Source organism: Paracoccus sp. R12_2 (genome assembly GCF_017744015.1).
Lineage (GTDB): Bacteria > Pseudomonadota > Alphaproteobacteria > Rhodobacterales > Rhodobacteraceae > Paracoccus.
On sequence record NZ_JAGHRA010000006.1, the window covers coordinates 1 to 111,325 of the forward strand.

At 63.2% G+C, this 111,325-nt stretch carries 116 protein-coding genes, 1 tRNA gene and 2 pseudogenes (1 of these 119 cut by a window edge); 43 read left to right on the forward strand and 76 right to left on the reverse strand.

The features are described 5' to 3' along the window. Positions 1–172 precede the first annotated feature (172 nt). The 6 genes and pseudogenes from J7359_RS08815 (at position 173) to J7359_RS08840 (ending at position 5,334) form a co-directional block, all read left to right on the forward strand. Positions 173–1,552, forward strand: a complete 1,380-nt coding sequence (locus J7359_RS08815; RefSeq protein WP_209056279.1) for an alpha/beta fold hydrolase — start codon at positions 173–175, stop codon at positions 1,550–1,552. 134 nt (positions 1,553–1,686) lie between these two features. Next, positions 1,687–2,763 (forward strand): helix-turn-helix domain-containing protein, encoded by a 1,077-nt coding sequence (locus J7359_RS08820; RefSeq protein WP_209056280.1) that lies wholly within the window; start codon positions 1,687–1,689, stop codon positions 2,761–2,763. A 425-nt stretch (positions 2,764–3,188) separates the two neighbouring features. After that, entirely contained in the window at positions 3,189–4,109 is a 921-nt protein-coding gene (locus tag J7359_RS08825; RefSeq protein WP_209056281.1) for an SH3 domain-containing protein, read from the forward strand. Positions 4,110–4,210: 101 nt separating this feature from the next. Then, positions 4,211–4,474 (forward strand): annotated as a pseudogene (locus tag J7359_RS08830) (toprim domain-containing protein); the annotation flags it as partial. 62 nt (positions 4,475–4,536) lie between these two features. Then, positions 4,537–4,888: pseudogene (tnpB, locus tag J7359_RS08835) on the forward strand (IS66 family insertion sequence element accessory protein TnpB). Between the two features lie 59 nt (positions 4,889–4,947). After that, the gene (locus J7359_RS08840; RefSeq protein ID WP_209056282.1) at positions 4,948–5,334 is read left to right on the forward strand and encodes a transposase; all 387 of its coding nucleotides are present in this window, start codon (positions 4,948–4,950) and stop codon (positions 5,332–5,334) included. Positions 5,335–5,720: 386 nt separating this feature from the next. On the opposite strand, the gene J7359_RS08845 is transcribed toward J7359_RS08840, so the two are convergent. From J7359_RS08845 to J7359_RS08855, 3 genes are all read right to left on the reverse strand, one after another. After that, complete coding sequence (locus J7359_RS08845) at positions 5,721–6,368, reverse strand: transmembrane anchor protein (RefSeq protein ID WP_247740288.1); 648 nt, start codon at positions 6,366–6,368, stop codon at positions 5,721–5,723. 12 nt (positions 6,369–6,380) lie between these two features. Then, a complete protein-coding gene (locus J7359_RS08850) occupies positions 6,381–7,109 on the reverse strand; it encodes a HupE/UreJ family protein (protein ID WP_209056283.1) in 729 nt (242 codons plus the stop codon). Positions 7,110–7,171: 62 nt separating this feature from the next. Further along, the gene (locus J7359_RS08855; RefSeq protein WP_209056284.1) at positions 7,172–7,525 is read right to left on the reverse strand and encodes a hypothetical protein; all 354 of its coding nucleotides are present in this window, start codon (positions 7,523–7,525) and stop codon (positions 7,172–7,174) included. 84 nt (positions 7,526–7,609) lie between these two features. Here J7359_RS08855 and J7359_RS08860 point away from each other — a divergent pair, with 84 nt between their 5' ends. Together J7359_RS08860 and J7359_RS08865 are read left to right on the forward strand one after the other, a co-directional pair. Continuing rightward, positions 7,610–7,870, forward strand: a complete 261-nt coding sequence (locus J7359_RS08860; protein ID WP_209056285.1) for a metal-sensing transcriptional repressor — start codon at positions 7,610–7,612, stop codon at positions 7,868–7,870. A gap of 10 nt (positions 7,871–7,880) precedes the next feature. Further along, a complete protein-coding gene (locus J7359_RS08865) occupies positions 7,881–9,200 on the forward strand; it encodes an MFS transporter (protein WP_209056286.1) in 1,320 nt (439 codons plus the stop codon). Positions 9,201–9,237: 37 nt separating this feature from the next. Here J7359_RS08865 and J7359_RS08870 read toward each other — a convergent pair whose 3' ends face one another. The 8 genes from J7359_RS08870 to J7359_RS08900 form a co-directional block, all read right to left on the reverse strand. Then, complete coding sequence (locus J7359_RS08870; protein ID WP_209056287.1) at positions 9,238–9,717, reverse strand: DUF411 domain-containing protein; 480 nt, start codon at positions 9,715–9,717, stop codon at positions 9,238–9,240. A gap of 39 nt (positions 9,718–9,756) precedes the next feature. Beyond that, positions 9,757–12,090, reverse strand: a complete 2,334-nt coding sequence (locus J7359_RS08875) for a heavy metal translocating P-type ATPase (RefSeq protein ID WP_209056288.1) — start codon at positions 12,088–12,090, stop codon at positions 9,757–9,759. Positions 12,091–12,157: 67 nt separating this feature from the next. Then, on the reverse strand, positions 12,158–13,468 hold the full coding sequence (locus J7359_RS08880; protein ID WP_209056289.1) for an APC family permease: 1,311 nt from the start codon (positions 13,466–13,468) through the stop codon (positions 12,158–12,160). After that, on the reverse strand, positions 13,465–14,139 hold the full coding sequence (locus tag J7359_RS08885) for a VTT domain-containing protein (protein WP_209056290.1): 675 nt from the start codon (positions 14,137–14,139) through the stop codon (positions 13,465–13,467). Before J7359_RS08885 ends, J7359_RS08880 begins: the two co-directional genes overlap by 4 nt. Position 14,140: 1 nt before the next feature. Continuing rightward, entirely contained in the window at positions 14,141–14,527 is a 387-nt protein-coding gene (locus J7359_RS08890; RefSeq protein ID WP_045681285.1) for a DUF302 domain-containing protein, read from the reverse strand. A 16-nt stretch (positions 14,528–14,543) separates the two neighbouring features. Beyond that, the gene (locus J7359_RS20150; RefSeq protein ID WP_280113654.1) at positions 14,544–14,672 is read right to left on the reverse strand and encodes a hypothetical protein; all 129 of its coding nucleotides are present in this window, start codon (positions 14,670–14,672) and stop codon (positions 14,544–14,546) included. A gap of 120 nt (positions 14,673–14,792) precedes the next feature. Further along, complete coding sequence (locus J7359_RS08895) at positions 14,793–16,346, reverse strand: multicopper oxidase domain-containing protein (protein WP_209056291.1); 1,554 nt, start codon at positions 16,344–16,346, stop codon at positions 14,793–14,795. 72 nt (positions 16,347–16,418) lie between these two features. Beyond that, positions 16,419–16,817, reverse strand: coding sequence for a hypothetical protein (locus J7359_RS08900; protein ID WP_209056292.1), 399 nt, complete (start codon positions 16,815–16,817; stop codon positions 16,419–16,421). Positions 16,818–17,003: 186 nt separating this feature from the next. On the opposite strand from J7359_RS08900, the gene J7359_RS08905 reads away from it, so the two are divergent. Next, positions 17,004–17,360 (forward strand): cytochrome c, encoded by a 357-nt coding sequence (locus tag J7359_RS08905; protein WP_348524366.1) that lies wholly within the window; start codon positions 17,004–17,006, stop codon positions 17,358–17,360. A gap of 22 nt (positions 17,361–17,382) precedes the next feature. On the opposite strand, the gene J7359_RS08910 is transcribed toward J7359_RS08905, so the two are convergent. Both J7359_RS08910 and J7359_RS08915 read right to left on the reverse strand, forming a co-directional pair. Next, on the reverse strand, positions 17,383–17,679 hold the full coding sequence (locus J7359_RS08910; RefSeq protein WP_209056294.1) for an ion channel: 297 nt from the start codon (positions 17,677–17,679) through the stop codon (positions 17,383–17,385). Positions 17,680–17,908: 229 nt separating this feature from the next. Next, the gene (locus J7359_RS08915; RefSeq protein WP_247740289.1) at positions 17,909–20,140 is read right to left on the reverse strand and encodes a heavy metal translocating P-type ATPase; all 2,232 of its coding nucleotides are present in this window, start codon (positions 20,138–20,140) and stop codon (positions 17,909–17,911) included. 92 nt (positions 20,141–20,232) lie between these two features. On the opposite strand from J7359_RS08915, the gene J7359_RS08920 reads away from it, so the two are divergent. Then, positions 20,233–20,673, forward strand: coding sequence for a helix-turn-helix domain-containing protein (locus J7359_RS08920; protein WP_045681275.1), 441 nt, complete (start codon positions 20,233–20,235; stop codon positions 20,671–20,673). Then, positions 20,670–21,011 carry a YnfA family protein gene (locus tag J7359_RS08925; protein WP_140197623.1) on the forward strand — a complete coding sequence of 114 codons (342 nt, stop codon included), beginning with the start codon at positions 20,670–20,672 and terminating at the stop codon, positions 21,009–21,011. Before J7359_RS08920 ends, J7359_RS08925 begins: the two co-directional genes overlap by 4 nt. 324 nt (positions 21,012–21,335) lie before the next feature. Here J7359_RS08925 and J7359_RS08930 read toward each other — a convergent pair whose 3' ends face one another. The 31 genes from J7359_RS08930 to J7359_RS09080 form a co-directional block, all read right to left on the reverse strand. Continuing rightward, complete coding sequence (locus tag J7359_RS08930; RefSeq protein WP_209056295.1) at positions 21,336–21,608, reverse strand: DUF2274 domain-containing protein; 273 nt, start codon at positions 21,606–21,608, stop codon at positions 21,336–21,338. Then, positions 21,605–22,714: a TrbI/VirB10 family protein gene (locus J7359_RS08935; RefSeq protein WP_209056296.1), complete on the reverse strand. Its 1,110-nt coding sequence runs from the start codon at positions 22,712–22,714 to the stop codon at positions 21,605–21,607. Before J7359_RS08935 ends, J7359_RS08930 begins: the two co-directional genes overlap by 4 nt. Before the next feature lie 86 nt (positions 22,715–22,800). After that, positions 22,801–23,781, reverse strand: coding sequence for a P-type conjugative transfer protein TrbG (trbG, locus tag J7359_RS08940; protein ID WP_209056297.1), 981 nt, complete (start codon positions 23,779–23,781; stop codon positions 22,801–22,803). After that, positions 23,778–24,461, reverse strand: a complete 684-nt coding sequence (gene trbF / locus J7359_RS08945; RefSeq protein WP_209056298.1) for a conjugal transfer protein TrbF — start codon at positions 24,459–24,461, stop codon at positions 23,778–23,780. Before trbF ends, trbG begins: the two co-directional genes overlap by 4 nt. Next, positions 24,461–25,747, reverse strand: coding sequence for a P-type conjugative transfer protein TrbL (gene trbL, locus J7359_RS08950; protein ID WP_209056299.1), 1,287 nt, complete (start codon positions 25,745–25,747; stop codon positions 24,461–24,463). Before trbL ends, trbF begins: the two co-directional genes overlap by 1 nt. 4 nt (positions 25,748–25,751) lie before the next feature. Continuing rightward, on the reverse strand, positions 25,752–26,021 hold the full coding sequence (trbK-alt, locus tag J7359_RS08955; RefSeq protein WP_209056300.1) for a putative entry exclusion protein TrbK-alt: 270 nt from the start codon (positions 26,019–26,021) through the stop codon (positions 25,752–25,754). A gap of 4 nt (positions 26,022–26,025) precedes the next feature. Further along, positions 26,026–26,808: a P-type conjugative transfer protein TrbJ gene (trbJ, locus tag J7359_RS08960; protein ID WP_209056301.1), complete on the reverse strand. Its 783-nt coding sequence runs from the start codon at positions 26,806–26,808 to the stop codon at positions 26,026–26,028. Next, a complete protein-coding gene (trbE, locus tag J7359_RS08965) occupies positions 26,792–29,272 on the reverse strand; it encodes a conjugal transfer protein TrbE (protein WP_209056302.1) in 2,481 nt (826 codons plus the stop codon). Before trbE ends, trbJ begins: the two co-directional genes overlap by 17 nt. A 4-nt stretch (positions 29,273–29,276) precedes the next feature. Then, a complete protein-coding gene (locus J7359_RS08970) occupies positions 29,277–29,546 on the reverse strand; it encodes a VirB3 family type IV secretion system protein (protein WP_209056303.1) in 270 nt (89 codons plus the stop codon). After that, the gene (locus tag J7359_RS08975) at positions 29,546–29,872 is read right to left on the reverse strand and encodes a TrbC/VirB2 family protein (RefSeq protein WP_209056304.1); all 327 of its coding nucleotides are present in this window, start codon (positions 29,870–29,872) and stop codon (positions 29,546–29,548) included. Before J7359_RS08975 ends, J7359_RS08970 begins: the two co-directional genes overlap by 1 nt. Beyond that, positions 29,869–30,852, reverse strand: coding sequence for a P-type conjugative transfer ATPase TrbB (gene trbB, locus J7359_RS08980; RefSeq protein ID WP_209056305.1), 984 nt, complete (start codon positions 30,850–30,852; stop codon positions 29,869–29,871). The genes J7359_RS08975 and trbB overlap by 4 nt, the downstream gene beginning before the upstream one ends. A gap of 215 nt (positions 30,853–31,067) precedes the next feature. Continuing rightward, positions 31,068–31,994, reverse strand: coding sequence for a hypothetical protein (locus tag J7359_RS08985; protein ID WP_209056306.1), 927 nt, complete (start codon positions 31,992–31,994; stop codon positions 31,068–31,070). After that, a complete protein-coding gene (locus J7359_RS08990) occupies positions 31,994–33,685 on the reverse strand; it encodes a DUF3696 domain-containing protein (RefSeq protein WP_209056307.1) in 1,692 nt (563 codons plus the stop codon). The genes J7359_RS08985 and J7359_RS08990 overlap by 1 nt, the downstream gene beginning before the upstream one ends. Positions 33,686–33,699: 14 nt before the next feature. Next, complete coding sequence (locus J7359_RS08995) at positions 33,700–34,683, reverse strand: GIY-YIG nuclease family protein (RefSeq protein ID WP_209056308.1); 984 nt, start codon at positions 34,681–34,683, stop codon at positions 33,700–33,702. Continuing rightward, the gene (locus J7359_RS09000; protein WP_209056309.1) at positions 34,680–35,708 is read right to left on the reverse strand and encodes a DUF4917 family protein; all 1,029 of its coding nucleotides are present in this window, start codon (positions 35,706–35,708) and stop codon (positions 34,680–34,682) included. Before J7359_RS09000 ends, J7359_RS08995 begins: the two co-directional genes overlap by 4 nt. Then, on the reverse strand, positions 35,701–36,216 hold the full coding sequence (locus tag J7359_RS09005; RefSeq protein WP_209056310.1) for a hypothetical protein: 516 nt from the start codon (positions 36,214–36,216) through the stop codon (positions 35,701–35,703). Before J7359_RS09005 ends, J7359_RS09000 begins: the two co-directional genes overlap by 8 nt. Before the next feature lie 9 nt (positions 36,217–36,225). Beyond that, positions 36,226–37,155, reverse strand: coding sequence for a DUF5655 domain-containing protein (locus tag J7359_RS09010; RefSeq protein ID WP_209056311.1), 930 nt, complete (start codon positions 37,153–37,155; stop codon positions 36,226–36,228). Further along, positions 37,152–38,342 carry a restriction endonuclease subunit S gene (locus J7359_RS09015; RefSeq protein ID WP_209056312.1) on the reverse strand — a complete coding sequence of 397 codons (1,191 nt, stop codon included), beginning with the start codon at positions 38,340–38,342 and terminating at the stop codon, positions 37,152–37,154. The genes J7359_RS09010 and J7359_RS09015 overlap by 4 nt, the downstream gene beginning before the upstream one ends. After that, positions 38,339–39,859: a class I SAM-dependent DNA methyltransferase gene (locus J7359_RS09020; RefSeq protein ID WP_209056313.1), complete on the reverse strand. Its 1,521-nt coding sequence runs from the start codon at positions 39,857–39,859 to the stop codon at positions 38,339–38,341. The genes J7359_RS09015 and J7359_RS09020 overlap by 4 nt, the downstream gene beginning before the upstream one ends. Continuing rightward, the gene (locus tag J7359_RS09025; protein WP_209056314.1) at positions 39,859–43,275 is read right to left on the reverse strand and encodes a DEAD/DEAH box helicase family protein; all 3,417 of its coding nucleotides are present in this window, start codon (positions 43,273–43,275) and stop codon (positions 39,859–39,861) included. Before J7359_RS09025 ends, J7359_RS09020 begins: the two co-directional genes overlap by 1 nt. After that, positions 43,272–44,126, reverse strand: coding sequence for a WYL domain-containing protein (locus J7359_RS09030; RefSeq protein ID WP_209056315.1), 855 nt, complete (start codon positions 44,124–44,126; stop codon positions 43,272–43,274). The genes J7359_RS09025 and J7359_RS09030 overlap by 4 nt, the downstream gene beginning before the upstream one ends. A gap of 163 nt (positions 44,127–44,289) precedes the next feature. Next, complete coding sequence (locus tag J7359_RS09035) at positions 44,290–44,712, reverse strand: ribbon-helix-helix protein, CopG family (protein WP_209056469.1); 423 nt, start codon at positions 44,710–44,712, stop codon at positions 44,290–44,292. 9 nt (positions 44,713–44,721) lie between these two features. Then, positions 44,722–46,716, reverse strand: coding sequence for a conjugal transfer protein TraG (locus J7359_RS09040; RefSeq protein WP_209056316.1), 1,995 nt, complete (start codon positions 46,714–46,716; stop codon positions 44,722–44,724). A gap of 17 nt (positions 46,717–46,733) precedes the next feature. Beyond that, a complete protein-coding gene (locus tag J7359_RS09045) occupies positions 46,734–48,206 on the reverse strand; it encodes a DUF3363 domain-containing protein (protein ID WP_348524361.1) in 1,473 nt (490 codons plus the stop codon). A 532-nt stretch (positions 48,207–48,738) separates the two neighbouring features. Then, positions 48,739–49,371 carry a lytic transglycosylase domain-containing protein gene (locus J7359_RS09050; RefSeq protein WP_247740290.1) on the reverse strand — a complete coding sequence of 211 codons (633 nt, stop codon included), beginning with the start codon at positions 49,369–49,371 and terminating at the stop codon, positions 48,739–48,741. Positions 49,372–49,435: 64 nt separating this feature from the next. After that, a complete protein-coding gene (locus tag J7359_RS09055; RefSeq protein ID WP_209056319.1) occupies positions 49,436–49,957 on the reverse strand; it encodes a S26 family signal peptidase in 522 nt (173 codons plus the stop codon). After that, complete coding sequence (locus J7359_RS09060; protein WP_247740291.1) at positions 49,954–50,412, reverse strand: DUF2840 domain-containing protein; 459 nt, start codon at positions 50,410–50,412, stop codon at positions 49,954–49,956. The genes J7359_RS09055 and J7359_RS09060 overlap by 4 nt, the downstream gene beginning before the upstream one ends. A gap of 4 nt (positions 50,413–50,416) precedes the next feature. Beyond that, positions 50,417–50,698, reverse strand: coding sequence for a helix-turn-helix domain-containing protein (locus tag J7359_RS09065; RefSeq protein WP_209056321.1), 282 nt, complete (start codon positions 50,696–50,698; stop codon positions 50,417–50,419). Positions 50,699–50,873: 175 nt separating this feature from the next. After that, positions 50,874–51,419 carry a DUF2285 domain-containing protein gene (locus J7359_RS09070; RefSeq protein WP_209056322.1) on the reverse strand — a complete coding sequence of 182 codons (546 nt, stop codon included), beginning with the start codon at positions 51,417–51,419 and terminating at the stop codon, positions 50,874–50,876. A gap of 28 nt (positions 51,420–51,447) precedes the next feature. Next, a complete protein-coding gene (locus J7359_RS09075; RefSeq protein WP_209056323.1) occupies positions 51,448–51,618 on the reverse strand; it encodes a DUF6499 domain-containing protein in 171 nt (56 codons plus the stop codon). Positions 51,619–51,749: 131 nt separating this feature from the next. Beyond that, positions 51,750–52,022: a DUF2285 domain-containing protein gene (locus tag J7359_RS09080; protein WP_209056324.1), complete on the reverse strand. Its 273-nt coding sequence runs from the start codon at positions 52,020–52,022 to the stop codon at positions 51,750–51,752. 140 nt (positions 52,023–52,162) lie between these two features. Between J7359_RS09080 and J7359_RS09085 the strand changes: the two genes are divergently transcribed. Further along, on the forward strand, positions 52,163–52,393 hold the full coding sequence (locus J7359_RS09085) for a helix-turn-helix transcriptional regulator (RefSeq protein ID WP_209056325.1): 231 nt from the start codon (positions 52,163–52,165) through the stop codon (positions 52,391–52,393). 117 nt (positions 52,394–52,510) lie between these two features. On the opposite strand, the gene J7359_RS09090 is transcribed toward J7359_RS09085, so the two are convergent. From J7359_RS09090 to J7359_RS09130, 9 genes are all read right to left on the reverse strand, one after another. Further along, a complete protein-coding gene (locus J7359_RS09090; RefSeq protein WP_209056326.1) occupies positions 52,511–53,746 on the reverse strand; it encodes a hypothetical protein in 1,236 nt (411 codons plus the stop codon). A gap of 4 nt (positions 53,747–53,750) precedes the next feature. Beyond that, positions 53,751–54,068 carry a type II toxin-antitoxin system RelE/ParE family toxin gene (locus J7359_RS09095; protein WP_209056327.1) on the reverse strand — a complete coding sequence of 106 codons (318 nt, stop codon included), beginning with the start codon at positions 54,066–54,068 and terminating at the stop codon, positions 53,751–53,753. Then, positions 54,065–54,334: a hypothetical protein gene (locus J7359_RS09100; protein WP_209056328.1), complete on the reverse strand. Its 270-nt coding sequence runs from the start codon at positions 54,332–54,334 to the stop codon at positions 54,065–54,067. Before J7359_RS09100 ends, J7359_RS09095 begins: the two co-directional genes overlap by 4 nt. Positions 54,335–54,531: 197 nt before the next feature. Next, on the reverse strand, positions 54,532–55,896 hold the full coding sequence (gene drt2 / locus J7359_RS09105) for an antiviral reverse transcriptase Drt2 (RefSeq protein ID WP_209056329.1): 1,365 nt from the start codon (positions 55,894–55,896) through the stop codon (positions 54,532–54,534). A gap of 342 nt (positions 55,897–56,238) precedes the next feature. Beyond that, positions 56,239–56,577, reverse strand: a complete 339-nt coding sequence (locus tag J7359_RS09110; protein ID WP_093741780.1) for a DUF736 domain-containing protein — start codon at positions 56,575–56,577, stop codon at positions 56,239–56,241. 657 nt (positions 56,578–57,234) lie between these two features. Next, complete coding sequence (locus J7359_RS09115; protein ID WP_209056330.1) at positions 57,235–57,687, reverse strand: hypothetical protein; 453 nt, start codon at positions 57,685–57,687, stop codon at positions 57,235–57,237. A gap of 118 nt (positions 57,688–57,805) precedes the next feature. Continuing rightward, positions 57,806–58,732: a DUF2493 domain-containing protein gene (locus J7359_RS09120; RefSeq protein WP_209056331.1), complete on the reverse strand. Its 927-nt coding sequence runs from the start codon at positions 58,730–58,732 to the stop codon at positions 57,806–57,808. A gap of 251 nt (positions 58,733–58,983) precedes the next feature. After that, positions 58,984–60,027 (reverse strand): toprim domain-containing protein, encoded by a 1,044-nt coding sequence (locus J7359_RS09125; RefSeq protein WP_209056332.1) that lies wholly within the window; start codon positions 60,025–60,027, stop codon positions 58,984–58,986. 100 nt (positions 60,028–60,127) lie between these two features. Then, complete coding sequence (locus tag J7359_RS09130; RefSeq protein WP_209056333.1) at positions 60,128–62,251, reverse strand: ParB/RepB/Spo0J family partition protein; 2,124 nt, start codon at positions 62,249–62,251, stop codon at positions 60,128–60,130. A gap of 170 nt (positions 62,252–62,421) precedes the next feature. On the opposite strand from J7359_RS09130, the gene J7359_RS09135 reads away from it, so the two are divergent. Together J7359_RS09135 and J7359_RS09140 are read left to right on the forward strand one after the other, a co-directional pair. Beyond that, entirely contained in the window at positions 62,422–62,811 is a 390-nt protein-coding gene (locus J7359_RS09135) for an antitoxin Xre-like helix-turn-helix domain-containing protein (RefSeq protein WP_100053035.1), read from the forward strand. After that, positions 62,808–63,509 carry an RES family NAD+ phosphorylase gene (locus J7359_RS09140; protein WP_209056334.1) on the forward strand — a complete coding sequence of 234 codons (702 nt, stop codon included), beginning with the start codon at positions 62,808–62,810 and terminating at the stop codon, positions 63,507–63,509. Before J7359_RS09135 ends, J7359_RS09140 begins: the two co-directional genes overlap by 4 nt. Before the next feature lie 74 nt (positions 63,510–63,583). On the opposite strand, the gene J7359_RS09145 is transcribed toward J7359_RS09140, so the two are convergent. Further along, complete coding sequence (locus J7359_RS09145; protein WP_209056335.1) at positions 63,584–64,774, reverse strand: DUF932 domain-containing protein; 1,191 nt, start codon at positions 64,772–64,774, stop codon at positions 63,584–63,586. A gap of 89 nt (positions 64,775–64,863) precedes the next feature. After that, positions 64,864–65,952, reverse strand: coding sequence for a site-specific integrase (locus tag J7359_RS09150; RefSeq protein ID WP_209056336.1), 1,089 nt, complete (start codon positions 65,950–65,952; stop codon positions 64,864–64,866). Positions 65,953–66,065: 113 nt separating this feature from the next. Here J7359_RS09150 and dusA point away from each other — a divergent pair, with 113 nt between their 5' ends. Both dusA and J7359_RS09160 read left to right on the forward strand, forming a co-directional pair. Then, positions 66,066–67,043 (forward strand): tRNA dihydrouridine(20/20a) synthase DusA, encoded by a 978-nt coding sequence (gene dusA, locus J7359_RS09155; RefSeq protein ID WP_209056337.1) that lies wholly within the window; start codon positions 66,066–66,068, stop codon positions 67,041–67,043. Between the two features lie 48 nt (positions 67,044–67,091). Further along, complete coding sequence (locus J7359_RS09160; RefSeq protein WP_209056338.1) at positions 67,092–67,901, forward strand: sulfite exporter TauE/SafE family protein; 810 nt, start codon at positions 67,092–67,094, stop codon at positions 67,899–67,901. Positions 67,902–67,917: 16 nt separating this feature from the next. Here the strand turns inward: J7359_RS09160 and mazG are convergent, their stop codons facing one another. Then, complete coding sequence (mazG, locus tag J7359_RS09165; protein ID WP_209056339.1) at positions 67,918–68,733, reverse strand: nucleoside triphosphate pyrophosphohydrolase; 816 nt, start codon at positions 68,731–68,733, stop codon at positions 67,918–67,920. A 64-nt stretch (positions 68,734–68,797) separates the two neighbouring features. Here mazG and J7359_RS09170 point away from each other — a divergent pair, with 64 nt between their 5' ends. The 11 genes from J7359_RS09170 (at position 68,798) to ggt (ending at position 78,398) form a co-directional block, all read left to right on the forward strand. Next, entirely contained in the window at positions 68,798–69,964 is a 1,167-nt protein-coding gene (locus tag J7359_RS09170) for a M20 aminoacylase family protein (RefSeq protein ID WP_209056470.1), read from the forward strand. A gap of 136 nt (positions 69,965–70,100) precedes the next feature. Beyond that, positions 70,101–70,433: a preprotein translocase subunit YajC gene (yajC, locus tag J7359_RS09175; RefSeq protein ID WP_209056340.1), complete on the forward strand. Its 333-nt coding sequence runs from the start codon at positions 70,101–70,103 to the stop codon at positions 70,431–70,433. 30 nt (positions 70,434–70,463) lie between these two features. Beyond that, positions 70,464–72,128: a protein translocase subunit SecD gene (secD, locus tag J7359_RS09180; protein WP_209056341.1), complete on the forward strand. Its 1,665-nt coding sequence runs from the start codon at positions 70,464–70,466 to the stop codon at positions 72,126–72,128. 1 nt (position 72,129) lies between these two features. Next, positions 72,130–73,110 (forward strand): protein translocase subunit SecF, encoded by a 981-nt coding sequence (gene secF / locus J7359_RS09185; RefSeq protein ID WP_209056342.1) that lies wholly within the window; start codon positions 72,130–72,132, stop codon positions 73,108–73,110. After that, the gene (locus J7359_RS09190) at positions 73,110–73,463 is read left to right on the forward strand and encodes an Mth938-like domain-containing protein (RefSeq protein ID WP_209056343.1); all 354 of its coding nucleotides are present in this window, start codon (positions 73,110–73,112) and stop codon (positions 73,461–73,463) included. Before secF ends, J7359_RS09190 begins: the two co-directional genes overlap by 1 nt. Then, positions 73,460–74,089, forward strand: coding sequence for a heme ABC exporter ATP-binding protein CcmA (ccmA, locus tag J7359_RS09195; RefSeq protein ID WP_209056344.1), 630 nt, complete (start codon positions 73,460–73,462; stop codon positions 74,087–74,089). Before J7359_RS09190 ends, ccmA begins: the two co-directional genes overlap by 4 nt. Positions 74,090–74,252: 163 nt before the next feature. Beyond that, positions 74,253–74,909 (forward strand): heme exporter protein CcmB, encoded by a 657-nt coding sequence (gene ccmB / locus J7359_RS09200; RefSeq protein ID WP_209056345.1) that lies wholly within the window; start codon positions 74,253–74,255, stop codon positions 74,907–74,909. Between the two features lie 41 nt (positions 74,910–74,950). Further along, positions 74,951–75,676, forward strand: coding sequence for a heme ABC transporter permease CcmC (gene ccmC, locus J7359_RS09205; RefSeq protein ID WP_209056346.1), 726 nt, complete (start codon positions 74,951–74,953; stop codon positions 75,674–75,676). Continuing rightward, positions 75,673–75,822: a heme exporter protein CcmD gene (gene ccmD / locus J7359_RS09210; RefSeq protein WP_209056347.1), complete on the forward strand. Its 150-nt coding sequence runs from the start codon at positions 75,673–75,675 to the stop codon at positions 75,820–75,822. The genes ccmC and ccmD overlap by 4 nt, the downstream gene beginning before the upstream one ends. Beyond that, positions 75,815–76,357 (forward strand): DsbE family thiol:disulfide interchange protein, encoded by a 543-nt coding sequence (locus tag J7359_RS09215; protein WP_209056348.1) that lies wholly within the window; start codon positions 75,815–75,817, stop codon positions 76,355–76,357. The genes ccmD and J7359_RS09215 overlap by 8 nt, the downstream gene beginning before the upstream one ends. Before the next feature lie 229 nt (positions 76,358–76,586). After that, positions 76,587–78,398, forward strand: a complete 1,812-nt coding sequence (gene ggt, locus J7359_RS09220; protein ID WP_209056349.1) for a gamma-glutamyltransferase — start codon at positions 76,587–76,589, stop codon at positions 78,396–78,398. A 199-nt stretch (positions 78,399–78,597) separates the two neighbouring features. Here ggt and J7359_RS09225 read toward each other — a convergent pair. Next, positions 78,598–78,687 (reverse strand) — tRNA-Ser (locus J7359_RS09225). A 99-nt stretch (positions 78,688–78,786) separates the two neighbouring features. On the opposite strand from J7359_RS09225, the gene J7359_RS09230 reads away from it, so the two are divergent. From J7359_RS09230 to J7359_RS09245, 4 genes are all read left to right on the forward strand, one after another. After that, positions 78,787–79,659: a DUF2059 domain-containing protein gene (locus tag J7359_RS09230; RefSeq protein ID WP_209056350.1), complete on the forward strand. Its 873-nt coding sequence runs from the start codon at positions 78,787–78,789 to the stop codon at positions 79,657–79,659. Further along, on the forward strand, positions 79,656–80,747 hold the full coding sequence (locus J7359_RS09235; RefSeq protein WP_209056351.1) for an NUDIX domain-containing protein: 1,092 nt from the start codon (positions 79,656–79,658) through the stop codon (positions 80,745–80,747). Before J7359_RS09230 ends, J7359_RS09235 begins: the two co-directional genes overlap by 4 nt. A 94-nt stretch (positions 80,748–80,841) precedes the next feature. After that, positions 80,842–81,873: a cysteine synthase A gene (locus J7359_RS09240; protein ID WP_209056352.1), complete on the forward strand. Its 1,032-nt coding sequence runs from the start codon at positions 80,842–80,844 to the stop codon at positions 81,871–81,873. Between the two features lie 13 nt (positions 81,874–81,886). After that, on the forward strand, positions 81,887–84,403 hold the full coding sequence (locus J7359_RS09245) for a DUF3772 domain-containing protein (protein ID WP_209056353.1): 2,517 nt from the start codon (positions 81,887–81,889) through the stop codon (positions 84,401–84,403). Positions 84,404–84,436: 33 nt separating this feature from the next. Here the strand turns inward: J7359_RS09245 and J7359_RS09250 are convergent, their stop codons facing one another. The 5 genes from J7359_RS09250 to J7359_RS09270 all read right to left on the reverse strand — a co-directional run bounded on the left by J7359_RS09250 (position 84,437) and on the right by J7359_RS09270 (position 90,133). After that, the gene (locus J7359_RS09250) at positions 84,437–84,949 is read right to left on the reverse strand and encodes a cell wall hydrolase (protein WP_209056354.1); all 513 of its coding nucleotides are present in this window, start codon (positions 84,947–84,949) and stop codon (positions 84,437–84,439) included. Between the two features lie 100 nt (positions 84,950–85,049). Beyond that, positions 85,050–86,153: an AI-2E family transporter gene (locus J7359_RS09255; RefSeq protein ID WP_247740292.1), complete on the reverse strand. Its 1,104-nt coding sequence runs from the start codon at positions 86,151–86,153 to the stop codon at positions 85,050–85,052. Between the two features lie 70 nt (positions 86,154–86,223). After that, positions 86,224–88,920 (reverse strand): DNA gyrase subunit A, encoded by a 2,697-nt coding sequence (gene gyrA, locus J7359_RS09260; RefSeq protein ID WP_209056472.1) that lies wholly within the window; start codon positions 88,918–88,920, stop codon positions 86,224–86,226. Between the two features lie 170 nt (positions 88,921–89,090). Continuing rightward, on the reverse strand, positions 89,091–89,558 hold the full coding sequence (locus tag J7359_RS09265; RefSeq protein ID WP_209056355.1) for a disulfide bond formation protein B: 468 nt from the start codon (positions 89,556–89,558) through the stop codon (positions 89,091–89,093). Next, the gene (locus J7359_RS09270; RefSeq protein ID WP_209056473.1) at positions 89,555–90,133 is read right to left on the reverse strand and encodes a YqaA family protein; all 579 of its coding nucleotides are present in this window, start codon (positions 90,131–90,133) and stop codon (positions 89,555–89,557) included. The genes J7359_RS09265 and J7359_RS09270 overlap by 4 nt, the downstream gene beginning before the upstream one ends. A 195-nt stretch (positions 90,134–90,328) precedes the next feature. Between J7359_RS09270 and J7359_RS09275 the strand changes: the two genes are divergently transcribed. Further along, complete coding sequence (locus J7359_RS09275) at positions 90,329–91,174, forward strand: neutral zinc metallopeptidase (RefSeq protein ID WP_209056356.1); 846 nt, start codon at positions 90,329–90,331, stop codon at positions 91,172–91,174. A gap of 148 nt (positions 91,175–91,322) precedes the next feature. Here J7359_RS09275 and J7359_RS09280 read toward each other — a convergent pair whose 3' ends face one another. Continuing rightward, positions 91,323–91,508, reverse strand: coding sequence for a hypothetical protein (locus J7359_RS09280; RefSeq protein ID WP_209056357.1), 186 nt, complete (start codon positions 91,506–91,508; stop codon positions 91,323–91,325). A 69-nt stretch (positions 91,509–91,577) separates the two neighbouring features. Between J7359_RS09280 and J7359_RS09285 the strand changes: the two genes are divergently transcribed. Both J7359_RS09285 and J7359_RS09290 read left to right on the forward strand, forming a co-directional pair. Continuing rightward, positions 91,578–92,048 carry a type II toxin-antitoxin system RatA family toxin gene (locus J7359_RS09285; RefSeq protein WP_209056358.1) on the forward strand — a complete coding sequence of 157 codons (471 nt, stop codon included), beginning with the start codon at positions 91,578–91,580 and terminating at the stop codon, positions 92,046–92,048. Between the two features lie 18 nt (positions 92,049–92,066). Further along, entirely contained in the window at positions 92,067–92,423 is a 357-nt protein-coding gene (locus J7359_RS09290) for a hypothetical protein (RefSeq protein ID WP_209056359.1), read from the forward strand. 14 nt (positions 92,424–92,437) lie between these two features. Here J7359_RS09290 and J7359_RS09295 read toward each other — a convergent pair whose 3' ends face one another. Further along, on the reverse strand, positions 92,438–93,028 hold the full coding sequence (locus tag J7359_RS09295) for a TetR family transcriptional regulator (RefSeq protein ID WP_209056360.1): 591 nt from the start codon (positions 93,026–93,028) through the stop codon (positions 92,438–92,440). Between the two features lie 119 nt (positions 93,029–93,147). Between J7359_RS09295 and J7359_RS09300 the strand changes: the two genes are divergently transcribed. Continuing rightward, positions 93,148–94,338, forward strand: coding sequence for an efflux RND transporter periplasmic adaptor subunit (locus J7359_RS09300; RefSeq protein ID WP_209056361.1), 1,191 nt, complete (start codon positions 93,148–93,150; stop codon positions 94,336–94,338). Positions 94,339–94,344: 6 nt separating this feature from the next. Continuing rightward, complete coding sequence (locus J7359_RS09305; protein ID WP_209056362.1) at positions 94,345–97,452, forward strand: efflux RND transporter permease subunit; 3,108 nt, start codon at positions 94,345–94,347, stop codon at positions 97,450–97,452. 77 nt (positions 97,453–97,529) lie between these two features. On the opposite strand, the gene J7359_RS09310 is transcribed toward J7359_RS09305, so the two are convergent. Beyond that, the gene (locus J7359_RS09310) at positions 97,530–97,958 is read right to left on the reverse strand and encodes an OsmC family protein (protein WP_209056363.1); all 429 of its coding nucleotides are present in this window, start codon (positions 97,956–97,958) and stop codon (positions 97,530–97,532) included. A 97-nt stretch (positions 97,959–98,055) separates the two neighbouring features. Then, positions 98,056–99,219, reverse strand: coding sequence for a deoxyguanosinetriphosphate triphosphohydrolase (locus J7359_RS09315; RefSeq protein ID WP_348524367.1), 1,164 nt, complete (start codon positions 99,217–99,219; stop codon positions 98,056–98,058). A gap of 81 nt (positions 99,220–99,300) precedes the next feature. On the opposite strand from J7359_RS09315, the gene J7359_RS09320 reads away from it, so the two are divergent. Next, complete coding sequence (locus J7359_RS09320) at positions 99,301–99,624, forward strand: iron-sulfur cluster assembly accessory protein (protein WP_209056365.1); 324 nt, start codon at positions 99,301–99,303, stop codon at positions 99,622–99,624. Between the two features lies 1 nt (position 99,625). Here the strand turns inward: J7359_RS09320 and J7359_RS09325 are convergent, their stop codons facing one another. Then, positions 99,626–100,222: a hypothetical protein gene (locus tag J7359_RS09325; protein ID WP_209056366.1), complete on the reverse strand. Its 597-nt coding sequence runs from the start codon at positions 100,220–100,222 to the stop codon at positions 99,626–99,628. Between the two features lie 67 nt (positions 100,223–100,289). On the opposite strand from J7359_RS09325, the gene xth reads away from it, so the two are divergent. The 3 genes from xth (at position 100,290) to J7359_RS09340 (ending at position 102,237) form a co-directional block, all read left to right on the forward strand. Next, positions 100,290–101,075 (forward strand): exodeoxyribonuclease III, encoded by a 786-nt coding sequence (gene xth, locus J7359_RS09330; RefSeq protein WP_209056367.1) that lies wholly within the window; start codon positions 100,290–100,292, stop codon positions 101,073–101,075. A 77-nt stretch (positions 101,076–101,152) separates the two neighbouring features. After that, a complete protein-coding gene (locus tag J7359_RS09335) occupies positions 101,153–101,488 on the forward strand; it encodes a hypothetical protein (RefSeq protein WP_209056368.1) in 336 nt (111 codons plus the stop codon). A gap of 59 nt (positions 101,489–101,547) precedes the next feature. Then, entirely contained in the window at positions 101,548–102,237 is a 690-nt protein-coding gene (locus J7359_RS09340; protein WP_209056369.1) for a L,D-transpeptidase, read from the forward strand. 16 nt (positions 102,238–102,253) lie between these two features. On the opposite strand, the gene J7359_RS09345 is transcribed toward J7359_RS09340, so the two are convergent. The 4 genes from J7359_RS09345 to J7359_RS09360 form a co-directional block, all read right to left on the reverse strand. After that, a complete protein-coding gene (locus tag J7359_RS09345; protein WP_209056370.1) occupies positions 102,254–103,141 on the reverse strand; it encodes a cation diffusion facilitator family transporter in 888 nt (295 codons plus the stop codon). A 101-nt stretch (positions 103,142–103,242) separates the two neighbouring features. Next, positions 103,243–103,581: a hypothetical protein gene (locus J7359_RS09350; protein WP_209056371.1), complete on the reverse strand. Its 339-nt coding sequence runs from the start codon at positions 103,579–103,581 to the stop codon at positions 103,243–103,245. After that, a complete protein-coding gene (locus J7359_RS09355; protein ID WP_209056372.1) occupies positions 103,582–103,710 on the reverse strand; it encodes an entericidin in 129 nt (42 codons plus the stop codon). It lies immediately after the preceding gene. Further along, on the reverse strand, positions 103,707–105,482 hold the full coding sequence (locus J7359_RS09360) for an extracellular solute-binding protein (RefSeq protein ID WP_247740293.1): 1,776 nt from the start codon (positions 105,480–105,482) through the stop codon (positions 103,707–103,709). Before J7359_RS09360 ends, J7359_RS09355 begins: the two co-directional genes overlap by 4 nt. Positions 105,483–105,914: 432 nt before the next feature. Here J7359_RS09360 and J7359_RS09365 point away from each other — a divergent pair, with 432 nt between their 5' ends. Continuing rightward, entirely contained in the window at positions 105,915–106,697 is a 783-nt protein-coding gene (locus J7359_RS09365) for a 3-hydroxybutyrate dehydrogenase (protein ID WP_209056374.1), read from the forward strand. Between the two features lie 184 nt (positions 106,698–106,881). Here J7359_RS09365 and J7359_RS09370 read toward each other — a convergent pair whose 3' ends face one another. Together J7359_RS09370 and J7359_RS09375 are read right to left on the reverse strand one after the other, a co-directional pair. Further along, entirely contained in the window at positions 106,882–107,253 is a 372-nt protein-coding gene (locus J7359_RS09370; protein ID WP_209056375.1) for a host attachment protein, read from the reverse strand. 49 nt (positions 107,254–107,302) lie between these two features. Then, positions 107,303–108,505, reverse strand: coding sequence for a pyridoxal phosphate-dependent aminotransferase (locus tag J7359_RS09375; RefSeq protein WP_209056376.1), 1,203 nt, complete (start codon positions 108,503–108,505; stop codon positions 107,303–107,305). Positions 108,506–108,682: 177 nt separating this feature from the next. On the opposite strand from J7359_RS09375, the gene J7359_RS09380 reads away from it, so the two are divergent. Continuing rightward, complete coding sequence (locus J7359_RS09380; RefSeq protein ID WP_247740294.1) at positions 108,683–108,988, forward strand: succinate dehydrogenase assembly factor 2; 306 nt, start codon at positions 108,683–108,685, stop codon at positions 108,986–108,988. A 214-nt stretch (positions 108,989–109,202) separates the two neighbouring features. Continuing rightward, complete coding sequence (locus tag J7359_RS09385; RefSeq protein ID WP_247740313.1) at positions 109,203–109,616, forward strand: winged helix DNA-binding protein; 414 nt, start codon at positions 109,203–109,205, stop codon at positions 109,614–109,616. A 91-nt stretch (positions 109,617–109,707) separates the two neighbouring features. Here J7359_RS09385 and J7359_RS09390 read toward each other — a convergent pair whose 3' ends face one another. The 3 genes from J7359_RS09390 to J7359_RS09400 form a co-directional block, all read right to left on the reverse strand. Beyond that, positions 109,708–110,136, reverse strand: coding sequence for a VOC family protein (locus J7359_RS09390; RefSeq protein ID WP_209056475.1), 429 nt, complete (start codon positions 110,134–110,136; stop codon positions 109,708–109,710). Between the two features lie 122 nt (positions 110,137–110,258). Further along, on the reverse strand, positions 110,259–111,287 hold the full coding sequence (locus J7359_RS09395; protein WP_247740295.1) for a DUF2927 domain-containing protein: 1,029 nt from the start codon (positions 111,285–111,287) through the stop codon (positions 110,259–110,261). Continuing rightward, on the reverse strand, positions 111,284–111,325 hold the final stretch of the coding sequence (locus J7359_RS09400) for a toxic anion resistance protein (RefSeq protein WP_209056378.1). The gene runs 1,143 nt beyond the window's last position; the window shows 42 of its 1,185 coding nt (coding positions 1,144–1,185); its start codon lies beyond the right edge, outside the window; the stop codon is at positions 111,284–111,286. The genes J7359_RS09395 and J7359_RS09400 overlap by 4 nt, the downstream gene beginning before the upstream one ends.

The following is a 111,325-nucleotide window of genomic DNA, read 5'->3' on the forward strand; positions in this document are numbered from 1 at the left end:
TGAATGGCTCTGGTCCTACAACAATGAGCGCCCAAACATGGGCAACGGCGGGATGACACCCGCACAGAAACTGAGAATGGCCGCGTAAATTCTACGACCAAGCCCCCACAAAAATGGGGGGATTACCAAGGCAGCATCATATCGACAGCTTGCAGATCGGATCGATCGCTCCGTGAAGGCAATCGAGTACAAGCACCAGAACATCAGCGCCGTGCTGAAGGCGTTGCCCACGGACGCCGCGCCGCTCTTCATGCTGGCAGGAGGTCCGGGGCAGGCGCTGACCGGTGATCCGGGGATTCTCGCCCTGTTCCAGCCGAGCCTTCTCGGCCCCATCCTCGAGACCCGCGATATCGTGCTGATGGAGCAGCGCGGCACGCTTCGATCGCGGCCCTACCTCGATTGTACCGAACTCTGGACTGCGCAGCGCGAGGCGGTTGAAAGCGGTCTGGACGACGATGCGGGACGCCTCATCCTGCGAGAGCGCGTCAGCGCCTGTTTCGAGAGGCATGGCGCGGCAGGTGTCGACCTCGCCGCCTACAACACGATCGAGAACTCCGCCGACGTGAACGACGCGCGGCTTGCGCTGAGATACGAGCGGATCGTCTACTACGGCGAATCCTACGGCACCGAGCTCGGCCAGACGGTCATGCGCGACTTCCCCGAGATACTGGAGGCGATCGTACTTGACGGTACCGGCTCGCTTACCTCGACGGACTGGAGCGCACAGCGCTCGAGTTTCGCGCAGTGGGGCATCGACAACCTGACCGCACTGTGCGCCGAGGATGCCGAATGCGCGGCAAGCTATGACATCCCCGCGCTTCTGGATGCGGCCCTCGCCCTGTTCGACGACGGGCCGATCAAGACGACCTACACAGTGCCGGATCAACCAGACGTCACCTTCGATCTGACTCTGACGCAGGGTGAATTCGCATCCTACCTGCATGAGCTGCAGACCCAGAAGTTCGGCGCGATGGCCTTTCCGGCGCTCCTGAACGCTTACGTCACCGAGGGGCGCGACCGGATCGCGGCCGACATGGCAGCGCAGCGCGGGGCGGAACTTCTGGCCGATCCTGCCGCGATGGATGCTGAGATGGCGATCCTGATGCATGCGGCGATGGTCTGCACGGATGACCCGCCGCGGGCGGCCGACGATGTGCTGACCGACGGCGTCGGCCTGTACGAGCAGCTCTTCGCCCGCGAAAGCGCCGCCCTCTATGTCGAAGTGTGCGACATTCTGAACCTGCCGCAGCTACCCGCCCGCGCCGACGACCTGGCGACGACCGATGTGCCGACCCTCGTCCTGAGCGGCGGGCTGGACGTGCAGACACCGTGGTATGTCAGCCAGCAGGTCGTGGATGCGCTGCCCAACGCCAGGCATGTGATTTTTCCCGCCGGGTTCCACGTTCAGGTCATGAACATCAATCAATGCGCCATCGCGATCATGCGGGACTTCGTCCTGGACCCCGCGGCGCCGCCTGACCTGACCTGCGTGACCGAAACAGAACCTCTGCCGTTCATGCGGCCCGATCTCAGCATGCCCGAAGGAGACTGAGCCCCACTTGACCGACATGCTGACGACGCTGCCGTCGTGCTGTCAGTTCAGCCGCCACAAAGTCCTCGTCATTTCACGCGCAACCATCTAGATATCAAGGCAATCGTTTGCATCCACTGCAGTTCCTGAGGGCCATGCGCACCGAAGTAATCATGCACGGTCGTACGGAGACCCTGGCTACACACATGCTGGACACCTTTGGCATGGCGCCCGAACGGTCGCGCGAACTCTGGCGCCACGTCGTAGACGGCACCTTCGCGCTCGAGGGGCCCTTCACGCCCGAGCGCGGCCATCGCGTGAAGGCGCAGGCCTGGTTTCTCGACGAACTGCTGCTTGCCGCGCTGAAGGCCGAGGCCAACGTCGTCGACCGCACGCAGGACTTGATCGACAGAAACCCCACGCCAGTGGTCAAGGTGCGCATGTACCGGTCGGGTTACAGCCTGCTCATCCATGGCGACGACCAGAGGACGCTGGGTACCGGCGCCATCCACTTCATCGACCACGACCGGGCCGCAAGACAGATCTCGACCAACCATGAACAGTTCACGCTGGCAGTGCCCTATCACCTTCTTGGCTATGATCCGTCCGCACATCCGGCCGTGTTTAGCATCGGCATCGACACCCCGCGCGGGCGGATACTGCAGGCGGGCCTGGGCCTTATGCTGCAGGAGGCGCAATACCTCGAGCAGGGCGACGCCGCCGGCCTTGCCGCAGCGGTGAGCGGGCTCTTGCAGGGCATCGTCGCGGGGGGCATGGACAGCGAAAGGGACGGCCCAACTCGTCGGGCGCGGATCGCGGCGATGAAGGTGTTCATCGACAAGAACCTTCCCGACCCCGATCTGGGGATAGACATGCTGCTGAAGGCCTTCGGGGCCTCGCGGGCGACCATCTACCGCGACTTCGCCGAGGACGGCGGCCTGCAACATTACATCCTGACGCGGCGCCTTCAAAGGGCATATCGCATCCTGTCCGAGGCGCCCCAATCGCGTGGTGCAGTGCAGGACGCAGCCGACCGGACCGGCTTCGCAACGCTGGCCCATTTCAGCCGGAGCTTCCGTGATCAGTTCGGCGAACGTCCAAGCGACGTCCTCGGGCAGTGGCACCAAAGGGACGATCGGGCGCAGATCGGGGTCGGCCACGCGGCGGGCGGGTCCAATCCGTTGCCCGGCCCGGTGGCGGCGCTGCAATGGGCCTACAAGCGTTTCAGCTAGGCCGCCTCCGGTCGTGCCGGGTCGCTGAGACACGCGGACAATCGAAATTGCGAGTCCCGTCTAACGACGCGAGAGACACGTTTTCGTATGTTCGTCCCGTGGCCTCTGGAGACTGCCCCATACTCTCGCATGTATTCGACCTCACGACATCCGTTGTTACCGGGGTGGTCGTCCATCTAGGGCCAGACACATGAAACAACTGCGGCGATCGCTGCTCGGTCAAAGCAACTGAAGAGACTGATCCTCCCTTCGGTTCTGAAGAACCAGTATGTGGAAAGCAGAACTGCAGGGGGATTTTCTCTTCTGATCGCCGCCGACCAACCTCTGAAACCAAGGTGATCCGAAAAGAGCGGCGTGATCCCGGGTGATCTCACGCGGACTGCGGCCCGCCGTCATCAATACCCAAAGACTCCACGGAGACTCTCATGACACTTGTACGTTCAGTCACCGCGGCGATGTTCGCACTCTGCCTGCCGGCGGCCGCGATCGCGCAGGCCGGTCCTTTCACCGCCGAATGCCCGCTTGGCAATACCGTCGTCTCCGACGGCGCCGGCTACATCACCGTCAACGGCAATCCCGCCAGCGTCGAGGGTTTCAACGCGGATTACTACGAGGCCCGGGCGAACGGCATCACCTTCAGCATCGCGCGCAGCGGCGCCGACTGGCTCGTCTCCTACACTGGGCCAAACCGCGCCAACGGCATCTGCACCGTCCGCGCCTCGGGCGAGGGGGCGGGCGCCAACGACGGCGGCGGCGCCATGGCGGGCTCTGGCACCGACTACTGGCGCGTCAACGTGCAGTCGACGCTCAACATGCATTCCGAACCCGCGACCTCGTCGCCGACCTTCGCGCAACTCCAGCGCGGCATGGTCGTGCGGAACCTCGGCTGCGAGCAGCACGAGGGCCGGACGTGGTGCATGGTTCCGATGGCGCCGAACGATGGCGCCTCGATCGGATGGGTCGCTACGGAGTATCTCGTTCCTGCCTCTGGTCCCGCCGCGGCGGTCGATCATACGGCACCGTCCGCGCCGCACACGCAGTCGGTGCGTGTCCGCTTCGCGCCGGGCAACAGCGGAACCGAAGAGAGCGGCACGCTATCGCCAGGCACGACGGTCCGCTACGTGCTCGGCGCGCAGAACGGCCAGATTCTGGAGGTGAGCTTCTCGGGCACCGATCCCAACATCGACTACCGCATCCTCATGCCGAATGGACATGTGCTGCTCGACGAGGTGCAGGCCAGTCTGCCCTACCAAGGCTCGCTCTACATGAGCGGGGATCACGTCGTGGAGGTCGTCAATCGCGGCTCCGGTTCTGCCGTCTACCGGGTATATCTGGGCATTTACTAGGGCAGTAGCTGCGGCCTTCGTGGATGCGCCTGCGCTGGCTGTCGCTTCTGGTGTGTTGCCCCCATTGATGCATGGACGGGGATGGGGTGGTTTGCGAGGCGCAGGATGTCATGGCGGCAGGCGAGGGGATCGAAACCATCCTCTCGCTGCGGCAGGCATTGCCGAAGATGCCGATGATCTCGGGACTTTCGGCTGGCCATCTCTCCGCCATCCAGTTCTCCCCGCATCTGCGCAGGCTCTATATCGTCCGCGACAACGATCCGGCAGGTGACGCCGCGCGGGACAGCCTGGTGGACCGGACCATCGAGACCGGGATCGAGGCGATCACGCTTTCGCCCGTGCTGGGGGATTTCAACGACGATCTCGTCAGCCTCAGCGGAGCCTACGATCCCGAGGCGCTGGCCCGGCTGATCCGGGGTCTGTCCGGATGATCCCAGTCCCGGCAAACACCCGCGTGTGGCTGGCGGCAGGCGTGACCGACATGCGGCGCGGGTTCACCACGCTGGCGGCCCAGGCGGAGACCGTGCTGAAGCAGGACCCGTTCGCCGGGCACATGTCCATCTTCCGGGGCCGTCGTGGTGATCTGATCAAGATCATCTGGTGGGACGGTCAGGGCGCGTGCCTGTTCGAGCCAAGCGCCTGGAGAAGGGCCGGTTCGTGTGGCCGTCGGCGAAGGAGGGCAAGATCGCCCTGACTCCGGCGCGAGCCGGGCGATGCTGCTGGAAGGGATCGACTGGCGTCTGCCGCGGCGTAGCTGGACGCCGCTCAAGGCGGGATAGACCGCGCACGACAGCATGTTCGCGATTCCTGTCTCACCCTTGTTTTGGTATGATTGGCCATGCTGGAGGTGACCAAATTCCTGCCCGAAGATCCCGAGGAACTGCGGGTGTTCACGGCGCTTTTGCTGGCCGAAGTGAAGTCGCAGGCGACGCTGATCGAGAAGTTGCGCCACCAACTCGCCAGTCACCGCAGCCATCGCTTTGGCGCGTCGTCGGAGACCATCGAGCAGCTTCAACTGGCGCTCGAGGCAACCGAGATCTCTATCGCCAGGATGACTGCAAAGCTGCGCCTGCCGGACGAGGAGGAGAAGGACAAGCCGAAGCGGCAGGGCGTCTGTCAAAGGTCTTCGTCTCATGATAGGAGGTTCCTTCTCGCATCACTCGCACGCGCGCAAGGTAGCTGCTGCTGCCATTCTTTCGCTTGCGTATACAGATCGAACCCATGATGACCTCCTGACTTGGTACATGGGAATCCTATTTGGTACATTGTACCAAGTGCAGCGTCGAAATCGGCGTTTTTGGTACAGAACAGGCCGGAACGAGACGAAGCGAGGTGCAGGCAAGTGGCTGATAAAATTAAAAAACAAGATTTATCAACGGCTGCCCGTCTTTCCGTTGCACCTATGATGGATGGTATCGATTGTTTCCTAATTTCAATTAGTTGCGTCGCGTCGTGTGCAGCTGGTGTTCATGTTCTGATCGTGTGATTGCGTGGGATTTCGCACGTTAGGCGAAGGCCCAAAGACCGGCCATGCGTTACACAGCATCAAGCGGATCCCCGATCGCCTCGGGAGTAGCGGAAGCGCCTGCGGTTTCCCGCAGGCGCCATTGATCACTCGCTGCGAACCACCTCGCTGTAGGCGCCGCGCAGTTGCAGCGTGATGGTCACGTCCGCATCGTCGCGGTTGCGCCAGAACCAGCCGTGCTCGCCCGGGAAGGGCGCCTCGATGCTGCCCTCGCCGGATGTGGCGCCGCGGCCCCGGTCGTAGTCAATGGACTGCCCCTCGCCATGTGCGTGCAGGTCGAAGTTGATCCGGCCGCCCTCTGCGACCCACGCGTATTCGGCGACATCACCCGCGGCCATGACGAGCTTGACCTCGGTCGCCGCGTCCGGCGCCAGAGTGAAGGTGAGCGTGTCGGTCCAGGCTTCCTGCGCATGGGCCGCGCCGACGAAGAGGCCGAAGATGCCGTCGATGACGCTCGAGGATTGGTCACCGCCGTGGATCGCTTCGTCTTCGGCCGCTTCACGGGCGAGCTGCTGCTTGATCTCGCCCATTTCGGTGAGGCCGAGGACATTGCCCATCCCGGTCGGGTCGATCCCGTATTCGGCGGGCAGGTAGACGCCGACCCCGATGACGGCCGCGCCGATCACGGCGGCGATGGTGGAGCGCCGCAATTGCCGGGGCGTCGGCAGGAGGGCTGGATCGGGCTTCTCCGCGTTCAGTTGCATGGTGGCGCGCATTTTTTCGATGATTTGCATTTCGTTTTCTCTTTATGCGGCCGCAAGAAAGCCGTTGATCTGGTAGACGGTGAGCCAGAGGCCAAGGCCCACCATGATGACGTTCGCGACCACGGCCTGGCTCATGAACCGCTCGGACCGGCGCCAGTAGCCCATCACGACGAGGATCACGAACAGGGCGAGGATCTGGCCCACCTCGACGCCGACGTTGAACGCCAGCAGGTTCCAAAGAAGGCCATCGTCCGAGATGTCGTATTCGATGATCTTCGAGGCGAGGCCGGTGCCGTGGAACAGGCCGAAGATCAGGGTTGCGGCCTTGGTGTTCGGCTGGACTCCGAACCATCTCTGGTAGGCGCCGAGGTTGTCGAGCGCCTTGTAGACGACGCTGAGGCCGATGATCGCATCGATGATGTAGGCGTTGATGCCCCATCCCCACCAGACACCGGCGAGCATCGTCACCGAGTGTCCGACCGCGAAGATGCTGACATAGATGGCGACGTCCTTCATCCGATAGAGGAAGAACACGACCCCCAGAAGGAAAAGGATGTGGTCGTAGCCCGTCACCATGTGCTTGGCGCCGAGGTAGATGAAGGAGATGACGTGCACCCCCCAAATTTCCTGGATGTAGCCCGCGTCACCGGGGGTGACGTCATGGGCGAGCACCTGCGCCACGCTGGAGGCGTAGAGCGCAAGGGCTGTCAGAAGGATGGCCGTTACGCGTCGCGACGCGAGCGTGCACAGGCCCGTCGAGTTGGAACTCATGAAATGGTCTCCGTTCGTGCGATTGAATGATCGGTGAAGCAGCGCGCAGCGCGCGGCGCCGATCAGGCACGCGGAGGTCGTTCGATCCTGAATGTGTGGTGCCCGCCGCCCGGCGAGGCCTTGAGCCGCCACGCATCCCGGTAGGCGGAGGTCGGATGGCTCCGGTCCCCGAGCGCCAGGAAAGCCTGACCGTGGTCGTGGTCGGCCACGTCATGGCTGTGACCGTGCATCGCCCAGTAGAGGTCTTCCTCGAACCCGTGCGAATGCCCGTGATCCGCGATCATCTCGAGGTGATCCTGGATGGTCTCGAAGACGGTCGGCGCATGGGTCGCTGCGGGCGCAACGGACCAGACGACCAGCGCCGCGCACATAAGCGCCGCGAACGCATGTCGTCCGAGTGTCGCCAAAAATCTCATCGGTCCTTGCCTGCTTCGCCCGTGACTGCTCGCGGCCCTTCGGGCCATCTTGTTCTATCCCCCCAGGGGGGATAACGTCTTTCTATGACAAAGCCCCATGTCCACGCAACCCATCCCGCCCTGATCGCCCGGCTGAAACGCGCCGAAGGTCATCTGCGGGCCGTGATCGGCATGATCGAGGAGGGCAAGCCCTGCCTCGAGATCGCGCAACAGCTTCAGGCGGTCGAGAAGGCCGTGATGAACGCCAAGCGGGCGCTGATCCACGACCACGTGGATCATTGCCTCGATGCCGAGCATTCGGCCGCCGATCGTGACGAACTGAAGGCCATCTCCCGATACCTCTGAGGTTACCCCCGTGCTGGAAGTCCTTGCCGACCGTACCTATCGCCATCTCTTCGCAGCGCAGGTCGTGGCACTGCTCGGCACGGGGCTGGCCACGGTGGCGCTGGGGCTTCTGGCCTATGATCTCGCCGGGGATGGGGCTGCGATGGTCCTTGGCACGGTCTTCACCATCAAGATGGTGGCCTATGTCGGCATCGCTCCCATCGCCGGGGCTTTTGCGAACCGGGTGAACCGTCGGGCGCTTCTGGTTGCGCTGGATCTGGTGCGGGCGGGTGTCGCGCTGTGCCTGCCCTTCGTCACCGAGGTCTGGCAAGTCTATGTCCTGATCTTCCTGCTGCAATCGGCCTCGGCGGCGTTCACGCCGACCTTCCAGGCGACCATCCCGGACGTGCTACCCGACGAGGCGCGCTACACGCGGGCGCTGTCTCTGTCGCGGCTGGCCTATGACCTTGAGAATATTGTCAGCCCGATGCTGGCCGGGCTTCTTCTTGCTATGGTGAGCTACTATTCCCTCTTCCTCGGAACGGTGGTGGGGTTTGCGGCTTCCGCGGTGCTGGTCGTCTCGGTCCTGCTGCCTTCGCCGAAACCGTCCGAGCCGCGCGGCGTCTACGACCGCACCACGCGCGGCATGCGCATCTACCTCGCGACGCCGCGCCTGCGCGGACTGCTGGCGCTGAACCTCGCCGCCGCCGCTGCGGGTGCGATGGTGCTGGTGAACTCGGTGGTGCTGGTCCGCAGCACGCTGGGTCTGGACGCATCCGCGCTGGCCTGGACCCTGTTCGCCTTCGGCGCGGGCTCGATGCTGGCCGCATTTGCGCTGCCGAAACTGCTCGACCGCGTGTCGGACCGGCCGGTGATGGTCGCAGGCGCCGCGCTCATGGTGCTGACGCTCCTTGGTCTCGCCGGAGAGGTCGCCGCCCTTGGGCTAACCTGGCCCGTCCTCCTTGGCGCGTGGCTACTTGTGGGCCTGGGGTATTCGGCGGTCCTCACACCCTCCGGCCGTCTGCTGCGGCGTTCCGCCCAAGCAGAAGACCGCCCCGCGCTCTTCGCCGCCCAATTCGCGCTCAGCCATGCCTGCTGGCTTGTGACCTATCCGCTTTCCGGCTGGCTGATGACGCAATTCGGACCGGTCGCGGCCCTCGGGACGCTTGCGGCGCTGGCAGGCGTCGGCGCGCTATCGGCTCTGCGCCTCTGGCCAAAGGAGGATCCAGAGATCCTCGAGCACAGCCATGACAACCTTCCGCTCGACCACCCCCATCTCAAGGGTGCGCGGCGTCACGCGCATCCCTTCGTCGTGGACGACCAGCATCCCCGCTGGGCGTCACAGCTCTGAGGGACCCTCAACGCGTGCCCCTGAATGTCATGCAAATTCAGGCTGCCTGATAGCTTGAGAATGTCTCTGTCGTGCCGTCACGACGGATCAGGTAGACGACATAAGCCTCTCGCTGCGACTCCGGGCCCATGCCGGGGGACCCATAGGGCATGCCGGGCACTGCGAGGCCAACCGCGTCTGGGCGCTCGTCCAGCAGACGGCGTATGTCGGCAACGGGCACGTGGCCCTCGATCATGTAGCCATCTACGCGACCCGTATGGCAGGAGACCATCTCCTGCGGGATGCCGTTGTCCAGCTTGTAGCGCATCAGAAGCGTTCCCCCGCTCGCCTCGGTCGTGACTGCGAAACCGTCGTTTTCGAGGATCTCGATCCAGGCCGAGCAGCAGCCGCAGTTTGGGTCCTTCATCACGTGGATCGCCGGTCCGGCGCCTTGCGCCAGAGCCCTCAGGGGCGACGCAGCCGCCAGCGCAGCTGTGCCGATCAGGAGCTTGCGGCGGGAAAACATGTCTTGGGTCATCTGATGTTCCTTTCGAGGTTGGATGTGTGGGCTGGCAGATCAGAGGTCGACCCGCCTGAGCCGCAGGGCGTTGGTGATCACCGAGACCGACGACAGGCTCATCGCCGCCGCCGCGATCATCGGCGAGAGGAGAAGGCCGGTCACGGGGTAGAGCAGTCCTGCTGCGATGGGGACGCCGAGAGCGTTATAGGCGAAGGCGAAGAACAGGTTCTGCTTGATGTTGCGCAGGGTGGCGCGGGCCAGCTTGCGCGCCCGCACGATGCCCATCAGGTCGCCGCCCAGCAGGGTGATGCCTGCGCTTTCCACCGCAACATCGGCCCCGGTGCCCATGGCGATGCCGACATCCGCGGCGGCCAGCGCGGGCGCGTCGTTCACCCCGTCACCCGCCATGGCGATCTTGTGGCCGTCGCGGCGCAACTGGTCGATCAGGTCCTTCTTGGCCTCGGGCAGGATGCCTGCGCGCACCTCGTCGATGCCGAGCTTGCCCGCCACCGCCTGCGCCGTGCGTTCGTTGTCGCCCGTCGCCATGATCACCCTTAGCCCTTGGGCATGAAGTTCCCGAATGGCCTGCGCGGTACTCTCCTTGATCGGGTCGGCGACCGCCACGATGCCGACGAGCACGCCGTCAAGAGCGACGAACATCGCCGTCTTGCCCTCGGCGCGCAGGGTGTCGGCCTTTGACTCGGCCTGCGCAGTGTCGAGCCCCATCTCCCGCATCATCGCCGCGTTGCCGAGCGCCACCGCGCGCCCTCCGACGCGGCCCTGCACGCCCTTGCCGATGACGGCGTCGAAGTCCGTGGCCTCCTGACGCGGCGCACCCTGCGCCTCGGCTCCCTCGACGATCGCCTCAGCCAGCGGGTGTTCCGAGCCACGCTCCAGCGCTGCGGCCAGCGACAACAGGTCGGTCTCGGTGACGTCCCCGAGCGTAACCGTATCGGTCAGCTTCGGCTTGCCCATGGTCAGCGTGCCGGTCTTGTCGACGATGAGCGTATCGACTCCTGCCATGCGTTCCAGCGCCTCGGCGTCCTTGATCAGCACGCCCGACTGGGCCCCGCGCCCCGCGGCCGTGGTGATGGAGATCGGTGTCGCAAGCCCCAGGGCGCATGGGCAGGCGATGATCAGCACCGACACAGCCGAAGCGATGGCGAAGACGAGCGCGGGCTCTGGGCCGAAGATCGTCCAGACGACGAAGGCGACGATTGCGATGACGACCACGGTCGGCACGAATACCGCCGAGACCCGGTCAGCCAGACCCTGGATCGGCGCGCGCGAGCGCCGCGCGTTCGACACCATCGCGACGATCTGCGCCAGCACGGTATCGGACCCGACCTTGCCCGCCTCGATCACCAGAGAGCCGTTCTTGTTGATCGTGGCCCCGGTCACAGTATCGCCCGGCCCCTGCTCCACTGGCATCGACTCGCCGGTCAGCATGCTCTCGTCCAGGGATGATCGGCCCTCGATCACGACACCATCGACCGGAACCGCGTCGCCGGGACGGACGCGCAGCCGGTCGCCCTCCATGATGTTTTCGAGCGGCGCGTCATATTCCGTGCCATCGGGCAGGATGCGCCGCGCGGTCTTCGGCGCCAGATCCAGAAGCGCGCGGATCGCATCCCCGGTGCGTTCTCGCGCTCGGAGTTCCAGCACCTGGCCCACGAAGACCAACGCGACGATCACCACCGCCGCCTCGAAATAGGTGCCGACGCCGTGGCCCATCCGGTACTGTTCCGGAAACACCCCCGGCAGGAACGTCGCGACGAGCGAGTAAAGGTAGGCCGCCGCCACGCCGATGCTGATCAGCGTCCACATGTTTGGGCTGCGGTTCACAATGGAGTCCCAGCCGCGCCGGAAGAAAGGCAAGGCGGCCCAGAGGATGATCGGCGTTGCCAGCACGAACTCGAGATAACTTGCGGTCTGATGCCCGATCCAGTCGCGCACTGGCAGCGCGACCAGTTCCCCCATCGTCAGGATGACGAGCGGCACCGCCGCCGCCGCCGAAATCCACATCCGACGCGTGAAGTCGGTCAACTCCTCGCTGGGTTCGTCCGATGGGACCATCGGCTCCAGCGCCATGCCGCAGATCGGGCAGGACCCTGGCGCATCGCGAACGATCTCCGGATGCATCGGGCAGGTGTACTGGACGTTGGCCGGAGCAGCCTTCTTCTGCCGGGCGGCCCGGCCCGAAGCGTAGAACCACGGATCCGCCTTGAACTTCGTCTGGCACTTCTCCGAGCAGAAATGAAAAGTCTCGTCCTGGAACTCGGCGTGACGCCCGTCCGGCTTGACCGCGACCGTCATCCCGCAGATCGGGTCCTTTGCGGTATTCGCCCCCGCCGGAATGTCGGGCGCCGCGTGATGATGCTCGTGCTCCATGGTCTGCCAGCCTTTCGATCTCTTGTTTCAGCTTGCCGCTTCCAGCCGTTGGAAGCTCAAGCTCTTTTCAATGGTGGTCGTGAGCGCCTTCCAGGGCGGGATTCCGTGCGAGGAAGATTCCGACGAACAGGAACACCAGCGCCATGCCGATCGCACCCAGGACGACGATCAAGGGGTCGGACTGCCATTTCATCGCGGCGAAGGCGGCCAGCACCACGGCATCAAGTGCGATTGCCGTCAGCAACACCCAGCCCCGAGCGCCGATTTCTTCGCGCAGATGCCGGAACACGCCGAAATGGATGATCATGTCCATCACCAGATAGAAGAAGGCCCCGAGCGAGGCGATGCGGCTGAGGTCGAAGAAGACCGTCAGGAAGCCTGCGATCACGACGGTGTAGACGAGTGTGTGGTCCTTGATCGTGCCTGGCATCCCGAAATGGCTGTGCGGGATCATCTTCATGTCCGTCAGCATCGCCAGCATCCGCGAGACGGCAAACACGCTGGCGATCAGGCCCGAGGCAGTTGCCACCAGCGCAAGCGCCACCGTCAGGTAGAAGCCGGTTTGCCCGAGGGCTGGTTGGGCCGCTTCAGCCAGCGCGTAGTCCTTCGCCGCCACGATGCGATCGAGCGGCAGGCTGGAGCCGACCGCGAATGCGACCAGCAGGTAGACGACGACGCAGATGGCGATGGACAGGACTATGGCCCGGCCCACGTTCCGATGCGGATTGGTCACCTCGGCGCCGCTGTTGGTGATGGTCGTGAACCCCTTGAAGGCGAGAATGGACAGCGCGACCGACGCCACGAACCCACCCGCACGAAAATCTCCGCCCGACGCTTCGAACGAGATGCCGCTGGCCCACAGACCGGCCGCCCCGAACAGCGCAATGCCGCCCACCTTGAGAATGGCCATGATAATAGACAGCAGCCCGACTGACCGGTTGCCAGAGACGTTCACGAGATAGGCGAAGACGATCAGCCCCACGCCGAGGACCGGCACGAGAATGCTGTCCGGATCGCCGCCGAAGGCTCGCAGGGTGTAGGTTCCGAAGGTGCGAGCGACGAGGCTTTCGTTGATGACCATCGACAGCGCCATCAGGAGAGCTGCGCCCGCCGCGACCGTCGTCGGTCCGTAGGCTTTCTTCAGGATCATCCCGATGCCGCCCGCAGACGGGTATGCGTTCGACATCTTGATATAGGTGTAGGCGCTGAAGGCGGTCACGATGGCGCCGACGACGAACGAGAGCGGGAAGAGAGGCCCGGCGAGTTCGGCGATCTGGCCGGTCAGCGCGAAGATGCCCGCGCCGATCATCACGCCGGTGCCCATGGCTACCGCACCAGGAAGGGTGATGCTGTTCTTCTGGTACTCGCTTCCGGTCATGGATTTCCCTTTTCAGGCTTTTGCCGCATGGCTACCCAAAGCAGTGGCAGGCCCGTCAAGAGGCCGAGGCCAAGTACTGCCCATGTCGCCCGGCCCAGATCTCCGCTCACCGCCTCGCCGCCGAAATGGGCCAGCAGGAAGCTTGCCGGGATGATCCCCGCCAATGTTGCGAAGGCGAAACGCCAGGCGTGCAATCGGCTCAGTCCGGCCGCGTAGCTGATCATGTCGAAGGACACGAAGGGCATCAGGCGGCTGGCAAAAACCGTCGCTGTCAACGCGGTCTGCGAGCCGAGAAGCCCGGCATCGACGCGATCACCGAACACCCGCCGCAAGACATCATGCCCCAGAACCCGTGCGAGACCGAAGGCGATCAGCGCCCCGAGCTCGGCGCCGATGACAACCTGCACGGTTCCCCAGAGATGTCCGTAGGCCGCTCCGGCCGCCAGTGCGATCGGCGCGCTCGGGATTGGGCTGGCCACGACCGCGATGGTCATAAGCGTGACGATCAGGACCGGCCCCCAGAGACCCGCACGCGCCACCAGCGTTTCCAGACGCTCGGGCTCCAGGAGGCTGCGCGCCTCGGCGAACACCGAAGGCGCGAACTGCCAGACAGCGAGCAGTCCGATGCCGAGGATCGCAAGGCCCGCGAGAATGGTGACGCGCAGGCTCATCTCAGACCGCCGCGACGGCCTTCGCCAAGAGGTCGCGCACCTCGCCCGCCACGGCCGTCAGTTCGGCGTTCTCAATCGCCTGCATCGACGCCACAGGATCGATGGCGCTGACTTCCACGCCACCGTCGACCTCGCGCAGGATGACGTTGCATGGCAGCATCGCACCGACGCGCGGTTCGATCCCGATGGCCTGATGCGCCATCTTGGGGTTGCAGGCGCCGAGGATGCGGTAGGCGGGCATCTCGACATCTAGCTTCTTCTTCATCGTCGCCTTGACGTCGATCTCGGTCAGGATGCCGAAGCCGTGGTCGGTGAGGGCCTTCCGCGCGCGAGCGTCGACGTCGTCGATACCGGCGTCGGGGAACATTCGATTGATCGTGTAGGTCATTGCCAACTCCTTTTTTCTATTTCCGAAGATACTTGATCAGCGCTGCTATGGCCAAAACCAGCAGCACGAGGATCAGCAGGCCGAAGAGCCAGCCAAACCCCATTCCGAAACCCATTCCGGGGCCCATTTCGTTCCAGTTCATCATCTCTTCCTCCTGATTTTTACCCGCAGGGTGCGTCTTTTGGCCGGCCCTCACGACAACATGGGGCAGGACAGACCAGGATCGGTGCCGGGCGGGGCGCCCTGTCCGGACGCCCCGCCGGGATCAGACGGACGCCGTGACCGCGAACTCGGTCATCATCCCCGTCGCAAGGTGCGGCATGTGGTGGCAATGCAGCATCCATCGGGCGGCCTCACCGACATCGAGGGCGACATCGACCATCGACATCGGTGGCACGTGAACCGTGTCGCGCAGTGCACCGGCGACCCGACGCCCGTTCAGCCCGACGACCTGAAACACATGGCCGTGCAGATGCATCGGGTGGGCCATCATCGACATGTTGTGGAACGACAGCACGACCCGCTCACCGCTGCGTGCGGTGATCGGCTGGTGCTGGCCCCAGACGGTCCCGTTGATCGTCCAGACATAAGGTTGCATCGAACCGCCCAGCATCAGCATCTGGCTGCGGTCCACGGGTCGATCCGGCAGAGCCTCCAGCGCGATGAGGCGCGCCTCCTGCGCCAGATCGGTGTCGAACGCAGGTGCTGCGGTCTCCGCCATGGCATCGAGGCGCCGGACCTCGGCACCCTGCGTGGCGAGGATCAGGCCGGTGCGTTCCCGCGCGCCTTCCCGCAGTGCGAGGATCGGCCAGGCGCCGCCTTCGTTCGGCAGGTCGATCTCGATGTCGAGCCGCTGGCCCATCGCCAGCCCGAACCGCGAGCCCCCGAAAGGCTGGACAGCGTGCCCGTCCACCGCGACCAGCCGCGCCTCGGCACCGCCGGTGTCGATCCAGAATACCGTCGCCGCGGCGGCGTTGATGACCCGAAGCCGGATGCGGCCACCGCGCTCGACCTGGACCACCTCCGGGTCCGACAGGGTCCGGTCATTGGCGAGATAGGCGTCCCAGTCATAGTCGTTCAGGTCCATGGCCATGCCGCCCCTCTGGCCGCCCATACCCATCATCCCGCCCATTCCGGGCATGTTGCCCATCGGCATGCCGCCCATGGCGCCGTGGCCCATGGCTCCGTGATCCATGCCCTGCATCGCCCCCATACCTCCCATGGGTGCGCCTTGATCGGGCACTGCACCGGCAGCATGGCCTGCGCCGTGTCCGCCGCCATGGCCAGCGCCGATTTCGGCGAGAACCTCCTCGGGAGACTTGAACGAGAAGTCATGCAGGAACATCACGACCTCCTGCCGGTCGGCGGTCAGGTCCTCCGGCGAGCGCACGATCAGCGGTGCTGCCAGAAGCTGCATCTCCTGCGTCGGCACATGGCTGTGCATCCAGTGGGTGCCCGGCCGGGTCTCGAAGTCGTAGGATCGGGTCTCACCCGGGGCGAGAAGGGGCATCGGCATGTCGGGCACGCCGTCCTGCGCATTCGGCGGGATCTGGCCGTGCCAGTGGATGATGGTGCCGACATCGAGATTGTTGGTCAGATCGACCCGGAACCTCTGGCCGGGGTCGAGGATCAGTCCCTGACCGCCGGGGCCGGCAAGCCCGAAGACCGTGGCAGCGCGACCGTCGATGTCGAGCGTGCGCGTCGCAGCGGAGAGGCTGATCGGTGCCACCGCCTGCGCAAAGGCGATGCGGGGCATCTGTGCAGCGCCAATGGCGGCCGCACTTGCGGCAAGAAAGCCGCGTCTTGAAAGCGTGTTCATTGTCGTCTCCTCGGGACTTATGTCCCGTTCATCAATACCGATGGGACGCCGCGGGCGTCGGCCCGGGCGCGCTCAGAGGAGACGGAGTTTCGGAGGACGTTCGTTCAGTCCCGGCGCGCGGCTGACGTGGATCGCCTCGGACGGAACGTCGTGACTGGTGGTGCCGTGGGCGTCCTCGGCTTCCCCTCCTGCCGACGTCAGGAAGGCCGAAAGGCCTGCGCAGACGAACTCGCACATCTCGGCGTCGGCCGACCCACAGTGCTCTCCAGCGTCACAGCCGAGGCCCGAAATGACCGGAGAGTGTATCATGTCGGCGACATGCATCGCGTGATCCACACCGGAATTCATGCTCATGCGTGTCGCATGCGCGGAGGTCACCGTCGTCACCACGGTGATCGCGAGTATGGCAAGCATGGTGACGACACGTTCGAGCATGCTGCAAAGATAGGCATTGCTCACGAGAATGTCCATTGTCGCAGGCGCCTCGCCGCTGGCACAACGTGATCTCGACCAAACGCGAATGTTATTCCGCAGTGATCGGGGACAGACGTCTTGAAAAAAGCTCTCCGAAATACTGTCGGGATCGGTCTGGTCGTCGGAGGTGTGATCCTCGCGGTCTTTGCTGGCTGGCGTTATGCCGGTACCGCATCCACCGCCGTGGCGTCGGCGGACATCATCGCGCAAGGACGCCAGATCTATGCGGATCAGTGCGCCGCCTGCCACGGCGCGGAACTGGAGGGCCAGCCGGACTGGCGCTCGCCGCTTCCGTCCGGCCGGTTGCCGGCGCCACCCCACGACGCCAGCGGCCATACCTGGCACCATCCTGACGACGTCCTGTTCCGGATCGTCAAGGAAGGCACCGCCGCCGTGGTCGGCGGCGGATACGAGAGCGACATGCCCGGCTTCGCAGACGTGCTGAGCGACGCGGACATCCGCGCCGTTCTCGACTACATCAAGAGCACATGGCCAGAGCGCGAGCGCCGATACCAGGAGAGGGTGTCGGAGGCAAACTGACATTCCCCATGGTCGTCGGCTGCTACTCGCGCGAGGCCCGTTCGCAGACCGAGTAGAGGAACGTCGCCGACCAGGTCAGCACCATGAAGCCGCCGAGCGACTGCATCATGTTGACCATCCGTATCGGCCCGCTTGCCTCGATCTGCGTGTACCCGAGCGTGGCGAAGTTGACGCCGGAGAAGTAGATCAGGCCGCTCCAGCATGGGTCGTAGCTGCCGTCGAGGCCTCCCACGCCCCAGCCCTGCAGCGCCCTGTAGACTGCGGCGAAAGCCAGGATTTCAATCGTGTGGAGCGCGAGCAGCCCGACGAACGCCACCATGATCGCGCCTGCGGTCTCTCGTTCGAGTTCGGCTTCATGCCCCGGACGGCCAATAGCCCCGTAGTGGTGCGCGACCAGAGGGCGGCCACCAGCGCGAAACCGAGCAGAAGCCCGATTCCAGTTGCAGCATGTTGAGCACTCGCGGCGGAACAGTACCCCGAGGTTTATGTTCTCAGCGCTCGGCCCTGCCGCATGGCAGCGGAACCATCGCCCTGCCGATGATCTGATCTCAGGCCTCACGTTCCGGATCAAACGCAAGAAGCCGCAGCGCATTCAGTGTGACGAGCACCGTCGCGCCGGTATCTGCAAGGATCGCGATCCACAGCCCGGTAATGCCGAGGATCGTCGTCACCAGAAACACCGCCTTAAGGCCGAGCGCGATCGCCACATTTTGCCTGATGTTCGCCATGGCTGCGCGAGCAAGGCGAACCTTGCCGGCCACATCGGTCACGCGATTGCGCAGGATCGCGGCGTCGGCGGTTTCAAGCGCGACGTCCGTTCCGGAGCCCATGGCAACTCCGATGTGGGCGGTGGCGAGCGCAGGGGCATCGTTGATGCCGTCGCCCACCATCATCACGCGGTCCCTGGCGGTCATCTCACGGATCGCCGCGACCTTGCCTTCGGGCATCAATTCGGCGCGATGGTCAATGCCCAGCCCAGCGGAAATGGCTGCTGCCGTGCGCCGGTTGTCGCCGGTCAGCATCACAGACGCGATGCCAAGCGCCTTGAGTTGCTGCACCGCGCGGGCGGCATCCTCTCGGGGTTCGTCCCGGAGCGCTACGAGTCCGACCAACTGGCTCCGGCGGAAGACCGCGACGACTGTCTTGCCTTCATCTTCCATGCCGACCACCGCCCCGAGCGCGTGGTCGTCCAACACACCGCGCTCCCCGGCGAACCGTGGAGAGCCCACCCAGGCGGTTTCACCCTCAACGACTGCTTCGGCCCCTTTGCCCGGAAGCGCTTTGGCGGCGGTCGCGGCCAGGAACGGCGCTCCCGCAGCTTCCGCGCGGGACAGGATCGCCTCCGCCAGAGGATGGCTCGACCCCGCTTCGACGGCGGCAGCCAGCGCCAGCACCTCTGTCTCCGATCCCGAGATCGGCACCACGTCCGTGACGCGCGGCCGTCCGTTGGTCAGGGTTCCGGTCTTGTCGAATGCGACATGCGTGGTGGCCGCCGCGGCCTCGATCACGGCGCCTCCTTTCATCAGCAGCCCGCGACGCGCGCCTGAAGAAAGCGCAGAGGCGATGGAAGCCGGTACCGAGATCACCAGCGCGCAGGGGCATCCGATCAGGAGAAGCGCGAGCGCCCGGTAGATCCACGTATCCCAGCCTTGCCCGAACGCGAGGGGCGGGACGATGGCCACCAGCACCGCAACTCCGACGACGGCCGGCATGTAGATGCGGCTGAAACGGTCGATGAAGCGCTCGGTCGGGGCCCGGGCGCTTTCCGCTTCCTCGACCAGCCGGATGATACGGGCAATGGTGTTGTCCTCGGCCGACTTGGTGACCCGAACACGCAGCGCCGCCTCGGAATTGATGGAGCCGGCAAAGACGGAGGCACCGGGTTCCTTCAGCTTCGGCACACTCTCGCCCGTGACGGCGCTCTCATCGACGCCCGAGGTGCCCTCGATGACTTCGCCATCTGCCGGGACCCGGTCGCCCGGGCGCACCAGAACGATCTGGTCCACCTGCAGCTGGTCGGCCGGTATCACCCGAGTCCGGCCGCCGATCTCCAGGATCGCGGTCTTCGGCACCAGACGAGCGAGCGCCCGGATCCCGTCGCGGGCCTTGTTCGCCGCAACACCTTCGAGAACCTCCCCGACGGCGAAGAGGAAGACGACGAGCGCCGCTTCCTCGGCGGCGTCGATGACGAGCGCGCCGCTGGCGGCGATTGTCATCAGCATCTCGATCGTGAACGGCATCCCCACTCTGGCGGACGCGACAGCGCGGCGTGCGATAGGGGCGACACCAATGAGCGTCGCGAGGATGAATGCCCACGTTGCCACATCCTGGGAGGCGAGCAGTTTCACGGCCCATGCCGCCGCGAGGAGGAGACCGGTGCCGATCACCAGTCTGCCCTTCGCGGTCTGATACCAACGCGAACCGGGCCCGGGACCGCTCTCGGGCCCTGTCGATCCAGCGTTGGGCTCGAGTCCTGCGGCATCTCGCGAGCCGTCCGCACGGGACGCTTGCTCATCGTCCGGCAGCACGAAGCCTTTCCGATCGGGGCTCGATCCTTTCGCCGCGATCCCGTAGCCGAGCCGCTTGACGATTGCTTCGATCTGGTTGCGAGGGGTCTGCCCTTCATCCAGAGTCAGCCGAAGCCGCTCGGTCATCAGCGCCACATCGACGTCGCTCACGCCAGGCAGGCGTTCGACCGCACCCCGGACCTTGCCGGCGCACGACGCACAGTCCATCCCGGAAACCGTCCATTCGTAGGTTGCACTGTCGTTCGCCGTCATCACGCCCTTCCAACCCGCCCAGCGGGCAACATTGTATTTGCTGAGTCGGGAACCTAAGGTCTCTAGTAGCTATAGCTTCAAGAGGAAATCTGATGCTCACCATCGGAAAATTGGGCGAAGCGGCCGGCGTGAAGGTTCCGACGATCCGCTACTACGAGCAGATCGGGCTCCTGCCGGAGCCAGATCGCAGTGCCGGGAACCAGCGGCTCTATGGGCAGTCGGCACTGGATCGGCTAGCCTTCATCCGCCATGCGCGGGAGCTCGGTTTTCCGCTGGACGCTATCCGAGACCTTCTGAGTCTCTCTGACAGACCCGATCAATCCTGCGCAGCCGCCGATGTCATCGCCAGGGCGCAGCTGGCCGAGGTTGAAAGCCGCCTTGCGCGCCTGACTGCGCTGAAAGGCGAACTTGAGCGCATGGTCGTGCAATGTGCAGGCGGTCGGATTGCCGATTGCCGGGTCATTGAAGTTCTGGGCGACCATTCGCTTTGCGCAACCGATCACCAGCATCCGGAGAGCGAGGCGGCATCGTGAACGCACCCGGCACCCTCGCCATCTACATCGGTGCCGCTCTGGCCGAGATTGCGGGCTGCTTTGCGGTCTGGGCATGGATGCGGCAAGGCGCGAGCGCGCTCTGGTTGGTCCCCGGCCTCCTGAGCCTGGCCGTCTTCGCTTGGCTCCTGACCCTTGCCCCCTCCGATTTTGCGGGGCGGGCCTACGCAGCTTATGGCGGGGTCTATATCGCAGCCTCGCTCCTCTGGCTGTGGCTCATCGAGAAGCAGCGCCCGGACACTTGGGACCTGACAGGTGCCGCAATCTGCCTCGCCGGTGCGGCCGTCATCCTGTTGGCGCCGAGGGCGGCTGGTGGATGATCGGGGGTGCTCTCCAAGATCAAGGCAGCCGACTGCCGCTCATCGTTGCCGACATCACGATAGAGCCAACCTTTGCGGACGGACTCCCGCTCTTCCAGCGTAGCAGCTGTGCATATCAAATAAAATCAATGACTTATACTGGAGAAGGTTGGACGTCAGACCCATCCCCTCCGGCAGTCTGCCAGCCGAAAATCGACAAAGAGCAGTTAGGCTCGCCTCTGGAGGATCGGACCGACTCCCTAGCAACCTGAGGCGGGTAGGGCGGACCGATGTGCGATCCGTGTGCAATGCGATTCGCCAAGAGACTTACGATTTCTCAGATACTTAGCCCTGATCGGAATCCAGTGGCTTCGGTGGGTCTGGCTTCTTGCGGTTCGCCCGCGATCCCGTCTTGCGCGCTGCAGCGAACCCGCGGTCCGTGGCCATGAAGCGTTCGAGCATCGGTGCGACGAGGCGGGCGGGCTCAAGATCCTGTCCGGTCTGGTGGCCCAGGACAGCCGCGTAGTCGCAAAGGTTACGGTGCACATCGGCGGGAAGTTCGACGGTCAGCTTGACCGGCTTGTCGTCATGGATCGGGCCAAGCTTCAGCTTCGTCATCTTATTTCTCCCAAAGGCTCGAGGATCAGGTCGCGCGTGACCATGACGCGGACGGGGAAGCCCGGGCGGATGGTCAGCGTCGGCGGGACGGCGAGCTGCTGCCGAACGATCTCGTCCCCGGTCCGTCCGATCGTGTCCTGCGCGGCCTCGCGGATGGCGCGGGCGACGTCATCCTCGCTGTCGGCCCCGCTTTCCAGGCCGAGGTTCAGGATCGTGGCGAGGCCAGCGGCAAGGAAGACGCGACCCCAATGATAGTTGACCCGGTCCTGCAGGCCGGACGCGCCTGTTCCGTCCGTGCCGGGCGCGCGTTCCAGCACAATGGAGCGACCATCCGGAAGGATGAGGCGGGTCCAGACCAGAAGCAGGCGGCTTTGCCCGGATGCGATGCGGCTGTCGTATTCTCCCAGAAGTCGAGCGCCTTGCGGGATCAGCAGGTACCTCCCCGACGGGCTGTCATAGACGTCTCCAGTCACCTGAGCCGAGATTTGTCCGGGAAGGTCCGAGCGGAGACCGGTGATCAGGGCAGCCGGGATAACCGTTCCGGCCTGCAGGATGTAGGGGCTGAGTGGCGGCACCATGCGCTGCGCACTGACGGTGTCTGTGTTTCCGGGACGGGTCAGGAACGCCTCCCGGCCGGAAATAGGATCATTTGCCGTCGGGCTGCCCAATGTGGAGGGGAAGAGCGCGCCGGTTGCGGGGGGCGTCGGTGTGGCCTGTGCTCCGCCGCGGGGCACGGTTTGCGCCTCCGAGAAAAGGGCGCTCAGCCGGGCGGCGTCGAGTTCCTGAAGGCGGCGTTGTTCCTCCGGATCGACTGTGGGGGCCAACGGACCGGAAAGGGGCGGTGCCGGGACCGGCTGGCCGCGATCTTGCGCTCCAAGGATGGCGCGGCCCAGCTCACCGGGCAAGGGCGGACCGAGACGCGGGACATCGGCGTAATCCCGAGGTAGTGTCGACAGCCCTTCGGCTGCCTGAATGCGTTCGGTGGAAAAGAGCTCGGTCTGGGTGCCCTCCTGCCGGTTGTTCTGCAGGGCCACGATCAGGATCGCGCCAAGGCCAAGGCCGCCGATTGCGGTGGCAAGGGCAATGGCTCGGCGGGACAGGCGCATGACACGGGGCGGATCGGGCCTGAGGCGAAGCTCCTGGGCGATGTCTTCCTCGGTCCGTGGCGGCTCTTGCATATCAGGGACTTGTGTCATCGCTCCACCTCTGGCTGGGGCGCAGGCAGCGGGCGCTGATCGCCATCCGTCCGCACGATCCGCACGACCTGCTGTTGTCTTTCGCCGAGACGCAGTTCTGCAGCCCCGAACAGCCGGTCCACGATCAGGAGGTTGCCGAGCACGCGGGTGTTCACGATCTGGCCGCGCCCATCCGCGCCGATCACGACGAGCGGAGGCATTTCGCCCTGGGCGATGCCGGGCGGGAAGACGACATAGACACGGCGCCCGTCGTCGAAGACCGAGACCGGCCGCCAGGGTGGGGCGTCGCCCTGCAGGCCATAGCGGTAGTGCCGCTCGGCCTCGGGCGGGATAGCCGGACGGCGGACGGTCGGGGCGCGGGGCGTGGTTCGCACCTCTGGATAGGCCCATGCGACGCTGGGCATCCAGGTTTCCTCGTCGGCGTGCAACTCGATGTGATAGGTGCGCCGGTCGGTGTTGACGACGAGATTGGTGGAGATGTCGGGGCGGGTGGGTTTCACGAGGATATGGACGCGCTCGGTGCGACCCGCGCCGCTGGTGGTGTCGCCGATGATCCAGCGCGCGGTGTCGCCCGCCGCAATCGGGCCGGGACCGGTCAGGCGTTCACCGGGTTCGAGCGCTATATTCGTGATCTGCCCGGGTGCTGCATAGACCTGGTAGAGCGCGCCCTCGCTCCACGGAAAAACCTGCATGGCGTTGTAATAGCCCTGCTGGCGGGGTTCGACACGGGCGGCGGCATTGGCGGCGATGATGCGCGCCTCGGGCGTATCCGCTTCCGGATCGCCGCCGCGGGAGGGCGTCCAGGCTGGCGGCGTGTGAACCGGGCGGGGCGGCCCCTCGGCTGGAGGCGGTGCCGGCGGCGGAGCGAGGGCCGGAACGTGGTCGTCATAGGCGATTTCGGGCGGACGTTGCCCCGTGCAGGCGGTCAGCGCGGTGGCCGCGAGGAGAAGAACGGGGATGGGGCGCAGTCGGGTCATTGGGCATTCTCCCTCGACCAGTTGATGGCATGGACATAGACGCCGAGCGGGTTTGCCCGCAGGCGCTCTGCATCGCGCGGGGGCTGGATCACGACGGTCAGGATGGCGGTCCAGCGTTCGGTTGTGGCGAGCTGACCGTTCTCGTAGCGCCGCTCGATCCAGGAGACGCGGAAGCTCGTGTCCGAGGCGCGAATGACACTCGAGACCTCGATGGAAATCTGCGTGTCGCCGACCTGCGCGAAGGGATCGTTCACCCGGGCATGGTCATTCAGCGCGACAGCGCCGCGATCCGTGGCGAAATCGTAGGCACGAAGCCAGTTCTGGCGCAGCACGATCGGATCGGCCGGGACCTGCCGGACATGCTCGATGAAGCGGGCGAGATGCCAGGCGATCTGCGGATCGGTGGGGCGATACTCGGCCAGCGCCGGGACAACGGCTTGGGCCGCACCGAGATTGTCGACCTCGACCACGTAAGGGACGACGCTGCTGCGCGTCGATTGCCAGGCGAGCGCTGCGCTGAGCCCGGCCGACAGGGCAAGGCAGCCAATTGCCATAAGGCGCCAGTTGCGGGCTTGGATGCGGGCCGAGCCGATCCGCTCGTCCCAGACCTGGGCGGCCTTCTGATAGGGGGTGACGGGCTCGGGCGTGGTGCCGTAGCGGACACTGGGACGTCGGAACATCAGGAGGACCTTTCGGAGAGGCTGACGACCGTGCCGCCGCCACCATGATCGCCGGAGCGGAGGGCATGAGCGGCGGTCGAGAGGCCGTGTTGAAGGGATTGCTGGCGCTTCATCCGGCGCGCCCAGTCGGGCGGGCCATCACTGGCAGAGGAGGGCATCGCGCCGCCTGCAAAGCGACCACCGGTGGCCGCATAGGCGGTGCGGGCACCGGATTGCGCGCCTTCCGAGATCGCGCGCCGGAGCGGGCTGAACGCGGCGACGGCGCCGGTTTTGCCAATAGCGGCCACGCCACCGACGGACTTGCCCATCGCTGTGCTGCGGGACGCGGCACCAAGCTGGTATGCAGTGGCGGTTCCGCTGCCAACCGCACTGGCACCACGCAGGGCGGCACCGCCAGTGCCAAGGGCCATCCGGGTCCCGGCCACACCGGCGACGGCAGCCCCGCCCACGGCGATGCCGGTGCCGACCGCGGCGCCTGCGCCAAGCTGCGGCCCACCCGAAACGATGCCATTGGCGATGCCGGGGCCGAAGATACCGAGGGCGAGGAGCGCCAGTGCGCCAAGGACCACCGACATGGCGTCGTTGATCGTGGGTTCACCCGCGAACCCGGCGGTGAACTCGCTGAAGATGGTGGAGCCGATGCCGATGATCACGGCAAGGACCAGCACCTTGACACCCGAAGAAATGACGAGGCCCAGCACGCGTTCGGCCATGAAGGCGGTCTTGTTGAAGAGGCCGAAGGGCACGAGGATGAAGCCCGCCAGCGTAGCCAGCTTGAATTCGATCAGCGTGACGAAGAGCTGGATTGCGAGGATGAAGAACGACAGCAGGACCACCAGCCAGGCGAAGAACAGGATCCCGATCTGGATGAAGTTCTCGAAGATGGCGACGAACCCGGAGAGTTCGGCGATGGAGGCGAGGATTGGCTGGCCGGCCTCGAGCCCGACCTGCGCGATGCGCCCCGGCTGAAGCAGTTCACCGGCGGAGATCGTGCCGCCCGTGGCGACGAGGCCAAGGCCCGCGAAACTGTCGAAAACGATCCGGGCCAGCGTGTTCCAGTTGCCGATGATATAGGCGAAGACCCCGACGAAGAGGGTCTTTTTCACCAGCCGGGCGATGATGTCGTCATCCGCGCCCCAGGCCCAGAAGAGGGCGGCCAGCGTGATGTCGATGACGATCAGCGTGGTGGCGAGGAAGGCGACGTCGCCGCCGAGAAGGCCGAAGCCGGAATCGATGTAGGAGGCGAAGACCTCGAGAAACCGGTCGATGACACTGACGCCGCCCATTACCTCACTCCGTCCCGGCCGGCTCTGGCGCCAGATCGAAGAAGCGCTGCCGGGCCGCCTCCCAGGCGGCGCGGCATTCGGTGTCGGTGGCGTAGTCTTCGGGCGTCAGGTCACGGCAATGCGCAAGCGTGCTGCGCAAGGCGTCATCCCTGACCACATGCCCGGTGTCGGAGGGCAGGACCGTGCGTGTCAGTTCGACCACGGCGGCGAGGGCGGCAAGGCCGCCGATACCGAAAGCGACAAGGCGCAGAGTTCGCGGGGTGTCGAGGGCCATGCGCTTACTCCTCGAACAGCCGTACTGTGCCGGGGGAGTAGCCGCCGCCGTAATCGAGGAACCGCGCGAGGTTCTCGCGGCCCTGCGCCTCGGCGGAGGCGATGCGGGCGGCTTCCAGCGCTTCGGCCCGGTTCTGCGCGGCGATGGCGGCCGTCAGATCGGCGATCTGCGTTGATTGCAGCGCCAGGAGCTGGTTCCCGGCCTGCGCGACCTGCATGGAGCCGACGGCCCCTTGGCTTTCGCGAATGAGTGCGTCCATCTGAGTTCGCGCGCCGTCGATATTGCCCACGACCCCGGCCTGCACGCGCAACGCGTCCTCGAAGCCCGCGACGGAGGTCTCCCACCGCTCGCGCGCACCGGCGATCATCGCGTCGAAATCACCTTGCGCTGCGGCAGCGCCGTAGTCCTGCGCGAAGGCCTGTTCGATGGTGGCCACGTCGAAGGCGAGGCTCTGGGCATCGGCCAAGAGGCGCTGGGTTTCACCGATGGCGTCCTGCAGCTGCGCCAGCGAGGAATGCGGCAGGTTTGCAAGGTTCAGCGCGTCGTTCATCAGCATCTGCGCCTGGTTCTGGATCTGCGCGATCTGGTTGTTGATCTGTTCCAGCGCGCGGGCGGCCGAGAGGATGTTTTCGGCGTGGTTCCGCGGGTCGTAGACGATCCGCCCGCCACCACCGAAGAAGAAGGCTTGGGCCGGTGTCGATAGAACCGGTGTCAGGACGAGGGCGCTGGCCATCAATGCGGCGGCGAGTTTGCGGGGCCGGGCTGGGCGCTCAGGATTGCGGGTCATGTTCTGTCTCCTTCTGGTCAGGGTGAGGGGGTGTCGGATCGGCTGGTGCGATGTCGGGCCCGAGCAGGTCGATGGCCCAATCAAGACCGCGATGACGCAGCCAGGCGGCAGCGAAGCCGTCCCGGCCATGGGTGGCGATAAGATTGCTGATTGCGGCCTGATCGGCCTTGGAGGAGGAGGCGGTGAAGGCCAGCGCCACCTCGCCGAGGCCCAGCGAGAAGAGCCGGTTGCCCCGCCGCGACTGGCAGTAGTAGTCGCGCTTCGGCGTCGCGCGGGCGACAATGTCGATCTGGCGGTCGTTCAGCCCGAAGTTCTGGTAGATCCGGGCGATCTGGGGTTCGAAGGCGCGCTCGTTGGGAAGGAAGATCCGCGTGGGGCAGCTCTCGACGATGGCAGGCGCGATGAGGGACCCGTCGATATCGGCAAGCGATTGGGTGGCGAAGATCACCGAAGCGTTCTTCTTTCTCAGCGTTTTCAGCCATTCGCGGAGCTGCCCGCCGAAATTGGCGTCATCCAGCGCAAGCCAGCCCTCGTCGATCAGGATCATGGTGGGACGTCCGTCGAGCCGCGCCTCGATCCGGTGGAAGAGATATGCCAGCACGGCGGGTGCGGCGGGGGAACCGATCAGCCCTTCGGTCTCAAACGCGAGCACCTCGGCGCTGCCCAGGTCTTCGGCCTCAGCATCCATAAGCCGACCGAAAGGCCCGCCGAGGCAGAAGGGCTTCAGCGCGCGTTTGAGTTCGGTTGATTGCAGCAGGACCGAGAGGCCGGTCAGCGTGCGTTCCTCGCGCGGGGCCGAGGCGAGTGAGGTCAGTGCCGACCAGAGATGGTCCCGCGCGGCAGGGTCGATCGTCGCGCCTTCACGCCCGAGGATTCCCGCGAGCCAGTCCTGCGCCCAGGCACGCTCCGACGCCTTGTCGATCCCAGCGAGTGGCTGCAGCTGCACGGCGGGATCGTCGCCCGACAGTGCATCGCCGAGGTTCTCCCAATCGCCGCCCATGGCGAGCGAGGCGCAGCGGATCGAGCCGCCGAAATCGAAGGCGAAGACCTGCGCGCCGGGGTAGCGGCGGAACTGCATCGCCATCAACGCTAGCAGGACCGATTTGCCCGCCCCGGTCGGGCCGACGATCAAGGTATGGCCGACGTCGCCCACATGTGTGGAGAAGCGAAACGGGGTCGAACCGTCGGTTTCGGCGTGGAACAGTGGCGGGCCGTCCAGATGGTCGTTCCGATCTGGCCCCGCCCAGACTGCCGAGATTGGGATCATATGGGCGAGGTTGAGGGTCGAGATGGGTGGCTGACGGACATTGGCATAGAGATGGCCGGGCAGGGAGCCGAGCCAGGCCTCGAGCGCGTTCAATGTTTCTGGGATGCAGGTGAAATCCCTCCCCTGCACGATCTTCTCGGCGGCCTTGAGCTTGGCCTCGGCGGCTGCTGCGTCCTCGTCCCAGACGGTGATCGTGGCGGTTACGTAAGCCGCGCCCGCCACATCGGCGCCGAGTTCCTGCAGCGCCTCGTCGGCATCCGCCGCCTTGTTGGCCGCGTCGCTGTCGAGCAGGGTCGAGGCTTCGTTGGTCATCACCTCCTTGAGGATTGCAGCCACCGATTTGCGCTTGGCGAACCACTGCCGGCGAATGCGGGTGAACACCCGGGCAGCATCCGTCTTGTCGAGGCAGATCGCGCGGGTACACCAGCGATATGCGAAGCCTTGCCCGTTCAACTCATCAAGCAGCCCGGGCCATGTTGCGCTCGGCAGCCCGATGATGGTCAGGGTCTTGAGATGCGCGGCGCCGAGCCGGGGTGTCAGCCCACCCACAAGAGGATCATCGGCCAGCACCGCGTCGAGCTGCATCGGTACCTCAGGTACGCGGACGTGTTGGCACCGGGTCGAAACGGTCGAATGCAGGTAGGTCAGGGTCTCGGCATCGGAGAGCCAGGCGATCTCCGGCATGAACCCGTCCAGCAGATCAATCAACCGGTCTGCGCGGCTGACAAAGCTGGAGACCAAGTCCCGTGGCTTGGTGCTGCGATCCGGTGCGTTCTCTAGCAACCAACCTTCGGCACGGCTCGCGTCATCCGCGGGCGGCATCCAGACCAACGTCAGGAAATATGCGCTCTCGAAATGTGCACCCGCTTCTTCGAATTGCGCGCGGCGTTCGGCATCGACAAGGGCTGAGACCGGATCGGGAAACTCGGAGGCGGGGTAATCCAGTGCCGGGATCCGCTGCGCTTCCACGAAGACAGCCCAGCCGGAACCAAGCCGCCGGAGCGCGCTGTTCAGCCGGGCCGAAGTGGCGACCAGTTCGGCGGGCGTGGCGGAATCCAGATCCGGCCCCCGAAACCGCGCTGTGCGTTGCAGGCTGCCATCCTTGTTCAGGATGACGCTGGGCGCGATCAAAGCAGCCCAAGGCAGAAAATCGGCCAGAAGAGCGGATTTGGAGCGGTATTCGGCCAGACGCATCATCGGCTCAGACCCCGAACCAGGACGGGTAACGGAGATGCCGCCGCACCACCTCGGCGATTTGCGCGTCTCGCTTTGCGGCCCAGACTGCGAGGAGGTGGCCGACCAGCCAAAATGCGAGGCCCTCGAGCCAGAGCCGCAGGCCGAGCCCGATGGCGGCCGCCAGCGTGCCATTGGCAATGGCGATCGTGCGGGGGGCACCGGCCAAAAGGATCGGATCGATCAGGGCGCGGTGCACTGGCGCGAAATAGCCGGGAATATCGGTGGGGTTCTCCATCAGATCAGCGCCCCGCCGCCGAAGGAGAAGAAGGAGAGAAAGAAGCTCGAGGCCGCGAAGGCGATGGACAGCCCGAAAACGATCTGCACCAACCGCCGGAACCCTCCTGAACTGTCGCCGAAGGCCAACGTCAGTCCAGTCACGATGATGATGATCACAGCAACGATCTTGGCGACCGGGCCTTCGATCGACTCGAGGATGGTTTGCAAGGGGGCTTCCCATGGCATGCCGGACCCGGCGGCGAGCGCTGGCTCGGGCAGGGCAAAAGCTACGAGGCCGAGGGCGGTTGCGCCAAGGGCTGTGCGAAATGATGGCAGAAGGGTCATGGATGGCTTCCTTGTGTTGATGGGAAAAGGGGGGTGAGGGCGTAATCGCCGGAGGCGGTCAGGCCGGTGACACGCGCCAACTCGGAGAGGCGACGCTCGGCCCCCCGTCCGGACAGAACGGCGATCAGGTCGATGGTTTCTGCGATCAGCGCGCGCGGGACGGTGACAACCGCTTCTTGGATTAGCTGTTCGAGCCGCCGCAGCGCGCCGATGGCGGACCCGGCGTGGATCGTGCCGATCCCGCCCGGATGGCCGGTGCCCCAGGCCTTGAGCAGGTCCAGCGCTTCCGGCCCGCGCACCTCGCCGATGGGGATGCGATCAGGCCTCAGCCGCAGCGACGCGCGCACGAGATCGGACAAGGTCGCGACCCCGTCCTTGGTGCGGAGAGCCACGAGGTTGGGGGTCAGGCATTGCAGTTCACGCGTGTCCTCGATCAGGACAACGCGGTCCGAGGTTTTGGCAACTTCCGCCAACAGCGCATTGGTGAGGGTCGTCTTGCCGGTCGAGGTCCCGCCCGCGACAAGAATATTGGCCCGGCTGGTGACTCCCCCGCGCAGGTGACGAGCGGCATCGGCCGTGAGAATCCCGCCGGAAACATAATCCTCAAGCGTGAATACCGCGACGGCGGGCTTGCGAATGGCAAATGTGGGTGCAGAAACCACTGGGGGCAGCAAACCTTCGAAGCGCTCGCCCGTGTCCGGCAATTCAGCCGAAACACGCGGGGCCGCGGGATGGACCTCCGCCCCGACATGATGGGCGACAAGCCGGATGATGCGCTCGCCATCGGCGGGAGACAGCACCGCGCCAGTGTCGCTGAGCCCATCGGCCAGCCGGTCAACCCAGAGCCGCCCGTCAGGGTTCAGCATCACCTCGATGACGCCCGCATCTTCGAGCCAGGCGCCGATGCCAGGCCCAAGGGCGGTGCGCAACATGCGTGCGCCGCGGGAAGACGTTTCGGTTTTGAAAGGGGTAACGGTCATGGTTGGCCTCGCGATGGATCACGAGACCGATCAAGAAGACCGTTATTTGGTTACGGGCAACAGCAGTGAAGGCGTAGTAGAGTTATAGCGTGCAAAGGCAGGGTAAGTGCACTTTGCACCCATAAGTCAATACTGGCTGAGACGACCTGGAGTTTGGTCTCATGCTGGCTTTAGTTCGGCGAGCAAAATCTTGCTCCGTCTCATGTAAAGAAGGCCTAGCCAAAGTCTATTGTGCAATCATCGAAAATTGTGATTGGAGGTCTACATAATTCATAAGCTGGTGACTCTGGGTTGAAACGTGATAACATCGCTTCGATGGTTGGTGTCGACAACAACGTCATGAGTGTTACATCACCCGCATTAGATGAGCCAAATCCAGCATCCGATTGAATTCCCCCACAGTCACACAATACGCACCTGACGTGAAAATTCGGTCCACCTTGACGGCGTTCCCACTCGAAAATTTTTATCTTAAAGCTTTCGGGAATACGATTTTCAAAGAGTGCTAGAATGTTCTGAGAGAACGCTTGTCTGTCAGGTTCTCCACCATTACGGCAATGAATATGTACTACTTTTTCCCGCGCGCCGGCTGAGTGCATTTTCTGCAATGTGAGAATTAACGGGCTCGCATAGCGTGTTGTTGTTACTTGGAAATACGGGTCAACAATTGCAATATTCTTCGCTTGAGACATCGTGGGCCAGATTGAGTTCGATATCCCCTCGTCATTCAATGGAACATTGATTGAGGTTGAAACAGTGAAAAGCGGATGTCCATCATCCAGTTCGCTGGCGACTATGACATTATTGAAATTATTTGGATTCTCAGATGCTAAGATCGCGTGGAACTCTGAGCCGACTGGTTGTTGAGCTGCGTTCAAGAGCCAAGATATTTCTGGCTGATACAATCTGCCCGATCTGACGACGGCGACGTGTTTGGCCATTCGTAGTTTTTCCACAGCTTTCTTCTTCTCGCCATCGCTCATGTCAGATTTTTTGACCAGCTCGTACACGGAAGCCTCCCACTTTTTCGGAAATCGAGAAATTAGACGCCCTTTGTCGAAGCCAAATTTTTCAATCAAATACCGGAATCGTTCCCAGTTTGCAGTCAGCGCTTCTGGTTCGACTGCATATTCAAGATGCATCAGAACAGTTCCTCCGCCCGTTCTTCGAAGAACCCATCTGGCCACCGGTCAGAGAAATCACCGTCTCTATCAACGCGAAGGCGGCGAAAATGCACTTCATTTTCGGTATTTTCGACGTATATGACGGAGAGATCATCGGGCTTTAGTGCATTTTTTCTTGGCGGGAGTTCTCCTTCGGTGGTCTCCCGCACCCTGCGTAGGAGCCGCAGCATGATGTGTTCGCTATGGGTTTCGACAAGGAGGGTTTTGCCTGAACCGAACGATTGCTCGCCGGGCACTACAGCATGAATGAAAAGGTCACCGACCCCGACCTGAATTGCCGGATGTATGTGAAGTTCGGGCTGCTCGATTGCCAGAATGCCATCCTTGTCGCGAAGGCAAGCGACGACGACAGGGATCACCTGAGAGATGCCAACGCCGACATCGCTTGGGGCAACATCAATGCCTTTCACCACGTCACGCAAAACAACCTCGGTACGCGATCCAAGCTTCTGGAACTCTTCCTGCAGTTCTCCGATGTCGTCTTCGCTGATGCCGCGTTTGAACAACTGATCGATCCGGCTTGAGACCGGTATTTCCAGATACTCCGACTTCGCGATCTCGTAACTCGTTCCCAGACCGTCCTTACCACTCAGCCAGGCATTCACTTCGCTAAGCAATCTGCCCTGCTTGTCTGAATAGAGAAGATCCCAGGCCGCGAGGCCCTGTGCCCAACGCCCCTCATCAGGTGAAACCTGGGGTCGGAAAGCCCTTGGAGGGATGTGCCGGAGCGGACCGATGTAGGTCATCTCCGAAAGGTAGTCGCGTGCAATGCGCAGAGGTCCCAAAAGTAATTCATCTAGCAATAAGGATAGGCCACGCACTCGCGGCGTGTTGCCTTCCAGTTCCAGCTTCTTTGGTTCCGGATCGCGCAGTTCCAGTGCCCAGGGCTTATTTATATCCGGCAGAGCGCCAATCACGGACGAAGAGGCGATGCGAAATTCGCTGATGCCTTTCAAGTCAGCTGATCTCGCCATATCTCTTGATAGTTCCCAAATCTCGATCCCCAATTTGGTGCCGAGTGGGTCGCCTTCAGCAAGGCCTTCAGGTACTTCGTCGTCTGCATCCACATATTCCTGCAAAAGTGGATGCTGGAAGTTGAAGTCGGTTAGCTGCGCCTGCCCAGCTTGCGGTGGAGACTTGATTGAGGCGATGTTTTCGCCATCCATCTCGACAATCAAGACCGAAACATAAGGCGCGTTGATCAAGTCACTCCATTGAACCTGTAGGGAGACACCGATCTCTTGGACAACAGCGTACTCCTTCAGATCGGTGTTCTCGCCAACGATGTAGCGGATGCGCAGACTTTCAAACTCAGGATCACCGAGCGAATTTCCGTTGTTGATTGGCAGCCGTTCATTACCCTGATCTCCGGACAAATCAATGACCAGCTTGATCGTCATCGAATTCGAGAGATCATGGTTATGGATCAGCTTCTTGAAACCGCCGAGATCTATCAGGCCGCCCGCAATCGTTTGATCCGGATCGGGGTTCTTCCTCTCTAGGATTTCGCGAACATAGTGCAACGCCTGAAGAATCGTGCTTTTGCCCGCGCTATTCGGGCCGAACAACAGCGTGATTGGCCGTAGCTCAATGACCTGCTTGGCGCCAACACCCTTGAAGTTTTCGATTTCGATCCGGCTTAGTCGCATGACACTCTCTTTTCTTAGTTCACGCCTTTGGCCTTCCCAGCGGCGGCGAGTATTTTGGGCATCTTGGAAAAACAGAAGGTTTGGAAAGCGCGCTCCATCGCAGACCATTCACCTGTGTAGAATTCCCCCGCCTGAGAGGTAAATTCTCTGGCGAGTCGCTCTTTCAACTCACTCTCATGATTGTGTGCAGTTTCGCCGTTTTCAAAAGGCTGGCTGTACGCAAGTTCCCATCGGCAAACGGCACGCTCGGGAAACCCGCCATTCACCTCTTTCAACCGGCGAGCAGGGTCATTCGATCTACCGATCTTTACCAAGGCCTGGCCGACATGGGGGCCGGTCTTCCCAAGCAACGATTCCGCATTGGCTGACAGCTTCATGAGGTAGAGGTGGTTCTCTCCATCTTCATGCGTTGAGGTGCGGTCCCCGAAGCTAGGAGGAATACCCTTGGACGGCTTGAGCAGGTCGTTCATATAGCCGCTGACGAGTTCATCCGCCGCGATGGGCGGTTCACCGTAGACGTTCACCTGCCGGACATGGTGGCTGAGCGCCCTGCGCTTTTCATCTGGCTCAAGCAGGACAGCCTTGGTCGTTCTCTCGAACCGTTTCTTGCTGTCATAGGCCTTCGGCGCGATGGTCTTGATGTGAACCCGGTTGGTGACGCGCCATGCACGGACAACTTTCAGGCCGTAGGTCCACCTGTCCTGAAAACCATGATCTAGCTTCCATTTCCTCGACTCCTCAGTCTGCCGGTCCAGGTCATGGCATCGTTCCAATGTGACTTCCATGAAGCCAAGGGCCTGCCTCTGCAGATCGGTATCTGTGAGAGAGTCTACGGCGCCGTAGATGAGGACAAGATCCCCGTCCTTCATCTTGGTCAGCATGTCTTCGCGCTGCGCTTCATGGGTGAAGCCGATGTATCCGGCTTCCTCGGGGTTGAAGCCGTAGAATGCGCGCACCCAGATCTGGCGGTCTTCGGGGGTGATCTTGTCCAGCTTCATCCCCAAACCTTCGCCGTGCCAACGTCAAAGAAGTGGACATTCAGCTTGTTTCTCTTGCCAGATTCAGCGCGGAAGTCCACGAAGCTAAATGCCTTGGCGATGATCCGTTTGTTGTTGTCTGAGTTGGGGTTGCCATAAAGACCGACGAAAAGTTCGGTAACCCTTCCCTGTGGGATTTTGCTCAGGACGTGATCATCGTTGTCATCGAACGAATGCCCAAAGACAAACAATGATCCGCTTATGCTGGAGAAGCTCCGCAGCGCCTTATGCAGGTAGGCGCTGTGCATGATCTTATCGAGTTTGTCACGGCTATGCCCCTCGGCGACGAATACCGGATACTTCTCCTCGTCAAGCGCAGAGCGAACCTGATCGACAATCGGAATATCGGTCTTGGACCACGTGTACTTGGTGATCTCATGCCCGGCATCGAAGATGTGCAGGGCACCGTGTAGGAAATGCACCGTCGGCGAGTTGCTATCCTGCCAGGAAACATAAGGCGCGTCCTCGTTCCCTTCCGGATGGCGGAAGCCGTCATCGCACCGGATGTGTAGTTCGTCGACCTCGTCATGCATCAGTGCCCAGTACAGAAGCACGTCATAGTTCAATGTGTAGATATGTTCGAAGTGGGAGAGAAATGCGCGACAAGCGGCATACTGCTCGTTTTTGATGTCGTAGGGCCGGTCTGGGTGATTTAACGCTATCGCTTCGGCTAGGATTGTTTTGATCGCCGCTGCATCCTTCTCGATCTGTTCGACGAGTTCTGGCGAAGTGTACTCGTAGCATTTCAGGACCTTGGCCATATCGACGAGCAGCCGGATTACAGCTTCGAAATCCTGCGTCGCGAGCGCGTTGAAGACTTCGGCAGCATGAGGGACGGTGGAGAAATCCGCCTTGCTGTAGAGCGAACCATAGCTAAAAATGTCTGGCTTCAAGGCAATGCTGAAACCATTGCCCAGCAGGATGTGCTTCTTGGCTCCGGCCAAATTCAGGCATTCTTCAAAACTATGGATTTGGAGCTCACCCATCTGCACGCCCTTCAATCAGCTTCGGGAAGTTTGCCGAAAACGCCGCCAGAACGTCCCGCCATGTGACCGGATCGGATTGAGCCTTGCTGCGCACCACGTTGAGAACCGAATAGCCAGCATCGGCCAATGCGTCGCGCAGGTCCCGTTCCAGTGCTGCCATCCGGTCACGAACAGGTTTGTGCAGCTCCATCTGCTCGCCATGATCCTGCTCCGCGGTCTTCCCGATCTCCGGAAAAATCGGCCCATAGGATACCAGATAGTATTGGGCGCATTGCTCCGGTTTGATGCCCTGTTCGGTAAGCAAGCGGCGAAGGCTGTTGGAGGCTTTCTGAAATCCCAGATGTTGCCCCATCCGCGTGTAGGGCGCGGTCGCATAAGGGCTGCTGTTGTCCCCGGTGCGCCCGACATACAGACGCTCGCCCTTCGGCGTGTCGATCCGCCAAACATAAAGCCAGAACCCGCGTTGCAGCATCGGGCCGGGCAGGGTGAGGGTGTGGAGTTCCGCCATCACCCGACCTCACGCATTCTCATAGCTGCGATCGAACAGCGGCTTGGCCTTCTCGAAATCTGCCATCGAGCGGATGGTGATTTCCAGATCGCCGGTGCCGAAATGGCCGATGTTGCGCACGTCGCGGGTAAAGCCGTCTTCCAGCGTGATTGTGTCGGGGTCGACCTTGACGTGGACGATCAGCTTGCGCTCCTGGGTCTTGATCTCGACGCAGGCGAAATTCTTGATCCGCTTGAACGCGAAATAGAAGCGCAGCACCTTGAACTGCACATCATCCCCCAGCCCTTCGAGATGCTCCTTCACCGTATCGAAGAGGGCGCGCAACTCACCGTCTGCCTTGTCGAGATATTGCGAGACGGTGGTGTATTTCTGCTTTTGCCCGCCGTCCGTGCCGCCATTAACTTTATCCGTCGCGATCACGCCGTTCAGCGGAGCGGAGGCCGCGTTGACCTGTTCCAGCAGCAGCAGGTCATTATCGAACTTCATGTAGCGAATGAGCTCGATGTTGCGGTTCATCTGCTTGATGGCGTGCTCGTCATAGCGGGAAAAATCGCCGGCGATGCAGATCAGGCGCGGCGAAGACCATTCGACGGACTGCGCTGCCTTCTCGCCGAGTTTCTTCAAGACCAGCATCTCGAAATCGCCGCGGTGCGTCACCAGCCAGTCGAGATAGAACAGGCCCTGATTGATGACGTTCATGTTGGAGGAACGTTTGTATTCGATGATCACAGGGCAGGAGTTTTCATCGATGCCGAGCGTGTCCATCCGCCCGCCATGGTCGCGGCCGGTGGAGAATTCCGACGCAAGAAAGCGGACACCGAGAAAGGTCTCCAGGTTCTGCTCGATCAGCGTCTGCAGGGATTTTTCCAGCGCCAGCGACGTGCCATGCACCTCGCAGACATCCGTGCCGCCAATCCGGAAGAGTTTCAGATCGCTCATAGCTCTCCCCGGAACGCGCGCTGTGAGAGGGAGGCGAAGAGGTTTTCCGCTACGTTCAGATTCTCCTGAAGCTTATTTTTCAGTAAAATTCTCTTAGAATAGAATTTCGAAAATTGGGCTTGATCCTCTGGCTCGGCGATTGGAAGGAGGACAGACCTCAGTCTTTCTTTTCCGATGTTTGGCATCGATGCAGCCGATCCACCAGCTACTTTTCTCAAGCGTTCTCTTATTGATTCTTGGGTCAAGAGCATCCATAAATATGGGATTTCAATCCTACGGTCAGCTCTTGGCACGAGCCTGAATATCAAATCTGGCAAAGCCAGTTTTCCATGCACAGTATCAACAATAGCGGAGGCGCCCACTAATTGGTATGTGTTCTTTCTAGAAAAGAGAAGATCTCCTCTATTTATTAAGTTGCGCTCATCAATAGGGTAAGTTTCAAAAACTGCTTTGTTTTCTTCGGGCCTGAAATGAGTGGAAGAGATGGAGCTCACTTTCAAGATCCCGACTTCATTATCGGCAGCCGGCCTAGCTTCGCACTTCGGACTGTGGCCGCTATCAATCCTCTCCAAAAGCTCGCCAAGCGCTTCTTGTGGCAGTTCTCTAGGATTTGTTTCAGGATCACCGAACATGTCCAGAAACGCCGACTCGAGAAACTTGTCGGCGAGGGCGATGGCCTGCTGGCGTTTGCGGCGGATGGCATCGGCCTTGTCGAGGATCGCCGCAATCCGACGTTGTTCATCCAGGCTTATGTTCGGAACTTCGAGGTTCGCAATTTCCGAGGTGCGAATGGATGGGTAAGCATCATCTTTGATCAGATGCGATGGCGGGTTCTTTCTTAGCCAGTACGAAAGATAGTTAGGGTCGTATTTTCCAATTGGCGTAAGTGCGGCTAGGTGGCTCACGACATAAGCAGGTCGCTTAAGCCTGTAGACCCGGCCAAGTTTGGCGGACATGCCGCTTTTTGCAAAAAGAATCGTATTTTCCGGATATAGCCTAAGCCTTTTTTGCCGCGCGGTTTCTTCGCTGATCCGCTCGCAGTTTTCTTCGCCTGTGCCGGAGATCAGTCGTTCGAGACTACCGGCACGAATGAATGGCTCTCCCGAGTTAGAGAACTCATCGGGCTTGGGAGCTGGTTGCCCGGCTGAGACATCGACAACCTGGCCAAGGGGTATCACCGTCGTCATCCCAACATCCCCTCAAGGTCTGCGAGGTCCTTGGCGATGTCGTTATTCAGGATCTTCATTCGTTCCAAGATGACCTTCGGCGGGTCGTACTTCTGTTCCGCGTAGACGCGCTCCTTGTATTTGGAGAGCGAGAGGTCGAAATTCGCTTCGCGAATGTCATCGGCCGGAACGAAGAAGGCCTTCTGCTTGCGGTCCGTGTCCCGCTTCGGATCACGGTTGCGCCAAGCGGTGATGCAATCCGGCAGGTCATTTGCCTCGATCGGATCGCGCTTGTCATCCAGCGAGTAACCGTCCGCCTCCACATCGTAGAAGAAGACATCATCGGTACGTCCGCCCTTGGTGAAGACGAGGATGCCTGTGGACACACCCGCATAGGGCTTGAACACACCCGAGGGCAGCGAGATGACCGCCTCCAACTGGTTGTGGTCAACCAGCAACTTGCGCAGTGCCACATGGGCGGTGGACGAGCCGAAGAGCACCCCATCAGGCACAATGGTGGCCGAGCGCCCGCCGGTTTTCAGCATGCGCAGGATCAGAACCAGAAACAACAGTTCCGTCTTCTTCGTCTTCACCTGACGCAGAAGCCCGGCATGCACATCCTCGAAATCCAGCGAGCCCTTGAAGGGCGGATTGGCGAGGACAATGTCGAAGCCTTCGCTTGATGATTTGGGGAACTTCTCCGGGAAGCTGTTGCTCAGCGTGTCCTGGTAGTGGATGTCGGGATTATCAACGCCGTGCAGCATCATGTTCATCGCCGCGATGCGCAGCATGGTGGCGTCAAAATCGAAGCCGTGGAACATGTCGTTGCGGATATGGGTCCAATGATCCTCGAGCAGGTCGCCGGTGAAGGTCTTCTCGGTCTTGCCGGTGTCCGGATCGGTTTCCTCCATCACAGCCTCGGGCGAGGTGTGGTTTTCGAGAAGGTAGTTCATCGTCTCGACCAGAAAGCCACCGGTGCCACAAGACGGGTCGGAAATCACATCGGTGGGCTTGGGCTCCAGCATGTCCACCATAAGGCGGATGATGTGGCGCGGCGTGCGGAACTGGCCGTTGATGCCTGCCGTGGTCAACTTGCCGAGCAGGTATTCGTAGAGGTCGCCCTTGGTATCGCCAGCTGTGAGCGGCAGGTCGTTGATCATGTTGACCGCCTTCACCAGAAGGCTGGGCTTCTGGATCATCAGCTGCGCATCCTTCATGAACTCGGCGAAAGTGGTGCCGACGGACGCCTTGCGGAAATGCGGGAAGACCCTGTCGCGCACCAGCGGCAGCATCTCATCGGCACCCAGATGGCGGAACTGCGACCAGCGGAGTTCCTGTTCATCAGCATTGAACCGGCGCTTGAACTCCACGCCGCTGCGCTTCAGGCGGTTTTCGTCGCGGGCTTCGTTCACGTCGAGCAAGCGCACGAAGATCAGGAAGGTGATCTGCTCGATCACCGTCAGCGGATTGGTGATGCCGCCGGTCCAGAACTCGGTCCAGAGGGCATCGATCTTCTTTTTCAATTCGCCGGTTACCATTAGTGCAGCTTTCCTTGGGATGTATCGGCTCCGTCATCGCCTTTGGGCACCGGAGCGAAGAGATTGACGATTTTCATCAACTGGTCGATGTCATCGGGTTTTTCGAAGATGCCCTCGGGGCCATCGGCATCCACAACCGTGAATGGCTGGTCATAGAGGCGGTCGATGGTGATGAAACCGAATTTGATGATGTGGTTTTGCAGCAGCGCCAGGAAGCGTGTCTGCTTGGCGGTCAGTTCGGGATGGCCCAGCACGAAAGCCGAGAACTTTTCCTTCACGGCCTGTTCTTCGAGCCCGACCATCTTGCGGATGGTGATGTCGAGCGGCAGCGTCGTGGACGCAAAAAACTCTTCCAGCGCGTTGCGACTGACATCGGGGTTCTGGGTCAAGACCAGCGAGATTATTGCGTTGAGGTCCTCGGGCGTCACCGCCTCGCCTGCGCGGATTTTCTTCAACGTCGCATTGGTCTCGAAGTGTTTTTTCAGTTCAGCTTCTACGAGCTGCTCATAGGCAGCCATGTCCACGGTCTTGAGCGAAGCGCTGCGGCGCGAGGACTGCACGAGACCGGTGTCTTCAGTGATGTCGACGATCTTGGGGCCGTTGCCGCCAATCTTCTGTCGGTCGCGGTAGATCATGATGCTGCGCAGCGGCTCGCGCACGGCCTCAAGGTCCATCACGGTCACGCCGTTCCAGAAGGCATCGGACTTGGCCTTTTTGATCACCTCGGCCTGTTCCCGAACCGGGTTGAGATGCATCTGGAGCGAGCCCAGCCGGTCGAGGAAATCGATCTTGAGATCGGCGACCTCGGCAGACTGATGCAAGACCGCGATCTGGGCCTTGCACACAAGCAGATCGAACGCATGCGCCTCGGCCTTGCCCCTGATATCGCGCCATTGCATCAGCGGGGCGATGGTCTGGCGCAGCACCGATACTGTCCCAGGATCGAACCGTTTCAGGTTCTCAATCGAAGCAGTCGAGCGCTTCTCCCGCCACTTCTCCCGCACCGCGACGGTGTTTTCATCAAGCGCATTGATGTCGGCAGCGATCAACTGGATCACGTGATCGAAGACGGCAATCTCGCTCTTCTGCAGTGCCGTTTCAGCAAGCTGGATGCGCTGCTCGAAAAGCTGTTGGAGCAGTGATTTCGTAACCGTCGGCTCGGCAGGTTTGTAGCCCTCTTCGAAGCGTTTGAAGTTAGCCCAGTGGTCGAAGATCCGGAAGACGGTCTTGTCCTTTCCAGGGCCAAACAAATCGGTGCAAAGCCGTGTGCCGCGTCCAACCATCTGCCAGAACTTGACCGGCGAGCGCACTGGCTTTGCAAAGACGAGGTTCACGATCTCAGGAACATCGATGCCGGTATCGAGCATGTCCACCGAAAGGGCGATGGTGAGCTCGCTGTTGGTGCCCGTGCCCTTGAAATCGTCGATCAGGCTTTCAGCGCGTGGGTCATAGTTGTCGATCACCTGACAGAACTTTCCGCCATATTGCGGATACATCTCGTCGAACAGCCGGCTCATCAGCATGGCGTGTTCATGATTGCGCGCAAAGATGATCGTCTTGCCGATGGTCTGTCCGTTCGCATCTCGGATGCCGTTTTCCATCAGATTGCGAATGATCACACGGTTGGTGTCGCGATTGTAGATCGCCTTGTCGATCTGTTCTGAGGAGTAGTCATAGTCATTCGGGTCTTCGCCTTGGGCTTCCAGTTCCTCGATCTGCGTTTGGGTCAGCCCATCAAGTGTGATGCCGTCACGAAGGAACTGAGTGGTATGATCGATCACCTCAAAGGGAACAAGATGCTTCTCACCCACCGCCTCCTCCAGGTCGTAGCTGAAGGTCGGCAGCTTGCCCTCGCAATTGAAAAGGCCAAAGGTCGACCGTGTCACGAAATTGACCGGCGTCGCCGTCAACCCGACCTGGAGGCTGTCGAAATAGTGAAAGAGATCACCATAGATGTTGTAGATGCTGCGGTGGGACTCGTCAGCGATAATCAGATCGAAGAACCCCACATCGAACGACTGGTACACCTTGAGCATCGCCGGGTACGTCGAAATGAATATGCGCTCCGTGGCAGCGCCGTTGACACGAGAGTTGACCACCCGGATCGGCTCTGAATCGAGGAAGTCAGTGAAGGCGTTCTTCGCCTGTTTGCGGAGCTCCTTGCGGTCGCAAAGGAACAGCACCCGCTTTGCCCATCCGGCGCGGATCAGCAATTCGGCAAGAGCGATCGCAACACGCGTCTTGCCGGTACCTGTTGCCTGAACGATCAACGCCTTTCGATGCTTGTCGGTAAAGCGCTCAGATACGCGTTTGATCGCCTCAATCTGATACAAGCGATTGACGATCCGCTCTTGCGGTACCAGCGACTTAAGATCCTTGCGGCTCTTGCGCTGGAACTTGACCAGATACTGCAGACTGTCCTTGGAATAGTAGCCGAACACCTTTCTCGGCGGGTACCCGGCTGCATCGTCCCACATCCAGATGTCGTATCCGTTGGTGTAGAAAATGACCGGCCGCTGGCCAGACTTCTTCTCAAGCGCATCTGCGTACAGCACCGCTTGCTTTCGGCCGAGTTCCGGATCGACGGAGGTTTTCTTTGCCTCTATAACCGCCAGTGGCGAGCCGTCTGCGTCCAACAGGACATAGTCAACGAAGCCCTTTCCTGACGGTGTAGGTTGGCCATCGACCTCCATTTCCTTCACGACTTCATTCGTCGAGGTTTCTCCCGTCGCAACATTCCAACCGGCAGCCGCGATCAGGTTGTCAATGATGCGGGACCGAGTTGTCGCCTCATTGAACTCAAGGACGTCGGCGGTCTGCTGAGCGGATTTGGCGAGGCTTGCTAGTTCGTCAGCCTTTTTCTCGGCGGCTTCAACTTGCTCGCGGGACTTTTCTACCTCTGCCAGAAGCGCAGCGATCTGCTCTTCCTGAGCAGCTAGCTTTTGGAGGGTCTGCTTCTCTTGCTGAGTAAGCGGTTGCTGTTCCTTGCCGACGCTTTTGAGCTTTGGCTGCTCGAATGTCGGCAGCGTTTTGTGGTCGACCTGACAGTAGTTGATGATAGCCCACTTGCTGAGATCGTGAGCTTCCTTGAGCAACCACAGGGCGTCATTCCGGGAAACATCATCGCCATGTGCCGCCTTATTTCCGAATTTCCTGATGGCATGCAGCTTGTTCAGCACGACTTTCGGCACCACGGCTACAAAGGCGCTATTGGTGAGAAGATCGATTTGAGTCGGTCTAACCGGTTTGGGCAGATGAAGTGCGTGATAGATGTCCTTCACGAGGTTCTCTGCCAAAAGCCGGAGATTGAATATAGCACTCCGGGCATCGAGCATCACGTAGCTCTCGGCCCTCGCGCCAAGAACAGCAACCTCGGGCCAGTGGTTCTTTAGAAAGTCGAAATTGGAGGCCGTCATTTTGTCGCCTCCTTTACAGCGGCGTCGAAAGCCGACTTGTTCTCAATGATCACCGGGCATTCGCCTGGGTCGTCCATGAGATGCGCCACGTCTAACCGCAAACGCTTCTCAAAGTAGTACAGCATGGCCATCCGGGTGGAAACGGTAAGCCTTGCATCGCGCATGCCGTAGTCGGTTGCCACTACCTTCTTCTGCGAAGCGGACAGCGCGGGGTTGGGCACGAGGCGGATCTCGAAAGACTTGTTCCAATAGATATCGTCGTGCACCGATGCGGCAGATGCGCCAGGCTCACGGGAGCCAAGACACCTTGATAGCAGGAAGTCTTTGAATTTTTGATCGATGTGACAGTAGGCCCTCGTGTGCCAGCGAAGCCCATCAGTTACAAAGCTGTGGGGAGTGATACGGCGCCAGAGTGCATCTGGTTTGCCGGGGCTCATCGACTGATAATGGATTTCCACCGACTGATTGTTTGCAATGCACTCATTCAGGCGTTGCAGCACCAAAGGATCAATCAGCCGTTTCGGAATCCGTATACCTTCAGTCGGAAGCAGGACAGAAGTTTGGGAATCATCTGCTTCTCTCAGCAGGCCATGGAGGAAGACATCTGGCTTCAGCTCGATGAAGTGAGGCGCAAACTCCTTCGTCACAAAGTACCGCTTCTCGCTGTGATCGTATTTTATGTTTTGCGGGTATAGCGACTGGTAGGCTGCTATATCCTTGGAAGCTTGAGGTACCGAGATTCCAAAATGCGATGTGAGGTCGACACGGTTGAGGCTACCAAGCCAGAAGGCTTGGTACTCGATAAACTGGAACCTTTGTTCCGTCGCCCATTTCAGTTCGGTGGAAGCCATCGCTCGACTCGCGGTTGGGTATAATAAGTATTCGTATACAAAGTATCCGAACCGAGGTCAACCGACTTTGTTGAGGCCTGAATCGACGCCTTGCAGAACGTCAAACTGAGCAACGACCTGTGAGCAAGTCCATATTTTGGATCACTTTTTTCTGTTTTTGTTGCTAACCTTGGACTTCGGGGTTTGGCTTTTCCCTAGATAGCTCTCTTGTCAAGGTCGTTCCTTTACCCAACCGTCGCGCCAGCGTCTCAACGAAGCCTCCATACCGCTCCTTCCCCTTCGCCCTAGCCGCTGCGTAGGTGTCATCCGGCAAAGGGGGTGTCGTGGTCAGCCAGAAGCGGACGAACAGCGCCAGCGCCTCGGTCGTGATCTCCTGGTCGCGTTCCAGCCGCTCGAGCGACCTTGTCAGGCGGTCCAGCCTCCGGACGATCGCGGCCTCGCTCTGCTCGGCGCTGTCGGGTGAGAGGAACGACGCCAGGGCCGCTTCGATGATCTGGGTTTTGGGGACGCGCCGCCGAGCGGCCAGCGCGTCGATTTCATCGAAGAGGGCTGCGTCGACATAGGCGGTGATCTTGGCTTTCTTGATGTCGTCACCTCACAGTTCAATGCCGTCGTCGGGATCGAGGGCCGCTTGACGCGCGACGTTGCGGAAGCGGGTCTGCATGGCGCGAGCGCGTTGGGCCTCGTCGTCAGCATCGTCTTCGAGGGCCGCGAATTCCTCGCGCGGGAACGGCAGTTCGGGCGCCACATCCTCATGTTCTGGGATTTCAGGCTCTCGTCGGATGCCGCCATCTGTATCGTCAGCGGGCTTGTTCGTACCAGCTTCCTGAGGTGGCACTATCGGTTTAAGGCAACTCCAATCGTCGGATCCCGCAGGCCTGACGGGTGCAGATGCTTCGACGATAGGCGGCTTTTGGATTCTTGCCGTCAGTTGCGCATCGCGGAAGTACCGCACTTTTTGTGCCCGGATCGGGGCTGCGCCCGACACCAGGATGATTTCGTCGTCGGACGGTAGCTGCATGATCTCACCGGGGGTCAGCAAGGCGCGGGCAGTTTCCTGGCGCGAGACCATCAGATGCCCGAGCCAGGGTGACAGGCGATGGCCGGCATAGTTCTTCATCGCGCGCAGTTCGGTCGTGGTGCCGAGGGCGTCAGACAAGCGCTTGGCCGTGCGCTCGTCATTGGTCGCGAAGGCGACGCGGACATGGCAGTTGTCCAGGATGGCATTGTTCTGGCCATAGGCCTTTTCGATCTGGTTCAGCGACTGGGCGATCAGAAACGCCTTGAGACCGTAGCCCGCCATGAAGGCCAGTTGGCTTTCAAAGAAGTCGAGGCGCCCGAGGGCGGGGAACTCGTCGAGCATGAACAGAAGGCGGTGCTTGCGGTTGGTGTTGTGCAATTCTTCCGTCAGGCGGCGGCCGATCTGGTTCAGGATCAGCCGGACCAGCGGTTTCGTGCGGGAAATATCCGACGGGGGCACAACGAGGTAGAGTGTGAGCGGCCGCGCATCCGAGACCAGATCATCGATCCGCCAGTCGCAGCGCCGGGTCACGGCGGCGATCACGGGGTCGCGGTAGAGGCTGAGGAAGGACATGGCCGTGGAGAGAACACCGGAGCGTTCGTTCTCGGACTTGTTCAGCAGCTCGCGCACGGCTTGGGCGACAACGGGATGCGGGCGATCTCCGAGATGGGGCGTCCGCATCATCGCAGTCAGAGTGGCGACGATGGGACGCCGCGGATCGGACAGGAAGGCGGCGACGCCTGCCAGTGTCTTGTCCTTCTCGGCATAGAGGACATGCAGGATCGCGCCGACCAGAAGGGAATGGCTGGTCTTCTCCCAATGGTTTCGTCGCTCGAGCTGGCCTTCGGGATCGACGAGGATATCCGCGATGTTTTGCACGTCCCGCACTTCGCGCTCCCCGCGGCGGACCTCGAGCAGCGGATTGTAGGCGGCGCTGGCCCCGTTGGTCGGATCGAAGAGCAGGACGCGCCCGAACCGCGCCCGCCATCCGGACGTCAGCTGCCAGTTCTCGCCCTTGATGTCGTGGACAATCGCGGAGCCGGGCCAGGTCAGCAGGCTTGGGATCACCAGGCCGACGCCCTTGCCGGAACGGGTGGGCGCGAAGCACAGCACATGTTCCGGTCCGTCATGCCGGAGATAGCGCTTGTCGAGACGGCCCAGCACGACCCCGTCGTCTGCGAACAGCCCAGCGACGGTGATATCCTTGGGGCTTGCCCATCTGGCAGATCCATAGGTGGTCACGTCGCTCGCCTCACGCGCCCGCAAGACGGACAGCAAGATCGCGACGGCAATGGCGCCGATCCCGCCTGCGCCGGCGATCGCGGCTCCTTCCATGAAGACGCGGGGCGCGTAGGCGTCGTACCAGTACCACCAGGTGAAGACCTGCCACGGGCGATAGATCGGCAGGCCGAACAGGGTGGTGAGAGGCGCGCCAAGCTGGGGTTGGAACCCGAGACGAAACGCGACCCATTGCGTCGCTGCCCAGACAAAGAGCAGCGCCACGATGCTGACGAGGATGATCTGGCCCCAGAGGATCTTGGTGGCCGATGACGTGTCCTGACGGCTCATGGTGATGTCCTTTCTGCTCAGAGGCTCAGCCCGCGCTTGCGCCCGAGGCTCCAATCGATCCCTCCGCCGGGCGCCATCGTGCCTGTGACGGTCTGGCCGAGATGGCGTTCGAGTTGCGGGGTCCAGGGGACGAGCGAGAAGCCGAGACCATCGTCGATCATGGCGAAGCGGCCCGATGCGAGATCGAGGCGTTGGCGAAACGTCCCTGCGACGGGCTCGCCCTCGGTCGGCTTGTAACGGGGGAGGCCGGTTTGGGTGCTCAGTTCTTGTGCAATCGCGTCCAGTTCGCGGTTGCGCAGGGTGGCCAGCAGATCGCGGGCAAAGGTGACCCGCTGACCTTGCCGTCGGGCGAGGCCTTCGGCGACAAGGTGGTCCGAGCGGCGTTCCAATGCCTGGCGAACCTCTGCGCCAAATCCGGCACCGCTCAGCGGTGCGCGGTCTCGGGCAAGATGCAGGCGGTCGAGCCAGGTGGCGCCATCCGCCTCGATCTGGGCGGTCAGCGACAGATCGGATCGACCGACAAGAGACAGTTGCGGTGTCCCGTCCGTCTTCCTCGTCCAGAGCCGGGTTTCGACAATGCCAGCTTGCGGCGTGTCGCCAGTCGCATCGAGATCCCGGAAGCGCAGGTGATGAACGCGACCGTCAACGCCGTCGATGATCGCGTAGCCGGTCCCGGCGTGGTCGTCATGAAAGCCGCGTTCCACGAGCCGCCCGAGGATCGGCGCGGTGGGCGTGCCTTCGATGGCGAAATCACCCGCTGCGCGGTCGCGGTCAGCGCCCATGGCCCGGTGCATCCGTTTGATGATGTCGCTGCGCATCCCGAGCTCACGCAGAGTGTCTTCGGCAGTCGGCTTCAACTCCCAGACGGCAGGGGCGATTTGTTCGGCCAGACCGAACCTCTCCAGTGCCTGGACGCGCCCGATCATCAAGCGGCGCAGCTCCGGATCGCGGGGCTCCGGCGTGCCGCGCCGCAGGTCGGCGACGCCGGCATGATCGTCCGCCAGGGATCGCAGGCCGCGGTCGAGATCGGTCCAGCGCTCCGCCGTGACCTGCGTTTCCAGGGCTTGGGAAATCTCGCGCGCGCTGCGCGGGCCCAGCTCCAGTTGCACGAGGTCTTCCGCGCGCGCCCTAAACCCCCGGCTGATGTAGTCGCGCGAGATCACCAGGTCGCGCCCATCGTCGGCCTTTCCGCGCACCAGGATGTGCATATGCGGGTTGTCGGTGTTCCAGTGATCGACGGCGACCCAGTCGAGCGAGGTGCCGAGATCCCGTTCGGCACGGGCCATCAAATCCCGGGTGAAGGCGCGCAGATCTTCGAGGTCACCCGCGTCTTCCGGCGAGACGATGAACCGGAAATGATGCCGGTCGTCCTCACAGCGCGCCGCAAATCCGCCCCGGTCGAGGTCATCGCGTTCAGACCCGAACAAGTCTGCGTCGCGCCCGTCCTGACCGACGCCATCGCGCTGCAGGTAGCCGAGATGCTTGGCCATGGGCGCGGAACGAAAGCGCTTGCCCTGGTGGCGCACGACGCGTGCATTGACTATGACGCGCCGAGATGTGCGGGACATGTTCAGCGCTGCTCTCTGAAAGCGCCCACGTCCGAATGATCCGGAAGTCGATTGAGATTGCTCGGCTCCGAAACGATAACCAGTCTGACCGGACTTGCGGGCAGCGCGCATTACCTCACTGACAAAGCGTGTAGGTTGCTTCGAGGTCCTGCCGCCGTCGCGGATACGCCCGGGTCGGATACGAAGGTCGTCGTCGCGCCCGGTCATGGTCGTGCACGCTCGCAGAGCATGATGCCGCACAAAGAATATCGTAAAATCAGCTTTTTAGATGAAGTCCTGCGGCATGCAGCTTGGATGTGCCGCGCAAATCCTCGCAGAGAAACAACAGCTTGAGGTCCGCTTGCGGCACCTCTTTTATCTTGCGCTCTTTCTGTTGAGACCCTGCGCGTCGACCCTCTCCGGCACATTCCTGCGACCCGGCTTTCCAGACCTCGCTTTGGTGCGATTCCGCGGATCATGGCGTTCGCCCCCGGCTGATAGGCACGAAGATGCGGTACTGAGATGCGTCAGACGCAATCCGTTGGGCGTCTTCGCCGGGGGTCTGACCCTCCTCGGCCATTGCTGCGAACAGCGGGGCGTCGCGCCAGTCCTGCGTCCTCTGCGGGTTGTTCACGGCCCGCGCGACGTCGGTTCCATCGGCGATGAGTGGCGCGAGGATGGCGAGGTAATTGCGGGTTTCACGCGGCAGGGCGCCCCCGGTGTCTAGGTGGTCCTGGTAGCGCGCAGGTCCGGCATTATAGGCCGCGAGAAAGCCGGGCGACCCGAACCGGTCGTACATCTGCCGTAGATAGGCGGTACCGGCCAGGATGTTGTCGCGTGGATCGAAGGGGTCATCGCCAAGCCGGTGGGCTGCGCGCAATTCGGCCCAGGTGCCGGGCATGATCTGCATAAGCCCCATGGCGCCTGCGTGGCTGACCGCGCGGGGATTACCGGCGCTTTCAGCCTCAATAACGGCAAGGATCCAGTGCTCTGGGAGGCCGAACCTGCGCGCGGCTTCTGCGATATAGATGTCGATTGCTTGCTGCTCAGATGCAGGAACACTGCGGTCCTGAGCGATCACGGCGGACGGTGTCAAGGTCATCGGCATGCAGAGGATAACTACAAGCGCGGTCGTGACGGCCGCGTGCCGACGCCTGTGCCCGCGTTCAAGACTACGCATCTGCTGCCCCCCCAAATGTCCAAAGAGGGATGGCACGCCCGAGGATCGTATCCGCTGACAAGGGCCCGAAATAGCGTCCATCGAGGCTGTCGGCGACACCAGCAAGGAGCAGGAAGACCTCGTCCGAGGCGAGCGTGACACATCCCGTCCAACGGGGAAGCGGGCGGCCCTGTTGGTCAGCCGATGCTGCCTCGGCAACAACGGTGCCACTGATGGCGATATCGAGACCATCGCGACAGACGGTCATGCTGGAGACGGCCGCGATGCGTTTCAACAGCAAGGTATCCGCACCGACATAGTCGCGCTCAACCACCCAGGATGACAGGTCTTCCGGCAGGCGCACGGCAACGAGATCGCCCAGCGATGGCGGGTTTGACGCTCGAACAACGTAAAGTCCGACCGGCACGCTTGCCGAGGTATTCCAGATCAATCGCGGTGCGTGGTCGATCTGTGCGACTGCGAGCAAACCGAGGGACAAACCGGCCGCGAGAAGGGGAGGGGCCGCCGCGCTCATGTCGTCACCATGCGACGCTTGAGCCAGGCCGCGTGCCGGGCAGGAGTGTAGGGCCGGGGCTCCAATGCAGCGGTCAGGCGGTTGTGGACGTGCCGCCAATGATCGGGGCAGACATCTTCCGGAGCGATGCCATAGCTTTCCACGATATCGATGGACCGAAGCGCCGCCTCGACCTTGGGCCAGCCGGAGAGGCGCAGCAAAAGCTCTCCGCCCGGTGTCACACAGGGCACCGTAGAGCGGGGCTCGCCTGCATCGACGGCGCGCAGAATGTCGATCCGGCTTTCAACAGTGCCGTGGTCGTTCGACGACCAGCGGACGAGCGCGAAGATTGCGCCGGTGGTGAAGGCCACGCGTTTTTCTGTACGCGTCAGGATGGTTTCCTCGGCAATCCGGCCGAAACGGATCCAGCGCTCGATAAGCCCTTCGATCCAGGTGAGGTGGACAAGTGTCTGCATCGGCTCAGCGCCCCCGCCGCAGATAGGCCGGCGAAACGGCTGCATGGCGTTTGGCAGGCAGGACGCGGTCCTCGGTCTCGTCCGAGGTGGAGGTCTTCTCGCCCTTGGTGACCCAGGCTTGCAGATCGTCGACCGCGTAGACGACACGTCCGCCGATTTTCGAATAGCGCGGGCCGGTCCCGTAGGTGCGGTGTTTTTCCAGCGTACGGCCAGACAGGCCGAGAAATCGGGCGGCTTCCGGGGTTCTGAGGTAGCGGGGCGGGAGTCCTTCGTTGGGGTCGGGCATTTGAGCATCTCCGGTGGCTAGGCCTAGCGACGGCGCGTCGCGGGCTGTCGGAGGTCATCAAAACGGAAGAGCGCCATGGGAAGGGATGACGAAGATCGCGGCGCGAAAACGTCACCCCCAAAGGCCAACAGGATCAGGGCTGATGGGGGTTCGATATTCCGGGACTGAGCGGTGATCACTTGCGCGGCTTGGAGTGCCCCGTCGGTCCTTTGCCGAGAAGGAGAAAGCGATAGCCTTTGGTGGTCAGATGCGTGCCATGGGCCGACAGTCGGGTGATCTGGGCCTTGAGGGAGCTGGTTTTCCAATGCTCGCGCGACACAGCCTCGGCGCCGAACAAATGCCCCGCGATTGTCTGGTAGCTGGCACGATCCCGGCGCGCGTCGAGCGTGCGCAATGCAAGCGTGATGCGCCGCCGCTGCTGCGACGTCAGGGGCGGAGGGGATCGTTTGTGATGAAGCAGTTGCGCGCGGAGTGACTCGAGCGAATTGATCCGTGCCGTCCAATGCTCGTCCAGCGGCACCAGGATGCCGAGGGGCCGGTGCAGGTTCTTTGCATCCAGCACGAGCAACGCGCCTGTTGCGAGGCGCACATACATCAAGCCGTCCCGCGTTCCGATGACGGTCAGATCATCTGCATCGATGTGCGGCGCGGCGGTGTCGCCGCCGGGGACCGGCACAGCATACCCGACCGCTGCCGGGGCGATTGAAGGCGTCCAGAACACGGGTGCTTTTGGTGCGTCGATGTCCGGATCAACCGGGAAATCGCAACCCCCATGCAGCCGGTGATCTCAATCCATCCCGCATCAGCGGGTAGGTGGCGCGATAGTCTGAATTGCGGCGCAGGCATTCCCAAGCCAGCCCGGACAGGTCGAGGCTGTCGAAATGCCGATACGCCGCTTCGTCTTGCCAATCCCTGGTCATGGCGAAGCTCCGCATCAGAGGTTTCGATGGGGAAAAAGTATAGCCGGGAGGCGCAAGAAAACGACGACGCGAAGGGTCAACTTGCGCAACCTGCGCGGGTGTTTGCCGATGGGAGCCAGATTACGCGGAGTTCAGCCAGTACGACCCTCCAACAGCTTGCGATAGCCGTGTTCGGTCATCCAGCGCGCACGGGCGAGGTGGCTGTCATAGATTTTTCGGGCACGCTCCGGTTCCTTGTCCGCATCGATGCCGAACAGGATCTGGCTGACTTCCTGCAGGCTTGCACCGCTTTCAGCAGCGTCGAACAGGCGCAAGTACAGCGTCATGTGTGCATGGTCATAGTCGGTCAGGTCATCGCTTTGCGGTGCGAGATCAGCGATCGGCGTGGTGCCGGTGGCAGACATGATTCCCCCTCGCCGTTGGGCGTTAAGGTCCATAACAGCACATCAGATTGCATGTGCAAGGTCGGATCACGGTCAGTCAGGTTGCAGATGAGTATTATAATACGTCGCACCAAAATACGCGATAGGCTTTTTAGCTGCGGATGGACATCCGCGTTGTTTTTGCAAGTAATCTCAAGCACTACCGCCAAGCACGCGGGCTGACGCAGGCCGCATTGGCGGCGGCGATGGATGTCGACCGCGCCCATGTCAGTGCAATGGAGCGCGGCCAGCAGAACGTCACCTTGCAGACTCTTCAACGGGTCGCGGCGCATTTGGATGTAGCTCCAGCACAGCTGATCGAAGAACGCGCCGAAGGCGATGTGCGTTCCTGAAAACCGTGATCGATCGTCTGGGCGGTCAGCTGTTCGGGCGAAACTTGTGAGGTCGGGGCAGGGCATTGGTTGGTTTCATCGCGGCGTGCAGGCTGCTTCTCGATACCGATCAATCCGCTATTCAGCACTGAGTTCGGTCAGCTTCTGGCCAAGGCGGCGCTGCATCAGATCATCGCCGGGCGTGATCTCCATCAGTCGCTTAAGCGCCGCGATGGCCCAGCCCCGCCGGTCGATACGTGTGCTGGCGGTCATCAGGTGATCTATCGCTTCGTCGATATCTAACGGGCTGGGTTCATACCCACGGCCCGCCAGAAGATGCCTGATGGCATGCAGAGCGACATCGGCGGAGAAGGCCGGTTCCTTGATTGCGAAATCGCGGGCAGCGCGGATGAGCGTCGCCGGGGCCGCCTCATGATCGGCAGCGCAGTCTAGGGCGATGTCGAAATACGTCGCGGTCTTGGCCGCGGCGAACCATTTGCCCTTGCGCCCATGGAGCGCGATGAGGTCTTCCAGCAATGCACGGGCATCCCGGTCAGGGTAGCGTTTGACCAGATCGCGCCACATCGCCAGCCATGTGTTCCCGTTGGCAGTGGGCAGGCCGAACCGGCGATAGGCCTCGTCCGCCTTGCCTTGGCGTACCAGAATCGCTTCGCAGAACCGGCAGATGTCGTGATGGCCCCATGTCTGGCGATCCCCTTGCAGAAGGGCGTCGGCATAGGCGAGCGCGTCATCCTCGCGGCCCTGTCGAAGCAGGGCTTCGGCGCCGAACTTGTCATCGAACCACAGCCGGGTCTTCTTGACCGCGAGGAGCGCCAACAAGTCATCATACCGTTCGGCCTCGAGCAGGCAGGACAGCGTGAGCGTCGCGGTGCTGACATGGGAATACCGCTCCCAATCCGACCAGGCTTGATGGACCAGGTCGAGGTCCCGGTCAGCATGCAGAGTCATGAGCGCGGGATACACGGCGATCTCGCCGAACCGCTCCGAGATCGGGGCGAGGTAGTCGACGCCATCGTTCTCGATCGCCGCGCGCAGCTGCTCCAGCCATTTTGCGCGCGTCTTTTCATCGGCAGGGGCGGCGATCAGGATCGGCACAAGGTCGTCAAGTGTCCGGCGCACGGCGGTACCAAGTGCGCCCGAGGAGGTGTCGATATGCTCAAACGCGGGCCAGATCCGCGCGGCCAGTGCGACCACGCCGTCCGCCGCCGTGACAGGATCCGCACGATTGACGGCCCGGATTTCCGCGCTGGCCGATTTCAACCGCTCGATCGCCTTGGCGGAGCCGCGCCATCCGAAAGCGCTCGCTCGCATGCCGGGTTTGAAGGCCCATTTGTGGACAGGTTTGCGCGTCATTCTGCTACCGCCCGCGCGCTTTGCTGCGCGTGATCCAGTCGGCTCCGGCATAGGTTACGGCGTGGATATGCACTTCGCGGGCATCATCGTCGACGGTGAAGGCGATCACGGCCTTGCGGCCTGCAGGAATGGCGCGCAGCCCGGGAGCGATCTCGTCCCGGCGGCTGCCTTTGTGTGGCAAGTCGGTAAGGCTGGCGATGGTGGCCTCGATCTCGTCCAGCCGGCGCGCGGCGGATTGAGGGCCGGCATAGTCGATCAGCCAGCGCGTGATCGCGTCGAGATCCTCCGCGACCGCCGGATGGAACCGGATGCTACAGCTCACGCCCCACGCGCAGCCTGCAGCCGTGCCCGCGCGGCGGCAAACGCGTCCTCGGCCGGGACATAATCGGCGCGCGGTGTGTCGAGCCGCGCCCGGATTTCTTCGGCCATCGCCCCAAGGGCCAACTCGCGCTCCTCTTCATCGCGCATCATCTGCTCCAGCGCCGCCGCCACAGCCGCGCTTTGCGAGGCGAAGACGCCTTGGCCCACCTTGTCGGTCAGGAACCGATGGTGACGGTCGGTGAAGCTGAGGGTTGTCTTGACGGTCATGCTTGCCTCTAGGGTATGACTTAGTCATATAGACGACGGGACGATCCTGAGCAAGTCAGCGCAAAGCCGGTGAAGCAGAAACGCCATGCCACATGCAGACAATCGCAGTACATAGCGACAATCTTTGAACTAATTGGCCAGAATTAAGCAAGTGAAGCGTTTCAGGTGTTCCAACAGTTTTAGCTCTGTTGTGCTGCCTATGAAGTCGCCACAAGCCCGCCATAGACTCTTGAGACTTCCCGATCCCATGCTCGATTAAACCAAGTGACATGTCGGCTGACTTGTCCTCTGATTTCTGGGGAGCCCATCACGTCAGCAGCCTTGTAAGCATAGCGCAGAAAATTCCGGCGCTTCCCCAAATGGGTATAGCGAGCAAGGCTCTCGCGTTTGAAAACTTCCGCCGATGGAATGTCCTTGCTTTTCGCCGCGATCAACTTTGCATGAATACCGCGCCGCATCTTGCCTCTGTAGGCGTCTATCGAAGAAGCGCGTATAAGGGTTTTCTGCCCATCGAAGGTGAACCCGAGATACTGGATCGGGGTTGACGATGCCAGTAAGCCCCCCTTGAAGTCGGCGGTGTCGGTCTTGTCTACGGACATTGCGAGCCCAAAGTCAGCCAACATCTTTTCGACCACCGCGACGACGTGTCGAACCTTCGCGCCGAGGGGCAGGATCACCGCTATGTCATCGGAGTATCGACGGTAGGAGCCGCCAAGGTTTGACACCCACGCGATCATTTCGCGGTCGAAAGTCCGAAGATAGATGTTCGCATAGAGTCCCGAAATTGGAGTTCCTTGTGGAATGCCGAATGTTTGGCTGTGGGTGCGAACAAGTCCATCCTTTCGGCCACGGACATGTTCCGCAAAGTCGGCAGGCGAGCAGACTCGCCCGTGCCCGTTTCTCTTTCGGCCAAGCAGCTTGTCCAAGTCCTCGGTTTCAACCCACGAATACCGGGTAACGTTCTTCCATACCGTGCCGTGGTGCCCTTCCAGCCGGGTCGCTCCGAGCAGGCCCGCTATCTCATCGCGAAGAAGCGTATGGTCTAGGCAGTCGAAGAAGCCGGAAATGTCCATCGCGAACACAGTGCAGTCACGGCGTGCCCTGATCTCATCAAACAATGACTTGGCATGATGAATGTTCGTGCCACCTCCTCGGCGATAGGCAAGGACCGAGCGCGAGGTTTCGTCCTCTGCCAGTGCCTTCTCGTAGAAGGCGTTCAATTGGCCGGCATAGGCTTGGAGATAAGCCGCGTCGCTGTGACTTGCGAAGCGGATCGGGCGCGGCTTTAGCTTCTCTTCCCGCACGAAGTTTCCATCGGCATCCCGTTTCCATGTTCCATCCTCGTTTTTCACGCGAATGTAGCGCCTTGCTTGGTCAATGAATCCGAGGAGGGGCAGAAATCTGTGTGGCTCGCGCTCCTGAGAAAAATCGAAGACCTGTTCGCGGTCAGTCAACGGTAGGTCGAAATGCTTATACCGCCGCTCTTTTGAAAGGACAGGAAGGATGAAATCTTCGGTCGAGGGATCAAACTCGTCTTCGGATGACAGGTAAAACCCGGGCATAGCGACTCCGTTCGTCAAATGCCCGGGCTATTGAACCTGGCTCCCATCATCAGGTGCAGATGCACCCTCCGGTACGAGAAAACCTGGCGTGGTATGTTGTAACCACGATGTGCGAAGGATGCGCCATGACCGAAATCACGAACACCCGAAAGCCGTGGGCGCGGATAGCGCTTGCGGGCCTTAACACTGGTCATCCGAGTCCTATGCCCCGGGGCACTAGATGATGTGGGTGCTATACATACCAATACAAGTAGGGCGATCAAAAAAATGCTGGTGGTTGCCAGTATCAGAAAACTTGGAATGGGAGCCCCGCCCGGTGATCCCGGGCGGGGCGGTTTGCTGTCAGTCGCCGTTGCGGCGGGTGTTGGGGCGCGACCAGATGAGGCTGAAGGTTTCCTCGCCGCCTTCGATCACCGTATCGTCGAAGAGGTTGGCGTAGATCGGCTGGGTGAAGCTCGGGTCGTCCAGCTTGAGGCTCAGGTAGTCGCGGCCCTCGGTCGAGCGCTTGGACCAGGCGGCCCCGATCTCGGCACGGCCGACGAAGACGCGGTGAGAGGGGGCGTTCTCGTTCGGGGTGCTGTCCTCGGGGACGATGCGGACGGCTTTCGCCTGAACGCTCAGGGTGACGATTTCTCCGACGTATTCGCTGCCGGTCTTCTTGAAGGTTCCGATGGTGGCCATGTCATATCTCCTTTTGGCTTGTCCGAGCCCGCGCCCTTCGCGGCCTCGATGGCGATCGTCAGGACCGGGGCGATCCGCCGACGCAGCCCCTGTGGCCCGCAGCGCCAGCGGAGGACGGCAAGGCCGGTCTTTCTTGTTCCGCGAGGAATGGCGGACCCGATATTGTTCGGGGGCGCCAGGGGAAGAAAGTCCGGACCGGCCGTTGCGGCCTAGGCGGTCGAGGCGTCAGCCGATCCCGGTCAGATCAGCCGCTGAGAGGCCCGCAAGGGACGCGTGGCGCAAGCCATGGGAGGAGGGAATGACAGGCTACCTCTGGACCGCGCAAGACCCCGGCAGCAGACGTCGTGCAAAGACAGGCTATGGCGTGCAGGCGGGACGGTGCATCTCCCGGACGTGCTTCGGTATTCCGGGATTGCCCCCTCTCGCCGTGTCTGTACTTGTCTGCCGTGATGTTCGGCCTGCCGGCAATCCAGGTGCATGCGCGACCGGGGCCATGCGCCATGACTTGGGTCTCAGTGATCTGGCTTTGCTCAGCCGGTCCTGCCCGACCGAAACGCTGCGGTGAAGGCGAGCATCGAGACCTTTTTCAGCAATCGGTTGCGGCGCACGCTGACGATGTTGCTGACGGCATGCACCGGCGAAAACTTCACAGGGCGTTCAGCGTTCGTCGTAAGACCTTTGCAGATGTGGGTCGGACATGGCGTTGACCTCGGACCAGCCCGACACCCGCGCCCAAGCGGTCCCGCCGACAATGAGCGCGCCCAGCCAGGACAAGAAGGTGATGGTGACGGCGCCCGCGCTGCCGAACTCGGCAAGACCCTTTGCCGCATGAAACCCGGCGATCCCGGCGGGGACCGCGTAGATCAGACCGATGGCGAGTTTGAGCGGGGCCCAACGGATGCGGTCAAAGGCGAATTCTCCGAGAGCGGCGACGAAGCCGCCGATGAAGAGGCCCGCAATGATCGACAGGAAAACGCCTTGGCCCGTTTCATACAGATACATGCCGGACGTCAGCCCGATGGCGAAGGGCAGGGCGTAGACAGCCAGGTTGAACAGGATCCAGCAGAGGGCACCGAGGCCGAACAGCGTGAAGAGGGTGGAGAAAAACATGAGGCACTCCTTTCGAGAACAAGGATCGCGCCGCCACCTCCTCCATTGGCACGGTCATATCATAGCAGAAAACGGCCCGCCCCGGGAGAGTCCGGGGCAGGCATCGGCGGAAATCCGGTCATGCCGTTGGTGCGCATTTCGGCCGGAAGTCGAAGAGGGGAATGCCCATCGCACGGGCCTTGTCGGCGAGATTTTCGGTGATGCCCGAGCCCGGGAAGACGATGAGCCCGATGGGCAGGGTGTCGAGTAGCTGGTCGTTGCGCTTGAAGGGGGCCGATTTGCCGTGCCGCGTCCAGTCGGGTCTGAAGACGATCTGCGTCACGGCGCGATTGTCGGCCCAGGCGGCGGCTATGCGTTCGGCCCCGCGCGGTGCGCCGCCGTGCAACAGGACCATGTCGGCGTGTTTCGCGTGGACGCGGTCGAGCGCTGCCCAGATGGCCGCGTGATCGTTGCAGTCCAGCCCGCCGGTGAAGGCGATCTTGGTGCCTTGGGGCAGGAGCGGTTCCAGATCGGCCCGGCGCTTCGCAGTGAGATGATCGCGGCTGTCGATCAAGGACGCGGTCAGGGTGCGGCGGTTCACGTGGCTGCCCGTGCGCGGGTGCCAGGTCTGGCCGAGATGCGCCTCGAAGCCCTCGGCGGCGAGATCGCGCATGGCCTCAAAGGCATTGCGCCGTTCGATAAGCGTGATGCCCTCCGCGATCAGGGTTTCCAGTTCGACCGAGCGGACCTCGGAGCCGTCCTGTTCGCGCTGCGCGCGTTTCTGCGCCTGTTCGTTGCTGTCGAGCTCACGGTTTATCCGCGTCGATATGCGGTGGAACAAGTTGGCCATTGACCAGAGCAGGTCTTCGAGGTCGGGCTCCAACCGCGTGTCGGACAGCGTCGAGACGAGCGCGTCGAAGATGTCGGCGACGGCGGTGCGAATGGCGTCGGGTTCCGGCAAGGGGCGGGGATCGGGCTCGTCGCTGAAGGGGCGCCAGCCATAGAGCTGCAGTTCCTCGAGCACGACGGCGGTAGAGGATCGGGTCTGAAGATGTGTGTCGGTCATGATGTCGTCTCCGGTTGTCGAAGCCCGCGCCTCTCGCGGCCTTCCCGGGCAACGGAAAAGCGGGGGCCGGATGGGTCTGCATTCTCAGGGGCCCCCATCGCGCCTGCGCGATGGGGTGGAACCGGAGCGCAGCGGAGGACGGCCATGGCCGTTGCGGGCCCGTCCGGGCTCTGCTCCGTTTTGCCCGCTCTCGGAAGGCTGGAAGGCGTGGCTCTGATCGCGGAGGCGCTGGCCGGCTGCGCCGATCCCGATCAATCCTCGGCGTGGTCGAGGAAGGCCAAGGCATCCTCGGGGGCCAGTTGCGGACGCAGATGCGCGCGCAACGCGTCGCGGCCAGAGGCTCGCAGATCGTCATTGAAATCGCCGAGACAGGGGGAGAGGTGGATTGCGTCGATCCCGGCCCCTCTGGCCCGATGCGCCAGTTGGTCTGCGGCGGACAGGCCTGCCGGATCGGCATCGACGGCGATGTACAGGTGGCGAAGATGGGCGGGCAGCTGCAGGGCTGCGAGATGGTTGGCGGACAGAGCCGCCACCGCAGGCAAGTCCGGCAGGGCCAGATGCAGGGAGAGCATGGTCTCAAGCCCTTCGCCTGCGGCCAGCACGCTGACCGGTTTGCCGATGCGAACACCATGGCCGAGGAGATTGCCCATCGCCTTGCGCGGTGGAATGACCGGGGCCTTGTCCGCAGTGGCGGGGTCAAGCCAGGTGCGGTGCAGGCCGGTGAGCCGTCCATCGAGGTCCGTCACCTTGGCGAGCAGGGCGGGCCAGGCCTCAGGCGGATCGGTCAGTGCGTGATCCTCGCGCCAGTAAAAGCAGTTCGGGTGAAACCGAAGACTGTCGAGATGGCCCAGCCCGGTGAGGCCGCGCCGCGCGAGATAGCGTTCGGCCAAGGTGCCCAAGATCGGCTGGCCCATGGCCCAGAGCCGCCGCGCCGCCTCGGGTGAGCCGCGAGAGGCTGGCGGATTGGCGGCGCGGTACCCGTCCGTCTGCGGCAGGCTGAGGAATCGGCGCGCTTCGTCCAGTGTGTCCTTCAGGCTGGTGATCCCCATGCTCAGGGCGATCAGGTCCAGAAGGTCCCCGTGCTGCCCGGTTGCGGAATCGGTCCATTTTCCGGCGGCACCGGGACCAGAAATCGGACCGGTCAGTCTGACATAGAGGCTGCGGCCCGGTGTGTTCTGCACATCGCCAACAACCCAGTAGCGGCCCTGTTTGCGCCCGTTCGTGAGGTAGTGACGGCAGGCGGCCTCGGCATCCTCGGCAAGGCGGCGGGCGATGTCGGCGGCGGGGCTGTGCATGCTCTGTGCCTCCTGTCGTGGATAGAAAAAGGGGCCCGCCATTTCTGGCGGACCCCGGCTGCCGGAACTCGGGGGGAAGGAGCTCCGACCTGCTCGAAGGTCACTCGGCGGCAGTCCGGGCGAAGGCGTCACCGGCGACGGGATCATCTTCGCCCAAATGCTCGGAGTCTCCGATAGCCGGTTCGCCGTCGTCTTCCGCCGATTGCGCTTCGCCGGTGTCGGTCTCGTCGCCGGAAGGCCCTCCATCGGCGGTGTCGATCAACTCGATCTCCGGTGCGTCCTCTCCCGGCAGGGGCGGCGTGCGCAGCGGGTCCGGCAGCCAGCTGGTACCCACGAGCAGGTCCTCTGCAGCCGTCACCATTTCCGCCTTCTTCAGCCCGGCGATCCGGTCAGCGGCGGCCTCGCCCTTCGCCTCGCGCACCGCCTCGAGGATGCGGGCCTTGGTCACGCGGCCAAGGTAGCTGTCACCCGTCGCCGTCCAGCCCGCCTTGGCCATGTCGAGCCCGACGGTTCCGGCCAGCACATCCGCATGCGCGATGGCGCGCAGACGGCGCTGGTAGGGATCGTGGACGGCATTCACGCTCATCGCCACACAATGGGCGAAGAGCGCCTCGCGGCCGCAGCTGTCGAATTCGGTCAGCGTTTTCCAGAGGTCCTCGGATGCCTTCGGCAGGTTGCGTGCCCAGGTTTCGTGACGTTGGTCGATCGCCTGCGCATAGGCCGTGTCGCCGAGGCCCGGCACCTGCGATCCGAATCCCGCGTTGCGCGGTTCGATCTCGACGCAGCTGTCGACGGCGTAGCGGTAGAAGAGCCGCAGGACCACCGCGTGCAGCGCCGCGAGGAAGGCGACCTGCGGGTCCTGGGCCAGCGCATTGCGCAGTGCCAGGGTCCGATGGGCCGTCAGTTCCATGACGAGGCGGTCGGAGAGCGGTTTCAGGCCGTCATCCTCTTCCTCCTCGTCGTCGAGAGCGGGTGAGATGGGATCATCCGCGTCTTCGATGGTCGGCTCTTCGGACGTGCCGTCGGCGATGTCCTCCACCTCCTCGACCGGCTCATCCTCGGGCCGCACATCGCCCCGCTCGACGCGCAACCGCCCGGAGCTGTCGATGCTGACGAAGGCTCCTGCCAGCGCGAGGTCGTCGGCCTCGAACCGGATCGGACGCGCCTCGAACGCCTCCATCGCCTCCTCGATCTTGCCCAACCGGGTATCGACCTCGTCGGGCAACTCGTCAGCCTCCGCATGCTCGGCCTCAAGCGCGTCGTATTCGGCCTTCAGCGCCTGGTAACTGGCGGCTTCCTCGTCGCTCATCGGTACCGCCTCGCCATGGACCCGGCGCATCCTGAAGGTGTGGCCGTAGGGGAACTCGGTGTCGACCTCGACCCATTTCCAGCCCTCGGCCCGCACCGTCTCGGCCTCCTCGGCGAGCTTCTCGCGCACCATGACGTCGAGAAGGGCGGCATCCTGCAGCCAGCCGCCGTCGTCCTGCTGGAACAGGTCGCGCAGGATCTCGCCCCCGGCCTCGACGTAATCGTCGAGCCCGACGAACTGCGCCCGCTTGTCCGAAGCCCGCACCGCACCCTCGGTCAGCATGCGGCGGATTTCGTAGGGCTGCCGGGAATAGTGCCGCTGCAGCGCCTCCCAGACCTGCTCCTGCCGCGCCTGATCGGGATTGACCGTGAAGGCCATGAGCTGGTCGAGCGTCATCTCCTCCTCGGCATAGGCGTCGAGCAGCGAAGGTGCGACGGCGGCGAGCTTCAACCGCTGCTTGACCACGCTGGCAGAGACGAAGAAGGCCGCGGCGATCTCCTCCTCGGTCCGGCCCTTTTCCCGCATCGCCTGAAACGCGCGGAACTGGTCGAGCGGATGCAGGGGCGCGCGCTGGACGTTCTCGGCGAGGCTGTCTTCCTCGGCGAGCCCATCGGTGCGCACGATGCAGGGCACAAGTGCGGTCTTGTTCATGCGCTTCTGTTTGACGAGCAGTTCGAGCGCCCGGAACCGCCGCCCGCCGGCGGGGATCGTGTACATGCCGGTCTCGGTGCCGCTGTCGTCTAGCACCGGCCGCACGGTGATGGAGCTGAGCAGCGTCCGCCGCGCGATGTCCTCCGCCAGTTCCTCGATCGACACGCCCGCCTTGACGTGGCGCACGTTCGACTGGCTGAGCATCAGCTTGTTGAAGGGGATGTCGCGCGAGGCGCTGAGGGTGATTTTCTGTTGCTTGGTCATCGGGATATCTCCGCGACGGGCCAGCCGGGAGCCACTCTCCCGACCTCCAAACCCGTCACAGAAAACCCGGCACCCCTCTCACTCTTGAGGCACCGCAGAGATCATATGGACTTGCAAAGCAATCCATATGACCTTATATTATCAGTCAAACTAGGAAGGAGCGCCAACACATGGAAAACGTTGTTCTGGAACGTCCTGCGCCGGATCGGCAGGGTGTCGCTCTTAAGGCCTTCGCCCGGATCGCGGACGCCTGGTCGCTCACCTTACGTGAGGCGGCGGCACTGGCGGATATGTCGGACTCGACCTGGAAGCGGGCGAAGAAGCCTGATTTTGCTGGGGATTTGACGCGGGACCAGATGCTGCGATTGAGCGCGCTGATCGGCCTTTACAAGTCGCTTGAGCTTTACTTCAACGAACCGATCTCGCGGGAGTGGGCGAAGCTGCCGAACCGGGGTCCGGAGTTCGACGGTGCGCGGCCCGTGGACGCGATGATCGAAGGGGGATTGCCCAAGATCCTGCGCGTGCGGGGCTATGTCGATGCACTGCGGGGCGGGGTTTGAGGATTACGTCGGTCAATGACCGTGCTCTTGTCAGGCTGATTTCCGAGACCCATCACAAGCCCCCAGTGCTGCGGGGGCTGGTCGACAGTGACGAGGAGGCCGCGGTTCTCGCCGAGATCGAAGGCGAGACCAGTGCTCGCCTGATCGCCGAAGCGCAGGGCAGCCCCGCGCTCGACCGTCGCGAACTGGCCTTCGCGCGGCGGTCTCATGACCTGACCCTTTACGGTCAGAGCCATATCAATGCGGCCTTCACCTATACGCGCCCCTCGGGCAACCGGTTCAACACCGGCGAGCGCGGCGCGTGGTACTGCGCTTGGGACATGCTGACGAGCGCGCAGGAAGTTGGGTTTCACCGGACCCGTGAATTGGGCTTCATCGGCCGCTACGAGGACGAGGCACGCTACGTGGAACTGCTGGGGGATTTCATCGGGGATTTCCCGGATCTGCACCCAGACCTGCACGGCGAGGCGCATGCGGCGCTCGATCCGGCCCCCGAGCGGGGTTACCCGGCCGGCCAGCGTCTCGCCGCCGACTTGAGGGCAGAGGGGCATCGTGGGCTGATCTACCCATCCGTGCGTCACCCGGGCGGGCGGTGCTTCGTCGCCTTCGATCCCGGTATCATCCAGAATGTCCGCCCGGGCGCGAGCTGGAAGCTGGTATGGCAAGGTGCACCCGAGTTCACGATCGAGGGGCTATAACGCCCCTCGATATCTTCATTCAGTGCTTGAGATTATCTCGATAGAGCATTGATACAAATGTATATTCAATAAAATCAAGCTTTCTCCAACAACACCTTCGCCTTGCCCTCCATCACCAGCCGCGCATCCTGCTGCGGCTTGGACCGGGCCACCGCCGTGATCCCTTGCACGAAGTCGAAGACGCTCTCGGGCGGGCGGCCTTCCTCGGCCAGCACCGTCTCGACGATCCGCCCGGTTTCAGCCTTCGAGAACCCGCGCTTGCGCAGGAAATCCTGACGGTCCTCGTCCGACCGCGCGACGATCTTCTCCCGCGCCGCACGGATGCCGTCGATGAAGGGCGCGGGTGAGGATTCGGCAAAGCGGCTGAGCGCCGGGGCGGCCTCGTGGGTGAAGCGGGAGGCGGCGTATTTGGAGTGCCGGATGGTGATCTCCTGGAAGTCCTCGACGCCCCAGAGGTTGCGGTTCTGGCAGACCGCCCGCAGGTAGAAGCTGGCGATGCCGAGCGTCTTGGCGCCGACCTCGGAATTCCAGCAGTAGAACCCCCGGAAATAGAGGTCGGGCGAGCCGTCGGGCAGCAGGCCCGCTTCGATGGGGTTCAGGTCATCGACAAGGAACAGGAAAACGTCGCGGTCCGAGGCGTAGAGCGTCGTCGTCTCCTTCGTCACGTCCACGCGCGGATTGTAGATGCCGGTCGACCAGTCGAGCACGCCCGGCACCTTCCAGCGTGTGTCGCCCGTGCCGTTGCCCGCGATGCGCTGTACGGCGGAGACCAGTTCGTGGTCGTAGATGCGGCCGTAGTCGGGGCCGGTCACGGCGCGCAGCTCGGTGCGGCCGTTCGCGACTTCCATGGTCTTGATCTGCTCGGCCCGGTGGTTCGTCAGCCCGTACTGCAGGTTGATCCCCGCCAGCGGCGCGGGAAGTTGCCGCAAGTATGCTGCGGGCGCGCCGACGAGGCTCGAGAGCTGGCCGAAGGACCAATGCGTCGGCGCGATCGGTTCGTCAGCGCCCGGCAGGACCAACCCCAGCTTTTCCGGATTGTCGCGATGCGCCTCGACTCGGATCGCCGCACTCTCCACCGTGCGCGTCCGGCTCCGCTCCGCCCGGCCTTTTACGGATGAAAAGAGATCGTCGAGCGACAGGTACCTCTCGTCGTCGGGCCGCGAGAACCACTCGGACGACACGCGATCCACGTTCGTGCCGCGCGACACATCCACCTTGTAGCCGCCGCTGATGTCACGCCCGGCATCGATAATCTCGGTATTCATGGGTTTTCTCCCGCGACGGGCGGCCGAAAGCCTCTCTCTCGACCTCCAAACCCGTCACGGGCCGGGACGGCACCCCTCTGACTCTCGGATCACTCGGCTGCGCGGGTCTCGAGTGGGGAAGGGGCGCGCGACGCGGCGAGCCGGTGCAGCGTTTCCGGGCGGATATGCGTGTACCGGCGCAGCATTTTCCAATCCTTGTGGCCGGTGACCAGCGAGACTTGTTCGATCGCGAAGCCGGCCTCGAACAGGCGGCTTGTGCCCTCATGGCGTAGATCGTGGAAATGCAGGTCCTTCACGCTGACCTCGACGCAGGCGCGCCGGAAGGCCGTTCCGACCGATTTCGAGTTGTAGGGAAAGATCCGGCCCCTTGCGCGCCCGAGTTCCTTGGCCTGTTCCGTGACCAATGCCCAGGCATCGAACCCCGTGGCGGCGAAGAGCGGGATCCGCTGGTCGTTCCCGGTCTTGTTGCGCGGGTCCTTCCTATCGCGGATCATGAGCATCCGGCGGTCGACGTCGAGATCGGTCCATGCGACGCGGCAGATCTCATCGAGCCGCATCGCCGTGGCCACCGCGAACTTCACGATCCGTGTCATCGGCAGGGTCAGGCGTTCGTTGTCATCGAAGCAACGGAAGAGGCGGTTCAGCTCGTCCGTGGTGGGGCGACGATCCCGCTCTTTGCCCTTGCCGATCAGGCCGAGACGCTTGAGCGCGACGCGCGCCAGATCGACGGGTTCTGGAGAGATATCGAGTCCGTGCACGGCCGCCGCATGGGTGATGATCATCTTGATCACGCCGATATCGATCCCGAGAGTCACCGGTCCCGCGCCTTGCTCCGCGCGCATCTTGCCGTAGTCGATCAGCTTTTGCCGGTCGAGGTGCCCGATCTTCTCCTTGCCGAGATCGCGCTTGAGCGTCGTGAGCGTGGCGGCCTTGCTGCGACGCGGCGGTTTCCCTACCTCGCACATATCGGTTATATGAAGGTCGATGAGGTCGCCAAAGGTCTGGAGGCGGGAAACGGACGACTTGTTCGGCGCCAGCCCCTGATCGACCCGGGTCTCCGCTTGGCGGGCCCAACGATGGGCGTCGTCGCGGCGGAGGAACGTCTCGCTCGCGTAGCGGCCCTTTCGTCTGATCTGGACCCGGTATGCACCGGAGGGGAGCTTGGTGATGGAGGCCATTTTCGTGTGCGCTGTGTGTGCAATGAGTCGTCGTAGAGGGGCAAATTCGGGGATATTGGGGCGTATTCCAGCGTAGCAGCATCCGCCGCCAACAGTTTGAAGATACACAAAAAATGCAAATAAATCAACATGCTAGATTGTCCACGGCCCCTATGATGGACTGGACGGATCGGCATTGCCGGTCCTTTCACAGGCTGATGTCGCGTCATGCGTTGCTTTACACCGAGATGGTGACCGCACCTGCGATCATCCACGGGGATCGCGCGCGTTTGCTGGACCATGATGCGGGCGAGCATCCTGTGGCCTTGCAGATCGGCGGCTCGGATCCGGCAGAGCTTCGGCAGGCGACGCGGATCGCCGGTGAATGGGGCTATGATGAGATCAATCTGAATGTGGGCTGTCCCAGCGATCGGGTGCAGTCGGGCTGTTTCGGGGCCGTGCTGATGAAGCAGCCGGATCTGGTCGTCGATTGCGTGTCGGCGATGCTGGAGGTCAGCCCGGTCGAAGTCACTGTCAAATGCCGCATCGGCGTTGACGATCAGGACCCTGCGACGGTACTTCCCGACTTCATCTCGCGGCTGCGCGCGGCTGGGATCCGCCGTATCGCGATACATGCCCGCAAGGCGTGGCTGCAGGGCCTCAGCCCGCGCGAGAACCGCGATGTGCCGCCTCTGGATTACCCGCTGGTTCATGCGATGAAGGATGCGTTGCCCGATCTTCATCTCTCGGTGAATGGTGGCATCACCAGCCTGGACGAGGTTCGCGACCATCTTGAGATCATGGATGGGGTGATGGTCGGTCGTGCCGCCTATCATCAGCCATGGGAAGTGCTGGGCAAGGCCGATACGCTGTGGGGGGCGCCGCCGCCGTTCGGGTCGGCCGCCGAGGTCGCCCTTGCGATGCGGCCCAGGATCGAGACACATCTGCGTACCGGCGGCCGGATGCACCAGATCACCCGACACATGCTGGGACTGTTTCACGGCCAGCCGGGCGCGCGCGGATGGAAGCGGACCCTGTCCGAAGGCGCAAGCGCCGGCGGGATCGAGGTTTATGACGCGGCCCTGTCGCAGGTGACGCGGCTTGCGGCGTGATCAGGTTCGCTCTGGTCACAAGACCGGCATCGCGCTAGTGGCTGCGCCATGAGTGATCTGATCCTTCCCACCCTGACGCTGCTGGTCACCGGTGCGTTCGCGGGCATTCTTGCCGGGCTTCTTGGCGTCGGCGGCGGCATCGTGCTGGTGCCGGCGTTCCTGTTCGTCTTCACGCAGGCCGGTTTCGGCGGCCCGGATGTCATGCAGTTGTGTCTGGCCACGTCGCTGGCCACGATCATCGTGACCTCGCTTCGTTCGGTCATGGCCCATCATCGCAAGGCGGCTGTGGATTGGCAGATCCTGAAGGGCTGGGCGCCGGGGATCGGGCTTGGGGCGCTGGTCGGTGTGCTGACGGTGGGCGCGCTGCGGACCGCGACACTGCAGGTGATCTTCGCCGTGCTTGTGGTGGTCATCGCCAGCTACATGGCGATCTCTCGGTCGCATTGGCGGCTGTCGGACCAGATGCCCGCGGGCTGGCGCCGGATCACGATCTCGCCGTTCATCGGATTCTTCTCGGTTCTGCTGGGGATCGGCGGTGGCAGTATCGGCGTGCCGCTGATGACCCTGCATGGCCGCCCGATCCATCGCGCCGTCGCGACCTCTGCGGGGTTCGGCGTGCTGATCGCCGTGCCTTCGGTGTCGGCGTTTCTGTTGCTGCCGGTCACGAATGCGCCGCCCTGGACGGTCGGGTCCGTCAATCTTCCGGCGTTTCTGGTCACGATCTGCATGACGCTGATCACCGCACCGATGGGCGCTGCGCTGGCCCATCGCACCGATGCGGCGCGGCTGAAGCGCTATTTCGCGATCTTCCTGTTCCTGGTCGCGCTGAACATGCTGCGCAAGGCGCTGATGGGCTGAGATTGGACGTTGCAGGCTATTCGGCGGCCTTTTCCGCGGCCTTGGCACGATCCCACAGCCGGTCCATCTCGGCCAGGTCGCTGTCTTCGGGGCGGCGGCCCTCGGCCGCCAGCGCGGCCTCGATGGCCTGAAACCGGCGGGTGAACTTCGCATTCGCGCGCCGCAGCGCCAGTTCGGGGTCGATCTTCAGATGCCGGGCCAGATTGGCCATCACGAACATCAGATCGCCAAATTCCTCTTCCATGGCGTCCGGGCCAAGCTGGTCGCGCGCCTCGACCATCTCGGCGGTCTCTTCGGTGATCTTGTCCAGAACGTCGTCCGCACCCGGCCAGTCAAATCCCACCCGGGCCGCGCGGTTCTGCAGCTTGATCGCGCGCGTCAGCGCCGGCAGTCCCAGCGCAACGCCGTCCAGCGTGCCGCGTTCGGCCTTCCCCGCACGTTCGACCGCCTTGATCGCCTCCCAATCGCGGACCTGCTGTTCTGCCGACTTGTCGCGGGATTCGTCGCCGAACACATGCGGATGGCGGAAGATCAGCTTGTCGGAAATCGCCGCGGCACAGTCGGCGAAATCGAACATCCGGGCCTCGCGCGCCATCTGGGCGTGGAAGACCACCTGCAACAGCAGATCGCCCAGTTCACCGGGCAGCTCGTCCCATGCACGGCGCTGGATCGCGTCTTCGACCTCGTGCGCTTCCTCGATCGTATAGGGCGCGATCGACGCGAAATCCTGTTCGATATCCCACGGGCAGCCCGTCGCGGGATCGCGCAGCGCGGCCATGATGTCGATCAGCCGGCTGATTTCGGCTGCCGGATCGCGGGTCGGATTGGTCATTGCAACTTCCCCGTGCAGGGTTCAGATGCAGAACCGAGTGCCACAGCCCGAGGCCCGAGTCCACATGCCCGTCCTGAACCGAATCGCCGATTTCGCCGACGACATGACCGCTTGGCGCCGCCATCTGCACCAGCATCCCGAGCTGGGATTCGAGTGTCATCGGACGGCGGCCTTCGTGGCAGACCGGCTTCGCGATTTCGGCGTGGACGAGATCCACGAAGGGATCGGCCGGACCGGGATCGTCGCGATCGTGCAGGGGCAGGGCGACGGCCCGACCATCGGGCTGCGCGCTGACATGGATGCCCTGCCGCTGGAGGAAACAAGCGGGGCGGAGTGGACCTCGACCGTGCCGGGCCGGATGCATGCCTGCGGGCATGACGGGCATACGACGATGCTTCTGGGGGCGGCGAGATACCTGTCCGAGACGCGCAATTTCGCCGGTAGTGTGGCCCTGATCTTTCAGCCTGCGGAGGAAGATGGCGGCGGCGGTGACGCGATGGTCCGTGACGGCATGATGGAGCGTTTCGGCATCACGCGCGTCTTTGCGATGCACAACAATCCGGGCCAGCCAACCGGCAGTTTCCGAACGACTCCGGGGCCGATCATGGCGGCTGTCGACGGGTTCGAGATCCATGTCACGGGTCGCGGGGGACACGGCGCCATGCCGCATCTGACAGCCGATCCGATCGTGGCGACGGTGTCGATCGTCAGCGCGATTCAGACCATTTCCAGCCGCAATCACTATGCGCTGGACGACCTGGCGCTGTCGGTCACGCAGATCCACACCGGCAGCGCCGACAATATCGTGCCGGATACCGCTTGGATCTGCGGCACGGTCCGCACCTTCGATCCCGAGGTGCGCGACATGGTTCGCCGCCGGATGACGCAGATCTGTGCGGGGCAGGGGACGGCCTATTACGTGACCGCGCGGCTTGACTGGCTTGAAGGCTATCCCGCGACGGTCAACGATCCCGAACAGACCGCATTCGCTGCACAGGTCGCGCGCGAGATCGCCGGCGAGGCGCTGGTCTGCGACGATGCCGGACGAGAGATGGGTGCCGAGGATTTCAGTTTCATGCTGAATGCACGACCCGGTTGCTATCTGTTCCTGGGGCAGGGCGATGGGCCGGGGGTTCACAACCCCGGTTACGATTTCAACGACGAGATCGCGCCAGTCGGGGCCAGTTTCCTTGCCCGCCTTGTCGAACGCGCGCAGCCGGTGGACCGCTAGTCCCGTTCACGAACCCGTTTCTGCATCTTGCAGGATGTCGTGTCCGGCCTTTCTTGCCAATGATCGGCGGCGCGGATAGGTTGCGCGCCAATTCGAGGGGCCGGTTTCTCCGGTCCGGACACCGAAAGGAAGATTGATGTTCGCAACCCCCGCCTTTGCCCAGGCTGCCGGCGGCGCCGGAACCGGTGCCGCTTTCGCCCAATTCATCCCGCTGATCCTGATCTTCGCGATCATGTATTTCCTGATGATCCGGCCGCAGCAAAAGCGGGTCAAGCAGCACCGTGCGATGGTCGAGGCGCTGAAAAAGGGCGATCAGGTCATCACCCAGGGCGGCATTCTGGGCAAGGTCACCTCGGTTCGTGATGACGAACTGGAAGTCGAGATCGCGCAGGGCGTCAAGGTCCGCATCGTCCGCTCGACCGTGTCGCAGGTGCTGAGCAAGACCGAACCGGCTGCCGCCAATTCCTGAGCCGCCACAACCTGAAAGGCGCAAGCCGAGATGCTTCAGATCGACCGATGGAAGCGCATCCTGATCATCGGGATATGCCTTCTGGGTCTGGCCTATGCCATGCCCAACCTGTTCTACAATCGGGTCGAGGCGCATAACGACGCCGTGGCCAGTATCGAGAAAACCGGCGTGACGACACCGGAACTGGTGGCGGCACGGGATGCCTGGCCCGGCTGGCTGCCAAGCGGGCTGGTCAATCTTGGACTGGACCTTCGCGGTGGGGCGCATCTTCTTGGCGAAGTGCAGGTCGATCAGGTTTACAAGGCGCGCATGGATGCGCTGTGGCCGGAACTGCGCCGCGCGTTGGCCGATGAGCGTGCCACGATCGGCGCGGTGCGGCGTGTCGCGGCCCCCGACGGCACTCTGAAGATCGAGATCGGCAACCCCGACCAGCTGTCGCGCGCGGTCGAGATCGTGCGCGGTTTTTCCGAACCCGTCACCTCGCTGACCGGGGCAGGGCAGTCCAGCCTTGCGATAGACGCGCAGGGCGGCGCGATCACCATTCAGCTGTCCGAGGCCGAGAAGGCGATCACCGACGACCGCACCATCCAGCAATCCCTGGAAATCATCCGCCGTCGCGTGGACGAGGTCGGCACGCGAGAGCCCACGATCATGCGTCAGGGCACCGACCGCATTCTGATTCAGGTGCCGGGCATCGGATCGGCCGCCGAGCTGAAGGCGCTGATCGGCACGACCGCCAAGCTGACCTTCAATTCCGTCGTCGGCACCGCTGCCGATCCGGATGCGCGCGCAGGGATCGGGCAGGTTGTGCTGCCCGCGGCCGATCAGGAAGGCGTGTATTACACCATTGAGGAAACGCCCGTTGTCACCGGCGAAGAACTGACCGATGCACTGCCATCGACCGATCAGAACGGCATGCCGTCGGTGGATTTCCGATTCAACCCGACCGGGGCGCGCAAGTTCGGTGCCTATACCAGCGCCAATGTCGGTCAGCCCTTCGCGATCGTGCTGGACGACCAGGTGATTTCGGCGCCGGTGATCCGGCAGGCCATCACCACCGGCTCGGGCCAGATCTCGGGCTCGATGGACTATGAAGAGGCGAACCGCCTGGCTGTGTTGCTGCGTGCGGGCGCCCTGCCGGCGGAACTGACCTTCCTCGAGGAACGGACCGTCGGTCCCGAACTGGGACAGGACAGCATCGACGCGGGCAAGATCGCGGCCAGTGTCGGCTTCGTCGCGGTTATCGTGCTGATGTGCCTGTCCTACGGGCTGCTCGGGGTGTTTGCCTCGGTCGCGCTGGCGGTGAACATGGGCATGATCTTCGGCGTGCTGTCGATGATCGGGGCGACACTGACGCTGCCCGGTATCGCGGGCATCGTTCTGACCATCGGCATGGCGGTTGACGCCAACGTGCTTGTGTTCGAACGGATCCGCGAAGAGCTGAAGACCGCGCGCGGCCCGGCCCGTGCCATCCAACTGGGCTACGAGAAGGCGATGTCCGCCATCGTGGACGCCAATATCACCACGCTGATCATCGCCGCGATCCTGTTCGTTCTGGGCTCGGGGCCGGTCAAGGGGTTTGCCGTGACGCTGACCATCGGTATCGTCACCTCTGTCTTCACCGCGCTGTATGTGACGCGGCTGATGACGGTGGCGTGGTTCGAACGTTCCCGCCCGCGCAAGATCGAGGTTTGACATGGCATTTCGTCTGAAACTTGTCCCCGACGAAACGCGGATCGATTTCTTCCGCTGGCAGGCCCTGACCTTCGGCATCTCGTCGGTTCTGGCCGTGCTGTCGGTGGTGGCGCTGTTCATGTTCGGCCTGAATTTCGGGATCGACTTCAAGGGCGGCACCACGATCCGCACCGAATCCGTTCAGCAGGTGGATGTCGGTGAATACCGCGCCGCGTTGCAGCCGCTGAATCTGGGCGATGTCGCGATCACGCAGGTCTATGACCCGACCTTCCGCGAGGATCAGCATGTCGCGCAGGTTCGTATCAGCGCGCAGGAAGGCACCGAATCCGTCACCCCCGAGACCATCGCTGCGGTCGAGACGGCGTTGCAGCAGGTCGATCCGTCGATCACCTTCCCGTCGGTCGAATCAGTCGGCCCGAAGGTGTCGGGTGAACTGATCCAGACCGCGGTCTATGCGGTGCTGGCGTCGCTTGTGGCGATCTCCTTCTATATCTGGCTGCGCTTCGAATGGCAGTTCTCGATGGGCGCGATCGTGTCGCTGGTTCATGACGTGCTGATCACCATGGGGGTGTTTGCGGTGTTCCAGATCAAGTTCGACCTGACCACCATCGCAGCCCTTCTGACCATTGTCGGCTATTCGATCAACGATACCGTGGTTGTCTTCGACCGGCTGCGCGAAAACCTGATGAAATACAAGAAACGTCCGCTGCGCGATCTGATGAACCTGTCGGTGAACGAAACCCTGTCGCGGACGGTGATGACCTCGGGCACGACGCTGGTCGCCCTGATCGCGCTCTTGGTGCTGGGCGGGGATGTGATCCGCGGCTTTGTCTTCGCCATCACCTTCGGCATCATCATCGGCACCTATTCGTCGATCTACGTCGCCAAGAACGTGGTGCTGTGGCTGGGCGTCAAGCGCGACTGGTCGAAAAAGGACCCCAAGCAGGACGGCTCGCCCTTCTCGGGCGCCGAGGCGCCCTGATGGCGATGAAGCCCACCGATTTCGACGGGGCGGTGCCGGTCGACGGCTATGGTCCCGGCTTTTTCCGGGTGGGGGGCAAGGTGTTCCAGGGGGCCGTGCTGGTGACCGAGGGCGGCGGCCGCGACTGGGGCGGATTATCCGATCAGGCGGCACTGCTGTCCCTGGCGGGCCGAATCGACGTCTTGTTCGTCGGCATGGGCGCCGACATCTCGCATCTGCCGCCGGACCTTGCGCAGGCGTTGCAGGACGCTGGGATCGCCGTCGAGGCAATGGCCTCTCCGACCGCCGCGCGGACCTACAACGTGACGCTGTCGGAAGGCCGCCGCGTCGCCTGCGCCCTTCTTCCCGTATGAGCCTGCTGACCGTCCAGGATCTTGCCGTCGCGCGCGGCGGGATGCGGGCGGTCGAAGGGGTGTCATTTTCCCTGGCGGCGGGGCAGGCGCTGATCCTGCGCGGTCCGAATGGCATCGGCAAGACGACGTTGCTGCGCACCATCGCCGGATTGCAGCCGCCGGTTCAGGGCCGGATCGTGATGCCCGACGATGCCGTGGCCTACGCGGCCCATGCCGACGGGCTGAAGACCGCGCTGACGGTGACCGAAAACCTGCGCTTCTGGGCAGAAATCTTCGGCGGTGGCGGGCTGGACGCGGCGATGACCGCCATGGACCTGCGGGGGCTCGCCGATCGCCCGGCGGCGGCGCTGTCGGCGGGTCAGAAACGTAGGTTGGGGTTGGCGCGTCTGCTGGTCACCGGTCGGAAGCTGTGGATCCTTGACGAGCCGACCGTGTCGCTTGACACGGCGTCGGTGGCGCGCTTCGCGACAGCGGTGCGGGATCATCTGGCGGCGGGCGGCGCAGCGCTGATGGCCACGCATATCGATCTGGGTCTGGACGAGGCCGGCGTGCTGGACCTGACGCCCCATCGCGCCAGGCCCGGGGTGCCGCCGCGGCCCGCAGGCTTCAACGAGGCGTTCGCATGATCGTCCGGTCCCGCTGCCGCATCCGCCCGACGCGACGCGTCGGGCAGCGCCCGGCCTTCCGGGCCCAAACCGTGCCCAATTCTGGCTGTGCGGGCCGCGGGCGTTACTCCGGGCGCTTTGCCACCGCCGGCAACGCAATGCCGGCAAGCGTGGGGGGGCAGCGGTGCTGGCGCTTCTGAAACGCGATCTTGCGCTTGCCACGCGGGCGGGCGGCGGGTTCGGACTGGCCGTCGCGTTCTTCCTGATCCTCTGCGCGCTGGTGCCGTTTGGCGTCGGACCCGATACCGGCGCCTTGCGTCCGATCGCCCCCGGTATTCTGTGGGTGGGCGCGCTTCTGGCCTGTCTTCTGTCGCTGGATCGAATCTTTGCGCTGGATCACGAGGATGGCAGTATGGATCTTCTGGCGACCGCGCCGATCCCGCTGGAAGGCGTCGTCGCGGTCAAGGCCCTTGCCCACTGGATCACCTCGGGCCTGCCGCTGATCTTGGCCGCGCCGGTCTTCGGGTTGCTGCTGCACCTGCCGGGGGCGGCGACGCCGTGGCTGATCGCCTCGCTGCTGGTCGGCACGCCGGCACTGTCGATGCTGGGCGCGTTTGGCGCGGCCATTACCGTCGGCCTGCGACGCGGTGGCCTGCTGCTGTCGCTTCTGGTGCTGCCCTTGTATATTCCGACCCTGATCTTCGGGACCGAGGTCGTTCGTCGCGGGGCCGAAGGCGGCGATCCGGCGACGCCGATGCTGTTTCTGGCAGGCATCACCGCGGGCGTGATCGCGCTGGTTCCCTTTGCCGCCGCCGCCGCGTTGCGCGTGAACCTGCGCTGATGTGACTTGAGCCTTGCCCGCGCCACCGCTAGGGAACACATATGTCGATCTGGGAATACGCAAACCCCGTCAAGTTCATGCGCCTGTCCGGCGCGATCCTGCCGTGGGCCGTTGCCGGGGCCGTGCTGTGCACGGTCGGGGGTGTCGTCTGGGGCTTCCTGACGCCGCTGGACTACAAGCAGGGCGCGACCGTCAAGATCGTCTTCCTGCATGTGCCGGCGGCGATGATGGCGATCAATATCTGGGTGATGATGCTGGTCACGTCCCTGATCTGGCTGATCCGTCGTCATCATGTCAGCGCCCTGGCGGCCAAGGCCGCAGCGCCGGTCGGCGCTGTGATGACGCTGATCGCGCTGGCGACCGGCGCGATCTGGGGCCAGCCGATGTGGGGCAGCTGGTGGGAATGGGATCCGCGGCTGACCAGCTTCCTGATCCTGTTCCTGTTCTATGTCGGCTATATCGCGCTGTGGTCCGCAATCGAGGATCCTGACAGCGCCGCGGACCTGACCGGTGTTTTGTGCCTTGTCGGGTCGGTCTTCGCGTTGCTCAGCCGATATGCGGTGCTGTTCTGGAACCAGGGGCTGCATCAGGGCGCCAGCCTGTCCGTCGCCCCCGGCGAACGGATGAGCGCGGTCTATCGCTATCCGCTATACCTGTCGATGCTGGGCTTCTTGCTGCTGTTCCTGGCGCTGCTGCTGATCCGGACCCGGACAGAAATTCGCAGGCGGCGCCTGGCCGCGCTGCAGGCTAGGGAGATTCGCGGATGATCGAACTTGGGAAATACGCTGGCACCGTGCTGGCGGCTTATGGCGTATCGGTATTGCTGCTGGCGGGAATCGTCTGGCACAGCGTCGCCGCCAACGCGCGCGCGCGAAACGATCTGCACCGGCAGGAGGGCAGGACGAATGGCTAGGCTTTCGCCGCTTGTCGCGCTGCCGCCGCTGGCCTTTGCCGCGATTGCCGGGATGTTTCTGTGGGGCATGGGGCGCGATGATCCCGATGCGCTGCCCTCGGCGCTGATCGGGCGCGAGGCGCCGACCGTGCCGGCGACGACCTTGCCCGGCCGCACCCAACTGACCGACGACATGCTGCGTGCGCCCGGCGTGAAGCTGGTCAATTTCTGGGCCAGCTGGTGCCCGCCCTGCCGAGCCGAACACCCGACGCTGACAAGCTTGTCGCACGAGATGCCGGTCTATGGCATCGATCTGAAGGACCCGCCGTCGAACGCGACCGAATTCCTCGACGAACACGGCGATCCGTTCCGGGCACTGGCCACGGATCCAAGTGGTCGTGCTGCCATCGACTGGGGCGTGACCGCCCCGCCCGAGACCTTCATCATTGATGGCGAAGGTCGGATCCTGCATCGCCATGCGGGCCCGCTGATCCGCGAAGACTATACCAACCGCTTCCTGCCCGAGCTTGAGAAGGCACGAGAGGCGGCCCGCTAGGCGGGGCTGTTCACGGGTTGCCGGGCGCCTTGCGCCCGGCGGTGCCAGCGCCCGACATTGTGCCCGTTACGCCGTTCCGCGCGATGACCCGTCGCCGGGCACCCGGATTGCCGGGCGCTGCCCGACGCCGTGCGTCGGGCGGGTCGCTTCGGCTGCATCGCGTTGCGCGCTTGCGCGTTTTGGTTGCAGGGGACAGACTGACCTCATTTGAGCATCAATGGAGGTTACGATGAAACGGAAAAGCGTTGCGGTTGCGTTGCTGGCGGGCAGCGCGTGGGCCGCGCCGGTGGTGGCACAACAGGCCACCGATGACATCGCCCCCGAGGTTTCCAGCGAGGCCGCAGGCGAAACCGCGTTCGCCGGACTAAGCCAGGGTGCCCGCGATGCGCTGACATCGAAATCCGAGGGCAAGCCGGTCACCGCGCAGAACTGGATGGTCGCGGCGGCCAATCCGCTGGCGGTCGAGGCGGGCGCCAGGATTCTGGAACAGGGCGGCAGTGCAGCAGATGCGATGGTAGCAGTGCAGACCGTTCTGGGCCTGGTTGAACCGCAAAGCTCGGGCCTTGGCGGCGGCGCGTTTTTGGTCTGGTACGACGCCGAAAGCGGCAAGCTGACGACGCTGGATGCCCGCGAGACCGCACCATTGGCGGCAACGCCAACCTACTTCCAGGATGAGAATGGAGAGCCGCTGGAGTTTTTCGATGCCGTCGTCGGCGGGCGTTCCGTCGGCACGCCTGGCACGCCCGCGTTGCTGGAAGCGGCGCATCGGCGTTGGGGGAAAGCGAACTGGGGCAGCCTGTTCGAGGATGCGATCGAGCTGGCCGAGGACGGATTCGAGGTGTCTCCGCGTCTTGCCGGGCTTGTGGCCGAGGATAGCGACAGGCTGGGCCGGTTCCCGGCGACCAAGGCTTATTTCTTTCCGGACGGCAATGCCATCGCCGCTGGCGCCACGCTGCGCAATCCCGACTATGCCCATGTGCTGCGGCGGCTTGCGACCGAAGGAAGCGACGCGTTCTACACGGGCGAGATCGCCGAGGGGATCGTCGACACGGTGCGCAGCGCCGAGGGCAATCCCGGTCTTCTGTCGGCCGAGGATCTGGCGCGATATCGCGTCATCGAACGGCCCGCCGTCTGTGCCGAGTATCGCGACCACGACATTTGCGGCATGGGGCCGCCGTCCTCGGGTGCGCTGACCGTGGGGCAGATTCTGGGCATGCTGGGCGGGTATGACCTTGCGGCGCTTGGCGCCGAGAACCCCGAAAGCTGGCGGCTGATCGGCGACGCCTCGCGGCTGGCCTTCGCGGATCGCGGCCGCTACATGGCCGACAGCGATTTCGTTCCCGTGCCGACCGAGGGGCTGGTTGCGCCTGACTATCTGTCCGAACGCGGCAAGCTGCTGTCGGGTGACGACGCGCTGCCCGAGGTCAGTGCCGGATCGCCGGGCTGGAGCCACGCGATGCTGTGGGGCCAGGACAGCGCGATCGAATTCCCCTCGACGTCGCATATCTCGATCGTCGATGCTGACGGAAACGCGCTGTCGATGACGACAACCATCGAGAACGGCTTCGGCTCGCGCCTGTTCACGCAGGGCTTTCTGTTGAACAACGAACTGACCGATTTCAGCTTCGAGACCCATGACGATGCGGGCTATCCCATCGCCAACCGTTTGGAGCCGGGCAAGCGGCCGCGGTCCTCGATGGCCCCCAGCATCGTGATGAAGGACGACCGGCCGGTTCTGGTCATCGGTTCGCCCGGCGGCAGCCGGATCATCGGCTATGTCGCCAAGGCGATCATCGGCCATCTCGACTGGGGGCTGGATGTTCAGCAAGCGATTGCATTGCCGAATGTCGTGAACCGCTTTGGCGCGATGGATGTCGAGGCCGGCACGGACGCGGCAGCCTTGACGCAGCCGCTGACCGATCTGGGCTTCGAGGTCAACGAAACCGACCTGACATCAGGGCTGCACGGAATCGCGATCACACCCGAGGGGCTGTCCGGCGGAGCCGACCCTCGCCGAGAGGGCATCGCGTTGGGAGGCTGAACACGGGCATCCGCAATAGCCGCGCATATTGCGTGTCGCGGTGTCATGTATGACGCGCGGAGAACCTGGCAATTGCCGGGTTCTTCACCTTTACCGGATCGCAGTGGGCGAGAGCATCCACGGATGTGCCCAGCATGGTCAGCATGCCCGACCCATCTGTCAACGGCAGGAGGCTAATCAGGCAATTGTTTCAGATCAATGGCGGAGAGGGTGGGATTCGAACCCACGGAACCCTTGCAGGCTCAACGGTTTTCGAGACCGCCCCGTTCGACCACTCCGGCACCTCTCCGCGCTTTTGGGTGGTGAGGCGGGGATTTAGAAGGGTAGGGGTTGAAGTGCAAGGGGGCTTGATCGAAAAAAAACCATTCCCTTGGCGAAAGGCCCGGCCATGTTACGCATGTTTTTCCTGATCGCGGCGCTGCTGGCGTCCCAGGTCGCCCTCGTCCCGGCCGTCGCGGCGCCGACCGCCAACGCCGATGCTGCGCGCGGCCGTCAGCAAGTTGTGTCTCAGTTGTGGGACGTGATGGGGATGGATGCGTTGATGCCGTTGCTGCGCGACGAGGCGCTGATCGAGGCAGAATCGATGCGAAGCGAGATGTTCGCACAGGGGCGCGAGGCCGGATGGCGTGATCGCGTGGCACAGATTCATGATCCCGCGCGCCTTGAGGCCCTGTTTCGTCGTGGCGTGCAGGGGGACCTGTCCGATCTGCCCGATCCGCAGATCTCGATGGCACTGGATTTCTATCGCACCGCGCTAGGTCAGCGGCTGATCCGGCTGGAGACATCGGCACGGCTTGCGATGCTTGATCCGGCGGTGGAACAGGACGCCCGCGAGGCGTTCTCGAAAGCGGCCAGCCACAGCGATCCGAGGGTCGAACAGATCGGCCGGCTGATCGAAGATGCCGATCTGATCGGACCCAATGTTGCCGCTGGGATGAACGCGGCGGTGGCGTTCTCGCAGGGCTTCGCGCAGGCCGGCGGGTTCGACATGGCGATGACAGAGGAACAGATGCTGGCCGACGCCTGGTCCCAGGAACCCGGCCTGCGGGCCGAGACGCTTGGCTGGATGGAGGCCTATCTGATGCTGGCCTATTCGCCACTGAGCGATGATGAGCTAGAGCGTTACATCGAATTTGCCGGCTCTGACGCGGGGCAGTCGCTGTCGGCGGTGCTGTTCGCGGGTTTCGATGCGCTGTTTCTGCAGACCTCTCGCGATCTGGGGACCGCTGCGGCGGCGCAGATGCAGGGGCGCGACCTTTGAGCCGGGCCGTGCGGCTTGCCGGTCCGCTGGCCACCCAGAAGATGCTGGCGGCGCTGGGGCTGACGGCCGAGGGGCGGCCCGAGACGGTGCAGGGAACACTGATCGGTGGCCAGCGCGCGGGAATTGACGCGGAAGATTGGCCCGTATTGCAATCCGATGGGGGCGCGGTGCCGGTGTTGCGGGCGGTTCCGACCCGCGCACTGCGGTTCTATGCCGATGTCATGGGTCTGTCTGTGGTCGAACATCCGGACGGTGAGATAATGGGGATTCGTTCCGGGCAGAACGAGGCAGCGCCATGGTCGGATCAGGATTGGCCGGATGATCTGGCTGCGGCGATCGCGCGCGAGATCGTGTCACTGCAGGATCTTCTGCCTGCGCCACAGATCGCCGCGCGGCTGCCGATGATCGCGGTCTGGGCTGAAAGCCGTCTGCGGGCGGCGGAGGGGCCGCGTTCGGGCGGCAGCCTGGTTGCGCCGCGCATGGCCGACGATCTGCGGTTGATCGAACGTCGCCAGCCCTATGCGGGGTTCTTTGCCGTGGATGTCTGGGATCTGTCGCATCGCACCCATGCGGGCGGGTTCACGCCTGCCGTCACGCGCGAAGGGTTCGTGATGGGGGACGCCGTCGTCGTGCTGCCCTGGGATCCCGTGCGCGACCGTTTGCTGGTGATCGAACAGTTCCGCGTCGGCCCGGCGCTGCGCCACGATCCCCAGCCCTGGCTGCTGGAACCGATCGCGGGTCGTATCGACGCGAGCGAAACCGTCGTGGATGCGGCCCGGCGCGAGGCGCTGGAAGAGGCGGATCTGCGGCTTGGTCGTCTGTTTCCGGCGGTCCATCACTATCCCAGTCCGGGCGCGGTGACGGAGTTTCTGTATCTGTATGTCGGCATTGCCGATCTGCCGGACGGTTCTGCGGGTGTGAACGGGCTTGATGCCGAGGTCGAGGATATTCGCGGCCATCTGGTCGATCGGGCCGATCTGTCCGCGATGGTCCGGGATGGTCATATCACCAACGGACCGCTGGCGATGCTTTCGCTTTGGCTGGACCGGCAGCACCGGGATCTGCTGAAGGACTTGTCGACTTCGTGACGCGGCCCCGCAGGCGGCGCGGGGTTGCCCAATGATGGCCGCCATGTGTAGGTATTCCGAACATTGAACCCGTCCCCACAGAAGGTCGATCGCCATGCGAATCTGTTCTGATCTGTCCGATGCGATCGGCAACACGCCACTGATCCGCCTGAACCGCGCCAGCGAAGAGACCGGCTGTGAAATTCTGGGCAAGGCGGAGTTCCTGAATCCCGGGCAATCGGTCAAGGATCGCGCAGCACTTTACATCATCCGCGACGCCGTGGCGCGCGGTGAACTGAAGCCCGGCGGCACCATTGTCGAGGGCACGGCCGGCAACACCGGGATCGGGCTGGCGCTGGTCGGCGCGTCGCTGGGGTTTCGCAGCGTCATCGTGATCCCGGAAACGCAGAGCCAGGAAAAAAAGGACATGCTGCGTCTTGCCGGAGCGACGCTGGTCGAGGTGCCTGCGGCGCCCTATCGCAACCCCAACAACTATGTCCGCTATTCCGGACGTCTGGCCGAGGCGCTGGCGAAGACCGAACCCAACGGTGCGATCTGGGCGAACCAGTTCGACAACACCGCCAACCGCCAGGCGCATCTGGAAACCACCGGCCCCGAGATCTGGGACCAGACCGCCGGCAAGGTGGACGGGTTTACCTGCGCGGTCGGCTCGGGCGGCACATTGGCGGGCGTGGCGATGGCGCTGCAGCCGCGCGGGGTCAAGATCGGCCTGGCCGACCCCGAGGGTGCGGCGCTTTACAGCTTTTACACGACCGGAGAGTTCGACAGCCCCGGCAGTTCGATTACCGAGGGGATCGGGCAGGGCCGGATCACCGCCAATCTGGAAGGCTTCACGCCGGACATGGCATGGCGCATTCCCGACAGCGAGGCGTTGCCGATCGTGTTCGATCTGCTGGAACACGAGGGGCTGTGCCTTGGCGGATCGTCGGGGATCAATGTCGCCGGTGCGATCCGGATGGCGCGCGAGATGGGGCCGGGCCACACCATCGTCACGATCCTGTGCGACTACGGCAATCGCTATCAGACCAAGCTGTTCAATCCCGAATTCCTGCGTGCCAAGGGGCTGCCTGTTCCGGGCTGGATGACCGGCGCTGCGCCCGAGCTGCCCGAGGTCTTCGAAGACTAGAAAGGACCAATGCATGTCGCGCGCATTGCTTGCCGTCTGGTTGACGGTTCTGTTTCTGGTTGCTTCGCCGCTGGCGGCTCAGGTCGAAGGCGGACCGGACTATGCGGCATGGGAGAGGCTCGCCACCCAGGCCGAGGATCTGACGGGGGGCGACGAGGCGACGGACGAGCAGTTGGCGACCACCCGTGCCGCGGTCGTGGAATGGCGCAGCCGGTTTCAGCAGGCACAGAACACCAATTCGGGCCGGATCTCGACCGTCAAGGAACAGCTGGACGCCCTGGGACCGGCACCGGCCGAGGGCGAAAGCGAGGATGAGGACGTCGCCGCGCGGCGCAGCGAATTGCAGGGACAGCTTTCGACACTGCAGGCCCCGCGGCTGAAGGCGGTCGAGGCTTTCAGCCGCGCCGATGCGCTGGTCAAGCAGATCGACGAGATCACCAACGCCCGGCAGGCGATCGAACTTGCCACGCTGTCGCCATCGCCGCTTGCCCCGTCAAGCTGGGGCGTGGCGATGACCGATGCACTGAAACTGAGCGAAGGGATCGGCGGCGAGATCGGGCAGCTGACCGACAGCGAGGTTTGGCCCCGGCTGCGTCCCCGACTGCCGCAGGCGGTTGCCTATCTGGTCGTTGCGCTGGTCCTGCTGACCTATGGCCGTTCATGGGTGCAGTCGCTGCCATCGCGCATGTCTGCGCGCGCGTCCGAACATTCGCGTGCGGTGGTGGCGTTCATCGTGTCGCTGGGGCAGATCGTTCTGCCGATGGTCGGGCTTTATCTGGCCATCCGCGCGATCAAGGCCACCGGTCTGCCGGGCGAATGGACGCTGCCGTTTCTGGATGCGCTGCCTGCCGCGGGGGTGATCCTGTTCGGTGGTGGCTGGCTGGCGCGGCAACTGTTCCCGGCCAGGGCGATCAACTACGAAACCCTGAACATGGAAGACCGGCCGCGGCAGCGGGCACGGCGGATGACGACATCGCTGGCTGCCGTGTTTGCAATCCATCACGTTCTGTCCCGCGGCGTCCTGCCGCTTTCGGGTATCTACGAGCGGATCGGCGATCCGGTCATGCGGGTGCCGCTGGAGATCAATCAGGGGGCGGTCTCGGTCTGGCACTATGTGTTGCTTGTCGTCGCGGCGGTGGCGTTGTTCCGGTTGGGCAAGGCGCTCCGCACGCTGAAACACGGCGGTGCGGGGGCCAATCAGACCTATCGCCACAAGACCCTGTCCGTGGCGGGTCTGCTGACCCGGATCGTCGTCGTGGTGGCTGTGCTGATCGGCGCGATGGGGTTCATCAACCTTGCGAACATGCTGGTCTGGCCCTGGACGCTGACCCTTGCGCTGATCGGCCTGTTGGTCCTGCTTCAGGATTTCATCGCCGACTTCTTCAACATGGTGAAGCGCGGCGAAGAGGGCGCGCGTGAGGGGCTGGGCCCGCTGCTGATCGGCTTTGCGCTGGTGATCCTGTCGATTCCGCTCTTCATGGTGATCTGGGGCGCGCGGCGCACCGATCTGGCCGAATACTGGGGCACGTTCGAACGCGGCTTCAGCGTCAGTGGCATCACCATCTCGCCGGGTGGTGTGCTGGCGTTCCTGCTGGTTTTCGGCATCGGCTACATGGTGACACGGGGCGTGCAGGGCGCCTTGCGCAGTTCGGTTCTGCCCAAGACGCGGCTGGACGCGGGCGGGCAGAACGCGGTCGTGTCGGGGCTTGGATATGTGGGGATCTTTCTGGCGGGGCTGCTGGCGATCACCTCGGCGGGGATCGACCTGTCGTCGCTGGCCTTCATTGCCGGTGCGCTGGGTGTCGGCATCGGCTTTGGCATGCAGAACATCGTCTCGAACTTCGTTTCGGGCATCATCCTGCTGATCGAACGCCCGATCAGTGTAGGCGACTGGATCAGCGCAGGCGGTCAGCAGGGCATCGTCAAGCGCATCTCGGTCCGTTCAACACAGGTGGAAACCTTCGACAAGACCGAGGTGATCGTTCCCAACAGCGATCTGATCAGCCAGCCGGTCACCAACTGGACCCGCCACAACCAGACCGGCCGGATCATCATTCCGATCGGCGTGGCCTATGGGTCGGATACCCGCAAGGTGGAACGCATCCTGACCGAGATCATCGAAGACCAGCCGATCGTGACCATCGACCCGCCTCCCGCGGTGCTGTTCCGCGGTTTCGGCGCGGACAGCCTTGATTTCGAGATCCGCGCAGTCCTGTCGGACGTGACCGCAGGCCTGGGCGTCACCTCCGAAGTCTGTCACCAGATCGCCGAGAGGTTCGCGGCCGAGGGGATCGAGATCCCGTTCGCTCAGCGTGATATCTGGCTGCGCAATCCCGAAGCTTTGCGCGGCGAAAAGGCCGAGCCGAAGCCCGGACCGGAGGACGATGCCGAAAACCAGCCGGTTGCGTTCGAGAAGCGGCCTGCCGGCCCGCCCGCCACCGTGAAAGATCCGCGGATCGCCTTCGACGACGCGGATGGCGGCGATGCGGGGCCCGACAGTGGCGGCGGTGAAAGTGGCGGGGACCGGTAGGCCGGTCCCGCGATTTTTCGCGAGCCCGAGGGGTCAGCGCCCCCGTGTCAGCCCCTCGATCGCGCGGGGCGGCACCGGACGGGTGACAAGATAGCTTTTGCGCTTTTCGTAGAATGCGTTTCCGCCGGTCACCAGAACATAGTGCATGTTGTCATAGGGGAAGCTGTAGCCCGCCGTGTGAAAGAAGGTGGCGTTGGCGACCAGTGGATGACGCTCTCCGCGCATGACGGCGGTCGCCGCCTCGCGGACCAGCGGCACGGAACGGTCGTTCATCTCACGGCGCATCACGCCCGGCGCGAACTGGTTTTTCTGGCCGACGACGCCGCAGACCGTATCAGGAAACTGTGGCGATCTGACGCGGTTCATCACCACGCTGCCGACGGCGATCATGCCGTCCCGGCTTGATCGGTTGGATTCGAAATACATCGCCCGTTGCATGCATTCGACTTCGGAATGCCGCCCCGGCATGCCGCAGCCTGTCAGCACGGTGGTGGCGACGCAGCCAAGCAGCACGGCGCTGCGCAGCGCAGGATATGGAAAACTCATCTGCCCGTCCCTTCCGCCGTTCGCGGATTATCGGTTATCTATGTGTATTGGATAGCAAGCCGGGACATGGCGCATCAACCGCCTATTTGGGTGCCAGCGCTCAGGCCGCCAGCGACGAGGGCGGGGCGGGCGGTGCATCGTCGCTGCTGCCGTCATCGGGCAAGCCTTCGCGCGACAGCAGGACCGCGACCGGCCTCAGCCACGGGATATGCGCGCAGACGATCATCAGCGCGACCATGATCGGCACCGCCAGGAACATACCCGGCACCCCCCATACGGCACCCCAGAACGCGAGGCTGAGGATGATGCCGAAGCTGGACAGCCGCAGCGTCTGACCCAGAAGCATCGGGTCCAGCACATTGCCGATGATGAACTGCACCAGAGTGCAGGCGACCGCGACCAGCAAGGTCAGCGTGGTATCGCCGCTCAGGACAAAGGCCAGGATCGCGGTGATGACGGTGGCGATGATCGAGCCGACCGACGGGATGAAGTTGAGGATGAAGGTCAGCAGCGCGACAGCGCCAGCAAGCTCCAGCCCCGAGAACCGAAAAATCGCCCATACCGCGCTGGCCGTGACCGCGCTGACCGCTGTCTTGACCACAAGATAGCGGTTCACCCTGTGCATGATCGACGCGATGATCCTGCGAACCTGCAACGCCTTTTCGGGATCGCCCGTCAGACGTTCGATCTTGGTGGGGAACCAGACCTGTTCGGCGAACATGAAGCCCACGAACAGGATCACCAGCACGCTGCCCGACAGCAGTCCGGATGCCTGCCCGGCAAGCGATCTGATCCAGCCGGTGATGTTGAAATTGGCAATCGCCGTCAGGATCCGTTCCTGGACCTCGGGGCCCAGGCGTTCGGTCAGGCTGGGCAATGCGGCCTGCGCCTGTTCGGCGTAGGTGATCGAGATGATGACCACTTCGTTGATCTGCGTGACGATGGTCGTGGACAGCCATAGCAAGGCCAGCGTGATGCCGATCAGCGCCAGCGTCGTGCCCAGCCATTTCGGTACCTTCAGTCGTGACGAGATGGCAAAGATCGCGTCCGATGTCAGAGAGAACAGGATGATCGCGATGGCCAGCGAGATCAGGATGAAGCGCGCCTGAACCAGCATGAACAGCAGCAGTCCAAAGGCGATAAGTCCGAGAAACCCGGTCTGAAGTCGCTCACGCAGTACCGCCTCGCCCGAACTCTGGTCCAATCCGTTCCCCGTTCTTCACGTCATCCCGGTGGTCGGCATGGCCCGCTGGCCCGCCGACCGCAGGGATATCCTAGTCGCTCGCCTCGTCGTCGTCTCCGATTTCGGCATCACCCTGTTCGGCGATCCGTGCGACCGACACGACGACCTCGCCTGTGGCAGTGTTGAACACACGCACGCCGCCGGCGCTGCGCGACCGGAAGCTGATCCCTTCCACCGGCACCCGGATCGATTGTCCCGTCGATGTCGCCAGCATGATCTGGTCGTCCGTTTCGACCGGGAAGCTTGCGACCAGAGCGCCGCCGCGCATCGCCTTGTCCATCGCCATCACGCCCTGACCGCCGCGCCCGCGCACCGGGTAGCCATGGCTGGAACTGATCTTGCCCGCGCCTTTCGCGGTGATGGTCAGGATCAGATCCTCGGCCGCCGACATCTGCGCATAGCGTTCCTGGGTGATGCTGCCTTCCGCAACGGCCTCTTCGTCCTCGTCGGGCTCGGCGCCATCGTCCAGCGCGCCCGCCACGGCCCGACGCATCTTGAGATAGGCGACGCGTTCCGCCGGATCTGATTCGAAATGCCTTATCACCGACATGCTGACGACATGATCGCCCTGTGTCAGGCGGATGCCGCGTACGCCGGTCGAATCGCGGCCCTTGAAGACCCGGACCGCCGTCGTCGGAAAGCGGATCGCACGACCACCCGAGGTTACCAGCATCACATCGTCATCCTCGGTCGCCATACGCACGCCCACAAGGCTGACGCCTTCGGGCAGTTTCATGGCGATCTTGCCGTTGGACTTGACATTGGTGAAGTCCGACAGCGCATTCCGCCGCACATCGCCCTGATCTGTCGCGAAAATGACCTGATATCTGTCCCATTCCGCCTCGGGTGCATCCATGGGCAGCAATGCCGCGATCGACACGCCCGGTTCGATCGGCAGGATGTTGACGATCGCCTTGCCTTTGGATGTGCGCCCGCCAAGCGGCAGTCGCCAGGTCTTCATGCGATAGACCATGCCGTCGGTGGTGAAGAACAGCAGTTCGGTATGGGTGTTGGCGACGAACAGCGTGGTCACCACGTCGTCTTCCTTGGTGGCCATGCCGGACAGGCCCTTGCCGCCGCGCCGTTGCGACCGGAATTCGGCCAGCGCGGTCCGCTTGATATAGCCGCCCGAGGTGATCGTGACGACCATGTCTTCACGCTCGATCAGATCCTCGTCCAGCATGTCGCCGGACCATTCGGTGATCTCGGTGCGACGCGGGACGGCGAAAAGATCCTTCACCTCGCGCAACTCGTCACTGATGATCGCCATGATCCGTTCGCGCGAGGCCAGGATGGCAAGATAATCGCGGATCGCCTCGGCCAGCGACTGCAATTCGTCCGTGACTTCCTTGACGCCGATCTGCGTCAGGCGCTGCAGGCGCAAGTCCAAAATGGCGCGGGCCTGGGTTTCGGACAGGTTATAGGTGCCGTCCTCGTTCACCGGGTGCCGAGGATCGTCGATCAGGCGCAGGTATTCGACGATGGCTTGTGCGGGCCAGCGACGCTGCATCAGGCGTTCGCGTGCCTCGGCGGCGTCGGCGCTGCTGCGGATCGTCGCGACGACTTCGTCCACGTTGCTGACCGCGACGGCGAGGCCGCACAGAACATGGCTGCGTTCGCGTGCCTTGCGCAACTCGTGCGCCGTCCGGCGGGCTACCACCTCTTCGCGAAAGCTGATGAAGTGGGTCAGAAAGTCGCGCAGTGGCAGTTGTTCCGGCTTGCCACCGTTCAGCGCCAGCATGTTGCAGCCGAAGGTGGTCTGCATCTGGGTAAATCGGAACAGCTGGTTCAGCACCACGTCCGGTGTCGCGTCGCGTTTCAGTTCGACGACGACGCGCACGCCCTGGCGGTCGGATTCGTCCTGCACGCTGGCAATGCCTTCGATCCGCTTTTCCTTGGCCAGTTCCGCGATCCGTTCGATCATGCTGGATTTGTTGACCTGATAGGGGATCTCGTCGATGACGATGGCGAAACGGTCCTTGCGCGGCTCCTCGATATGGGTGCGAGATCGGATGATGACGCTGCCGCGGCCTTCAAGATAGGCCTTGCGCGCGCCGGACCGGCCCAGGATCATCGCGCCGGTCGGAAAGTCTGGGCCGGGAATGATCTCCATGATCCGTTCGGTCGGCAGGTCGGGATCTTCGATCAGCGCCAGCGTGGCATCCACGACCTCGCCCAGATTATGCGGCGGGATATTGGTAGCCATGCCGACGGCGATGCCGCCAGCGCCGTTGACCAGCATGTTCGGGAACCGCGCCGGCAGCACGGTCGGCTCGCTGTCCTTGCCGTCGTAATTGTCCTGAAAATCGACCGTTTCCTTGTCGATATCGGCCATCAGGAAGTTCGCCGGCTTGTCCATGCGCACTTCGGTATAGCGCATCGCCGCGGGCGGGTCGCCGTCCATCGAGCCGAAATTGCCCTGGCCGTCCAGCAGCGGCAGCGACATGGAAAAATCCTGCGCCATCCGCACCAGCGCGTCATAGATCGCGGCGTCGCCATGCGGGTGATACTTGCCCATCACGTCGCCGACCGGACGGGCCGATTTGCGATAGGGCTTGTCGGCGGTGTTGCCGGTCTCGTTCATCGCATACAGGATGCGGCGATGGACGGGTTTCAGACCGTCGCGAAGATCGGGGATCGCACGGCTGACGATCACCGACATCGCATAGTCCAGATACGATGTCCGCATCTCGGACGAAATGTCGATCACCGGCCCGTCATGGGCCATCACGACGCGCTCGGTCGCGCCGTTCTCATCGCCCGAGTCGGGGGTTTCCGGAAGATCGTCTTCGGGGGTGTCGGCCACGGGAATTCCTCAACATCTTGTTGGGTTTCGGTATAGCCGACACGGATGCTGGGGGCAATCTTGCCCGGGCCTTTTTGCGGCCGGACGCGGGCCTAGCGACCCAGCCCCGCCGCGCGTGCCCAGATCAGGGTCAGCCCGGCCGAGAACAGCGCGTTCCAGCCGGCCATCGACAGGCCAAGAAACGACCACGCGACCTCGTCGCAGCGCACCACGGGCGCAGCTTGCAGCTTGGCCATCAGATCCGTGGTGGACATGCGGGCGATATCGCCCACACCGCCGGAACAATGCGCCGGTCCCGGCCACCAGCCGATCTCGACCCCGGTGTGATAGATCGCAAGCCCCGTCGCGACCGCCGCGGCGGCCATGCCAAGGATCGCGAACAGCCGGACGCGCCCGGTCAGCCACAGCAGCGCCGCGAAGATCACCGCCGCCAGATGCGGCCATCGTTGCAGGATGCACAGCTCGCACGGTGCATACCCCGCCGCCTGAAAGCCCAGTGCCGCGATCAGCAGGGCGGCCGAACCCGCACCAGCCATCAACCCAAGACGAAGACCTGTCATAGATACCTCAACGCGACGAAACCGCCGATCAGCGCGACCATGAACAGCGTGAAGACCAGCCCCAGCCGGTCCTCGATGAAGGTGCGGATCGGCGGGCCGAACCGCCACAGCAACCCGGCAACGACGAAGAACCGTGCAGCACGCCCGATCACCGAGGTCAGCAGGAACAGCGGCAGCGGCAGGCCGACGGCGCCGGAAAAGATCGTGATGACCTTAAAGGGAAACGGCGTCAGCGCCGCGAACAGCACCGCCCATCCGCCATATTCGGCGAAACGCGCGGCCAGATGGTGATACGCCTCTTCCTTGCCATAGACGGTCAGCACCCATTGCCCGACCGATTCCATCAGCGCCGCGCCGATCCAGTATCCCAGCAGCGCGCCCAGCACCGATCCGACGGTCGCCACCAGCGCGATCGCCCAGGCCTTGGTGCGATCGGCCAGAACCATCGGGATCATCAGCACGTCCGGCGGGATCGGAAAGACCGAGCTTTCGATGAAGCTGACCCCGAAAAGGGACGGCATCGCATGACGATGCGCCGCCAGGCCCATGGTCCAGTCGTAAAGCCTGCGCAGCATCACGGTCCCTTCCTGTTGTCGGCGCTGTGGATGGACCGATGGCGGGATGCGGTCAAGCATCTTGCGTCCGTTTCGCGCTGCTGTGATCTTGGTGTTGCCCCCGGACGGAAAACGCACGGGCCGCTTGGGGCAGTTTGGTCGGGTGAACGGGCCCCACCGCATGCGGCGGGGGCATCAGCAAAGGGCGGTTTCGCGATGAGATGGCAGGGCAGACGCGGCAGCGGCAATATCGAGGACCGGCGCGGCATGGGCCGCGCGGGGGCAGGGGGGGTCGGCATCGTCGGCATGCTGGCGGTGCTGGCCTTCGGATATTTCTTCGGGATCGACATCTCGCCGGTGGTGCGGGAACTGGATCAGGGGCAGCCTCAGGCCAACGCGCCGCTGTCCGAGCGTGATCAGCAATACGGCCAGTTCGTCTCGGTCGTTCTGGCGGACACGGAAGAGGTCTGGGCCGCAATTCTGCCCCAGCAGGCAGGGCGCGACTATGCCGAACCCAGGCTGGTTCTGTATAGCGGCGTCGTGCAGTCGGCCTGCGGCGGGGCGTCCGCGGCAATGGGTCCGTTCTACTGCCCGAACGATCAGAAGATCTATCTGGACACCGATTTCTTCGACCTGATGGCGCAGAAGATGGGCGCGGGCGGCGACTTCGCCTATGCATACGTGATCGCGCACGAGGTCGGCCATCATGTCCAGAACCTCGTCGGGACGCTGGGGCAGGTGAATGCCGCGCGCGGCCGCATGGACGAGGCGCGGTCGAACAGGCTGTCGGTGCTGACCGAATTGCAGGCCGATTGTTATGCCGGGATCTGGGCGCGGCAGGCGGATCAGCGTTTCGGCACCTTGGAAGAGGGCGACCTGCAAGAGGCCGCGCGTGCCGCCCAGGCGGTCGGCGACGATGTGATTCAATCGAATGCCGGGCGCACGCCGATGCCCGACAGCTTTACCCATGGCAGCGCCGAACAGCGCCAGGAATGGTTGATGCGTGGCTATCGTTCGGGCGACATGAGACAATGCGACACATTCAGCCAGGCCGGGCTGTAGCCCATATCCGTGATACGGAACCGGAGGATCACATGACCATTCACGCCCTTGCCCCGATCTCGGCCTTTTGCGCCATTCTGTTTTTGTCGGCCTGTGCGGCCTCTCGTCCCCGCGCGCGGGCGACTATGCGGCCGCGCCGCTAGGGCAATCAGCGCGGCAGGCGGACGCCACGCCCGTGTTCAAGCCTGGCCCAGTCGGGCCACCAGCCCAGCTTTTCCAGCACGACCAGCGCCGCCGCCAGTGCGACAATCGCCAGCACCAGCTTGACCATGCGCGGGCTGGGCGGGTGGCGCGCCCATTTCGAAGCCCTCAACAGCCAGATCAGGTTGTTCATTGCCCGCTTGCCCTGCTATTGCGTGGCTCGCACCACACGACGCGACGCCCCGAAACTCAAGAGCTTCCCTTGCCGCATCACCAGGACAGCCGCAACCTTCCCTACTCGGCGCAGCAGATGTTCGACCTCGTCGCCGATGTCGAACGCTATCCCGAATTCCTGCCGTGGAACAGCGCCGCGCGCATCCGGTCCCGCCAGACCCGTGATGACGGCAGCGAGGAGATCGCGGCCGATCTTGTCATCAGTTTCAAGGTGTTTCGCGAACGTTTCGGCAGCCGTGTCGTTCTGTTTCCGGCCGATCCCTCGACCGGGGCGTTGCGGATCGACACGGAATATCTGGATGGCCCGTTCAAATACATGCGCAGCGGCTGGACCTTTACGGACCTTGCGGATGGCGGCTGCCATGTCGATTTCTTCGTTGATTTCGAATTCCGCAATGCCATTCTGCAAAAGCTGATCGGCGTCGTCTTTCACGAGGCCATGTCGCGTATCGTGCGGGCCTTCGAAGAGCGTGCGCGCGCGCTTTACGGCCAGCCCTGATCGCCCAAGGAGACTGCCATGACCGTGACCGACCCGCAGACCGCCCCCGACCTGACCCCGGCAAAGATCGTCTATGGTCTTTATGCGGTGGGGTACGCGGTCGCCATCACCGCGCTGGCCGGTGTGGTCTATGCCTATTTCTCGCGTGGCAGGGACGACTTGCTGGACAGCCATCTGACGTTCCAGATCCGCACCTTCTGGATCAGCCTGGCCATCGGTCTGCTGGCGCTAGTGACAATGGTCGTCGGGATCGGGTTTCTGGTCTGGGCGTTTCTTGCCGTCTGGGGGCTGATCCGGGTGATCTCGGGGTTTTTGCTGGCCAATGACGGCAAGCCGATCACAGGCACGAAATATCTTGGCATGATGGCGTTCTGAACCGGATTGCCGCGTCAGCTTTGCAAAAGCGCCTGAAGTCGGCGGATCTGCGTTGCGAGGATGGACGTGATATCGTCGATTTTCATGTCCGTATCCGACGCCCATGCCCGAAACCCGTTTGCCAGCGCATGGGCAAATATCTCGGACATCAGCTCGGCTTCGGGGGCATGGTCGGGACCCGTCCGGGTCAGGATCAACTGCGACAGCTGCTGCGACAATCGTTGCAACGATGCGTGAAACGCCGGCATGAGTTCGGGGGACCGGGCCAGAAGCCGGTCGATCATCCGTGCCGTGTCGCGGTGCAGATCGATGGCATGCATATGACGGCGCAGGACTTCGCACAGATCGTCGATCAGGGTGCCGTCCGCGTTGCGAAACCAGTCCGCCAGATCCTGCTCGATGACCGGCTGCCGACCCACCAGGGCTGACTGCTTGTTCGGGAAGTAATTGAAGAAGGTGCGCAGGCTGATCCCTGCCTCGGTTGCGATCATTTCGGTCGTGATCGACTCATGTCCGTCACGCAGGGCCAGACGCAACGCAGCGGCCTGAATCTCGCTGGCCGTCTGGCGGCGACGGCGATCGCGAAGTGTCGCGGTCTCGGTCATGGGCGGGCTCTCGAATATTTCATTCGATGCAAATATTGCACGTCACGCAAGTTCATGCAACAACACCCGCGCCGGGATCTTCAATGTCCGGCCGGTTTGTTCCTGCGAGAGGATAGAAGATGCCAAATCCAAGACACGCGATCCGGCTGGCGATACTCGCATTGCTGACGTTCTCGGGCATCGCCCTTGCGCAGGAAGCGCCTCCGAAACAGGTCGGTGTCGTCACGTTGCAGCGTCAGGACGTGCCGCGGATCGTGACGGTTCCGGGGCGCGCGGTGGCGGCCGCAAGGGCAGGAATACGTCCGCGGGTGGGCGGGATCATCACCGGAATCCTGTACGACGAGGGACGGCCCCTGAAGGCGGGCGATCCGATGTTCAGAATCGACGACACCACCTATGCCGCCAATCTCAGCAGCGCGGAGGCGCAGGTGGCATCGGCCCGCGCGGCGCTGACCGAGGCCGAAACCTCGTTCAACCGGACCCAGCAGCTTTTGGGGTCCGGCACGACGCAGGCGCAGGTCGATGCGGCGCGGGCGACGCTGGAACAGGCGCGCGCCGCCCTGCAGTCGGCGCAGGCGGCGCAGCGGCTGGCGCAGGCGGATCTGGACTGGACGACCGTCACCAGCCCGATCGACGGGATGGCCAGCGTGTCCGAGGTGTCGGTCGGCGATCTGGTCACGGCGGGTCAGGCCGACGCGCTGGCCACGGTCACGCAGCTGGACCCGATCGAGGTGGACATGTATGAGCCGTCGGCCCGGATGCTGCGCGTCTTCGAGGATATTACCGAGGGTCGGTTGCAGATGCGCGACAAGTTGCAGGCAACCCTGACGCTGGAGACCGGCCAGACCTACGAGGCCACAGGCGAACTGGTCGCACCGGGTTTCAGCGTCTCGACCTCGACCGGTTCGGTGGACACGCGGTTTCGTTTCGACAATCCCCGCCGGTTGTTGCTGCCCGGCATGTTCGTGCGCGGTCAGGTCGATCTGGGCACCGTATCGGCATTTCTGGTGTCGCAGTCCGCCGCCAGTCGCGACAAGACCGGCACTTTGACCGCGTGGGTGATCAAGGACGGCAAGGCAACCCAGCGCCGCCTGACCGAAGACGGAACTTGGCAGAACAACTGGATCGTGACGCAGGGCATCGAACCAGGCGACATGTTGGCGGTGGACGGGCTGGACGGGCTGACCGAAGGGGCCGAGGTGCAGACCGTCGCGGTAGAGTTTGGCGCCGATGGCGTGGTGCGCGAGGTCGCGCCGGACCCCAAGGCGGGGGCGCAGAACGCGACCGACGCCGACCAGCCGGCGGAGTGATCGCAGATGGCCCGTTTTTTCATTCACCGCCCCGTCTTCGCGTGGGTTCTGGCCTTCGTGACCATGCTGGTCGGCGGGCTTGGCCTGCAAAGCCTGGCGATCGAGCAGTATCCGCAGATCGCGCCGACGACCATCCGCATTAGCGCCGGCTATAACGGCGCATCTGCCGAGATCGTCGAGGATTCGGTGACCGCCGTGATCGAGGACGGCATGACCGGACTTGACGGTCTGATCTACATGACCTCGAATTCGACGCCCGGATCGGCCTCGGTCTCGCTGACTTTCGATGACAGTGTCGATCCCGACATCGCGCAGGTTCAGGTGCAGAACAAGTTGCAGCTTGTGACCAGCCAGCTTCCCGATCTGGTCCAGCAATCCGGGGTGAACGTGTCGCGATCGACCAGTTCGATCCTGCTGGTCGGTGCGTTGACCAGCAGCGACGGGCGCTATTCCACGGTCGAACTGGGCGATCTGGTGTCGCAGCGGGTCGAGGAACTGGTTCAGCGCACGCCGGGGGTCGGATCGATCAACCTGTTCGGTTCGGGTTACGCGATGCGGATCTGGCTGGATCCGATGAAGATGACCCAGTATCAGGTGACGCCCGCCGACATCACCGCAGCCGTGTCCGAACAGAACAGCAATGTGACCGTCGGCACGCTTGGCGGACAGCCGTCGCCCGAAGGACAGCGTCTGACGATCCCGCTGTCCGCACAGTCGCAGCTTTCCACGGTCAGTGAATTCGAACGCATTCTTCTGCGCGTCGATCCCGACGGCTCGACCGTGTTTCTGGGGGACGTCGCCCGGATCGAGATTGGGCAGGAAAGCTATGGCGGGGCATCGCGCTATAACGGTCAGCCTGCGGCCGGGTTCGGGGTGAACCTTGCCTCGGGGGCGAACGCGGTGGATACTGCCTCTGCCGTGCGCGAGGTGCTGGCCGGGATTGCGCCATCGCTGCCCGAGGGCGTGGATATCGTCTATCCTTACGACACGTCGCCCTTTGTCGAGGAATCGATCAATCAGGTCTATCACACGCTGGCCGAAGCGGTCGTGCTGGTGTTCCTGGTGATCCTGGCGTTCTTGCAAAGCTGGCGGGCGACGATCATTCCGGTCGTGGCGATCCCGGTGGTCCTGCTGGGAACCTTCGGGGTTCTGGCTGCTGCCGGTTTCTCGATCAACACCCTGACCATGTTCGCGCTGGTGCTGGCGATCGGTCTGCTGGTCGATGATGCCATCGTGGTCGTCGAGAATGTCGAACGCGTGATGGAGGAAGAGGGGCTGGGCCCCGTCGAGGCGACCGAGAAAAGCATGACCGAGATCAGTTCGGCCCTGATCGGGATCGTTCTGGTCCTGTCGGCGGTCTTCCTGCCGATGGCGTTCATGTCGGGATCTACCGGCGTGATCTATCGCCAGTTCTCGATCACCATCATCACCGCGATGGTCCTGTCGCTTGGTGTCGCGCTGATCCTGACGCCGGCGATGTGCGCCAGCCTGTTGCGGCCGCGCAAGCACGGCGACGGCATTGCGCCTGCGCGCTGGTTCAACCGCAACCTCGACCGGGCCACCTCGGGGTATGGCGGTGCCGTCACGCGGATGGTGCGGCGTCCGTTCCGGTCGCTGATCCTGCTGGCGGCGATCGGGGCAGGGGCGTTCCTTCTGTATGAACGCCTGCCCGGATCGTTCCTGCCGGACGAGGATCAGGGCGTGATGCTGGTGATGGTGCAGGGCCCGGACGGGTCGACCACCGCCCAGACGCGCGCGCAGGTCGAGAAGGTCGAGGATTATCTGCTGAATCAGGAATCCGAGGCGGTCGAGTCGGTCTTTGCCGCGCTTGGCTTCAGCTTCGGCGGGTCCGGGCAGAACAACGCCATGGTCTTCGCCAAGCTGCGCGACTACGACCAGCGCGAGGGGCAGGACGTGGCGGCGTTGGTCGAGCGGGCGAACGCGCATTTCTTCATGACCAACCGGTCGGGCCAGGTCTATTTCCTGCAACCGCCGGCGATTCAGGGCATGGGCGCGTCCTCGGGCTTCTCGATGTATCTGGTCGATCAGGCGGGGAACGGGCAGGAGGCGCTGTCTGCGACCGCCGACGAACTGGTCCAGACGGCACAGCAGGATGGGCGGGTCGTGAACCTGCGCGGCAACGAATCGCCCACGCAGACTTCCTTGCGGCTGGACATAGATCAGCAGAAGGCAGCCGCGTTCGGCCTGTCGATCTCCGAGGTCAACGCGATGCTGTCGGTCATCTTCGCGGGTCGTGATGTCAACGACTTCGCCCTGGGCAGCGAGCTGCGTCCGGTGATCGTGCAGGGCGACGCCGAGGCGCGCGCCCAACCCGCCGACATCGAACGCTGGTATGCGCGCAACGATCAGGGCGAGATGGTGTCTTTCGCGGCCTTCGCCACGCAATCATGGGAACAGGAACCGCAATCGCTGGCACGTTATGGCGGCAGCCGGGCGCTGGAACTTAGCGGTGCAGCCGCGCAGGGTCTGTCATCTGGGGCTGCGATGCAGGCGATGGAACAGATGGTCGGCGAACTGGATGGCGGGTATGGCACAGCCTGGACCGGCCTCAGCTATCAGGAACGGCTGTCGGGCAATCAGGCGCCGGTGCTGTTTGCATTGTCCGCGCTGGTCGTGTTCCTGGCTCTGGCGGCGCTATATGAAAGCTGGACGGTGCCGCTGGCGGTGCTGCTGACCGTGCCGGTGGGCATTCTTGGCGCACTGGCGGCGGCACTGATCTTCGGGCAGTCGAACGACGTCTATTTCAAGGTCGGGCTTCTGACCACGATCGGCCTTGCGTCGCGAAATGCCATCCTGATCGTCGAGTTTGCGCAATCGTTGATGGCGCAGGGCAGATCGCTGCTGGAGGCCGCGATCGAGGCATCCAAGATGCGGCTGCGCCCGATCCTGATGACGACATTCGCCTTCATGCTGGGTGTCTTGCCGCTGGCCATCGCAAGTGGTGCTGGGGCAGGGGCACAGAACTCGATCGGTATTGGTGTTCTGGGCGGCATGGCGTCGTCGGCGGCGATCGGGATCTTCCTTGTCCCGGTCTTCTATGTCGCCGTTCTGAAGGCGGTCGAGATGCTGGGACGCAAACGCTCGGCCGACTGATCGTCAGACAGAAAACCGCCGCGCGGAACAGGATTCCGCGCGGCGGTGCATTCGGGTTCGTGCAGCCTGTTCGGGCGTCAGGAGACGGTGGCGTCCATCGTCACGTCTGCATTGAAAAGCTTCGAGATCGGGCAACCGGCCTTGGCCTGCTGCGCCAGTTCCTCGATCTTCGCCTTGTCGCCGTCGCCCGAGATGGTCGTGGTCAGGTGCGCCTTGGTGATGGTGAAACCCTCACCATCCTGTTCCAGCGTGATCTTCGAGGTGGTCTCGATGCTGACGCCGCCGATTCCCGCCTCTTCCAGCATCTTGGAAAGCGCCATCGAAAAGCAGGATGCGTGCGCCGCGCCAACCAGTTCCTCTGGGTTTGTGCCTGGCTGGTCTTCGAAGCGCGTGTTGAAGCCGTAGGGCTGATCCGACAGGGCGCCCGATTGTGTCGAAACCGTCGCCTTGCCGTCCTTCAGCCCGCCTTGCCACTTTGCCGATCCGCTGCGCGTGAACTTGACCATCTTCTGGCCTCCTTTGTGCCGTTGAGGTTTCGCGGCACCAACGCGATGCCGCGCTGACAGGTTCACACCGAAGGGAAAAAGAATCCCTGTCGCGAACTCAAGCCGTGCCGAGCTGGCCGCAAAGCCGCTGATGTTCCGCGATGGCGTAGCGGTCGGTCATGCCGGCCACATAGTCCAGCACGATCCGCGCCCGATGCGTCATGTCGGGCGCCGATCCCGCCATCGTGGCCCAGTGATCGGGCATCTGCGCCGGATCGTCCAGAAACAGCGGGAACAGATCGTTCAGCATCGCCGTCACGCTGGTGCGTTCGACGACCACCGAGGGGGCGCGGTACATGCGCGTGAACAGGAAGGACTTGATCGCCTTGATGTTCTGGTAAAGCGGTTTCGAGAACCGGATGATCGGCCCGTCCATGTCGCGGATTTCCTGCGCGGATTGCGGCTGCAGGCCGGTCAGGCGGTTCTGCGCCACCGCGATCACATCTTCGACCATCACGCCAAACACACGCCGCAGCGCCTCGTGCCGACGCCGCATGCGGTCAAGGCCCGGGTGAAGCTGGTCGACTTCGGCGAAGGCCGGGCCGATCACCGGCAGTTCGGCCAGCTCGTCCTCGGTGAACAGCTGCGCCCGCAGCCCGTCATGCAGGTCGTGATGGTTATAGGCCACGTCGTCCGCAACCGCCGCCACCTGTGCCTCGGCGCTGGCATTGGTCGTCAGTTCCAGATCCCATTCGGCGTTCACCTCGGCCAGCGCATAGGGCAGATCGCCGGTAACCGGACCGTTATGCTTCGCGATCCCCTCAAGTGCCTCCCATGTCAGATTGAGACCGTCGAAATCGGCATAATGCCGTTCCAGCCTGGTCACGATCCGCAGGGCCTGCGCGTTGTGATCGAACCCGCCATAAGGCGCCATCAGGGATGCCAGCGCGTCCTCGCCGGTATGTCCGAAGGGCGGATGGCCAAGATCATGCGCCAACGCCACCGTCTCGGCCAGATCGGCATTCAGCCCCAGCGCGCCCGCGATGGTTCGCGCCACCTGCGCCACCTCGATCGTGTGGGTCAGCCGGGTGCGGAAATAGTCGCCGCGATAGGCGTCGCCATCATGTTCGACGAAGACCTGGGTCTTGTGCTTCAGCCGCCGAAACGCGCTGGAATGGATGATCCGGTCCCGGTCGCGCTGCCAAGGCGAACGGAAGGTGGACATCCGTTCGAGCCACAGGCGGCCCCGGCTGTCCTCGGGCTGGCAGGCATAGGGGGCGATGTTCACGGATGCGGGCCTTCCTTGCGAGAGATGCGGGGAAACCCTATATTCTGCACCCAAGGACGAAAACGGGAACGCCCCATGAACCTGCCTCCGAAAGTCACCGAACGCGCCTTTGCCCGCCTGGCCGAGATCAATGACGGCAGCGAGATCCGCCCCTTGCGGGTCGCGGTCGCCGGGGGCGGATGTTCCGGTTTCCAGTATGATATCCGCCTTGACCGGGCCGAGGACGATGATCTTGTGCTGGAAAGTGCGGGTCAGCGCGTCGTGGTCGATCCGGTATCGCTGCCCTATCTGGCCGGTGCCGTCATCGATTTCGAGGACGAGCTGATCGGCGCACGCTTCGTGATCGAGAATCCGAATGCCACCTCAAGCTGTGGCTGTGGCACGTCCTTTTCGATGTGACCTAGTCGCAGAGGCGCGAGCGAAGTTCGAGTTCCTGTTCCAGATAGCGTAACGGCGGATGGTCCGGCGCATTCGGGCCGCCCAGAAGTCGCGCGATTCGCGCGGCTTCTTCCCATTCCATGACCGTGCTATCCAATGTCGCGATCTGGCACTGGTCCTGCGGGCGCGCCTCGGCCAGTTTCACGGTGCCGTCGCTGTGGATCAGCGTGACCAGATAGCCGCTGCGCCGACCGATTCCGATGATGCGGAATTCCAGAGGCGACGTGGTTTCGGTCCATTCGGTTTCAGGGCCGAACAGCGTCTCCTGATCCTGCCATTCGGTGCCGTGCGCAAAGCGCAGGTCATATTCGCCGGGCGGGACAAGAATGCGAAACAGATCCCCGCCGTGGATATAGCCCGCCATCACCCGTTGATCCTGATCCGGTTCGACCAGAAATACGACATAATCCCGTCCGGGCGGCGTTCGGATATGCAGGGGAAATGTCGCGGGCAGTCCGCTTCGGTTCCACATCAGCCCCGCACGCGGCCGATCCGATGCCGGCGCGACGGTAGCGGGCAGGATCAGGCTCAGGATCAGGGCAAGCAGGCGACAGGACATCCTTTCATCACTGTGCCACGGCTTGGCGCAGGTTGCCAATCACGGTGCCGCTGATAAAGATGCCGCCATGAAGATCGCAAGTTTCAACATCAATGGCGTCAAGGCGCGGATCGGGGCGCTGACCGACTGGCTGGCCGGCGCAGATGCCGATGTCGTGGTCCTGCAGGAAATCAAATCCGTGGACGAGGGCTTTCCGCGCGACCATTTCGGCGATCTGGGCTGGAATGTCGAAACCCACGGCCAGAAAGGCTTCAACGGGGTCGCGATCCTGTCGAAGCTGCCGCTGGAGGACGTGACGCGTGGTCTGCCTGGTGACGAGACGGACGATCAGGCCCGCTATATCGAGGCGACCGTGGTCGGTGATCGCGCGGTTCGTATTGCGGGATCGTATCTGCCCAACGGCAATCCGGCGCCCGGCCCGAAATACGACTACAAGCTGGCCTGGATGGAACGTCTGCGGGTCCATGCGGCGTCGCTGCTGGCCAGCGAGATGCCGGTCGTGATGCTGGGCGACTATAACGTGATCCCAGAGCCCCGCGACGCTGCGAAACCCGAGAAATGGACCGAAGACGCGTTGTTTCTGCCCGAAAGCCGTGCGGCGTTGCGGTCGATCCTGTGGCAGGGCTGGACCGACGCGGTGCGCATCCGCGATCCCTGGGCCGGGCGCGGCCCGTTCACATTCTGGGATTACCAGGGCGGTGCCTGGAACCGCGATGACGGCATCCGGATCGATCACCTGCTGCTGTCGCCGCAGGCCGCCGATCTGATGGTCGAGACAGGCGTGGATCGCGAGGCGCGGGCAGGCGAGAAACCCAGCGATCACGTTCCGGTCTGGGTGCGGCTGGCCGCCTAGGCGACTTCACCGGGACGTGAATCGCCGTGTGGGTCCGGCGTCTCGACGCGGGCGGCCGCATCTGGAAGATGAGTGGCATGAAGAACCTGTCCGCGGCGATATTGTCACTGCTTGTCCTGGCGCTGCTGCCATGGGGCGCGTTCGGCCACGCCTATCCGGCGCGTGCGACCGATATGGCACAGATGGCCGTGGAGGAACGCGCCGCGCAGACCACCGTTGCCGAGGCGACGCCGCAACGCCGCTGTCACGGTCCGGCCTTGCCGGGCTATCCATGCCAGCACGATCACGCAGTCCCACCTGCGGGGATCGATGTGCCGACAGGTGGGCAGGCAAGCCTTTCCTGGCCGGGCGGAACCCCGGCCTTGCAGGGGATCGAGCCGCCGGGCCTGCTGGACCCGCCGCGCAAGGGCTGACCCATTCTCGTCGCGCCCGCGGGGCGCATGTCAGTTCAGACTGTATTCAAGGATATATCATGAAACGCCGCATTTTTCTGACGGGCGGTTCGGCCGCCATTCTGGCCGCCTGCGCCAAGTCCGAGCCCAAGCCCGTTGCCACGCTGCCATCTCCGGCGATGCAGATGCTGCCGTCACGTTATGGCGCCATCGATGACGAACCGTTCCCGATCCCGGCCGTCCCGCAGGGCGTGGTTCCGCCCGATCTGTGGCGGCAAGAGGTCAAGAACCCGTATCCCGACCAGTCGCCCGGTACCGTCGTCGTCGATCCCGATCGCGCGTTGCTGCACCTGATCCAGGAAGATGGCATGGCGCTGCGCTATGGTGTGGGGGTGGGTGCTGCCGGTTTTGCCTGGAACGGCGCGGCACGCATGCAGTTCAAGCGCAAATGGCCCCGCTGGACCCCACCGGACGAGATGGTGGCCCGGCGTCCCGATCTGGAACCCTATTCGATCGCCAATGGCGGCATGGATGGCGGTCCGGACAATCCGCTTGGGTCGCGCGCGCTGTATCTGTTCCAGAACGGCAAGGACACGTTGTATCGCATCCATGGCGGGTGCGAGCCGCAATACCTGGGCCAGGCGGTGTCGTCGGGCTGTATCCGGCTGCTGGATCAGGACGCCATCGACATCTATGAACGCGTCCCGCACGGCGCGGCGGTGGTCGTGCTGCCCTCGGTCTGGAAAGAGGGTGCGCGCGGGATCTATTGATCCCGGTCCTGTCAGGTCACAACACCAGAATGCCGGAATGCTTTGCCTTGTGTTCCGGCTCGACATGGATGGTGATGCGCGCGTCGGTCAGGCGCGCGCGCAACGACTGTTCGATCCGGTCGCAGATGTCATGCGCCTCATCGACCGTGGTCTGACCGTCGATTACAAGGTGAAAGTCGATGAAGGTCACGGTGCCGGCGTGACGGGTGCGCAGGTCATGCGCCTCGATCGCGCCGGTGGCCTTGTCCGAGATGATCGCCCGGATATCGGCCAGGGTGTCGTCGGACACAGCCTCGTCCATCAATCCGCTGAGCGAGGACGCGGTGACCTTCCATCCTGACCAGAGGATGTTCAGCCCTACCAGCCCCGCAAGCAGCGGGTCCAGCACGGTCCAGCCCGTGGCCACGGCCAGAAGAACGCCCGACAGCACGCCGACGGACGAAATCACATCGGACAGCAGATGCTTGCCGTCCGCGACAAGCGCAGGCGATTCGAGGCGACGCCCCTGCCTGATCAGCACCCAGCACCAGATCGCGTTCAGCACGCCCGCCGCGGCGTTGACCGCGATCCCGGCGAACGGCGCGTTCAGCGCGGGCGGATGCGTCAGTCCCAGCCACGCCTCTCGCATGATCAGCAGGGCCGCGACGATGATCATCACGCCTTCCAGAACGGCGCTGAAGAATTCCGCCTTGTGATGGCCGTAGGGATGATCCGAATCCGCCGGGCGCGCGGCGACGCGAATGGCGATCAGCGCGGCGATCGCCGTGGCGACGTTGACGGTGCTTTCCAGCGCATCCGACAGCAGTGCGACCGATCCGGTCATCACCCATGCCAACAGCTTCAGCCCCAGAACGGCGATGCCGACGACGATGCTTCCGGCGGCGATCTTTAGCGTGTTGGACATCGCATATCCCGTGATCTGGACCCGTGCCCTGCGGCGGCCGGCCGCAAGTGCCAGATCACCCGGTTGATCGCAACCCTAGTCGCGACGCAGGCCGACCGCGATCAATCCCTGTCGTCGGGCTCTTCGTTGTCGTCGCCGAAGCGGGCGTCGTCGTCGTATTCGTCCTCGCCCTCGTTCACATACTTGGAACTGAGCTTGATCGAATGATTGTCGTGGATCGGATCCATGACGACATCGGACGGGATCTCACCGGCCAGCCACTCGCGCAGTTCGTCGCGAACCTCGGATGGTTCCTGCCCGGTGACCTCGGCCAGATAGGCGACGAAGGCGCGTTGTTCACCGTCGATCTCGTCCAGCTCTGCCTCTTCGACCTCGGGCCACTTGTCCTGAATCGCCTCATAGAAGGCCGGCCAGTTTTCCTGAACATGGTGCCATTTCATCTAGTAACTCCTCGGCAGGCTTTGCTGGAACCAGCGGGCAGAGCCGGTGATATCCTCGCCAACACCGGCGACCGTATTGCATCCCGCCAGCAACGCGCAGGCCAGGATTATTGTTGCGACTGCTCTCATTTTTTTGCCTCCTGCCACCAGACCTCGGGAAGGAACCCGGGCCAGTCGCCGTAAAGGGGTGTCTTTTCAGGATAATGCAGGTCGGCGGAATGGGCCAGACGCGAGATCGGCGAGAAGCTGACGGGGATCACATATCTGCCGGCCGTCAGGACACGATCCAGTGCGCGCACGGCGGATGTGAACTCGTCCTTGGTCGTCGCTTCCAGCATCGCGCCGATCATCGCTTCGGTCGCCGGGCTGTTCATGCCCATCCAGTTGCGGCTGCCGGGCAGGGTGACGCCGTCATGGCCCCAATACAACAGCTGTTCATTGCCCGGCGACAGCGACAGCGCGCGTTCATACCACGTCATGTCGAAATCGTAGTTGTTGGTCCGCTGCACGAACTGCGCGGAATCAAGCAGCGTCACCCGGGGCGTGATGCCAAGATTGCCAAGGGCCTGCAGGAAGATGTCGACGATCTGCTGGGTTTCCGATGCGGATCGCATCGCGCTGCCGGACTGGTTCAGCAGGATTTCGAAACTGAACGGACGGCCGTCGGCATTCTTCATCGTGCCGTTCTGAACGGTCCAGCCTGCCTCTTCCATCAGCTTCAGCGCACGGCGCAGCGCGCCGCGGTCCAGGATCCGTTCGCTGCCTTCGGGAAAGCTGTAACCTTCGATCGCATCGGGCGGCAGCTTGTCCGCGAAGGGTTTCAGCAATTCAAGGACGCGGCCCTCGGCTGGTCCCGGCTGCATCGCCAGCACCGAGTTCGAGAAATACGAGGTAATCCGCGGATCGGCGCCGCCATTCAGCGTGTTGTTGATGAACTGGAAATTGAACGCCTCGATCATTGCCTGCCGCACGCGCCAATCGGCGAAGATCGGATCGCGGGTATTCATGACCAGACCCATGATACCCGAAGGCCGTTCGTTCGGGATTTCCGACTTGACCACGCGGCCTTCCGTCATCAGCGGAAAATCGTATTCGTTCTGCCAACGCTGCGGCGACAATTCACGCCAGATGTTCACGTCGCCGGCCTTGAATGCCTCGAACATGGCGCTGGCATCGCCGAAATAATCATACCGGATCTCGTCGAAATTGTTCAGGCCGCGATTGATCGGCAGATCCTTGCCCCAGTAATCGGGATTCAGCCGAAAGCTGATCGACCGGCCCGGATCGACCTTGTCGATCACATAGGCACCCGAGCCGATCGGCGGTTCCAGACCGGAGTCCGCAAAGTTCTGGTCCTGCCACTGGGACTTTTTCAGGATCGGCCGCATCCCCATCAGCATGGCCAGTTCGCGGTCGCTTTCCTTGAAGGTGAACCGGATGCTGCGGTCGCCGGTCTTCTGCATCTTTGCGACCTTCGCCCACGCGCCCAGATATCGCGGATGACCGACCGTCCCCAGCGTCTTGTAGGACCACATCACGTCTTCGACAGTCACGGGCGAGCCATCCGAGAATTCGGCCTCGGGGCGCAGGGTGAATTCGACCCATGTCCGGTCGTGATCCGTTTCGACCGACTCGGCCAGCAGCCCATACAGCGTGAACGGCTCGTCGATCGACCGCATCATCAGTGTCTCGGCGACATGCACGCCGACGCCCCAGGCGGCATTTCCCTTCAGCACCCAGGGTTTCAGGGAATCGAAGCTGCCCGGTTCGGCCAGACGAATCGTCCCGCCTTTCGGGGCGTCCGGATTCGCATAGGGAAGGCTGGAAAAGCCTTTCTCCAGTGCAGGTTCTCCATACATTGCAATGCCATGGGTCGGCTCGGCGGGACTTGCCAGCGGCATTGCTGCAACACCGGTTGTCGCCAGAACCAATATCGTGAACCCGCGTCTGATCGCGCATTTGTTAAGGTTTTTGAAGATTCGCATCGCCGCCTGCCTCGTCATTCTTTGTTTGCCCGCGATTTCAACAGGCTCGGTCCAGAGGCGTCAATGGCAGGACGAACTTCACTGTTGGACTCGGGCGGGGAGTCGCGTATAAATAACTCACTGCTCGATAGGTTTCTTGCCTGTATGAAACCTGCCTCATGACTTGCGCCCGCCTTGTGCGGGCGCTTTTTTTTGCGCGCAGCGCATGGCAGCCATGAGGGAACGAGGCAGGATGCCCGACGTTGTCATCGCGGCCGCTGCGATGCGGCGAATGCGCGGTTTTCCGGCTGCGCCGCCCCTGAGGGACAGCTAAGCTGCCGGCGAACGCGAAACTGATCGGGGAAACCAATGTTCGAGAAATTTCTGACAGGCAAGACGGCGGTGGTGACGGGATCGAATTCCGGAATCGGACTGGGCGTCGCACATCAGCTTGCAAATGCGGGCGCCGATCTGGTGCTGAACAGCTTTACCGACAATGACGAAGACCACGCCCTTGCCGAGGAAATGGCGCGTCAGCACGGCGTGAAGGTTCGCTATATCAAGGCCGACATGTCCAAGGGCGACGAATGCCGGGCGCTGGTCGAACAGGCCGGCCAGTGCGATATTCTGGTCAACAACGCGGGGATCCAGCATGTCGCCCCGATCCCGGATTTTCCGGTCGAGAAATGGGATGCGATCATCGCGATCAACATGTCGTCGTCATTCCACACCACCGCCGCTGCCTTGCCGATGATGCGCAAGGCGGGCTGGGGCAGGGTGGTGAACATCGCCTCGGCCCACGGTCTGACCGCAAGCCCGTTCAAGTCCGCCTATGTCGCCGCCAAGCACGGGGTCGTCGGACTGACCAAGGTTACGGCACTGGAAACCGCGCAGGAAAAGATCACCTGCAACGCCATCTGTCCGGGCTATGTGCTGACCCCGCTGGTCGAAAAGCAGATCCCCGACACGATGAAGGAATACAACATGAGCCGCGAGGACGTGGTGAAGAACGTCCTGTTGACGCGACAGCCCTCGAAGGAATTCGCAACCGTGGAAGAGATCGGCGACACGGCGGTGTTCCTTTGCAGTGATGCGGCTGCGCAGATCACCGGCACGACGATCAGCGTCGATGGCGGATGGACGGCGCTGTGACGTCGTTTCGGCAGCTTGCCTCGCGAGCGGGCCGGATGATCGAGCGTTGGAGCAGGCGGCGCGCTGAAAAGAACCGCCGCTTCAAGATTCCCTGTCATCTGGGGGTGAAAGCCGACAACAAGTGCTGCAACGGCAAATAGGCGGATATGAGAAGGGCCGAATGATCGGCCCCTCTTCGCGTGGTTCAGCTCAGCGCGTTCTTGACCGCTGTTCGATCCGCGCCCGTCAATGTCTTGGGCACCTCTTTCGCGATCCGCTGCTGCAACTGCTTGTGATATTTCTTGCGCAGCTGTCCCAATGTCGTGGGATCGGCGATCACTGCCAGTTCGTCCGCCTTCTGGCGCAGCACCAGATCGTTCAGGAAATGCGCAAGCCCTGAGGCGAAGGCGGCTTCATCGACATCGCGCGTCGAATTGGCTTCCAGTTCGGCATCCGCAAAGTCCTGCTGAGTCAGGTGGCGGGTCTGTTCCAGATCCAGCCCATGACGGGCGCGGTTCCGGAACAGTGTTGCGGTATGGCCGTCGGCGACGACCACCAGCGCATTGCGAGACAGCATTGCATTCTCCTTCTGCCTGCTCGTGCTGGCCCAACGCGCGGTCTGCGGCTCAGTTGCATCCTTCGCAAAAGCGGCGGATTCGCGCCATGGCTTCGGTCAACTGTGCGTCGCTGGTCGCATAAGAGATGCGGAAATGTGGGCTGAGGCCGAATGCTGCGCCGAACACCACGGCCACGCCGGTCTCGTCAAGCAGCGCGTTGGCGAAAGCTTCGTCGTCGTTGATCCGCGTGCCTGCGGCACTGGTCTTGCCGATCAGCGCCGCGATCGACGGATAGACATAGAACGCCCCCTGCGGAACCGGGCAGTCGATTCCGGGACAGGCATTCAATCCTGCAACGACCAGATCTCGCCTGCGCTGAAACACCGCGCGGCTTTCGGCCACATAGTCCTGAGGCCCCGTCAGGGCCGCCTCGGCGGCATATTGGCTGATCGAGCAAGGGTTCGAGGTCGACTGCGACTGCAGCTTTGCCATTGCACGGATCAGGCTTTCGGGTCCGGCACCGTAACCGATGCGCCATCCTGTCATCGCATAGGCCTTGCTGACGCCGTTCATGGTCAGCACGCGGTCCTTCAGGCGCGGTTCGACCTGCGCAGGCGTCACGAATTCGAACCCGTCGAAAACAAGATGTTCATAGATGTCATCCGACAGGATCCACACATCCGGATGGCGCAGCATCACATCGGTCAGGGCCCGCATCTCGTCCCGCGAATAGCCCGCACCCGACGGGTTCGAGGGGGAATTCAGGATCAGCCATTTGGTTCTTGGCGTGATCGCGGCGTCCAGTGTCTGCGGGGTCAGACGGAAACCGTCGGCGATGCCGCATTCGACGATCACCGGTACGCCCCCGGCCAGCAGGACCATGTCGGGATAGCTGACCCAGTATGGGGCAGGGATCACGACTTCGTCGCCCTGATCCAGCGTCGCCATCAGCGCGTTGAACAGGATCTGCTTGCCGCCTGTCCCCACGCTGATCTGCGACGGCGCATAGTCCAACCCGTTCTCGCGGGCAAACTTGTCGCAGATGGCCCGCTTCAGCGATGGGGTGCCATCTACCGGTGTATAGCGCGTATGGCCCGCGTCAATCGCGGCCTTGCCGGCGTCGCGAATATGTTCGGGCGTGTCGAAATCGGGCTCGCCCGCCGACAGGCTGATGATGTCGTGCCCCCGGGTCCGCATCTCGGACGCCCTTGTGGTCATCGCGATGGTCGGTGACGGCTTGATTCGCGCCAGCCGGTCGGCCAGAAAGCTCATGGGAACCTCGACGGTTTGAACTGCGTGCCAGCATGGCTTACGCTGCGACGCGCGGGGCCACAAGCAAGGCACGCCGATGAATGGCCGCCGCGATACAGGAGTATGGTCAATGCAGGATCGGTCAGCCGCTGATCGCGGACGCTTGGTGCGTGCCGGCGCCGCCGAAAGGGTCCGGGCATGAGCGAGTCGGACGAACTTCAGAAGGTTCGGATGCGTCGCCTGCGGATGCGCAGCTGGCGTCGCGGCATGAAGGAAATGGATCTGATCCTGGGCCATTTCGCGGACGGTCCGCTGGCGGACTTGCCCGAGGACGATCTTTCGGCATACGAGGCGCTTCTGTCCGAGAACGATCAGGATCTGTATCTTTGGGTGACGCGGCGGGTGACGGAAAATCCCGATCCAGACCGTGGCCCGAAGCAGTTGTCCGCGATCCTGGACCGGATCGCCGATCATGCAGCTGGCCGGCTGGCGGGACAAGGCTGACACCGGATCGCGGGTGCTTTTTCGACGGTCAGCGCGATTAACCGAAGATTCGCTTTTCTGTCCTAGTCTGGGTCGCGGAACGATCCTGACGGGACAGAAATTCATGTTGAGTCACATGCCACAATTTGAACGCGGCAACGCCACAAGACCCGCGATCAGCGAGATCGAGGACAGCACCGAAGCCTATCTGGAATCGCTGCAACTGCTGGAACGGATGCATCGGCTGATGCTGGATCTGGTGAAGGACGAATTCGAACGTCTGGGCCGCAACGACCTGACACCCGTTCAGGCGCTGATCCTGTACAATCTTGGCGAATCCGAGGTGTCGGCGGGCGAATTGCGGTCTCGTGGCATGTATCAGGGGTCGAATGTCAGCTATAACCTGAAGAAGCTGGTCACGATGGGCTATGTCCATCACGAACGCTGTGACATGGATCGCCGCTCGGTCCGGGTCAGGCTGACCGATGAAGGGCTCGAGGTGCGGCTGCTGGTGCACGGTCTTTTCCTGCGCCATGCCGAGGGGCTTGCGATGTCGGGCGTGCTGGACGATCCGCCCCTGGAACAGGTCAATCTGCAGAACCGTCGGATCGAACGTTTCTGGTCCGAACAGATCCGGTATATCTATTAGGCGGTATAGCTCCCGCCCGAGTGCGGGACATGGCGTTGTGAGGGCGCCATGTCCCGCGATTGCCGCAGCCGTTCCCGAACGCGGTCGGGCGTTACCAGTGGCCGGTATTTTCCATGCTGGCCCAAGGTTCTTGCGGCGGCAGGTTGTCACCCTCTTGCAGCAGTTCGACCGAAATATTGTCGGGGCTGCGAACGAATGCCATATGCCCGTCGCGCGGCGGACGGTTGATCGTCACACCTGCGTCGTGAAGCTTCTGACACATCTCGTAGATGTTTCCCACGCGATAGGCGAGATGGCCGAAATGGCGGCTGTCCGAGGGCAGGCCTTCATCGCCGTCCCAGTTATAGGTCAGTTCGACGGGGCATTCATGCTGGTCCGGTGGCGCCATGAAAACCAGGCTGAACCGCCCCTTATCGTTGTCGATGCGGCGGGTCTCTTCAAGCCCCAGCAGGCGAAAGAACTCCATCGTCTTTTCCAGATCCTTGACCCGGACCATGGTGTGCAGATAGCGGATGCTCACGTCGATCTCCTTGTTGCTTTCGGCGCGCGGCGAGGGCCGCCCGATCCTTGCGATCAGTTCTGGCATGACGCCGGCCGCCTGACAAACGGATCGCCGAGGCCGATGGTTCCTGTGTCTGCAGGTCAGGGTGTTCCGACAAGTTCTTCCGCGATCCTGCGGATGATCGGCGCGGCCTCTGCCTCGGTCATTCCGGGGCGCAGGCGCGGATCGTAAAGCATCCGCAGCAGCAACTCGTCATGCCGGGTCAGCAGGGCGAATTCCTCGTCATCGTTGAAGATCGAGGGGCGCGCGTCAGGGCTGTCATTGGCCAGGCCCATGCCCTGGGCCAGTTCCTCGTGGATGCAGGAACTGCGCAACAATGGCGGCAGTTCGGCACGGATCAGCGCGACTGCGCGCACATAGACGGCGCCGTCGCCGCGAAAGTACGCGAAGACCGAACAGAAATTCCGCGGATCCAGATCGCGCAACGCCGCCGCGTCGCGTGCCGGCAGGTCGGGCATCAGCCGCAGCAGCATCGGCATGACGGCAGCGCGCTCATCCTCGTTCAAGACCAGAACAAGGAAATTGCCCTTGCTCTGGACGGTTTCGACGGGGTGTCCACTTGCGCCCTGCAGCCGTGTGGCGAACGAGGCGATCTCGGCGCGATACAGGCGTCGCGCTGCGGTATCGGCGGTATCGCCGAATTCGACCTGCATCCTGACAGGAACCTGCCAACGGCGCAGCGGGGCGCTGTGGGCGTTCTGCACCAGCTGGTCGCCATCGCGGCTGTATTCGTCGCGCAGCGCGATCTGGATGAAGTCGCGTGCAAGCCGCTCCGCGTCAATCGGTGCGTCCATGGGAACCCGGTCACGGCGCAGCCGGCCGGCGGCGCGAAGCCGCGCCTCGATCTCCTGATATTCCGCCTGCCTCTGGTCGCTGGCCCGGCTGACATCGGCCTGTGCGCTTGCTGCGGTGGCGTTCAGGGCGCGATTTCTTTCGGCGCGCGCCTTGCGCAGTTCCGCCTGGCTGGGGCCCTGCGGTTCGGGTTGCGGCAGCGCCGGCCGCGGCACCGGCGGCACGGCCGCAACATCGGGCGTCGAATTGCACGCGGCCAGAAGCAGCATCAAACCGGCGCCCAGCCATGCCGGGCGGTAAGGCGCCGCCAAGATCATGGTTTGCCGGTCCGCTCCGACGGGGCGGCCTGCCGGCG

Excerpts from the sequence above, each read along its gene's own strand:
- J7359_RS08820 (WP_209056280.1), top strand. The coding sequence starts at position 1,687 with ATGCGCACCGAAGTAATCATGCACGGTCGTACGGAGACCCTGGCTACA.
- J7359_RS08825 (WP_209056281.1), top strand. The coding sequence starts at position 3,189 with ATGACACTTGTACGTTCAGTCACCGCGGCGATGTTCGCACTCTGCCTG.
- J7359_RS08840 (WP_209056282.1), top strand. The coding sequence starts at position 4,948 with ATGCTGGAGGTGACCAAATTCCTGCCCGAAGATCCCGAGGAACTGCGG.
- J7359_RS08845 (WP_247740288.1), bottom strand. The coding sequence starts at position 6,368 with ATGCAAATCATCGAAAAAATGCGCGCCACCATGCAACTGAACGCGGAG.
- J7359_RS08850 (WP_209056283.1), bottom strand. The coding sequence starts at position 7,109 with ATGAGTTCCAACTCGACGGGCCTGTGCACGCTCGCGTCGCGACGCGTA.
- J7359_RS08855 (WP_209056284.1), bottom strand. The coding sequence starts at position 7,525 with ATGAGATTTTTGGCGACACTCGGACGACATGCGTTCGCGGCGCTTATG.
- J7359_RS08860 (WP_209056285.1), top strand. The coding sequence starts at position 7,610 with ATGACAAAGCCCCATGTCCACGCAACCCATCCCGCCCTGATCGCCCGG.
- J7359_RS08870 (WP_209056287.1), bottom strand. The coding sequence starts at position 9,717 with ATGACCCAAGACATGTTTTCCCGCCGCAAGCTCCTGATCGGCACAGCT.
- J7359_RS08875 (WP_209056288.1), bottom strand. The coding sequence starts at position 12,090 with ATGGAGCACGAGCATCATCACGCGGCGCCCGACATTCCGGCGGGGGCG.
- J7359_RS08880 (WP_209056289.1), bottom strand. The coding sequence starts at position 13,468 with ATGACCGGAAGCGAGTACCAGAAGAACAGCATCACCCTTCCTGGTGCG.
- J7359_RS08885 (WP_209056290.1), bottom strand. The coding sequence starts at position 14,139 with ATGAGCCTGCGCGTCACCATTCTCGCGGGCCTTGCGATCCTCGGCATC.
- J7359_RS08890 (WP_045681285.1), bottom strand. The coding sequence starts at position 14,527 with ATGACCTACACGATCAATCGAATGTTCCCCGACGCCGGTATCGACGAC.
- J7359_RS20150 (WP_280113654.1), bottom strand. The coding sequence starts at position 14,672 with ATGATGAACTGGAACGAAATGGGCCCCGGAATGGGTTTCGGAATGGGG.
- J7359_RS08895 (WP_209056291.1), bottom strand. The coding sequence starts at position 16,346 with ATGAACACGCTTTCAAGACGCGGCTTTCTTGCCGCAAGTGCGGCCGCC.
- J7359_RS08900 (WP_209056292.1), bottom strand. The coding sequence starts at position 16,817 with ATGGACATTCTCGTGAGCAATGCCTATCTTTGCAGCATGCTCGAACGT.
- J7359_RS08910 (WP_209056294.1), bottom strand. The coding sequence starts at position 17,679 with ATGGTGGCGTTCGTCGGGCTGCTCGCGCTCCACACGATTGAAATCCTG.
- J7359_RS08915 (WP_247740289.1), bottom strand. The coding sequence starts at position 20,140 with ATGACGGCGAACGACAGTGCAACCTACGAATGGACGGTTTCCGGGATG.
- J7359_RS08920 (WP_045681275.1), top strand. The coding sequence starts at position 20,233 with ATGCTCACCATCGGAAAATTGGGCGAAGCGGCCGGCGTGAAGGTTCCG.
- J7359_RS08930 (WP_209056295.1), bottom strand. The coding sequence starts at position 21,608 with ATGACGAAGCTGAAGCTTGGCCCGATCCATGACGACAAGCCGGTCAAG.
- J7359_RS08935 (WP_209056296.1), bottom strand. The coding sequence starts at position 22,714 with ATGCGCCTGTCCCGCCGAGCCATTGCCCTTGCCACCGCAATCGGCGGC.
- trbG (WP_209056297.1), bottom strand. The coding sequence starts at position 23,781 with ATGACCCGACTGCGCCCCATCCCCGTTCTTCTCCTCGCGGCCACCGCG.
- trbF (WP_209056298.1), bottom strand. The coding sequence starts at position 24,461 with ATGTTCCGACGTCCCAGTGTCCGCTACGGCACCACGCCCGAGCCCGTC.
- trbL (WP_209056299.1), bottom strand. The coding sequence starts at position 25,747 with ATGGGCGGCGTCAGTGTCATCGACCGGTTTCTCGAGGTCTTCGCCTCC.
- trbK-alt (WP_209056300.1), bottom strand. The coding sequence starts at position 26,021 with ATGGCCCTCGACACCCCGCGAACTCTGCGCCTTGTCGCTTTCGGTATC.
- trbJ (WP_209056301.1), bottom strand. The coding sequence starts at position 26,808 with ATGACCCGCAATCCTGAGCGCCCAGCCCGGCCCCGCAAACTCGCCGCC.
- trbE (WP_209056302.1), bottom strand. The coding sequence starts at position 29,272 with ATGATGCGTCTGGCCGAATACCGCTCCAAATCCGCTCTTCTGGCCGAT.
- J7359_RS08970 (WP_209056303.1), bottom strand. The coding sequence starts at position 29,546 with ATGGAGAACCCCACCGATATTCCCGGCTATTTCGCGCCAGTGCACCGC.
- J7359_RS08975 (WP_209056304.1), bottom strand. The coding sequence starts at position 29,872 with ATGACCCTTCTGCCATCATTTCGCACAGCCCTTGGCGCAACCGCCCTC.
- trbB (WP_209056305.1), bottom strand. The coding sequence starts at position 30,852 with ATGACCGTTACCCCTTTCAAAACCGAAACGTCTTCCCGCGGCGCACGC.
- J7359_RS08985 (WP_209056306.1), bottom strand. The coding sequence starts at position 31,994 with ATGCATCTTGAATATGCAGTCGAACCAGAAGCGCTGACTGCAAACTGG.
- J7359_RS08990 (WP_209056307.1), bottom strand. The coding sequence starts at position 33,685 with ATGCGACTAAGCCGGATCGAAATCGAAAACTTCAAGGGTGTTGGCGCC.
- J7359_RS08995 (WP_209056308.1), bottom strand. The coding sequence starts at position 34,683 with ATGAAGCTGGACAAGATCACCCCCGAAGACCGCCAGATCTGGGTGCGC.
- J7359_RS09000 (WP_209056309.1), bottom strand. The coding sequence starts at position 35,708 with ATGGGTGAGCTCCAAATCCATAGTTTTGAAGAATGCCTGAATTTGGCC.
- J7359_RS09005 (WP_209056310.1), bottom strand. The coding sequence starts at position 36,216 with ATGGCGGAACTCCACACCCTCACCCTGCCCGGCCCGATGCTGCAACGC.
- J7359_RS09010 (WP_209056311.1), bottom strand. The coding sequence starts at position 37,155 with ATGAGCGATCTGAAACTCTTCCGGATTGGCGGCACGGATGTCTGCGAG.
- J7359_RS09015 (WP_209056312.1), bottom strand. The coding sequence starts at position 38,342 with ATGACGACGGTGATACCCCTTGGCCAGGTTGTCGATGTCTCAGCCGGG.
- J7359_RS09020 (WP_209056313.1), bottom strand. The coding sequence starts at position 39,859 with ATGGTAACCGGCGAATTGAAAAAGAAGATCGATGCCCTCTGGACCGAG.
- J7359_RS09025 (WP_209056314.1), bottom strand. The coding sequence starts at position 43,275 with ATGACGGCCTCCAATTTCGACTTTCTAAAGAACCACTGGCCCGAGGTT.
- J7359_RS09030 (WP_209056315.1), bottom strand. The coding sequence starts at position 44,126 with ATGGCTTCCACCGAACTGAAATGGGCGACGGAACAAAGGTTCCAGTTT.
- J7359_RS09040 (WP_209056316.1), bottom strand. The coding sequence starts at position 46,716 with ATGAGCCGTCAGGACACGTCATCGGCCACCAAGATCCTCTGGGGCCAG.
- J7359_RS09045 (WP_348524361.1), bottom strand. The coding sequence starts at position 48,206 with ATGGCCAAGCATCTCGGCTACCTGCAGCGCGATGGCGTCGGTCAGGAC.
- J7359_RS09050 (WP_247740290.1), bottom strand. The coding sequence starts at position 49,371 with ATGCCGATGACCTTGACACCGTCCGCCGTGATCGCTCAGGACCGCAGT.
- J7359_RS09055 (WP_209056319.1), bottom strand. The coding sequence starts at position 49,957 with ATGAGCGCGGCGGCCCCTCCCCTTCTCGCGGCCGGTTTGTCCCTCGGT.
- J7359_RS09060 (WP_247740291.1), bottom strand. The coding sequence starts at position 50,412 with ATGCAGACACTTGTCCACCTCACCTGGATCGAAGGGCTTATCGAGCGC.
- J7359_RS09065 (WP_209056321.1), bottom strand. The coding sequence starts at position 50,698 with ATGCCCGACCCCAACGAAGGACTCCCGCCCCGCTACCTCAGAACCCCG.
- J7359_RS09075 (WP_209056323.1), bottom strand. The coding sequence starts at position 51,618 with ATGACCAGGGATTGGCAAGACGAAGCGGCGTATCGGCATTTCGACAGC.
- J7359_RS09080 (WP_209056324.1), bottom strand. The coding sequence starts at position 52,022 with ATGTCTGCCACCGGCACCACGCCGATCGCTGATCTCGCACCGCAAAGC.
- J7359_RS09085 (WP_209056325.1), top strand. The coding sequence starts at position 52,163 with ATGGACATCCGCGTTGTTTTTGCAAGTAATCTCAAGCACTACCGCCAA.
- J7359_RS09090 (WP_209056326.1), bottom strand. The coding sequence starts at position 53,746 with ATGACGCGCAAACCTGTCCACAAATGGGCCTTCAAACCCGGCATGCGA.
- J7359_RS09100 (WP_209056328.1), bottom strand. The coding sequence starts at position 54,334 with ATGACCGTCAAGACAACCCTCAGCTTCACCGACCGTCACCATCGGTTC.
- drt2 (WP_209056329.1), bottom strand. The coding sequence starts at position 55,896 with ATGCCCGGGTTTTACCTGTCATCCGAAGACGAGTTTGATCCCTCGACC.
- J7359_RS09110 (WP_093741780.1), bottom strand. The coding sequence starts at position 56,577 with ATGGCCACCATCGGAACCTTCAAGAAGACCGGCAGCGAATACGTCGGA.
- J7359_RS09115 (WP_209056330.1), bottom strand. The coding sequence starts at position 57,687 with ATGTTTTTCTCCACCCTCTTCACGCTGTTCGGCCTCGGTGCCCTCTGC.
- J7359_RS09120 (WP_209056331.1), bottom strand. The coding sequence starts at position 58,732 with ATGACCGACACACATCTTCAGACCCGATCCTCTACCGCCGTCGTGCTC.
- J7359_RS09125 (WP_209056332.1), bottom strand. The coding sequence starts at position 60,027 with ATGCACAGCCCCGCCGCCGACATCGCCCGCCGCCTTGCCGAGGATGCC.
- J7359_RS09130 (WP_209056333.1), bottom strand. The coding sequence starts at position 62,251 with ATGACCAAGCAACAGAAAATCACCCTCAGCGCCTCGCGCGACATCCCC.
- J7359_RS09135 (WP_100053035.1), top strand. The coding sequence starts at position 62,422 with ATGGAAAACGTTGTTCTGGAACGTCCTGCGCCGGATCGGCAGGGTGTC.
- J7359_RS09145 (WP_209056335.1), bottom strand. The coding sequence starts at position 64,774 with ATGAATACCGAGATTATCGATGCCGGGCGTGACATCAGCGGCGGCTAC.
- J7359_RS09150 (WP_209056336.1), bottom strand. The coding sequence starts at position 65,952 with ATGGCCTCCATCACCAAGCTCCCCTCCGGTGCATACCGGGTCCAGATC.
- dusA (WP_209056337.1), top strand. The coding sequence starts at position 66,066 with ATGCAAATAAATCAACATGCTAGATTGTCCACGGCCCCTATGATGGAC.
- J7359_RS09160 (WP_209056338.1), top strand. The coding sequence starts at position 67,092 with ATGAGTGATCTGATCCTTCCCACCCTGACGCTGCTGGTCACCGGTGCG.
- mazG (WP_209056339.1), bottom strand. The coding sequence starts at position 68,733 with ATGACCAATCCGACCCGCGATCCGGCAGCCGAAATCAGCCGGCTGATC.
- J7359_RS09170 (WP_209056470.1), top strand. The coding sequence starts at position 68,798 with ATGCCCGTCCTGAACCGAATCGCCGATTTCGCCGACGACATGACCGCT.
- yajC (WP_209056340.1), top strand. The coding sequence starts at position 70,101 with ATGTTCGCAACCCCCGCCTTTGCCCAGGCTGCCGGCGGCGCCGGAACC.
- secD (WP_209056341.1), top strand. The coding sequence starts at position 70,464 with ATGCTTCAGATCGACCGATGGAAGCGCATCCTGATCATCGGGATATGC.
- secF (WP_209056342.1), top strand. The coding sequence starts at position 72,130 with ATGGCATTTCGTCTGAAACTTGTCCCCGACGAAACGCGGATCGATTTC.
- J7359_RS09190 (WP_209056343.1), top strand. The coding sequence starts at position 73,110 with ATGGCGATGAAGCCCACCGATTTCGACGGGGCGGTGCCGGTCGACGGC.
- ccmA (WP_209056344.1), top strand. The coding sequence starts at position 73,460 with ATGAGCCTGCTGACCGTCCAGGATCTTGCCGTCGCGCGCGGCGGGATG.
- ccmC (WP_209056346.1), top strand. The coding sequence starts at position 74,951 with ATGTCGATCTGGGAATACGCAAACCCCGTCAAGTTCATGCGCCTGTCC.
- ccmD (WP_209056347.1), top strand. The coding sequence starts at position 75,673 with ATGATCGAACTTGGGAAATACGCTGGCACCGTGCTGGCGGCTTATGGC.
- J7359_RS09215 (WP_209056348.1), top strand. The coding sequence starts at position 75,815 with ATGGCTAGGCTTTCGCCGCTTGTCGCGCTGCCGCCGCTGGCCTTTGCC.
- ggt (WP_209056349.1), top strand. The coding sequence starts at position 76,587 with ATGAAACGGAAAAGCGTTGCGGTTGCGTTGCTGGCGGGCAGCGCGTGG.
- J7359_RS09230 (WP_209056350.1), top strand. The coding sequence starts at position 78,787 with ATGTTACGCATGTTTTTCCTGATCGCGGCGCTGCTGGCGTCCCAGGTC.
- J7359_RS09240 (WP_209056352.1), top strand. The coding sequence starts at position 80,842 with ATGCGAATCTGTTCTGATCTGTCCGATGCGATCGGCAACACGCCACTG.
- J7359_RS09245 (WP_209056353.1), top strand. The coding sequence starts at position 81,887 with ATGTCGCGCGCATTGCTTGCCGTCTGGTTGACGGTTCTGTTTCTGGTT.
- J7359_RS09250 (WP_209056354.1), bottom strand. The coding sequence starts at position 84,949 with ATGAGTTTTCCATATCCTGCGCTGCGCAGCGCCGTGCTGCTTGGCTGC.
- gyrA (WP_209056472.1), bottom strand. The coding sequence starts at position 88,920 with ATGGCCCATGACGGGCCGGTGATCGACATTTCGTCCGAGATGCGGACA.
- J7359_RS09265 (WP_209056355.1), bottom strand. The coding sequence starts at position 89,558 with ATGACAGGTCTTCGTCTTGGGTTGATGGCTGGTGCGGGTTCGGCCGCC.
- J7359_RS09270 (WP_209056473.1), bottom strand. The coding sequence starts at position 90,133 with ATGCTGCGCAGGCTTTACGACTGGACCATGGGCCTGGCGGCGCATCGT.
- J7359_RS09275 (WP_209056356.1), top strand. The coding sequence starts at position 90,329 with ATGAGATGGCAGGGCAGACGCGGCAGCGGCAATATCGAGGACCGGCGC.
- J7359_RS09280 (WP_209056357.1), bottom strand. The coding sequence starts at position 91,508 with ATGAACAACCTGATCTGGCTGTTGAGGGCTTCGAAATGGGCGCGCCAC.
- J7359_RS09290 (WP_209056359.1), top strand. The coding sequence starts at position 92,067 with ATGACCGTGACCGACCCGCAGACCGCCCCCGACCTGACCCCGGCAAAG.
- J7359_RS09295 (WP_209056360.1), bottom strand. The coding sequence starts at position 93,028 with ATGACCGAGACCGCGACACTTCGCGATCGCCGTCGCCGCCAGACGGCC.
- J7359_RS09300 (WP_209056361.1), top strand. The coding sequence starts at position 93,148 with ATGCCAAATCCAAGACACGCGATCCGGCTGGCGATACTCGCATTGCTG.
- J7359_RS09305 (WP_209056362.1), top strand. The coding sequence starts at position 94,345 with ATGGCCCGTTTTTTCATTCACCGCCCCGTCTTCGCGTGGGTTCTGGCC.
- J7359_RS09310 (WP_209056363.1), bottom strand. The coding sequence starts at position 97,958 with ATGGTCAAGTTCACGCGCAGCGGATCGGCAAAGTGGCAAGGCGGGCTG.
- J7359_RS09320 (WP_209056365.1), top strand. The coding sequence starts at position 99,301 with ATGAACCTGCCTCCGAAAGTCACCGAACGCGCCTTTGCCCGCCTGGCC.
- J7359_RS09325 (WP_209056366.1), bottom strand. The coding sequence starts at position 100,222 with ATGTCCTGTCGCCTGCTTGCCCTGATCCTGAGCCTGATCCTGCCCGCT.
- xth (WP_209056367.1), top strand. The coding sequence starts at position 100,290 with ATGAAGATCGCAAGTTTCAACATCAATGGCGTCAAGGCGCGGATCGGG.
- J7359_RS09335 (WP_209056368.1), top strand. The coding sequence starts at position 101,153 with ATGAAGAACCTGTCCGCGGCGATATTGTCACTGCTTGTCCTGGCGCTG.
- J7359_RS09340 (WP_209056369.1), top strand. The coding sequence starts at position 101,548 with ATGAAACGCCGCATTTTTCTGACGGGCGGTTCGGCCGCCATTCTGGCC.
- J7359_RS09345 (WP_209056370.1), bottom strand. The coding sequence starts at position 103,141 with ATGTCCAACACGCTAAAGATCGCCGCCGGAAGCATCGTCGTCGGCATC.
- J7359_RS09350 (WP_209056371.1), bottom strand. The coding sequence starts at position 103,581 with ATGAAATGGCACCATGTTCAGGAAAACTGGCCGGCCTTCTATGAGGCG.
- J7359_RS09355 (WP_209056372.1), bottom strand. The coding sequence starts at position 103,710 with ATGAGAGCAGTCGCAACAATAATCCTGGCCTGCGCGTTGCTGGCGGGA.
- J7359_RS09360 (WP_247740293.1), bottom strand. The coding sequence starts at position 105,482 with ATGCCGCTGGCAAGTCCCGCCGAGCCGACCCATGGCATTGCAATGTAT.
- J7359_RS09365 (WP_209056374.1), top strand. The coding sequence starts at position 105,915 with ATGTTCGAGAAATTTCTGACAGGCAAGACGGCGGTGGTGACGGGATCG.
- J7359_RS09370 (WP_209056375.1), bottom strand. The coding sequence starts at position 107,253 with ATGCTGTCTCGCAATGCGCTGGTGGTCGTCGCCGACGGCCATACCGCA.
- J7359_RS09375 (WP_209056376.1), bottom strand. The coding sequence starts at position 108,505 with ATGAGCTTTCTGGCCGACCGGCTGGCGCGAATCAAGCCGTCACCGACC.
- J7359_RS09380 (WP_247740294.1), top strand. The coding sequence starts at position 108,683 with ATGAGCGAGTCGGACGAACTTCAGAAGGTTCGGATGCGTCGCCTGCGG.
- J7359_RS09385 (WP_247740313.1), top strand. The coding sequence starts at position 109,203 with ATGCATCGGCTGATGCTGGATCTGGTGAAGGACGAATTCGAACGTCTG.
- J7359_RS09395 (WP_247740295.1), bottom strand. The coding sequence starts at position 111,287 with ATGATCTTGGCGGCGCCTTACCGCCCGGCATGGCTGGGCGCCGGTTTG.